The organism is Nocardiopsis sp. KDC1DS13DA1 (assembly GCF_055632325.1).
Window position 1 is genome coordinate 1 of sequence record NZ_JBVMUY010000021.1, and the last position, 115343, is coordinate 115343.

The following is a 115343-nucleotide window of genomic DNA, read 5'->3' on the forward strand; positions in this document are numbered from 1 at the left end:
GCGCAGCGCGCGGCCTGACCCCGGGTCGGCCCGAGCACGGACGGCCCCGCCGCCCTTGGGGGCTCAGGGGCGGCGGGGCCGTCGCCGTCGCGGTCCGCCGTGGACCGCAATCCAGGAGACGAGCGCGACCGGTCACGGGCCACAGGATGGACGGGTCCCGATCCGGGGTCCGGCCCACACGGTGGAGAAGGGGGACGCACGATGGCCGAACGGGCTGCGGGCACCGCCGGTCCTCCACCGGCGCGCACTGACCGTCGCGAACCCAGGCAACGACACCCCTAGGTCGGGAGGCCTTCACCCATGCATGTCGCCATCGTCGTGCAACCAGCCCACGGCCACGTCAACCCCATGCTCCCGCTGGTACCGGAGCTGCTGTCCCGCGGCCACCGCGTCACCTACGCGACCGGGCCCGAGTGCGTCCCCGTGGTCGCGGCCACCGGGGCGAGGGTCATCACCATCCCGGCCCAGGTACCCCCCATGTACTGGCCGGACGGAGCGACCGACGAACGCGTCGACGCGATGCTGAGCGCGATGTCCACCGGGGTCGGGGAGAGCCTCCCGATCCTCCTGCGGGAGTTCTCGCAGGACCCCCCGGACGTGCTCTGCTACGACCTGACCACCGAGGTGGGACGTCTTCTGGCCAAGCTTCTCGACGTGCCGTCGGCGGCGCTGGTGCCCCACTTCGCGTTCCACGAGACCCTCGGCATGCGCGACGCCATCGCGATCGAGGAGGGCTGGGAGTCCGCGGATCCCGGGTGGCCGTGGCAGCGGTACTACAAGGCGATGCAGGAGACCGCCGCGGGCTACGGAGTGACGTGGCAGGACGACGCCCTCGACGGAAGCTCGGTCGCCGACCTGAACCTCGTCCTGATCCCCAGGGAGTTCCAGTACGAGGCCGACACGTTCGACGACCGTTTCCACTTCATCGGACCGTTGGAGGACGCTCGTCCGGGGAGCGCGCGGTGGGAGCCGGCGGACCCCGGCTCAGAACTGCTCTACATCTCGTTCGGCACGCTGTTCAACGACAACCCGACGTTCTACCGGACCTGTTTCGAAGCGTTCGGCGACCTCGACTGGGAGGTCGCCATGGCCGCGCACAAGCTGGACGTCGCCGAACTCGGTCCCGTTCCGTCCAACTTCGAGGTGCGTCCGTACTTCCCGCAGGTGGACGTCATGCGCAATGCCGCGGCGGTCGTGTCGCACACCGGGATCAAGACGCTCATGGACGCGGTGACCCACGACGCGCCGATGGTGATCGTGCCGCCGGTGCCGATGTGCGGGCTGATCGCCCAGCGCGCGGAGGCCGTGGGCCTGGCACGGTGCCTCGACCACGAGACCCTGGACGCCGAGACACTGCGCAACGCCGTCGAAGGCATCCGGCACGACGAGGAGATCCGCCGCAACATGCGCCGGTACCAGCAGATCATCGCCGACTGCGGTGGAGCCGCTGAGGGGGTGGACGTACTCGAGGCGTACCGGGGCTGAACCGTGCGGCCGCCGGGGCGGCGCACCGGGCACCGCGTCCCGCGGGCGTCCCACAGGCTCCGACCACGGACAGGACGAACAGGCAGAGGGGAGAATCCCGCGGTGTCCTCGGCGTTTGGCCGCATCCGCGGTGGCGGGGCCGACGTGGACGTCGGTCTCGGCGACCGGACAGCCTCCACCGGTTCTCCGACTCCGGAACAGACCGGTACCGAGCCCACGGCGGTCCTGCCGCCATCCCGACAGGGAAGACACTCATGAGCGACCGCAAGGAGAAACTTCTCGCCGACGTGGCCAAGTACCACGCCGATGTCAACAAGTCCCGACCGTTCGTTCCGGGGCACACCGAGATCTGGCCCTCGGGGGCGGTGCTGGACTCCTCCGACCGTATCGCGCTGGTCGAGGCCGCTCTCGACATGCGCATCGCTCACGGGCGTTCCGCCAGCGAGTTCGAGTCGGCGTTCGCGCGCCGTATGGGGGTACGCAAGGCACTGCTGACGAACTCGGGGTCCTCCGCCAATCTGCTCGCGATCACCGCCCTGACCTCGCCGCTGCTCGGCAAGCGCCGCCTGCGGCCGGGGGACGAGGTCGTCACCGTCGCGGCCGGATTCCCGACCACGGTGAACCCGTTGGTACAGAACGGCCTGGTCCCGGTGTTCGTCGACGTCGATCTGGACACCTACAACGCGACGGCGGAGCGGGTGGCCGCGGCCATCGGCCCGCGGACGCGGGCGATCGCGCTGGCCCACACACTGGGCAACCCGTTCCCGGTCGCCGAGATCGCCGCGCTGGCCGTCGAGCACGGTCTGTTCCTCGTGGAGGACAACTGCGACGCCGTCGGCTCGCTCTACGACGGTCGGCCGACGGGGACCTTCGGCGACCTCGCCACCACGAGCTTCTACCCCGCGCACCACCTCACGATGGGTGAGGGCGGCTGCGTACTGACGTCACGGCCGCTGCTCGCCAAGATCGTCGAGTCGCTCCGGGACTGGGGCCGGGACTGCTGGTGCGCGCCGGGGGCGAGCAACACCTGCCTCAAGCGGTTCGACCAGCAGAAGGGCACACTTCCGTTCGGCTACGACCACAAGTACGTCTACTCCCATGTCGGCTACAACCTCAAGTCCACCGACCTCCAGGCCGCGCTCGGCCTCTCGCAGCTCGGCAAACTCGACTCGTTCACGGCGGCCCGGCGGGAGAACTGGGCCCGGCTGAGGTCGGCGCTGGAGGGAACGCCCCATCTCCTGCTGCCCTCGGCGACCCCGGGCAGCGCCCCGAGCTGGTTCGGGTTCGTGATCACCCTCGCCGACGGTGCCCCCTTCAGCCGGTCTGAGCTGATCAGGTTCCTCGAGGGGCGCAAGATCGGCACCCGCCACCTGTTCGCCGGCAACCTCACCCGGCACCCCGCCTACCGGGACGTGCGCTATCGCGTCGTCGGCGAGCTGACCAACAGTGACGTCATCACGGAGCGCTCCTTCTGGGTGGGGGTCTACCCGGGGCTGAACGAGGAGATGATCGACTACATCGCGGCATCGCTGCGGTCCTTCGCCGAGGGCGGGGGCCGGGAGTGCGCTCGATGACGGGCCGACCGGCGCACGGGAGCTTCGCACGACGTTCCAGGAGCCCGGCGGGTGACCCCGCGCGGACGTGCGCGCGGAGGGATCCGGCCGGCTCCGCCCGCCAGGCAAGGGCCGGGAAGGGCCCGGCCCCGACACCAGGAGATCACCATGCCGAAGTACCTGCTGATCAAGCACTACCGCGGAGGCCCCGAGCCGCACCGTCCGGTGCCCCCGATGGACCAGTGGGACCCCGCGGACGCGGAGGCGCACACGGACTTCCTCTACCGGTTCCCGGAACTGCTGGAGGAGAGCGGCGAGTTCGTCGAGCTCCACGCGCTGCTGCCCGCGCGGACCTGGGTGCGCCATGACGGCCCGGGGGCCGCGCCGGTCACGGCCGACGACCCGCGGCCCGAGACGGGCGACCTGGTCGCCGGCTGGTGCATGGTCGACGTGAAGTCCTACGAGCGCGCGCTCGAGATCGCGGCCCACCTCTCCTCGGGTCCCGGCCCCGGCGGAGAGCCGATCGACGAGTGGATCGAGGTCAGGGAGGTCCTGTCCTTCCTGACTCCGGAGTCCTGACCGGTACGGTACGCGGACCGTGGACGGGGGCGCTCCGCGCGCTCCCGTCCACGGTCGTGCGGGGTCTCCCGGTCCCCGCACCGGAGGGACCGCACCGTCTCCGTCAGATGTACATGGTGTTGGGTTCGAGTCCGCAGAGTTCGCGGCCGTAGAGTTCGAAGTTGGTGTTCGGGTGCATCAGACCGTGCAGGGTGAACGCCTGCATGTCCCTCTGGATGCGCTGGATCGGCACCGAGGTGTAGATCGAGGATCCGCCGCTCGCGGTGGCCAGGGTGTTCACGGACTCACCGACCAGCTGGACCAGGCGGCCGAGCCAGCCCCGGTTGCGCATCCGTTCCTGCAGCGTCCACTGCTCGCCGGAGATGCCCTTCTCGTCCAGCAGGTCCACCATCCGGTGCGCGTGGAACTCTGCCTCCTCGAGTTTGAGCGCGGCCTCGGCCACCTGGAAGTGGGTCACGGGTGCCGCGCTCTGGTCGTCGTAGTCGGTGAACGTGATCTTGCGGCCCGGCAGCCGCAGCAGGAACTCGTCCAGGGCCGCGCGGCCCATGCCGACCGCGACACCGATGAACCCGGACGCCCCGGTCGGGATCATCGGGGTCCGGAACACCGGCGAGTCGATGTTGAGTTCGGTCGCGTACTGCCCCTGGAGGATCGCGGGCATCGGCAGCGTCCGCTCCTGCGGCACGAACAGGTCCTCGGCCACCGTGGTGACGCTGCCGGTGCCGGCGAGGCCGGAGGCGTACCAGTCGTCCTCGACTCTGAGTTCCGACATGGGCACCAGCGCGGCGACCGGCCACTGGCCGCCGTCCGGAGCCGGCGCCATGGTGATGATGATCTGCCAGTGGCTGTGCCGCGCACCGCTCATGAACCGCCAGCGCCCGTTCACGCGCAGGCCGCCGTCGGCCTCGGTGGCGACCGCGGTCGGGCTCAGGACCACACAGATCCGTGTGGCCGGGGTGGCGAAGACCTCGTCCTGCACGTGGTCGGGGAACGCCGCGGCCATCCAGGAACCGATCGCCCACACCGCGGTGTTCCACCCGGTCGAACCGTCTCCGGCGGAGAGGGTGCTCAGCACGTCCAGGAGGCCGCGCGCACTGGTTTCGTAGCCGCCGTAGCGGAGCGGGCGCCGCAGTTCGAACATGCCCGCTTCGGCGAGCGCCTCGACGACCTCGTTGTCCAGGTTGCGGTTCTGCGCCGCGGATGACGCACTCGACTTGATCAACGGCACCAACTGCTCGGCCCGCTTGATCAGTTCGTCCGACGACGGTACGGCGTTCTCGGACACAACGTCCTCCACTCAAGGAAATTGACGTGACGGCCACAGTCGGAGAAATCATGCTCCCCGGCGCCCGGCCGGCGCATCTTCTCACTTGCGCCTTCGGCCTCTTCCCGGGGAGCGAAAAAGGCAATCTGGAAGGAGATGCGATCCCCATTGCAAGCCAGGATGGTTGCAGCCCCGTGCCTCTTGTGACACGAATATCGAATTGGACACAACGCCAAGGAAGGCAGTCGATATGGACCCCTTTCGGATCGAGATCCCCGAATCCCAGCTGGCCGACCTGCGCAGGCGCATCGCCTCGACCCGCTGGCCCGTCACGGTGTCGACTCCGGGGTGGGAGCGCGGCGTCCCTGTCGGCTACCTGCGTGAACTGGCCGACTACTGGCAGTCCGACTACGACTGGCGGGCCGCGGAACGGGAGCTGAACCGGTATCCGCAGTTCACCACCGAGATCGACGGCGCCAACGTGCACTTCCTACACGTCAGGTCGGCTGAGCCGGACGCACGCCCGCTGCTGCTCACCCACGGCTGGCCCGGTTCGATCGTCGAGTTCCTGGACGTCATCGGGCCGCTGACCGACCCGCGCGGCCACGGCGGCGATCCGGCCGACGCCTTCCACCTGGTCATCCCCTCCCTGCCGGGACACGGCTTCTCAGGGCCGGTGACGGAACCCGGCTGGGACGTACGCCGGGTCGCCCGGGCCTGGGCGGAGCTGATGCGCCGGCTCGACTACGACACCTATCTCGCCGCCGGCGGGGACTGGGGGTCGATCATCTCCCTCGAACTCGGCCGGGTGGCGCCCCGACACGTGTCGGGCGCGCACGTCACGATGCTGCTCACCACCCCGTCCGGGGATCCGGAGGAGATGGCCGGGCTGTCGGAGTCGGACGGGGCGCGCCTCGCCGAGCTGGGCCGGTTCGACGCGGAGATGTCCGCCTACATGCGGGTGCAGTCCACCCGGCCGCTGACCGTCGGCTACGGTCTGAACGACTCGCCCGCCGGACAGCTGGCATGGATCGTGGAGAAGTTCCGGGAGTGGAACAAGGGGGTCAAGACGCCTGAGGAGGAGGTGGGCAGGGACCGCCTGTTGACCAACGTGAGCATCTACTGGCTGACCGCGACCGCGACGTCCGCGGCCCAGCTGTACTGCGAGTCCGCGGCCTACCTCGGCGCGTTGTTCACCCCGGGCGTGCCCCCCGAGCCGGTGGAGGTCCCGATCGGGGTCGCGGTCTTCGGCCAGGACCCGGCGCTGCCGATCCGGGCGTTCGCCGAGCGCGACTTCGGCCCGATCGCCCACTGGACGGAGTACGAGCGGGGCGGCCACTTCGCGGCCATGGAGCAGCCCGAGGTGTTCGTGTCCGACCTCCGGGCGTTCGCCCGCTCGCTGCCCGGGCGCTGACCCGCCCGCGCACGCCGACGTCCGCCGCCCCTCCCCGGGGCGGCGGACGTCGGCGTCGCGTCAGCGCAGAGGAGTGCTGTGGTGGCACAGCAGGCGCCACCGGCCGTCCTCCGCCACGATGGTCCAGAGGGCCCGGATCGCCCGCTCCGGGGCGATCTCGGACTCCCCGTCGAGGATGATGCCGCCCTGGGTGACCACGACCGCGACGCCCTCGCCGAGGAACGTGACGTTCAACGGCCATCCCGTGACCCGAGCGCCCCGGAGCCCGCGGCGGAACCCCCCGGCCATGTAGTCCCGGATCTGCGCACGGCTGGTGAGCTGGTCCTGCTGCATCAGCAGGCTGCCTTCGGCGGTGAAGACGCGGGCGAACATCTCCGGGTCGTTGGCCTCCCAGGCGGCCTGGATGACCTGGGGCACGGCCAGTACCGCTCGCTGCGCGTCGCTGTCGAACGAACCGTAGAAATCAGGATCCTCGACGACGGAGAATTCGGTGAACAGGTCCGGCGTGGTGCCGGTCGGCGTCATGGCGTGTCCTTCCGCAGCGGTGATCGTTCCTGTCCGTCCGGGGACGACCGCCGTGCCGGCGGGGTGGGCCCGCCGGCACGGCACCCCGGAGCGGTGGGTCGGTACGGCGTCGTCGCCGGTTACCGGTACTGGGTGGCCATCCGCTCCAGGACGGGAACGAGTTCGGCCGGACTGGGCGTGGCCAGCAGGTCGTTGTGCACCTGCGCCGAGCCCCGTTGGAAGGAGGGCTCGGTGAGCACCCGCTCGATCTGTTCGCGCATCTGGTCGGCGGACGGCTCGCTGACGTTCATGACCAGTCCCGCGCCGGTGTCCGTGAGGTATCTGGCCAGGGCCGGGCCCAGGGCGTACCGGGAGCGGCCCATCCGCCCCCCGGTGGCGGTGGCCGAGATCTCGTGGCCGACGAAGTCGACCACGATCTGCGGGACGCAGCTGGCCACGGCGGACATGACGGTGCCCATGCCGCCGTGGTGGATGAGCAGCGAGCAGGTGGGCATCAGCTGGTTGAGCGGGACGAACTCGACCACCCGCACGTTGTCCGGGATCGTGGACACCGCCTCCAGCTGGGTCTTGTTCAGCGTGGCGACGACCTCGACGTCCAGTGTGGACAGCGCTTCCAGCAGGGCCGGGATGTGGCTCCAGCCGCCCTCCATGAACTGCCGCTCGGACAGGCCGAGCGACACGGCCACGCGGGGGCGTTCCGGCACCGGGTAGATCCAGTTGGGCATGACCTCCTGGCTCGAGTGCGGAACCCACCGCACCGGAAGGGTCCGGGCGGACACCTCCGGTCCCACCGCGGGCGGCTGCGGGTTGAGGCTCCACTGCCCGAACAGCAGCTCCGTGTCGACCTCGACACCGTAGCGTTCGGCCATCGGCCGCACGGTCTCGGCCAGAGGGTTCTCCACCGCTGGCGCATCCGGCCGCGCGGTGGCCTCGGTGAACCTGTCGATGCTGCGGCAGAACACGTCGGGGGCGGTCCACCAGCGCGCCTGGGCCGCGCCGCAGGCCCGGGCCGCGACCGCCGCACCGGGAACGCAAGGGTCCCAGAGCACCAGGTCCGGCTTCCAGGTACGGGTGAACTCCACCAGGCCGTCCATCGCGGGCATCGGCTCACCGGGGTCGCCCTTGAACGGAACGAAGTCCCACATGGAGGGGAGGTAGAACTGGGTGAAGACGTCCCAGTGTTCGCGGTCCGGATCGTCGGGCTCGAACGCCATGGCCTCGGTGATGCGCGCCAGGTCAGCGCGCTCCTGAGGGTAGGGGCGCCCCGGGCCCATCGGCACCGGGATGCTGTTCGGGTCACACCAGGCGACCGGGGTCAGGCCCATCGAGGCGGTGGTCTCCGCGATGGAGGCGTGCGAGACCACGCGGACCTCGTGCCCGGCTGCCTTGAGCGCCCAAGCAAGCGGGACGAACGGATACAGGTGGGCGGCCGCCGGCCACATGACGAATGCTACACGCATGGAAGTCTCCTTACGGCTCGGTGAGGACGTGGGGCTCGGGCAGTGGGACGACGAACTTGCCGCGGTATCCCTCCTCCCGCAGCCGGGAGCTCAGTTCGTCCAGGATGTGCCAGGAGAACAGCACGACGTAGTCGGGCTGCCGGGGTCCGCACAGCTCCTCCTGGGAGACGACAGGGAGGTGGACGCCGGGGAAGAGGCGCCCGATCTTGAGTGGGCTGATCTCCGAGACGAAGTCGATGTCGCCCGGTCCCAGTGAGCAGTAGTTGAGCAGTGTCACCGCACGGGCGGGGCAGGAGGAGCCGGCGATCCGCGACCCGTCGGCGGCCAACTCCCCGACCAGTCGGCGGAAACGGTCCCGGTGGTCCTCCACCCGGGCGGCGAAGTCCCGGTAGGTCGCCTCGTCGGTGAGCTTCTGCGCGTCCTCCTCACCGCGGAACCGGGCGACGGACCCGCGGACCTCGTGCGCGCCCCGGAACCCGGCGTGGACGCGGATGGAACCGCCGTGGGTGTCGACGGACTCGATGTGGAAGACCTCCAGGCCGTGCATGCCGAGAACATGCTGCAGCGCGGTGAGGGAGTAGTACCGCGAGTGTTCGTGGTAGGCGAAGTCGTACTGCAGGGACCTCAGCAGTTCCGGCAGGTAGTGCGACTCCGACACGAACACGCCGTCGGGCTCCAGGATGGTGCACAACCCGTCCAGGAAATCGTGCAGGTCCGTGACGTGGGCGAAGACGTTGGTGGCCACCACCATGTTCGCCGGGGGGTGGCCGGACATCAGCCGCTTCGCGGCCTGGGCCCCGAAGAACTCGGTGACGACCTGCGACCCCTTCGGTGAGACCGTGCCGCACGGATCCACTCCGAGGACGTCGAAGCCGCGTTCGGCCAGCGCGTCCAGGAGACTCCCGTCGTTGCTGCCGATCTCGATGACCCGGCGGCGCCCCGGGTCCGGGTCCTGTTGCGCCGCCAGGTCGTCCGCCAACTCCCTCAAATGATCGCGAAATCCTTTGGTCAGTCCGGCCAGATGGTGATATTCACCGGAAAAGAGAATGCGCTCGCTGACCGGATTCATCAACTGGACCAGGCTGCACTGCGAACAGAAACCGAGGTCAAGCGGCCAGGTCCGTTCGGACTCGGCCTCCTCGTGGGTTTCAGGAAATTGACAGGCGGGCTGTTCCCCGAGTGACAGAAACTTGGTGACCGGGACGTTTCGGCAGGTTTGGCAAAGCGTCATTTCATCACTCACAACCGAGTCCCTCGCGTTGACCGATTGACTGTTCCGTCAAGTGACGGTATTGCGGCACCGCTGTGACGAGCGTCTTCACGATTGCGGTCCGCCCCGGCGGGGCCGCGGGGTCGGCCCGCGTCGGTTGTCCGGAGCTGGGCCGCCGCGCACCCGCGGCCCCGGCTCCGGGCCCGCGGACCGGCCGGTGACGCCGGACGTCAGGTTCCGGAAGGCACGTCGCCTCCGCGCACGTGGACCTCGGGAACGTAGAGGATCCAACGCCCGCCCAGTTCGGCGAACTCACGTTCCTTGGCGATGATCTCCTCGGCGTGGCTCCACGCGAACAGCACCGCGTACTCGGGATAGGGCGCGCGGAAGGCCGACGGGGGCACGATGGGGATGTGCGAGCCCGGCATCAGAAGCCCCTGTTTCTCCCGGGTGGAGTCACACACGTACGGAACCAGATCGGGCCCGATACCGAACGAGTTCGTCACCGTCGTGCTCTTGGCCGTGGCACCGTACCCGACCACCGTGCGGCCCTCGTCCCGCAGGCGCCGCAGAAGCCCGGTCAGGTCCGCACCGATCCTCGCCACGCGGTCGCCCAGCCGTGTGAGGGTGGCGCGCTCGGCCAGGCCGAGCTCCCCCTCGGAGGCGAGCATCTCGTGCACGCGCCGCCCCGGCGTCCGTCGACCCCGGCGGGCGACGGTGTAGCGGATCGATCCTCCGTGCACCGGCAGCCGTTCCACGTCCACCAGTTCGAGCCCGAACCGCCGCGCCATCTCCCCCACCGAGCGGACGGCGAAGAGGTGGAGGTGCTCGTCGTAGATCTGGTCGAAGGCACTGCGGGAGACGATGTCGCCCAGATAGCGCTCCTCGAACACGAAGCGCCCGTCCGGCGCCAGGAGGATCTCCACGCCCCTGAGAGCGGAGCCGATGTCGGAGATGTGGCTGAAGGAGTTGGCGGAGTAGACCACGTCGGCCGGACCGTGGACGTCCCGGATGAGGCGTGCCGACCTCTCCTCGAAGAAGTCGACCAGGACGTCCGCGCCCTTCTTCCTGGCCACGGCGGAGGCCTGTTCCGAGGGGTCGACCCCCAGGTGCCTGGCCCTGGCCTCGGCGAGCCTGCCGAGCATGATGCCGTCGTTGCTCCCGATCTCCACGACGAAGAGCGGATCGTCCGGGGGCCGCTCCGCGAGGAATCGGTCGGCGACCTCCTCGAAGTGCCTCCTCATGCGGGCCGACTCCGAGGAGCGGTAGGGGTAGTCCTCCCGGAACATCCGCCGCCGGGGGACCTCGTTGAGCTGCTGGACCATCGTGCAGGTGTCACAGACACCCATCACCAGGTGGTAGGTGTGCTCCGTCCCGATCCGCCCGGGGCTGAGGTAGTCGTTGGAGACGGGCTGGATTCCGAAGTCCAGGCACCCGTGGACCACGCCTGCGCAGATACGGCAGGGCTTTGTCTCTGGCGGCATCACATCACGCCCCGTCCACTCGGCTCGGGCCACTCACGAGAACTGACCGGGCTGACGGCCGGCCCCGGCCGGACCGCGGTAGGCCTGGGCGATGTCGAGCCAGTGGTCGGCGTCGGCCCCCTCCGCGGTCACGTCGAGGTCGTCGCGGTGGCGGCGGCGCGTGACGAGCAGGCAGAAGTCAGCCGCGTCCCCGGTGATCCGCTGTTCGGCCTCGGGCGGGCCGAACTCCCACTTCTGCCCGGAGGGCGAGGTGAGCTCGAAGCGGAACTCGGTGTCGGGCGGGGTGAGCCCCCGGGACTGGTAGCCGAACTCCCAGACCATCACGGCGAACCCGACCACGTTGCCGATCCGGTCGGTGCGCTCAAGGGTGACGCCCAGCGCGTCGGCGATGTCCTGCCCGTGGGCGAGGGCCTCCATCATGCCCGCGCAGGCCAGGATGCCCGGGGGGATGGGACGCACGAGCCAGGGCACCGGCTGGTCGGCGGGGGCCGCCGCGAGCGCCCGCACCGCGAAGTCGCGGTCGGTGCGCCAGCGGGCCAGCAGCTTCTCGGGGTCGTCGAGGGGGTAGGTCCTCAGGACCGCGTTGACCGCTCCGTCGAAGTCCTTGCCGGCCTCGGCCGTCATGGCGGTGAACGCCTCCGCGTCGGATGCCGCGGTCCCGGCCAGCCGGAAGACGAAGCAGAGGTGGGCGACCTGGTCGGCCACGGTCCATCCCCGGGCGGGGGTCTCACGCGCCCAGTCGGCGGGGTCCAGGTCGGCCACCAGAGCGTCGATCTGGGCCGCCTCGGCGGTCAGGTCCTCGATGACGGCGGGCAGTTCGGTTATGACGTTGGGCAGGTTGTTCACGTCTGACTCCCTCGGTTCGGTTCGATGCGGCGGACGGATGCGGCGTTGCGGGCGGTGGCGTGGCGGGCCGCGGCCATCGCGGCCCAGGAGACGGCTCTGACCAGGTCGGCGTCGTCGGCGCCGGCACGTCGGCACGCGGCGACGGTGTCGTCGGCGACCTGGAAGGACGCACGCGCGGTGAGCAGGGCCAGCCGTCCCAGGGGACGGTCGGCCGGGGCCAGTTCGGCGACGGGCCCCTCCACCCAGGAGCGGCTGACGCCCGCGGGCGCGGTGCCGTTCTCGTGGAGGTGACGGCGGACCAGGGAGCGCACGGCGCCGGGGAGGACCCGGGCCCCGGCCCCGTCGACAGCGGCGGCCACCCCGGCCAGGACGGCCGCGATCCTCGGCTCACCGAGCGCCCAGCGCAGGTCGTCGGGCACGGGCGCCTCGCGGGCGCCGCGGGGCAGCAGTTCCAGCGACGTGTCGGGGGACGGCGGTGGTCCCGGCCGGGCGGCGATCACCGCTCCCGTGGCGCGCCGCAGCGTCCCCCGCAGCGGTGCGGGTGCGAAGTCGGGTAGGGGCGAATCGGGCAGGAAGACGTTGACCAGGCGGTTGATGTGCTGGAAGGTGAGTTCGACCGCGCCCAGTTCGGCCTCCTCCGCGGGAGTGACCGACCTGAGGGAGCGCGGGTCGGGGGCGTCGGCGCCGTCCCCGCTCCCGTCCAGGGACCCGAGGGTCGCGCCGTGCACCTCCACGCAGTAGGGACAGGTGTTGGCCCGGGACACCGCGGTGGCCACGGCCTCCCGCTCGCCCCTGGTGGTGCGCCCCGGCACCAGGAGCGACTCGCGCAGTGCCGTCCAGGTGGCCGCGGCGCACTCCGGGGCGGGTGAGAGCATGACCACGGGCGGGGCGAGGACGCCGAAGTCCCGTTCCACCCGGCGGTGGAGGTCGGCGACCTCACCCCGCGCCCGGCCCGGTGGGTCGGGGCTGATGTGGCGCACCTCGTTCAGCGACCGGCGCACGGCCGCCAGCAGGATGGAGCGGAGCACGGATCCTCCTCCCGTCTCGGGCCGACCGGTCAGGCCGAGGCCCGGCCGGCCGGGTTGAGGACGCCCCCGCGCCCCGACGTGGCGCCGTCGGGAGCGGGAGCGCCGTAGGTGACGTCGACTCCGCGCGCCCGGGCGGCCTCGACGATGCCGGGCACGGAGCGCTCGGCGAGGGCGGCGATGGTCATCGCCGGGTTGACGGTGAGGGCGCCGGGGACCGAGGACCCGTCGGTGACGAAGATCCCGGGGTGGCCCCGCAGCTCGTGCCGGTCGTCCAGCGCCGAGGTGTGCGGGTCGTCGCCGATCCGGCACGAGGCCAGCGGGTGCACCGTGTAGGCCCCGACCAGGTCGTTGGTCCAGGGGGCCACACTCGCGATACCGTCCTTCTCCAGGATCTCCCTGACCTCGGCGTCGGCGCTCTTCCAGCCGTGCCAGGTGTTGGCCGTGGGCCGGTAGGTGAGCGGACCGCGGCCCAGCATCTGCTGGGACAGGCGCACCGCGTTGCCCGTGGGCGGGGGCGCGCCGAAGACGCCCTCGTTGTCGTCCTCGCTCATGGTGAAGATGATCAGCCAGGACTTCCAGCGGCGGAGCATCTCCTTCTTGTCGGCGCCGAACCACGACGGTGCCGGGGCGCCGGGGGTCTGGGCGAGGATGGTGCCCAGGGCCGGCGGGAAGTAGAGCTGTTCGAGCGAGTACCGGGAGTACTCCGGCAGCGCCGGGTCGAGCCGGTCCCAGTTGGCCACGCAGGGGCCCTTGCCGATCTGGAACGCCTCGTAGGCGCGTTCCTCGTCGCGGGACAGGCCCAGGACGTCGCGGACCCGGTCCTCGTTGACCACGGCGGTGTTGAGCCGCTCCCCGTTGCCGGAGAAGTAGCGGCCCACCGCGTGCGGCATGGTGCCCAGGTACTCCTCGGAGCGCTTGAGGATGACGGGGGTGGCACCGGCCCCGGCCGCGACCACGACGATCTTGGCGTCGATCGCGCCCGACCCGGTGGTGACCCGGTAGTCGCTGTCGTCGATGACGTTGTAGTGGACCCGGTACCCGCCGTCGTCGAGCCGCTCCAGCCGCTGGACCTCGTGCAGCGGCCGGATCCGCGCACCGTGCGCGACGGCGGCGGGCAGGTAGTTGAACACCAGCGACTTCTTGGCCTCGAACCGGCAGCCCGCCATCATCCAGTTGCAGTTGACGCAGGAGTCCTTGTCGATGGCGACGGGCACCGGGTTGGCCGTGCGTCCGGAGTGGTCGCAGGCCGCTCCCCAGAGCCCCCCGGCGTAGCTGACGTCGGACCAGTCCTGGGTCCGCACCCCCAGCGCCTCGGCGACGCGGTCGTACCAGGGGTCGAGGGCTTCCCGGTTGATCGCGGAGGGCCACATCCGCCGCCCGACCGATCCCCGCCGTTCGAAGACGAAGCGCGGGGCCCGGGGCAGCGCGGCGAAGTAGACCATGCTCCCGCCGCCCACGCAGTTGCCGCCGAGCACGCTCATCCCGTCGCCCACGGTGAAGTCGAAGGCGCGCGTGTACGAGGAACCGAGCAGGAAGTCGTGTTCGAGCTCCTCGGTCTCCAGCCACGGACCGCGTTCGAGAACGGTGACGCGCGCCCCGCCGGCGGCGAGGTGGTAGGCGGTGATGGCGCCGCCGAAGCCGCTGCCGACGACGAGGACGTCGGTCTTCTCCGTGGTCGTCATGCGGGACTCCCCGAGGGTGTCGTGTCCGGGTGGAGGCGGGCCAGCGGCCTGCCGTAGGAGTACTCCTTGAAGCGCAGCAGCCCGTCGGGGTCGGGGGCGGCGAAGCCCATCGCCGTCAGCCCGGGGTGCCCGGCCGCGAGGGCGGCGGGCGTGCTCATGTGGGCCGCGCTGTCGAAGGCCATGTTGCAAAAGAGCGCGAGCATCACCCAGAACTCCTTCTCCGGGTGGCCGGGCGAGGTCAGCGCGCGGACGAGGGCGGTGCGGTCCCCGAAGGAGAGCCGGACGAAGGCCGGGAGCCGCCCGTCCGCGGGGAGGCCGTGTTCGCGCGCGTACCGTTGGGCGTGCTCGTTGAGGAGTTCGGCGAACTCCGCGAGCCCGGACGTCAGGCCCGTGGCCGGGGTCCGCAGCAGGTCCAGCGCTCCGGCCTCGACCGAGCCGGCGTCGTGCGAGTGCCCTGCGACGCTCACGTCGTCCGGCGCGCGTTTCGCGCCCGGGAGGATGGTGTCGGCGAACGCCTCCAGAGTCAGCGTGCGCTCACGTTCCGTGTCGGGTGTTCCCCTCGGCATGGTCGTCTCCTGTCGTGGTGGGGGCGCGTCGTGCGTCCGGTGTCCTAGACCTCGTGGACGTGCATCGGAAGGCCGCCGCGGACGCGCAGCGAGAGCATCGCCTCGGGAACCGCCCGGTATCCCGGGGGAAGGGTGAGGCGCAGGTCGCGCGCCATGACCGCGAGCACGAAGACGGCCTCCATCATCCCCAGGTTGCTGCCCACGCAGACCCTCGGCCCGGCCCCGAAGGGGATGTAGGCGTAACGGTGCCGGTCGTCTCGGTGGTCCGGGGAGAAGCGCTCGGGGTCGAACCGCTCGGGGTCCCTCCAGGAGTCGGCGCGACGGTGCAGGGTGTAGGGGCAGATCAGGACGTCGGATCCGGCGGGCACGTGGTAGCCGCCCACCTCGTCGTCGGCCAGCGCCACGCGCGGCAGGATCCACACTGCCGGGTACAGGCGCATGGTCTCCTGGACGACCATCGTGGTGTAGGTCAGCCGATGGAGGTCCTCGTGGGTCGGTGTGCGGTCCCCGAGGACGCGCACCGCCTCCTCCCTGAGCCGCTCCGCGGTACCCGGGTTGCGGTCCACGAGGTAGAAGGCCCAGCTCAGGGTGCTGGCGGTGGTCTCGTGTCCGGCCAGCAGCAAAGTGACCAGTTCGTCGCGCACGCGGCGGGAACGGGCCCGCGGGTCGGGTTCCGAGGCGGCGTCGGCCAGCACGCGGGAGAGCGCGTCGTCGGCGTCCCCGACCGCGGTGTGGTCCCGGACGAGCCGTCGCACGATCCCCTCGAGTTCGGTGCGGGCGCGCCGGAACCGCGTCTGCGTGCGCAGCGGCAGCCACACGGGGAGGGCGTTCAGGGTGACCATGTCGAACATGGCCTGGTCCTGGACCGCCTCGAAGGCGGCACCGATGGTGTCGAACGCGTGCAGGTCGGTGTCCAGGAGGGTACGGCCCAGGACACCCAGTGTCAGGGAGGTGGCCTCCTCGACCAGGTCCACCGGTCCCCGCCCGGCCCGTGCCCGCAACCGGTCGACGAGGGTGACGGCCTCCTTGGCCACCGCGTCCGCCTGGGCGGCGATCCTGCGCTGCTGGAACACCGGCCGGATCGTCCGCCTCTGGCCCCTCCACAGCTCACCCTCACTGGTCAGCAGGCCGTCGCCGAGGGCCCGCTTGGCGTGAACCTGCCCGATGCCCTTGTGGTAGTTGCCGTGGTTCTCGGCCAGGACGTGTTTGGCGTGGTCGGGGTGGTTGAAGAGGTAGAGGGTCTTGGGTCCTGCCGCCATGCGCACGGCGTCACCGTGTCGTCGGACCGCCGTGGACATCATGGCGAGCCGGTCGGTGAGCAGGTCGCGCAGCATGCCCGGTGCCGCCGAGGGCGGGGTCCGCGGGGGGTGGCGCCGGTCCGTCCGGGTCACGTGCGCGCACCTCCCCCGTCCCGGAGGGCGAGTTCGTCGGCCACGCGCGACCGCCACTCCTCGTAGAGGGGGTGGCGGGGGTCCTCGGCGCCCGACGGCCCGGGGCGCAGGTCCCGGGACAGGCGGGCGGCCTTCTCCGCGTCCGTACCGCACAGGACCGCGGTGGCGGCCTCGGTGTGGGGGACGAGCAGGCCCGCGCGGACCCTGGCCTCGGCGCCGAAGGAGCTGCCCTGGGCGAGGTGGCGGGCGTGTTCGCCCGCGCGTTCGCGGAGCCGGTGCAGCTCGTCCTCGTCGGCGCCGCCCGCGTAGGTGGCGGCCAGCCCCACTCCGGCGTACAGGTCGGCGCGGCGCCGCGGTGGGAACGACTCGACCAGGTCGGCGGCCCGGTCCGCGTCCGTCCCGGCCACGAACCACAGTGCCCGTCCCATGCCCTGGTCAGCCGCCCGGAGCGCGTAGGCGCCGTCGCCGGTGTACTTGGCCGCGCGACCGTCCAGGGAGCGCCGGTGCACGTAGGCGTCGGTGTGGAAGTAGGCCTGGTGGAAGCCGTAGCCGTCGTGGACGAGCCACCGGAGCACGGGGTCCAGGCGGCCGGTGTCCGGCCAGAGCTGCCGGGGCAGGCGGGCCATGGCCCATCCGATACCGACGTAGGCCATGTAGACGTGGGGTGCGCCGGGGCCCTCCAGGAAGCGCTCGGTCCGCCCCTTGCGCAACGAGAGCGCGTCCACGAGGGCGATCCCCATCGCGGCGCCCTCGTAGGCGAAGCCCTTGTAGCGGGTCGGCAGCGGGTCGAGGCGTTCGTCGACGCGTTCGGGCGAGCCCGTCTCCAACGCGTCGCCGAGGCCCGTCAGAAACGACTCCCCCACCGTCTCCAGAACGTCGCGGCCGGCAGGACCCTTGTCGTGGAAACCACGGACCTCCAACGTGGTCTCGGTTGCTTTCGGGGTGATCAACCGGCGTCTGAGCGCACCGATCACACTGGCCATTTCGTCCTCCCGCCTCGTACGACGGATATGGTCGATCGCTTTTTCCATGCTTCCGGACCGGGGTGTGGGGGTCTACTTCGCGATTGCCGACGCCGGATCCGGGTCAGCGGAAACGCCCGCGAATTCCGCGACGCCACACCTCGTAGGCGGGCACACCGCCGTGGTCGCCGGGGTCGACCGCGTGGTCGTCGGCGATCGCGGCCGCCCCGGAGGCGTCCGTTCCCGTGAGCGCGCGCACCACGGTCTCGGTGTGGTCGGGAACGCAGCCGGAGTGGACCCTCGCCTTGGCCGCGAACACCGACCCCTGCGCGATGTGCGGTGCCGCCTCCCCCGCCGTGCGCAGGAGCTTCCTGAGTTCCTCCGGGCCGGCTCCCCCCGCGAACGTCGCGGCGAGGCCGACTCCGCTCCACAGATCGGCGCGGCGCCGCCCCGGAAAGGCGAGGACGGCGTCGGCGACCGCGGAGCACCTGGCTCCGTGGATGAACCACAGGGCCCGGCCGACTCCCTGGTCGAAGGCGCGGGGGAAGTAGTCGGGGGCCCCGAGCCAGGGATAGGGCCGAGGGGTCTGCATGCGTCCGACCCAGCGCGGTGTGTGGAAGTAGGCGAGGTCGAACCCGTAACCGTCCACGGCGAGCCAGCTCATCGTGGGGTGGTAGGGATTGTCGGTGAGTGCGGGCAGCACCCCCTTCCACAGCCGCCGGGGCAGGCGGGCCATGGCGAACCCGATCCCGATGTAGGCCAGGAAGGTGTGCGGCGCGGCCGGGCCGTCCATGAGTTCACGGGTGCGGTCGGACCGGCCGAAGGGAAGGGCGTCGCGCACGGTGAAGGCCATGGTCGCGCCCTCGTAGGCGAAGCCGCGCAGGGCGGCGTCGACCGTCTCCAGACGGCGTTCGGCCTCCTGGAGGTGGCGCGCCTCCATCCCCCACTCGAACCCGCAGACCACGGACTCGGGGATGGCCTCCAGGTTCCGTGCAGCGGGTGCGTCGCGCCCCGGGAAGCCCCGGCGCTCGAACCCGACGTCCTCCAGGGGCGGTGCCAGCAGTGCACGCGCGACGGCGCGCGGAATCCGGCCGGGCACGGTTCAGGCCACCGTCGGCTGAAGGCACCGGACGCTGTTCCGCCGCAGATCGGCACCGACCGACGAGGCGTCGGCCAGGGTCACCGCGATCGGCGGAGCCGTCGCCCCCGTCGGTCCCATCGTCAGGGACACGTAGGTGTCGAGCCCGGGTTCGATCGTGACGTGTTCTCGGGTGACGACCGTCAGGGCCCGCGCCGTCTGCGCCCCGGCATCGTGGGGTACGGCCACGGCGATGACGTGGTGACGGCCGCTCGGCACACCGGCCACCTCGAACTTGGTCGCTCCGCGTGCGGAGAGCGCGTCGAACGCCACGGGTGTTCCCTGGGGCGCGGATTCGCCGAACACGCCCACCATGACGTCCACCCCGCCGGCCTCCGAGGGGATGTCGAGCGATCCGCGCAGGACGCCGGCGTACCCCGCGGACTCCCTCCGCGCACGGGCGGCCTCCAGCATGTCCCCCAGCGCGGGGAGCCGGGCGAAGTCGTCGGAGGCGGCGACCATCAGCCTGGCGACGGCGGGATCCCGGTACTGGGTGGGAGACATACCGACGGCGCGTGTGAAACGACTGGTGAAGGTGCCCACACTGTTGTATCCGACACTGCACACGATGTCGGAGACGGTGAGATCAGTGGTGAGCAGCATCTGTTTGGCGGCGAACAGGCGTACGGCCGTGAGGTAACGGCCGGGGGTGAGCCCGACGTCGCGTGAGAAGATCCTGGAGAAGTGGTACGGACTGACGAAGACCTCAGCCGCGATCTCGCTGAGAGTGATGGGCTCACAATAGTGACTACGAATGAATGAGACAGCTTGGCGAACGGATCTCTCCACTGATATCTCCAAACTCGACATCGGGCCTCAGGCATCGGAAACCGGAAACACCCACTACCTGTCAGGTATCGCCGGAGCGCACTGCATCAGCAGGCAGTAAAGGCCCGAACCGCCACTCCCGAAGCCGTTCGGCCACAGAAATCGAACTCGGGGGAGCCGGCGTGCGCCGGGAAACACGCACGACACATTGGGCGACGAAACATCGACGGTTCGTGTGTTCTCGCTGTTCAGTCGGGAACCGAAACGGCTTCGCATCGCCACCACGCACTCACCCTTCGACACAGGCACCGATCCATCGTCACACCGAGACCCTCGCACCTCATCTTCAAAATTGCGACACCCTCCCCGCAGTCGCGCGGAGAAAAAGACGACGAACGGCACAAAATCTCGACACATAAAGTCACCAAGCGCCCACGATCAGTGAAGTCCGCAGTACGATAAGCCGCAACCGGACGGCCCTCGCGGACTCCGCGGACAACTCTGACCGCACTCGGACAAAGGGGGGTTAGCCCACCGCGAACCGGGAATAAGTACATGCCCGCCGAACACCGGCCGCCCCCACTCCGAGTAACCACAATCACTTTGCGTAGGATCCCCGGCGAAGACCCCGAAAACCATCACAAAATAAGACCTGAACAATCGACATCAATGGGAAACCGCAAGTCTGTTCGAAAAGGCTGGCTACGAGTAGAGGACACCGGGCGGCAAGTCGCATATTGATTCCATGAGCCCACGTAAGGCAGACCCGCGACTGCGTACCTCCCTGATCGACACCGCCGCCCGGCTGCTCTCCGCCGAGGGCCCCCAGGCTCTGTCCACGCGCCGGATCGCCCGCGAGTCCGGCAGCTCCACCATGGCCGTCTACACCCACTTCTCGGGTATCCGGGGGCTGGTGCACGCCATGGTCCGTGAGGGCTTCGCCCGCCTGGAGGAGAGCCTCTCCCGGGTCGCCGCCACCGACGACCCCGTCCGCGACCTCGCCCTCCTGGGACGGGCCTTCCTCGACAACGCGTCCCGGAACGAGCACCTGTACCCGGTCATGTTCGGCGGCTGCTCGATCGCGGGCTTCAGCCTCTCGGAGGAGGACCGGCAGCACGGCCGCTACACGCTCCGCCACGTGAGCACGTGCGTGGACCGCTGCGTCGGCTCCGGCAGGTTCGACCCCGCCGACCCCGAACTGGTCGCGCACCGGCTCTGGATCGCGATGCACGGCCTCACCACGCTGTACCTCGGCTCCTACCTCATCCCGCCCTACGACGCCGACCGCTGTCTGGAGGACCAGCTCGTCTCCCTGATGGTGGGGTGCGGCGACACCCCGGAGTCCGCGCGGACGTCCGTCACCGCGTCCTCCGGGTGGTTGCCGCACCCCTCCGAGGAGCAGGGCGCCTAGAGCGGCACGTTGCCGTGCTTGCGTCTGGGCTGCTCCCTCCTCTTGTCCCGCAGCATCGCCAGGCCCCGGCGCACCGCGGCCCTGGTGTCGGCGGGATCGATCACGTCGTCGACGAACCCCTCCTCCGGGGCCCGGTAGGGGTGCATCAGCCGCTCCCGGTAGTCGGCCACCAGCTCCGCCCGGAGCGCGTCCGGGTCGGCCGCCGACCGCAGTTCCCTGCGGTGGACCACGTTCACCGCGCCCTCCGCGCCCATCACCGCGATCTCGTTGCCGGGCCAGGCCAGCGACAGGTCCGTACCGATGGACCGCGAGTCCATCACGATGTAGGCGCCCCCGTAGGCCTTGCGCAGGATCACCTGGACGCGCGGCACCGTCGCCTCGCAGTAGGCGTAGAGCAGCTTCGCCCCGTGCCTGATCACCCCCGCGTGCTCCTGGTCGGTTCCCGGCAGGAAGCCGGGCACGTCCACCAGCGTCACGAGGGGGATGTTGAAGGCGTCGCAGAAGCGGACGAAGCGCGCGGCCTTCTGCGCGGCGTCACTGTCGAGGACCCCGGCCAGGACCATCGGCTGGTTGCCGACGATCCCGACCACGGCGCCGCCCACCCGGGCCAGCGCGCACAGCACGTTGCGCGCCCACCCCTCGTGGACCTCGAAGAGGTCGCCGTCGTCCACGATCTCGGCGACGACCTCGCACATGTCGTAGGACCGGTTCGGCTCGGCCGGGACGATCTCGGCCAGGCCCGGCCGCCGGTCCTCCTCCGCGTCCCCTCCCCAGACCGCCTCCGGCGGGGAGGAGAGGTTGTTGTCGGGCAGGAGGGAGACGAGGTGGCGCACGTCCTCCAGGCACTCCTCCTCGTCGTCGTGGACGACGGTCGCCACACCGGTGCGCAGGCCGTGCACGTCCGCGCCGCCCAGCTCCTCGGGGCCCACCCGCTCACCGCTCACCGCGGCGATCACGTCCGGTCCGGTCAGGAACATCCTGGCCGTGCCCCGGACCATGAAGGTGAAGTCCGCCAGGGCGGGCGAGTAGGCCGCGCCACCGGCGCAGGGGCCGAGGACCACGCTGATCTGGGGGATGACCCCCGACGCCGCGACGTGGCGCCGGAAGATCCCCCCGTAGCCGTCCAGGGAGGCCACGCCCTCCTGGATGCGGGCCCCGCCGCTGTCGTTGAGGCCGATGAGCGGCGCGCCGGCGTCCAGTGCCAGGTCCATGACGCGGTGGATCTTGGCGGCGTGCTCGGCGCCGAGCGACCCGCCCAGGATGGTGAAGTCCTGGGCGTAGACGAACACGCGCCGCCCGCCGACGGTCCCCGACCCCGTCACGACGCCGTCGGTACGGGGCCGTCTGCCCTCCGTCGCGGGACCCTCGTCCCTCCGGCGGCGGAACACCCCCAGTTCGACGAAGGACCCCTCGTCCAGGAGCAGGCCCAGCCGCTCCCGGGCCGTGCGTTTGCCCAGGGAGTGCTGGCGCTCGACCCCGGTCGGGTCACCGGCCTCCGTCAGCCCGCGCAGGGTGTCCCGCTCCGAGCGCAGCTCCGCCATGGAGCGCGCCGGGGGCGCCCCCGGACGCGCGGTCCGGGGGGCGGCCTCCGGCCGCAGGTCGGCCTCGGAGGTGCTCATCCCGACCTCACCCGGCCGTTCACGCCACCGGGCCGCACCCCGCGCCCCAGCCAGTGGAAGCCGCCGCCGTGGAAGAGCAGCGCCGACCGGTCGTCGCCGACCGCCGTGTGGAGGACGCGGCCGACGAACACCGAGTGGTCGCCCGCCTCCACCTCCTCCGTCACCTCGCACTCCATCCACGCCAGGGCGTCGGCGATCAGCGGCGCGCCCGTTCCGGGGCCGGGGAACCACTCCACGGAGGAGAACTGCTCCAGCCCCTCCGGGCGCGCGCGGTTGGCGAAGTACCGGGCGGTGTCCTCCTGCTCGGCGCACAGCACCGACACCGCGAAGTGCCCCTCCGAGACGACCGCCTTGTGCAGCCGGGCCGTCCCGGAGACACAGCACAGGACCAGGGGCGGGTCGAGGGAGACCGAGCAGAAGGCGTTGGCCGTCATGCCGTGGGGGGTGTCCCCGCCGACCGTGATCACCGTGACCCCGGTGGCGAACGTGGACATCACCCGGCGCAGGTCCACCACGTCAGGCCACCACCCCTCGCTCGGGGACGCGGCCGACCGCCGGCCCGGATCCGTCCGAGGCGTAGGGGGCGAGGGCCGTGCGCAGTTCCTCCGGCACCCGGGTGGGCACGGTGGACGTGTTCGGCCCCCTCATGCAGGCGATCCGCTGGGATCCGCGGGCCACCAGCGTCTCCCCCTCCGGGTCCAGCCGGACGTAGTCGAAGGAGAACCCCACCTGCGTCTGGGTCAGCTCCCCCAGCCGCATCCGGACGGACAGCTCGTCGAAGGCGGTGATCTCCGCGAAGAACTCGCAGTCCACCCGGAGCGTGAACAGCTTCAGGTCGTCGCGCAGGTCGGCCAGGACGCCGGGGGCCCGCTCCTTGAGGAACATCTCCCGGCAGCGCCCCTGCCATCGCAGGTAGTTGACGTAGTAGACGTTGCCCACCAGGTTGGTCTCCTCGAAACCGACCGTGTGGCGGATCTCGTAGTAGTCGGACATCAGCTCTCCTCTCCGGCCAGGACGGCGAACACCACCGGTTCGGGGGTGTCGTTGAGGGTGGTCGTCCAGGTGGCGACGCGCAGGCCGCCGGAGGCCAGGACCACCCAGCCGTGCTCCAGCACCGCCTCCAGCCTCAGCGCGCGGCCGGTGTCACCCGCCTTGCGCAGGCACTCCAGGGCGCTCCACACGCGGGTCGCCGCGGCGTGGACCGACTCGTCCGCCTCGGCGGCGACCAGGTGCCGCACCGACGCGGACTCCCGGCCCAGCAGCCCGTCCCACTCCTGGTCGGAGCGTTCGAGGACGGTCTCCACGTCACAGGCGAGGCGCTCCCGCCCCACGACCGCCAGGGTCAGTCCGGCCCCGTGGGAGGCGGACACCACCGCGCCGGGAACCTCCGGGCGGCCGTCCGGCCTGCGGCGCACCTTCACGGGGCGGTTCAGCGCCCGGCCGACCGCCAGTTCGGTCCTGCCCCGGCGGTCCTCGGCCCCCTCACCGGAGCGGGGTTCGGGGTCGGGGTCGACGACCACGGCCCTGGAGCCGCCGAGCACGTGTTCCAGTTCCCGCTCCAGGTGGGAACCGAGCAGGGCGGGCAGCCACGGTCCGGCTCCGCCGCTCCTGCGCACCGCGCGCAGCCGCAGGCCCTCCCAGCGCTCGACCGCGCGCCCGGAGGGATCCCGCACGTCCACGTCGTAGACGTAGGAGTCCCCCTCCTGGAACCGTTCGCGGGCCTCCAGGAGGACGCGGTCCGACTCCTGGTCCTCCGGCCGCGCCAGGACGATGCGGTCCACGCCCTCGGGCAGGAGCGTGCCGTCGGGGACGCAGGCCTGGAGGACGTGCATGGCGGCGTCGCGCACGCCCGGGTCGGCCAGGAGCCGCTCCTGGGGCAGGAACGAACCGAACCAGTCGCCCGGTGCGACCGTGGACAGTTCCGCGACCACGTGGCGGGCGCTGGCCCTGCGGTAGGAGAGCAGCCGCTGGAACCTCTTGCCCTGGAAGAGCACGTCCCCGTACATCTCGGCGGGGTCGATCGGCACCCCGGGCAGCAGGGGCGCCGCCTCCTGCGCGCGGTCCTGCCCGTCCCCCGGTTCCGGGCGGGGCCAGCGCAGGAGGGCCCGGAAGTGGTCGGCGTCGTAGCCGGTCTCCTCGCTGCGGATGACGACCTCCACCGTGTGGGCGTCGCGCACCAGGGCGGCCACCCTCACCGTGGTCCGACCCCCGGGACGCACCGCCACGGGGCGCAGGAACCGCGCCTCCTCCATCACCGGCGGCCCCTCGTGGCCGCTGGCCGCGGCCGCCACCTGGGTCATCGCCTCCATGCCGATCACGGCGGGGAAGAGCATGTCCCCGTCGAGCAGGTGGTCGTCCAGGTAGGGGTCGTCGGTCGAGGACAGCTCGGCCTCGGTGACCAGCTCGACCCCCGGGTAGTGCACCAGGACGCGGTCGACGAAGCGGCCGAGGGGGAGTTCGCGCTCCTCCGTCGCCAGCGTCGGCAGCCCGCCGGTACGGCCGCTGACGACCAGGACCGGACCCGCCGAGGGGTCGGCCAGCACCCGGTGGAGGACGGAGATCCCCTCCTCCGCGGACACGGGCGTGATGCCGTCCCGCATCAGGGCCTCGACGACCCCGAGGCGCTCGCCCATCCCCGCTCCGGACCACACCGACCACTCCAGGGCCAGCACCCGCGTGTGCGGGTGTTCCCTCCCGTACTCGACCGTCATCTCGGTGAGCCAGTCGTTGGCGGTGGAGTAGTGCGCCTCACCGCGCAGCCCGGCCCGGCCGATGATGCTGCCGAACGTGACGAGCAGCCGCAGGCGCTCCGGGTCCAGGGCGTCGAGGACGGCCGAGAGCCCGTCGGTCTTGGGCGCGAGCGTGCTCCGGAAGACCGGTGCGGTCAGGCCGCCCACGGCGGTGGGTTCGTTGCGCCCGGCCCCGTGCAGCACCGCCGTCACGGTCCCCAACTCCTCCTGGAGGGACCGCACGGCGCCGCGGACGTCGTCCGCCCGGGTGACGTCGGCGCGAACGTAGCGGTGGCGGACGCCCGCCGCCGTCATCCGCTCCAGGTTGGCGGCCAGTTCGGCGTCCTCCTCCTGGGCCGCGCGGCCCAGGAGGGCGAGCCGGACCCCGTACTCGGTGGCGAGGGAGAGCGCGCACTCGGCCGTGATGCCCTTGCCCCCGCCGGTGACCAGGAGCACGTCGTCCGGGCCGAGCGGGACGGTGCCCTCCCCCGGGGCGTCCGCGGGGAGCGTGGCGCGCAGGACCGGCACGGTGCGGCGGCCCTTCGCGTCGTGGCGGGACTCCCGGTAGGCCGCGGCGGGGGTGGCGGCGGTCTCGGCGACCACCCGGCGCACCGCCTCCGCGCGCTCCTCCGGGGAGTCGGGGACGGGGTCGTGGAGGGTGACCACCGTGGTGGTCACACCGGGCAGCTCCTGGTGCAGCGTCCTGGCCACCCCCGACGCGCCGCGCCGCCCCTGGACCACGACGAACCGCGTCCGCTCCCCCTCCGCCAGCACCGAGCGCGCGGCGTCGAGGAACGTGCCCACGAGGTGGGCGCCGCCGTCGGCGGGCAGGCACAGCAGGACACCGCCGCCGACCCCGGAGAGCGCCTCGCTCAGCGGCTCGGCCAGGGGGTGGTCCGGGGAGGCGTACACGCTCCATCCCGTGCCCTCCGGACCCGCCTCGCCGGGTGCCGCGCCCGCGGGCACGTCCGCGTCGACGTGGGCGACCTCGAAGGCGCGGACCCAGGGAGCCACACCCGGTGCCTGCCCCGCCTCGGGCCGCCCGTCGTCGGTACCCGCCAGCGCGTCGACGGTCGCGGCCAGCTCGCTCAGGCTCGACGTGGCGTACCCCGAGGTCGCCCCCATCGGGGGCATGCCCAGGCGCTGGGTGACCTCGTTGACGATCTGTCCGACCGTGATGGAGCTCAGGTGGAGGTCGTCCAGCGGCCGGGTGTCGTCGCCCACCATGGACTCGGGGAGTTCGACCCGCTCGGCCACGAGCGCGCGCAGGAGTCCCAGCGTGTCCTTGCCCTCGTCCGTCCCTCCGGTCCCTCGCCCCGCGCCGTCCTCGGACGACGCCTCCGGCCCGGCCCCGCCGTCGGTGCGTCCGACACCGGTGCTGGGGGCGGTCTCGCACGGGCTGGCCAGGAACTCGAACTCCTCCGGGAACCCGCGGACCAACCGCCCGGAGAAGAGTGCGCGGACGTCGACGGGCGCTCCGAGGGCGTAGGCCGCGGCCACCGCGCCGAGGAAGGGCCGCAGCGAGCCGGAGTCCGTGTCCACGGAGACGGCGGGGACCTCCGGGACGGCCGCGCCCGCCAGACCGGTGAGGACACGGCCCGGCCCCGCCTCGATGAGCAGGTCCGCCCCCTCGGCCAACCGCGTGACCGCCTCGTGGAAGCGCACCGGGAGCACGACCTGGTCCCGGAGGAGGCGGCGCGGATCGGTGTCGGCGGACAGGTGCGTGCCGGTGACCGTGGAGACCACGCCCGGGGCGGGGCGCCCGAAGTCGATCCCGGCGAGCCCGCGCTCCAGCACCTCGGCGGCGGGCGCGACCAGCGGGGAGTGGAAGGCGTGCGAGACGTTCACGCGTGTGGCGGTGACCCCCTCGGCACGCGCCCGCGCACGGACCCTCTCCACGGCCGCGGAGGTCCCGGAGACCACCGTCTGCTCGGGGCCGTTGTAGCCCGCGACGACCACGTCGGGCTCGCCGTCGATCAGGGCCTCCACCCGCTCCGGCGGTGCCGACAGCCCGGCCATGGCGCCGTCGTCCCGACCGGTCTCCGCCATGGCGCGGCCCCGGACGGCCGCGAGGCCGAGGACGGCGGGGACGTCGAGGGCGCCCGCCCAGTGCAGTGCGGTCAGCTCACCGAGGCTGTGTCCGACCGCCCCGTCGGCACGGACGCCGACGTCGCCCAGAACGGCGAGGGCGGCCAGGGACCCGGCCACGATGCGCGGTTGGGCGACCTCGGTGGCCACCTGGTCCCCGCCCTCCGGGAGCCCGGCCGAGGCCAGGACCTCCTCGGCACGGGCGAAGCGGCGCCGGAACGCTCCGGTACGGCCGTTCCCCGACCCCTGGCCGGGGAAGAGGTAGCGGATGACCGGCGGAGTGTCGCGGTGGGCCAGGAACATCCCCTGGGCCGGGGCGACGACCTCCCTCTCCCCCGCGTCGATCCGTGCGATGAGGGCGGTCACCGCGTGCGAGGCGGCCTCCGGCGAGGAGGCGACGACGGCGGCGCGGGCCAGGCCCCCGGAGTTCTCGGCGGCGAGCGCGGCGGCCAGGTCGGTGAGTTCGGCGTAGGAGAGCCTGGGCAGGACGTCGGCGAGTTCCGCCAGGCGCCGGCGTACGCCGGGGAGGTCACCCGCGTCCACGACCAGCAGCTCGGCGTCCTGCCGCCCGGCCACCAGCTCGCGGACCCGGGCCGTCACCCCCGCGCTCCGGTGGCCGGGGGCGGACTCGACGGCGACGTGCGTGTTGACCCCCCCGAAACCCATCGCCGAGACACCGGCGCGGACGGGCCGGTCCTGCGGCCAGGGCAGTGCGCGGTCGGGGACCCGCAGGGGCGCCGACTCCCCCTCCAGACGCTCGTGGGGGTCGTGGTGGCCGGTCGCGGGCGGGATGACCCGGTGGTACACGGCGAGGACCGCCTTGATCAGGCCCGCGACACCCGCCGCCGCCTTGGTGTGGCCGATGTTGGCCTTGATCGAGCCGAGCGCCGCCGGCGGTGCGGCGGGGTCGGCCGCCGCCCGGCTCCCCCCGAGCGCGGCCAGCTCGGTCGCGTCGCCCAGGGCGGTGCCCGTTCCGTGCCCCTCGAAGTAGCCGACCGTCTCGATCCCGTATCCGGCGCGGCCGTAGGCGCGCTCCAGGGCCCTGCGGTGCCCGCTCTCCTCCGGCCTGGTGATACCGCCGCTGCCGTCGGAGGAGACCGCCCAGCCCGTGATGACGGCGTAGACGCGCTTGCCCTGGGCGAGCGCGTCCTCCTCGCGCATGAGCACGAGCGCCCCGGAGCCCTCCCCGGGCCAGAACCCGTTGGAGTCCTTGTCGTAGACCTTCATCTCGCCGGTGGCGAGTGCCCCGGTCTTGGCGAACCCGATCACCTCGAAGGGGTCGATGGACAGGTCCACCCCGCCCGCCAGGGCCGCGTCCAGGTCGCCGGAGGCCAGGGCGTTGGCCGCCGAGGAGACGGACAGCAGCGACGACGAGCAGGCTCCGTCGACCGTGTACCCGCCGCCGCCGAAGTCGAAGTGGTTGCAGACCCGGCCCGCGATGGTGTTGGACAGCCCTCCGGCGAGCGTGTCCTCGTCGATGCGGGGGAACGGGGACTTGTAGGACTTCTCCAGGTCGGACAGGAAGGCGTCCGCGTCCTCCTCCGCCCATCCGTGGTCGAGCAGGGCGGAGGCCACCGTCCTACGCACGTAGGGCCAGCGCAGCCGCATCGTGTTCGCACGCGAGAACTCACCGGTCAGGCTGTTTCCGATGACCACACCGGTGGACCTCCGGGGAAGGCCCTCGCCCTCCGGGAAACCGGCGTCCTCCAGCGCGCGGGACATCGTTTCGAGGGCGAGCCAGTGCGTCATGTCGGTGGACCGGAAGGAACTCCCGGACACCCGGTAGCGCGCCCTGTCGAACCTGAATCCGCGGAGCACCGCGGCCTTCTCGGAGTAGAAACGATCCTCCGCGGACGGATCCTCCGACCAGTAGTCATCCAGGTTCATCCGCTCCTCGGGCAGCCGCCGGAAAGCCCGCCTACCCGCCAGAACGTTGTCCCACAGATCCGCCGGAGAATTAGCGTCGGGATAACAGAGGCCGATTCCCACAACAGCAATCCTGGTGTTTTCCATACCACACCCGCAGACAATTTCAGAGAATTAACCCACACCAGCCAACACTGAACAATCATGCGCCGGGACGGTTGGCGTGTCTTCTTCCTTTGTGCGCCCCAGCGACACGGGTATTCCATAACAGCGTGATTATTGCTATACGCTCCCGCGGTTCCGTCTCCGGCCGCCGGGCCCGGCCCGCACCGCCCCGGGGCGTCCGGGGAACCGGTCCGGAGGACAGCGGTCCCGGTGGCCGGAGCCCCCTAGGCTGGGAACATGATCAAGGTGATCGCGGTCGTCGGACCGACCGCCGTGGGAAAGTCGGACCTCGCCGTCGAGCTGGCACTCCGGTTGGAGGAACGCACCGGGCTGCGCGGGGAGGTGATCAACGCCGACTCCATGCAGCTGTACCGCGGCATGGACATCGGTACGGCCAAGATCACCCGCGAGGAGATGCGCGGCGTCACCCACCACCTGCTGGACGTGTGGGAGGTCAGCGAACCCGCGGACGTGGCCAGCTACCAGGAGATGGCCCGCGACCGGGTCGAGGAGTGCGCCGAACGCGGTGTCCTCCCCGTCCTGGTCGGCGGATCGGGACTGTACGTGCGCGCGGTGCTGGACCACCTGGAGTTCCCCGGCACCGACCCCGAGGTGCGCGCACGGCTGGAGGGGGAGCTGGCCGACCTGGGCCCCGGCGTCCTGCACGCCCGCCTGGCCGAGGCCGACCCGGAGGCCGCCCGCACGATCCTGCCCGGCAACGGGCGGCGCATCGTGCGCGCCCTGGAGGTCATCGAGCTGACCGGCGCGCCCTTCACCGCCAACCTGCCCGACCACGACACCTCCTACTACCCCTGCGCGCAGATCGGGCTGACCGCTCCGCGCCCCGAACTGGACGCGCGGATCGACAGCCGTGTGGACCGCATGTGGGAGCGCGGCCTGCTGGACGAGGTCCGCCGCCTGGACGGACAGGGGCTGCGCGAGGGCCGGACCGCCTCGCGCGCACTGGGCTACGCGCAGGCGCTCGGCCAGCTCGACGGGGACCTGAGCGAGGAGGAGGCCAGGGAGAGCACCGCCCGCGCCACCCGCCGGTTCGCCCGCCGCCAGGAGTCGTGGTTCCGCCGCGACCCCCGCGTCCGCTGGCTGCCCCACGACTCCCCCGGCCTGGTCGAGCGGGCGCTCTCCCACGTCGAGACCGCCCTGGCCGGACCACGCGCCGAACCGGACGCCACTCTCGTGGACGTGGCCACCCTGACCCCCCGGTCCCCGCACGCCGCGCCCGGCGCCTGACCCGAGCCCGGATCGCCCGCGCACACCGGCGATCCGGGCTCTTCCCGCTCCGCGCGAACACTTGCCACCCGGCTCCTCCTGACCTAGCGTTGACTTCGTGACCAGATTCGAAATCTGGTCACGGGGTCACACGGCGAGGGGAGGCGTGGTTATGGTCATTGCGACGACAGCGGTACACCCAGACCACAGCCGAATCCCCCACGCTCAGGAGTACACCGTGACCCCGTCCACCCAGCCGACGTCCGGAACGGACAAGCGTGTCCAGAGAGCCGAACGCATCCTGGACGCCGCAGGCGAACTCCTCGTCTCCTGGGGCTACCCCAAGATCACCGTCGAGGACGTCGCCCGCCGCGCCGGGATCGGCAAGGGCACCGTCTATCTGCACTTCCCCACCAAGGAGGTGCTGTTCCTGGTGGCCGTGCTCCGTGCCCGGAAGGCGATGATGGACCGGATCCTGGAGGAGGCGCGCCGGTCCCCGGACGGGATCTGGCCGAGTTCCCTCGCCCGGACCGTCACCCTGGAGTCGCACGACTCCCCGATCATCGCCGCGCTGATGACCGGTCGGACCGAGACGCTGGGCACGCTCTCCCGTATCGCCGCCGAGAACAGCGCGGAGCTCCTCACCCGAGGGCGGATCGGTTTCGAAGCCTACTTCGACCTGCTCCGCGACCGCGGGCTCATCCGCACGGACCGCTCGCGCGACGACCAGGTCTACGCCTACTCGGCGGTTCTGACCGGCTTCCTCGTCCGCGAACCGCTCCTGGCCGAGCAGCACGGCCTCACGAGACCGCACACCGGCGACCACGCCGACATCGTGGCCGACACCATCCGCTCCGCGCTCGGCGAGTCCGACGCCGACGGTGCCCTGCGCACCGTCTGGCCCGAGGTCGTCGGCCTCTTCGAGGCACTCTCCCGAGAGACGCGGGCGGAGGTCGAGCGCCACACACACGCCACGCGCGACACCTGACCCCTGGAGGTCCCCATGACGGCCACACCCTCCGCACCCCACGACACCATCAACCTGATGGACCCGGTCTGGAGCTCCGACCCGCGAGCCCTGGTCGACCGCGTCACCGAGGCGGGAGGGTCCGCCCCGGCCCTGTTCGCGGACGGCTTCGCGGTCACCCTCTTCACCGACGACGAGGACGTGCGCACGATCCTGAGCGACCACCGGTTCGTGGTCAACCCCGACAACGTGCGCTCGGGGGCGGTCACGCGCAGCAAGTCCGAGATCTTCGAGGCCATGGGCATCACCCCGGACCTGGCCGCGTACATCACCGAGAACATCCTCGCCATGGACGGCTCCGACCACACCCGGCTGCGCAAGCTCGTGTCACGCTCCTTCACCGTGCGCCGCGTCAACGAACTGCGTCCCAAGGTCCAGCGGATCACCGACGACCTCCTGGCCCGTCTGCCCGAGCACGCCGAGGACGGCGCCGTCGACCTCCTCGCACACTTCGCCTACCCGCTGCCGATCACCGTGATCTGCGACCTGGTCGGTGTTCCCGAGGAGGAGCGGCCCCTGTGGCGGAGGTGGAGCAGCACCCTCCAGAGGTTCGATCCGACCAGGCCCGAACTGATGAACGCCGTGCTGGGCGAGATGATCGACCACCTCAGGGGAATGATCGAGCGACGCCGACGGGCACCCCACGACGACCTGCTCGACGCGTTGATCAGGGAACGGGACGAGGACGGGGGGAAGCTCAGTGAGGCGGAACTGATCGCCATGGTCTTCACCCTCATCATCGCCGGACACGAGACCACGGCCCACCTGATCACCAACGGCACGCACGCCCTGCTCACCCACCGCGACCAGTGGGAGATGCTGCGTTCCGATCCCGATCTGCTGCCCTCCGCGGTCCACGAGATGCTGCGCTGGTGCGGTGTCGCCCTCGTGACCCAGGTCCGCTACGCGACCGAGGACGTGCGGCTCAGGGGCGGTCGGCTGGCCGCCGGCGACCGGGTGGTGGCCGTCCTCATGGGCGCCAACCGGGATCCCAAAGTGCACCCGGACCCGCACCGGTTCGACATCACCCGCCACCACGGCAGGCCCGGCGAGGCGCACGTGGGCTTCGGCCACGGGATCCACTACTGCCTGGGCGCCGCCCTGGCCCGGCAGGAGGGCCAGGTGGCCTTCGGGTCGCTGGTCCGGGCCTACCCGAACCTGGACCTGGCGCCCGGACGCGAGCCCGGGCGGCTGCCCACCCCGGGCGCGCTGCGCTTCGGGGACCTGTACGTCCGGCTCACCCGGGACTGACCACGCCGTACCGGCCGCTCACCGTCCGGCCCCCGGCGCGCTGCCGGGGGCCGCGAGGGAAGCGGGGTCAGGCGTCGCAGCACCCGCCGCCGACGGGGGCGGCGGGCTCGTCCGGGACACCGATCCTGGGCATACCCAGCAGCACGTCGGAGCCGCGCTCCGCGGTCGGCTGGCCGTTGCGGGCCGCCCAGGCGTCACCGGCGCGGGTGCGGCGCAGTCCGCGGACACCGGAGTCGGCCACCAGGTGGTGCGGAGCGGCGTAGGTGACCTCCACGGTCACCGTGTCGCCGGGGCGCGGCTCCTCGCCGCCGCCCACGGCGAAGTGCACCAGGCGGTTGTCGGGGGCCCGGCCGGACAGACGGCGGTGTTCGCCGTCCTTGCGGCCCTCGCCCTCGGAGACCAGCAGCTCGACCTCGCGGCCCACCAGCTTCTGGTTCTCCTCCCAGGAGATCGCGTCCTGGAGTTCCACCAGGCGCTGGTAGCGGTCCTTGACGACCTCCGGCGGCACCTGGCCGTCCATCGTCGCCGCGGGGGTCCCCGGACGCTTGGAGTACTGGAAGGTGAACGCCATCGCGAACCGGGCCTCGCGCACCACGTGCAGCGTCTCGGCGAAGTCCTCCTCGGTCTCGCCAGGGAAGCCCACGATGATGTCGGTGGTGATGGCGGCGTGCGGCATGGCGGCGCGCACCTTCTCCACGATGCCCAGGAAGCGCTCCTGGCGGTAGGAGCGGCGCATGTCCCTGAGAACCCTGCTGGACCCGGACTGCAGCGGCATGTGCAGCTGCGGCATGACGTTGGGGGTCTGGGCCATCGCCTCGATGACGTCGTCGGTGAAGTCACGCGGATGCGGCGAGGTGAAGCGGACCCGCTCCAGCCCCTCGACCTCACCGCAGGCGCGCAGCAGCTTGGAGAAGGCCTGGCGGTCGCCGAACCCGCTGCCGTAGGCGTTGACGTTCTGGCCCAGGAGCGTGATCTCGCTGACGCCCTCGTCCACCAGGGCGCGCACCTCGGCGAGGATGTCCCCGGGGCGCCGGTCCTGCTCCTTGCCGCGCAGCGCGGGCACGATGCAGAAGGTACACGTGTTGTTGCAGCCGACGGAGATCGAGACCCACGCCGCGTAGGCGGACTCACGGCGGCTGGGCAGGGTGGAGGGGAAGTGCTCCAGGGACTCGGCGATCTCCACCTGGGCCTCGCGCTGGACCCGGGCCCGTTCCAGCAGCGCGGGCAGGGACCCGATGTTGTGGGTGCCGAACACCACGTCCACCCACGGGGCGCGGCGCACGATCTCACCTCGGTCCTTCTGCGCCAGGCAGCCGCCGACGGCGATCTGCATACCCGGGTTGGCGTCCTTGACCGGGCGCAGGTGCCCGAGGTTGCCGTACAGGCGGTTGTCGGCGTTCTCCCGGACCGCGCAGGTGTTGAAGACGACGATGTCTGCGGTGGTGTCCTCGGCTGCGCGCGCGTACCCAGCGTCCTCCAGCAGACCGGACAGGCGCTCGGAGTCGTGGACGTTCATCTGGCAGCCGTAGGTCCGCACTTGGTAGGTACGACTCTGGCTCACGGTCCCAGGCTAACCGCTGCGGAGGACGGGCGGTCCCGGCGGAGGCGGAGCCACCGTGTGCGCGCGGCGGCTCCCGGGCGCGCGGGAGGGGCCGGGGCGGTGTCCGCGAACGGCGGGACGGGACGCCCACGTGGACCCGGGGGCCGGGGCGTGGAACCCTGGTGTCAGGAAACAACCACGTCGCGCAGCGGAATCCGACGTAATCCTCCCGAACCATAACGGTTTCGCCGATCACGTCGTAACAAGTCAGCCACTCTGGGACTGGTCCGTGTTTTCGTGATGACACGGCAACATGGGGCCATTAGGTTTCGTGCATGACCTCAACTCCTCTCGTCGTGCTGGAGAACGTCAACAAGCACTTCGGCGAACTGCACGTGCTCCGTGACATCAACCTGACGGTCAACTCCGGCGAGGTGGTCGTCGTCATCGGGCCGTCCGGATCCGGCAAGTCGACACTGTGCCGCACGATCAACCGTCTGGAGACGATCGACACCGGCACGATCACCCTCGACGGGCAGCCGCTGCCCGCCGAGGGCCGCGGTCTTGCACGACTCCGGAGCGACGTTGGCATGGTCTTCCAGTCGTTCAACCTGTTCGCGCACAAGACCGTGCTCCAGAACGTGTCGCTGGGCCCCGTCAAGGTGCTGCGCCAGTCCAGGAGCCAGGCGGAGGCGCGGGCCATGGAACTCCTGGAGCGCGTCCAGATCGGCGAACAGGCGAACAAGTACCCGGCCCAGCTCTCCGGGGGGCAGCAGCAGCGTGTGGCCATCGCCCGCGCCCTGGCGATGAACCCCAAGGTCATCCTCTTCGACGAGCCCACGTCGGCCCTGGACCCGGAGATGGTGCAGGAGGTCCTGGACGTCATGACCGACCTCGCCGGTGAGGGCATGACCATGGTCGTGGTCACGCACGAGATGGGTTTCGCCCGCCGTGCCGCCAACCGCGTCGTCTTCATGGCCGACGGCGAGATCATCGAGGAGAACACCCCGGACGAGTTCTTCACGAAGCCGCAGACCGATCGCGCCAAGGACTTCCTGTCCAAGATCCTGACCCACTAGGTCCGGGCTTCGCGAGCCACTGTTCTCCGCACGAACCAAGGAAGAAGAAGAGGTACCCCGAATGCGATTCCGTCGCACCAGCACCGCTCTGAGCAGCGCCGCGGCCCTCATCGTCGCCCTCACCGCCTGTGGCACCGCCGACGTCGGCGGTGGTGGTGACGACGACGGCGGCGAGAACGGCGGCGAGAGCATCACCATCGGCGTGAAGTACGACCAGCCCGGCCTGGGTCTACTCGAGGGCGAGGCCCCCGTCGGCTTCGACGTCGACGTCGCCACGTACATCGCCGGCGAGCTCGGTTACTCCCCGGACCAGATCCAGTGGGAGGAGGCCGCCTCGGCCAACCGCGAGTCGTTCCTCCAGCAGGGCACCGTCGACCTCGTCGTGGCGACCTACTCGATCACGGACGAGCGCCGTGAGGTCGTCGACTTCGCCGGTCCGTACTACATCGCCCAGCAGGACATCCTGGTCCAGGCCGACAACGAGGACATCAACGGCCCCGAGGACCTCGAGGGCAGGGTCCTGTGCTCGGCCTCCGGATCCCGGTCGGCCCACAACATCGTCGAGGACGGCATCGACGTCCAGCTGCGCGAGGCCGGCAACTACTCCGAGTGCCTGGAGCTGCTCAGCAACGGAACCGTCGACGCGGTGACCACCGACAACACCATCCTCGCGGGCTTCGCCGCCCAGAACCCGGGCACCTACCGGGTCGTCAACAACCCGTTCGGCGAGGAGAAGTACGGCGTCGGTATGCCCGACGGCTCGTCCGAACTCTGCGAGGAGATCAACGCGGCCATCACGCAGATGTGGGAGGACGGCGAGGCCGGCACGTACCTGGACACCGCCTTCGGCGAGACCGACTTCGCCTACGAGGAGTCCGCCCCGGCTCTCGACCCCTGCGAGTGAGACACCGCATCTGACCGTACGCCAGCGGCGGGACCGGTTGCCGGTCCCGCCGCTCGGCCCCTGACCAGCTGGGACCCATGGAAGCCTTTCTCAGCAATATCGACAGGGTTGTCGACGGGTTCTCATGGACCGTCCGGCTCACCCTCCTCAGTGCTTTCTTCTCCTTCGTCCTGGGAGTCCTGCTCACCGCCATGCGGGTCTCCCCCGTCCCGCTCCTGCGCGGTCTGGCCACCGTGTACGTCGAGGGGATCCGGAACACTCCGCTGACCCTCGTCCTGCTGTTCTGCGGGCTGGGACTCAACAGCGCGCTCGGTCTGAGCCTGTCCGGCACCGTGATGTGGGACGTGTTCTGGTGGTCGGTCATCGGCCTGTCCGCCTACACGGCCTGCTTCGTCTCCGAGTCGCTGCGCTCGGGCATCAACACCATTCCCCTCGGCCAGGTCGAGGCGGCCCGCTCCCTGGGGCTGACCTTCACCCAGAACCTGCGCCTGATCGTGATCCCGCAGGCGCTGCGTACCGTCGTCGGCCCCCTGGGCAGCGTGCTCATCGCCCTCACGAAGAACACCACCGTCGCCTCCGTCGCGGGGTTGGGCGTTCAGGAGGCGTCCCGAGAGATGAAGCTCATGTTCGACCAGGGCATCGCGCCGGTCCTGCCGACCTTCGTCGGCTTCGCGATCGGCTTCCTGATCCTGACCCTGCCGACGGGCTACTTCTTCGGTTGGCTCTCCAAGCGTGTGGCGGTGGTCCGATGACCTCCCAGGGAACCGTCCTGTTCGACGCACCGGGCCCCAAGGCCCGTGCGCGCAACGTGGTCTACACGGTCCTCACGCTGTTCCTGGTCCTGATCGGCCTGGCCGTGCTGTACCTCGGGTTCAACCGGACCCTGACGGAGGGGACGGCCCCGCTGTTCTCCTCCGCCACCTGGGCGGTCAACCCCGACGGGCAGTGGACGGCGGACAAGTGGGAGCCGTTCCTGCGGCCGCAGACGTGGACCGACTACGTCATCCCCGGTCTGCAGAACACCCTGACCGCCGCGCTGTCCGCCTCGGTGCTGGCGATCGCCTTCGGCCTCGTGTTCGGTATCGGGCGCCTGTCCGACCACTGGTGGATCCGCGTCCCGGCGGGGGCCGTCGTGGAGTTCTTCCGCGGCATCCCCCTGCTGATGCTGATCTTCTTCACCATGGCGCTGCCCATCGTCGCCTGGCAGGTCTTCAACATCCCCACGGGCACCTTCCAGGTGACGGCGCTGGCCGCGGTCGTCGTGGGCCTGACCCTCTACAACGGCTCGGTCCTGGCCGAGGTGTTCCGCGCGGGGATCCTGGCCGTCCCCAAGGGGCAGTCCGAGGCCGCGCAGTCCATCGGGATGACCAAGTCGCAGACCATGTGGCAGATCCTCGTCCCGCAGGCGGTCTCCTCGATGATGCCCGCCATCGTCGCCCAGCTGGTCGTCCTGCTCAAGGACTCCGCCCTCGGCTACATCGTCGCCTTCCCGGAGCTGCTGCGCAGCTTCACCCTTCTGGCGACCCGCGAGAGCAACGTGATCCCCGCGGCGATCATCTGCGCGATCATCTACATCATCATCAACCTGTCGCTGAGCCGGTTCGCGATCTGGCTGGAGCGGCGCAACGCCGGCCGCGGCCGCCCGTCCGCCAAGCCGGCCGCGACCAGGGGCGCTCCTGTCGGGGTCGGCGCCGCCGGGACCTCGGTCCAGGAGGCCCGGCCCGACGAACCGGAGGCGCACGAGCCACCGGAGGACGGTGAGGGCGACGCGGACCGGGGTCGCTGACCCGCCGCTCCCGACCCGACCGACGGCCCCACCCGCGCGCGGGTGGGGCCGTCGGCGTTGTCGGCACCCGTGGCGACGCTCCGGGGCGGCCGACGCTCACAACACGGACACAAGCGCTCAGGGGACTGCATAGACATGAGTGTGAGGACTAAGGTCGACATGTCATCTGTTTTCCATTCACGATCCTTCCTGAGCGGGACATGTCTGAACTGTCGAGCCCCCACGGCTCCTGGCCCTCTCCCATCAGCGCCGGTGACGTCGCCCGAGGCGTACGCCGGATGTCCTTCCCCTCCGTCGTCGGCGACGAGGTCTGGTGGGAGGAGGAGCGTCCGGAGGAGGGCGGTCGCTGCACCGTCATGCGCCGCGACGCCGACGGCGCGGTCACCGAGCTCCTGCGCGGGCCCTGGGGAGCCGGTACACGGGTGCACGAGTACGGGGGACGCTCCTACCTTCCGGTGCCCCGACGCGACGACAAGGCCCTCACCCGGATGGGCATCGTCTTCGCCAACACCGAGGACCAGCGGCTCTACCTGCTCGAACGCGACGCCGTCGCGCCCAGGCCCCTGACCCCCGCACCCGGGCGGCCCACCGCGCTGCGCTACGCCGACCCGGCCCTGAGCGCCGACGCCAAACAGGTCCTGTGCGTGCGGGAGGAGCACGCGGAGGGGGGCGTGCGCCGCTCGGTGGTGGCCGTGCCGCTGTCCGGCCGCGGCGCGGACGACCCGTCGGCGGTGCGCGAACTGGCCTCGGGTGCCGACTTCTACGCCTCGCCCGTGCCCTCCCCCGACGGGCGGCGCCTGGCCTACGTGCGCTGGAACCACCCCCGGATGCCGTGGGACGGCACCGAACTGCGGCTCGGGCGGCTGGACGAGTCCGGGGTGACCGGGGAGGTCACCCTCAAGGGCGGGGTCGACGAGTCGGTCCTCTCCCCCACGTGGGTGGACACGGAGACGCTGTACCTGGCATCGGACTGGCCCGGGTTCTGGAACCTCTACCAGGCGGGCGTGACCGGGCAGGCGATGGCGCTCTACCCTGCCGAGGAGGAGTTCCACGCTCCGCCCGGGCGCCTGGGCCACCGGTCCTTCGCCCTGCTCGACTCGGGGCGGGTGGTGGTCCTGCACGGGAACGCCGACCTGACCCCCGGCGTGTACGACCCCGACACCCTGGAACTGACCCCCGTCAGCACCGAGTTCACGTCGTGGTCGCAGGTGGACTCCGACGGCCGGGGCGTGGTCGCGATCGCCGCGTCCGCCGTACGCCCCCAGTGCCTGGTGCGCCTGCACCCGGACTCCGGCCGGGTGGAGGTGCTCCGCGAGTCGCTGGACACCCTGCCCGACCCCGCCTACCTGCCCGTCCCCGAACACGTGACCCTGCCCGGACGCTACGGGTCGCCGGTCCACGCGAACGTGTACCGGCCGACCCACCCGGAGGTCTCCGGCGAGGGTCCCGCGCCGTTCGTGGTGTGGGTGCACGGCGGTCCGATCGCGCACGCCTCGCACGAACTGGACCTGGCCAAGGCCTACTTCACGAGCCGCGGCATCGGCGTGGTGGACGTCAACCACGGGGGGTCGACCGGATACGGCCGCTCGTACCGCAAGCGCGTCCACAAGGAGTGGGGCGTGGTCGACGTCGAGGACACGGCCGCGGCCGCCCGCGCCCTCGTGGACCGGGGGGTGGCCGACCCGGGGCGGTTGGCGATCCGGGGACCCAGCGCGGGCGGGTTCACGGCGCTGCTGTCGCTGGCCGGGGACACGTTCGCGTGCGGGGTGTCCTACTACGGGGTCGCCGACCTCCTGGGGCTGGTCGAGACCACGCACGACTTCGAGTCGCGGTTCCTGGACTCGCTCGTGGGCACCCTGCCCGGGTTCGTGGAGACCTACCGGGAGCGGTCGCCGATCAACCGGATCGGCGACATCGACGTTCCGGTGCTCCTGCTCCAGGGCACCGAGGACCGGGTGGTCACCCCGGACCAGGCGTTCGCCATGGCCACGGCCCTGGGGAAACGGGGCGTGCCGTACGCGCTGCTGGAGTTCGAGGGGGAGGCGCACGGGTTCCGCGCGGGCACCTCGCGCGAGCGCGCGCTGGAGGCGGAGCTGGCCTTCTACGCGCGGGTGTTCGGCTTCGATCCGGACGTCGCGCCGCTGACCCTGGAGACCGAACCGCCCGCGCCGCGTCCGGAACCGGAGGAGCCCGCGGCGTCGGACGGTACCGCCGGGGAGGCCGGTGACGAGGCGTCCGCTGCCGGAACCGGCGGTGTCAACGGGGCGGACACGGCGACGGAGGACGCGCAGGAGGGCACCGAGGGTCCGGAGGCCGGGGGCGCCGGGAACGCGGAGACCGGGACGGCTCCGACCGTCGCGGCCGACCGGACGGAGGAGGGGGACACCTCCTCATCGGTGGGCACCGACCGCGGGTCCACCGGCTGACGGCTGTCCACAGGTACGGGCGCGGTCTGGCCGGACGAGCGGATCGCGCCTACGCTCGAATCCGGGGGAGCTGCTCCGCCGCTCGGCGCGTGATGCGCCCCCGGATCGAGTATCCCCCAAAAACACCCCGATCCACCGAACGGGTTCCGCCCTGTGGACGACGGCCGACCGGGGTGCGCCGGATCCGCGTCCGCGCTCTGGTCCCCTCGGTCCGGGTCCGCTCTCCGCTGGCGGGCGCCGGAGGCGGCAGGGCCGTCCCCGTGCCTTGCGAACCCGCTGCGGCCGGCACGGCGGCAGAATGACACAGCACGCGATGTGCGCGTGCGGGAAAGTCCGCGGGGGCCGCCGCCGGGCGTCGGAAACCTCCACCGCGGGCCCCGACCAGCGATGTCGGGACAACCCTCGGGGTGGCCTCTGCCGGGTCACGGGTCCGGCGGGTCCAGGTCGGCCTCGACGCCCTCGCGTTCGAGTTCCTCCCGCACCACCCGGTAGGCCAGCCCCGACGAGTACCCCTTGCGGGCGAGCGCGCCCAGGGCGCGGCGGATCCGGGTGTCCCGCTCCCTGCCCCGGGACACGGCCAGACGTCGGCGGGCGAGGTCGCGCGCGGCCTCCACCTCGTCCTCGTCGGACAGGTGGTCGACGGCGTCGCGCACCGTGTCCTCCGCCACGCCGCGGGTGCGCAGTTCACGGGCGAGGGCCCGTCGGGACAGGCCCCGGCTGTGGTGGCGGGAGGACACCCACGCGTTCGCGAAGGCCGCGTCGTCGATGAGCCCGGCGTCGCCGAACGCGCCGAGGACGGACTCGACGACCTCCTCGGGGATCTCCCGACGCAGCAGGGCCCGCTCCAGCTGGGCCCGGGTGCGCGGGGAGTGGGTGAGCATGCGCAGGCACAGGGCCCGAGCCCTGGCCTCGGGATCCTCCCCGGACGGGCGGGACCCGCCCGGGGAGGCCTCGTCCTCGGGTGACACGGAGCGGTCCTCGGACCGGCGCCGGTCACGCATCCGGGGCGGGCGCCTTGGTGGTCTTGGCCGGGGCGCGCTTGGTCGGGGCCTTGGCGGGGGCGTCCTTGGCCGGGGCGTCCGTCACCGCGGCGTCCCTGGCCGGGGCGGCGGCGTCGGCATCGGAACCGGAGGCGCTGTCGTCGCCCGCGCCGGGCACGCCCAGCTTCTCCTTGATCTTCTTCTCGATCTCGTTGGCCACGTCGACGTTGTCGCGCATGAACCGGCGGGCGTTCTCCTTGCCCTGTCCCAGCTGGGTGCCCTCGTAGGTGTACCAGGCGCCGGACTTGCGCACGATGCCGTGCTCCACGCCCAGGTCGATGAGGCTGCCCTCGCGGGAGACGCCCACGCCGTACAGGATGTCGAACTCGGCCTGCTTGAACGGCGGCGCGACCTTGTTCTTGACCACCTTGACGCGGGTGCGGTTGCCGACCGCGTCGGTGCCGTCCTTGAGGGTCTCGATACGGCGGACGTCCAGCCGGACGGAGGCGTAGAACTTCAGCGCCTTGCCACCGGTGGTGGTCTCGGGGCTGTTGTGCACCATGACGCCGTCGACGAAGTAGTTGTGGTTCCCCTCCACCTCGATGTCGAACTTGCGCATGCTGCGCGTCTCCGGTTTGACGTGGATGTCCAGGATCGGGGACGCCACCAGTCGTTCCACCGGCTCGGTGAGTTCCGGCACCACCTGGCACTGCCCCTGGAAGCGCGGCAAAAGCTTGTAGCTCATGGACTCGTGCACATAAGGGGCCACCAGTTCCTGGAACTTGGCGCTTGCCGCCGTGGTGAACTGGATGGAGTACGTGCCCGCGCTCCCGCTGGCGACGAGCTTGGCGTCGAGTCCGTAGGTATCGCGCAGGTGTTCGGTGAGTCGGTCGCGCGTACCGGGGCTCATGGCCTCGACACAGATCTCGATTCGCCCGCTGCCGCCCTCGGTCCGAGCCTGGACACCCTTGGAGCGCACGGTGAAGCAGCCGTCGTCCATGTACCAGACGGCGAGAGCCAGCGGGGTGATCCGCTTGAGGTACTCCCAGCTCAGGTGCTTCTTACCGTCTCCGAAGTAGACCGCTTCCCGGAGTTCGGCCAGCTCCGGCAACGGGGTGAAGTCGGCGAAGGCCGCGCCCTTGTCATTGGTCGTGCGGGAACAGCCGATGTTGCCCAGGAGAGAGACCTTCCAGTCCAGGTAGTCAGCCTGGGCGGCGCCATGCCCCATCCTGAAACGGGTGCCCTCCCGGCCCCGGGTGTTCGGGGAGAGACTGCCGTCCCCCATCACCGACCCGAGGACCACCTGGAGCTGCTGTTCACTGAGGTGGTGAGTCTGCGCGGTGAGCACTCGATCGCCGGGGAGCAGCTCCCCCGCCTCGCGCCAACCGCCGGGGGTGCGGATGAGGTGGTTCGGGGTCGCAGCGAACTGCGAGCGCCCGTTCTTCCCCGACCGCGCAACGGTGAACTGGAGGAAGTGGTCGGCCACACCGTTGTCGAACCAGTTGACGACCTTGCGGGGAACGACCTCGTCCCGTTCCGGGTCGTAGGAGAGGACCTCGACGTCCATCTTCTGGTTGACGATCTTGCCGATCTTCTCCTGCGTTCCGTCGGCGAGGGTGACCCGGGTGCCGTACTGCATGCACCCGAACATCACGCCCACCTTCTCGCGAAGCTGGTTGATGAAGACGGCGGTGGTACCGGTCTGGTGCAGCGCACCGGCGATCTTGCGCAGCGCCTGGGACATCAGCCGGGCCTGGAGGCCGACGTGGCTGTCGCCCATCTCCCCCTCGATCTCCGCGCGGGGCACCAGGGCCGCCACGGAGTCGACGACGATGATGGAGACCGCGCCGGAGCGGATCAGCATGTCGACGATCTCCAGCGCCTGCTCGCCGGTGTCCGGCTGCGACAGCAGGAGGTTGTCGGTGTCCACGCCGATCTTCTTGGCGTAGGCGGGGTCGAGCGCGTGCTCGGCGTCGACGAAGGCGGCGATCCCGCCCGCCTTCTGCGCGTTGGCCACCGCGTGCAGGGCGACGGTCGTCTTACCGCTCGACTCCGGGCCGTAGACCTCCACGATCCGGCCCTTGGGGATGCCCCCGATGCCGAGCGCGACGTCGAGCGCGATCGCCCCGGTGGGGATCGACTCGATGGGGGGACGGTCGTCGTCACCCAGGCGCATGACGGAGCCCTTGCCGAACTGCCGCTCGATCTGCGCGAGCGCTGTTTCGAGAGCCTTGTCTCGGTCTCCAGATGCCACGGGGTACCCCTGTTGGGTCGATGCCTTCTTCTTCATGATGCGCACGACGCTACGCGGTCGGTACGACAATCGCGACGTCCGACGTTCGCCTGTGGACAACCCACACTACCCGAACCTCTGTTCGATTGTTCGAACGTCCGGGGAGAACCTCGAAGAACCCCTCCGGGCGGGGTCAGCGGGCGGAGAGGGGAAGGTCGAACGCGTCGCAGACGGCACGCCACACGTCCTTGGCGGCCACCCCGTCCGAGAGCGCCTGTTGGACCGTCCGCGAACCGAGCCCCTCGACGACATAGTCCTTGGCCAGGCTCTCCGCGTAGGCCTCACCGAACTGGTCGTGCATGTTCTGCCAGAAAACCGTGAGTCTCATCGGTCCCAGTATCGGTGATCGGCGCGCCCCTCGCGCCCCTCGCGGGACATGTCACCGGGGGCGGGCACACTGAGCCCATGAGCCACGCACCGCACCCCCTGGACCGCTTCGCGCCCGCGACCCGGGAGTGGTTCGAACAGGCCTTCCCGGCGGGCCCCACCCCCGCCCAGGCCCAGGCCTGGGCGGCGGTCGCCGAGGGACGCGACGTGCTCGTGGTCGCCCCCACCGGATCCGGCAAGACGCTGTCGGCGTTCCTGTGGTCCCTCGACCGCCTGACCTGCGCACCGCCGCCGGAGGACCGCTCACGGCGCTGCCGCGTGCTGTACGTCTCCCCCCTCAAGGCCCTGGCCGTGGACGTCGAACGCAACCTGCGCGTCCCGCTCGCCGGGATCTCGGAGCGGGCCGGGGCGGCGGGCGCCCCGGTCACGCCGGTCACCGTCGGCGTGCGCACCGGGGACACCCCCGCCGACGAGCGCCGCAGGATGGCCACCCACCCGCCGGACGTGCTCATCACCACGCCCGAGTCGCTGTTCCTCGTGCTCACCTCGCGTGCCCGCGAGGGGCTGGCCGGGGTGGAGACCGTCATCGTGGACGAGGTGCACGCCCTGGCCGGCACCAAGCGCGGCGCCCATCTCGCGCTGAGTCTGGAGCGGCTGGCGGCCCTGCTCGACCGACCGGCGCGGCGCATCGGGCTGTCGGCCACGGTGCGCCCGCCCGAACTGGTCGCGGAGTTCCTCGGCGGGGCCGCGGTCGTCTCCCCGCCCGACACACCGCACCTGGACCTGGGCGTGGTCGTGCCGGTCCGGGACATGGACGAACCCGGCCCCGCCCCGGCCGGTGCGGCCGCCGGCCCGTCACGCGGGTCGATGTGGCCGCACCTCGAACGCCGGGTGCTGGACCTGGTCGAACAGCACACGTCCACGATCGTGTTCACCAACGGCCGCCGCACGGCGGAGCGGCTGTGCGCCCGGCTCAACGACCTGTACGCGGAGCGCTCCGGCGCCCGACTGCCGCCGGAGGAGGTCCCGGCCCTGGTCGCCGCCCAGTCCGGGAGGTCCCGGGGGGCGGAGGCGGTGGTCGCGCGGACCCACCACGGTTCGATGTCCAAGGCCGAGCGCGCCGTGGTGGAGGACGACCTGAAGTCGGGCCGCCTGCCCTGCGTGGTGGCCACCTCCAGCCTGGAGCTGGGAGTGGACATGGGCGCCGTCGACCTGGTGGTGCAGGTGGCCGCACCCCCGTCGGTGGCCAGCGGCCTGCAGCGGGTGGGCCGGGCGGGGCACCGGGTCGGGGAGGTCTCGCGCGGGGTGTTCCTGCCCCAGCACCGGGGCGACCTGTTGGCGTCGGCGGTCGTGGCCGAACGGATGCGCGCGGGCGGGATCGAACCGCTGGAGATGCCGCGCGACCCGCTCGACGTGCTCGCCCAGCAGATCGTGGCCATGGTCGCGATGGACGACTGGCCGGTGGCCGACCTCGCGGCCCTGGTCCGACGCGCGGCCCCGTTCGCGGACCTCACGGACCCGGTTCTGGAGTCGGTCCTGGACATGCTGTCCGGCCGCTACCCCTCGGACGAGTTCGCGGAGCTGCGGCCGCGCGTGGTCTGGGACCGGGCGGCGGGCGTGCTCCGGGCCCGTCCGGGCGCCCAGCGGCTGGCCGTCGTCAGCGGCGGGACCATCCCCGACCGGGGGCTGTACACCGTGCACCTGTCCGACGCCCCGTCGGGGTCGCGCGCCCCCACGCGGGTGGGCGAGCTGGACGAGGAGATGGTGTACGAGTCGCGGGTGGGCGACGTGTTCGTGCTGGGGTCGTCGTCCTGGCGGATCGACGCGATCACGGCGGACCGCGTGCTGGTGAGCCCGGCGCCGGGGCGCCCGGGTCGGATGCCGTTCTGGAAGGCGGACGCGGTGGGCCGCCCGGCGGAGCTGGGTCGGGCGGTCGGCGGACTGACCCGGGAGTTGGCCGGGGCCGACCGGGCCGAGGCCCTGGAGCGCGCCGCGGCGGCGGGGCTGGACGACCGGGCGGCGGAGAACCTGGTGGCGTACGTGGCCGAGCAGCGGGAGGCCACGGGGTGGGTGCCCGACGACCGGACGGTGGTGCTGGAGCACTTCCGCGACCAGGTGGGCGACTGGCGGGTGGTGCTGCACTCGCCGATGGGCGCCAGGGTGCACGCCCCGTGGGCGTTGGCGATCGGTCGTCGGCTGCGGGAGGAACGGGGACTGGACGCGCAGGTGGTGCACGGGGACGACGGGATCGTGGTGCGCCTGCCGGACGTGGAGCACGACGCACCGGTGGTCGCTCGCGAGCTCGCCGGGCTGGTGTCCCTCGACCCCGACCGGGTGGAGGCGCTGGTCACGGAGGCGCTGACGGGGTCCGCCCTGTTCGCGTCCCGGTTCCGGGAGTGCGCGGCGCGCGCCCTGCTGCTGCCGCGCCAGCGCCCGGACCGGCGGATGCCGCTGTGGCAGCAGCGGCTGCGGTCGGCGCACCTGTTGTCGGTGGCCGGGCGGTACGCGTCGTTCCCGATCGTGCTGGAGGCGGTGCGCGAGTGCCTGCGCGACGTGTTCGACGTGCCCGCGCTCGTCGGCCTGTCGGCCGACATCCGCGCGCGGCGGGTCCGGGTGGTGGAGGTGCGCACCGAGCGGCCGTCGCCGTTCGCCCGGTCGCTGTTGATGGAGTACACGGCGGCGTTCCTGTACGAGGGTGACGCCCCCGCGGCGGAGTCGCGCGCCCAGGCGCTCACGCTGGACCCGTCCCTGCTGGCCGACCTGCTCGGCCAGGCGGACCTGAGGGAGCTGCTGGACCCGTGTGTGGTGGCGGAGGTCGACGCGCGGCTGCAGCGGCTGTCCTCGCCGGTCCGGGACGTGGAGGGGACGGTGGACCTGCTGCGCGAGGTGGGGCCGCTCACCACCGGCGAGGCGGCCGGGCGGGGTGTGGCCGAGGGCTGGCTGGAGGGCTTGGAGTCCGCCGGACGGGTGGTGCGGGCCCGGGTGGCGGGCGCGGAGCGCTGGTGCGCGGTGGAGGACGTGGCGCGGCTGCGGGACGGCGCGGGGGTGGTGCCCCCCGCGGGGGTGCCCGAGGCGTTCCTGGAACCGGTGGCCGCGCCGAGGCGCGACCTGGTGTCGCGGTACGCGCGCACGCACGGCCCGTTCGTCCCCGGCGAGGCCGCCGAGCGGCTGGGGTTGCCCGAGGACACGGTCGTGGCGGAGTTGCGGGAGCTGGTCTCGGCGGGGCGGGTGGTGCGCGGCGGCTTCCGGCCGGGCGGGTCGGGGACCGAGTGGTGCGACGCGGACGTACTGCGCCGTCTGCGGCGCGGGTCGGTGGCCCGGTTGCGCCGGGAGGTCGAGCCGGTGGACCCGTCGGTCCTGGCGCGGTTCCTCCCGCTCTGGCAGAGCGCGGTGCCGGGCGAGCGGCTGCGCGGGCCGGACGCGGTGTTCGCCGCGGTGGAGGCGCTGCGCGGCGTGCCCGTGGCGGCCTCGGACCTGGAGTCGCTGGTGCTGCCCGCCCGGGTCGAGGGGTACGCGCCGACCGCCCTGGACGAGTTGACCCAGTCGGGTGAGGTGGTGTGGGCGGGAGCGGGTTCCCTCCCGGGCGGGGAGGGGTGGATCACCCTCGTGCCCGCGGACGAGGCCGCGCTGCTGCTGCCCGCCCCGGTCGCGCCCGAGGCGGGCACGCTCGCGGACACCGTCCTGGGTGTGCTGCGCGAGGGCGGGGCGCTGTTCTTCCGCGACCTCGCCGACCGGACCGCACGCGCCTCGGGTGGCGCGGTGGCCGCGGACGCGGACGTGGTCGCGGCGTTGTGGGAGCTGGTGTGGTCGGGTCTGGTGACCAACGACGGCCTGGCGCCGCTGCGGGCGTTCCTGGGTGCGGCACCCGCTGCCCGGTCGCGGACCGGACGGCGGACGGGGAGGCCGGGCCGTCCCGTCATGCCCGGCCGCTCGGGCCCGCCCACGGCGGCCGGACGCTGGTCGGTGCTGCCGGAGCGGGACACGGACCCGACCCGGGTGGCGCTGGCCCGTGTGGAGGCGCGGCTCCAGAGGTCGGGGGTGTGGGTGCGCGGGCAGCGCCGGGGCGGTTCCCAGGACGACTACCGGGTGCTGAGGTCGATGGAGGAGGCCGGGCGGGTACGGCGGGGGTACTTCGTCGAGGGGCTCGGCGGCACCCAGTTCGCGCTGCCCGGTGCGGTGGACCGGTTGCGGGCGCTGACCGGTGCGGGGGCAGCCGGCTCCCTGCCGCCGGTGGTCCTGGCGGCCACGGATCCGGCCAACCCGTTCGGTGCGGAGCTGCCGTGGCCCCGGGGCGCCGAGGACGTGCACCTCTCCCAGCGCCCGGGGCGGACCGCCGGTGCCGTGGTGGTGGTCGACGGCGGACGGCTGACGCTGTTCGTGGCCCGCGGCGGGCGGTCGGTGCTGACCTTCGGTTCCTCCCCCGCGTCCCTGGAGCGGGCCGCCCGCGCCCTGGCCGGGGCCGTACGGACCGGTGCGCTCGGCACGGTCACGGTGGAGCGGACGGACGGTGGGGAGGTCTTCGGGACCGCTGTGGACGCGGCTCTGGTGGCGGCCGGGTTCCACGTGACGCCCCGGGGCCTGCGCCTACGGGTCGGATAGCATCCGAGCGACCTCCCGCCGGGGAGGGACGCGACATACGGGAGGTGGGCGTGGACGCGGGGATCCGTCCGATGCGGCCGGAGGACGTGCCGGACGTGGTGGCGACGTCGCTGGCGGCCGACACGGTGTTCGCCGACGCGGGTGTGGTGCTGCCGCCGGACGATCCGCGCGAGCTGGTCGAACACGCCGACCGGATCCTGGTCGCGGGCGAGCCCGTGCGGGGCCTGGCCGCCACGGTCCTCGTGGACGGGCACACGCACCTGGAGCAGCTGGCCGTGCACCCCGACCACGGTCGTCGCGGGCTCGGCTCGGCCCTGGTGGAGGCCGTGTGCGCCGAGGCCGCCGGGCGCGGGGACCGTGCGGTGACCCTCACGACCTTCCGCGACCTGGCCTGGAACGGTCCCTGGTACGCGCGGCGCGGCTTCGTCCCCCTGGCGCGGGAGGACTGGGGGCCGGGTCTGGAAGCGCTCTGGGCGGACGAGGAGCGGGCGGGGATCCGGGTCCTGCCGCGCGTCGTGATGGTGCGGCCACTGGGCTGACGGGACGGCGTCCGACGCCGGGCGGTGTCTGGGAGGATGTTGGACCATGGCCCCCGAGACCCCCTCAGAGCACGCGGAGAACGACCCGTCCCCCGACCGCCGCAGGACCGTCGGGCGGTACGAACTCCGCGCCGAACTCGGCAGCGGCGGGATGGGCACCGTCTGGCGCGCCTTCGACCCCTCGCTGGAGCGGGACGTGGCGGTCAAGGAGGTGCACCTGCCCCCGGACCTGCCTGCGCGCGAGCGTGGGCGGGCCCGGGCGCGGGTGGTCCGCGAGGCGCGGGCGGCGGCACGGATCTCGCACCCGTCGGTGGTGACCGTGCACGACGTGCTGGAGGTGGACGGGACACCGTTCATCGTGATGGAGCTGCTCGACGGTGAGTCGTTGCGCGACCGGCTGCGGCGGTCGGGGCCGATGCCCGAACACGAGGTGGAGGGGCTCGCGCGACCGCTGTTGGCGGCGCTGCGGGCCGCGCACGGGTCCGGGGTGGTCCACCGTGACGTCAAACCGGCCAACATCATGCTGTCCGAGGAGGGGCGGCGGCCGGTTCTGACGGACTTCGGTATCGCGAACCTCCCGGACGCGGCCGGGACCGCGCTGACGGGGACCGGGGCGATCCTGGGCACCGCCGAGTACGCCGCGCCCGAGCGCCTGGACCGGGACGGGACCATGCCCTCCTCCGATCTGTGGAGCCTGGGCGTCACCCTGTTCGCCGCCCTGACCGGTGCGTCGCCGTTCAAGCGGGAGACCCTCACCCCCACGCTCACGGCCGTGCTCACGGCGCCCGTGCCGCCTCCTCCGGCCTCGGGGCCCGTGGCGGCCGTGGTCGGCGGTCTGATGGACCGGGACCCGGTCCGGCGCCTGGATCCCGACCGGGCGCTGGCCCTGCTGGAGGGCACCGGATCCGCGCCGCGTCCCGCGGCCCCGGCCGGTCCCCCGCCCGGGGCGGCGCCCTCGGCGGCGGTCCCGCGCCGGCCCGCTCCCGAGCACTCCCGTCGACGTCCGCCGGGGTGGGTGGTGGCGGCCGGTCTGGCCGTCGTGCTCGTCGCCACGGGTCTGGGCTCGGCGACGGCCTGGACACTGACGCGGAACGGGGCGGGTACGGGCGACGGTCCGGCGGCCACGGATGCGGCGGGCTCCGGGAGTCCGGAGGCCACCGGCGCGGAGGCCGCCACGGTCACGGGCGGTGCCGCCGGGACCGTTCCGGAGGGGTTCGCCGTCCTGGAGGACGACGCGGTCCGGCTCGCCTACCCCGAGGGCTGGGAGCCCGTGGACGTCACCGACGAGTACGACGGGAGCGACGCGTCCGCCCGCCTGGCCGAGTACGACTTCGGTACGGACGTGGACACCGCCACGGTCACGGTCTCCGTGACCCTCCAGGACGTGGTCCTCCACAGCGCCGGTGACTCCCTCCTGCGGATGGAGGAGATCCTGCTCGACGGTGCGGAGTTCACCGACGTCGAACGCGTCCGTCTGGAGAGCGGGTACACACCGGACGGCTTCGGGACCGCGGTGTGGGAGGCGACCTTCCGCGACGGGGAGCGCGAGGTCCCGGAGCGCTGGATGCTGGCGCGGGAGATCACCGACCCGGAGGACCGCCTCCGCTACCGGCTGACCCTCAACCTGCCCGCCACCGTCCGGGAGGAGTACCGGGACGTCCTGGAGGAGGTCGTGGCCTCCCTCGAACCGGTGGCCTGAGGCGGTCGGGCCGCCGCGGGACCGCGTTGGTATCTTCGGGCTCGCACCTCCCCCTGTGCGAAAGGCTCGCCATGCCCTCGAACGGTCGCACCGGTGTCGGTCGCTACGTCATCCGTGAGCGGCTCGGCGGCGGCGGGATGGGCACCGTCTGGCGCGCGCACGACCCCGTCCTGCACCGGGACGTGGCCGTCAAGGAGCTCCGTCTCCCGCCCGACATCCCCGAGGACGAGCGGGACGAGGCCCGGGCGCGCATGGTCCGCGAGGCCCGGGCCGCCGCGGGTGTCAGACATCCCTGCGTGGTGACCGTCCACGACGTCTTGGAGGAGGACGGCGACCCCCACATCGTCATGGAGCTGCTGAGCGGGCGGTCCCTCCAGCAGCACCTGCGCGAGGTCGGCCCGCTGGCCGGGGACCACGCGGTGCTGCTCGCCCGGTCGATGGTGCGGGCGCTGGGCACGGCGCACCGTCTGGGGGTCGTCCACCGGGACGTCAAGCCCGCCAACATCATGCTGACCGAGGACGGGGACCGGATCGTCCTCACCGACTTCGGGATCGCCGGCGTGCTCGACGCCGGTACCGCGCTGACCGCGAGCGGGGCGCGTCTGGGGACGTTGGAGTACATGGCACCGGAGCGGTTCGGGGAGGACGGTTCCCCCGCGGCCTCGGACATGTGGAGTCTGGGGATCACGCTGTTCAGGGCGGTCGGAGGCGACTCGCCGTTCCGGCGCGAGTCCGCGGTGGCCACGTTCAGGGCGATCACGCACGATCCGGTGCCGCCGTGTCCCGTCGGAGGTCGGCTCGGCGCCGTGGTCGAGGCGCTGCTCGACCGGGATCCCGGCGCCCGCCCCACCCCGGACGAGGCGCTCACCATGCTCGACCCTCCGCCCCCGCCCCCGTCGCGGACCGCCCACCGGGACGGCGGCGGGGGCGACGGGCGAAGGTGGTCCCGGCGCCGGGCTCTGCTGGCCGTCTCCGGAGCCGGGCTGGGCCTGCTGGGTACCGGAACCGCGGTCCACCTGACCGGCCGCGGGGCGCGGACCGACTTCGCCGTCTACGAGGGCTCCGGGTACACGCTCCGGTACCCCGAGGGGTGGGGGCACCGGAGCGGCGCCCGGGACGACCAGGGGATGGGGGAGGGCGGGGACGCCGGACGCCGGACGTTCGCCAGTCCGGAGGGGAACCACCGGATCGACACGCTGGTGCTCCCCCTGGACGGGGTCGGCCGCGGCGGGTACACCGGGTGGGACTGGTTGGAGGAGACCGAGTTCAACATCGCCAGCGGCGCGGACCCCGATTCCTCGGACTGGGAACGGATCCGGCTGGAACGGGAGCCCGACGACGGGCCCCGGGGCTGGCGGACGGCCCGCCTGGAGGGCACCTACCGGAGCACGAACTACACCGAGCAGAACCGGCACGGCCTGTGGAAGACGGTGACCGTCGACGGGGCGGGGATCCACATCATCCGGTTCACCGTGCCCGCGGAGGAGTACTCCGAGTACGGCCGGGTCATGGCGGAGGTCGTCGGCTCGTTCGAGCCGGCCGGTGTCTGAGCCGGGGCCGCGCCCCGTCGGGTGAGGGGTCAGGTCGGGGTGCGGGGCACGGCGCGGGGCGTCAGACGGTGGAGGAGAAGACCTCCTCACGTGCGCGTTCCAGGGCGTGCAGGAGGGCGCCGCGCACCACGGGACTGCCCTCGACCGACCCGAGGCGGACCTCGGTCTCGTTCGGCGCGATGCGCGCGCCCGCGGCCTGGATCCGCTCAGCGAGCTTCTCACCCCCGGCTTGGGCCACGTCCCCGCCCAGCACCACGAGGCCGGGGTCGAGGATCACGCTGACCGCCGCGACACCGCGCGCCAGGCGTTCGGCGAGCACGTCCAGGAAGGCGTCGGCCCCCGGGGTCCCGGCCCGGGCGGCGGCCGCCACGACCTCGGTGACGTCGTCCCCCCCGACCTCGTGTTCCCGGGCCAGCGCGACCACCGCCTTGGAGTTGACGAGCGCCTGGAAGCCGTGCGGCAGTTCACCGGTGGAGTCCGTCACCTCGTAGCCGCCGGAGACACCGGCCTCGACGGGCGTGGGGGCACCGGGCACGGGAAGGTAGCCGATCTCGCCCGCGCCGCCGGAGCGGCCCCGGTGTATCCGTCCGTCGATCATGGTGGACATGCCGACGCCGCCCGCGGCGCTGAGCCAGATGAGCACGAACTCGTCCACGCCCTCGGCGGCACCGGCGGCGTGCTCGGCGAGCGCGGCCAGGTTCACGTCGTTCTCGATCACCACCGACCGTTTGAGGTCGGTCCGCAGCGCCTCCAGGACCCCCTCGTGCCAGGACATGAGGTCGAAGGAGAAGCGGATGTCGCCCGTGCGGGGGTCCACCACACCGGGCGTACCGATGACGCACGCCCGCACGCGGTCGAGGGGGACCCCGGCCGTGTCGGCCAGGCGCATGACGGCGGTGTGCACCAGGGCGACGGGGTCGTCGGAGGTGCTGGGGTCGACCGTGACATCGCCCACGACCTCGCCGGTGATGTCGGCGATGGTGGCGGTGACGCGGTGCGCGCTGACGTCGAGGGCGGCCACGTAGGCGCTCTCGGGCACGACGGCGTACAGGGCGGCGTTGGGTCCCCGGCCTCCCGCCTGGCTCCCCACGACACGGACGAGGTCGCGTTCCTCCAACCGCGCGAGGAGTTGGGAGGCCGTGACCTTCGACAGGCCGGTCCTCGTCCCGAGCTGTGTCCGGGTCAGCGGACCCGCGGACAGCAGCAGTTCCAGTGCCGCGCGGTCGTTGAGCTGGCGCAGCAGCCGGGGAGTCCCCGGACGTTGAGACATAACCGTGACACCTCACCCTGTTTTTATTAGGAAAGTTTCCTGTTAATTTAGCTCACAACCTCACAGGAGGTCACGTCCCGGCAGGTCCGACCTATGATCGGACTCCCCGGTACCCGCGCCGGCGGGGCGGCCAACGTGCTATCCGAGCACATCCCCCAGTAAGACGTCGAGGCGGCGGGATCAGTCCATGATCCCAGGCCCCCTCGAGCACAGGCGTCGTACCCGGCGCGTCGTGCGAAGGGAGACAGGTACACATGAAGTTCCCGAAGATCGCAGCGGTCACCGCCGTGGTGCTGCTCGCGGCCGCGTGTTCCGGCGGTTCCGACGATGGCGAGGGCGGTGGTTCGGCCGACGCGCCGGAGACCCTCACCGTCTGGCGCATGGGTGACGCCACCGAGGCCCAGACCGAGTTCATGAACACGGTCGCCGAGCAGTACCAGGAGCAGTACCCCGACACCGAGGTCGAGGTGCAGTGGATTCCGTGGGGCGAGTTCTCCCAGCGGTTCCAGACCGCCATCGTCAGCGGCGGCCCCGACGTGGTGGAGATCGGCAACGACCAGGTTCCGACCTGGGCCGACGCCGGCGCCCTCTACGACGTCGCCGAGCTCGCCGAGGGCTGGGAGGACCGCGAGGACATCCTGGAGGGCGCCTACGCCAACGGGACCTTCGGCGACGCCCAGTACAGCGTCCCCTGGTACAGCGGCGTCCGCGCCCTCTGGTACAACACGGACTGGCTCCGCGAGCTCGGCCACGAGCCGCCGGAGACCTGGGACGAGCTCGTCGAGGTCTCCGGGGACATCGAGGAGGAGTACGGCGTCCCCGGTTTCGCCGCCCCCACGGACTTCATGAACGGCATCGCCAGCTTCGTGTGGTCCAACGGCGGTGACTTCGCCACCCTCGAGGGCAACGAGTGGGTCGGCCGCCTCGACTCCGACGCGACCGCCGAGGCCCTGGAGTTCTACGCCGGCCTGACGGCCGACGGCGTCTCCCCCGAGGCGTGCATCGGCCTCACCGAGGTCGACTGCGCGCACGCGGACTTCGTCAACCGCGAGATCGGCATGTTCATCGACGGCCCCTGGGCCCGCACGCAGCTCGAGGACATCAACGACGAGTACGCCGACCAGTGGGCGACGGCGCCGATCCCCGGCGCCGAGGGCATGGCCCCGGCCTTCGGCGGGGGCTCCGACCTGGCGGTGTGGAACACCACGGAGTACCCCGAGGCGGCGTTCGACTACATCACGACGCTGAACAGCAAGGAGAACGCCCTCCCGTACAACGAGGTCTCCGCGATGTTCCCGACCTACGCCGACGTCCTGGAGAGCGAGGCGTTCCAGAACGACCCGGTCCTGGCCGGTGCGGCCACGCAGGCCGGCGGTGACCTGCGGCTGTTCCCGGACACCCCGAACTGGGGCCACGTCCAGTGGGAGCTGACCACCATCCAGACCGCGGTGGCCCGTATGGCCGAGGGTGAGGACGCCGACGACGTTCTGCCCGAGTTGAACGAGGAGCTCACCGAGGCGCTCAACCGCTCCACCGACTAGCCACATCCGCGTGCTCGGAGCACACGGCACGGGGGCGGTCGCCGCAGACCGCGGCGGCCGCCCCCGCCCTAACGCCAGGTGAGAAGTTCACATGACACAGACACTGGAACGCCCCTCCTCCCCGAAGAAGACCACGGGTTCCGGGGCGCGCACCGGTGGGCTGGCGACACGGACACGCCGCCGACTCACCCCCTACCTGCTCATCCTCCCCGCCCTGATCATCCTGTCCCTGGTCCTGCTCTGGCCGATCGTGCAGATGGTCTGGATGTCCCTCCACGACTACGGCCTACGCCAGCTCATGGGCGACGAGGCGGAGTGGAACGGATTCGCCCACTACACCTCCGTCCTCACCGACGAGCGCTTCTGGACGATCTTCCGCAACACCATCGTGGTCTGCCTGACCATGGTGCTGCTGACGATGCTGCTCGGCACCCTCGTCGGCATCCTGCTCAACAAGCTTCCCGGATGGGCCTCGACCTCACTCGGCCTCGGCCTGATGCTGGCCTGGGCCACTCCGGTGATCAGCGCGGCGATCGTCTACCGCTGGCTCTTCGACACCCGGTACGGCCTGGTCAACACCATCCTGGACGCGCTGCCCGACTGGCTCGTCGGATCGGGGTGGGAGGAGTTCAACTGGTTCAACGACCCGGGGACCCTCTTCCCGATCCTCATCATCACCGTCGTCTGGCAGTCCTTCCCGTTCGTGGCCATCAGCGTGCTGGCCGGACTCAAGAGCATCCCGAACGAGCTGTACGAGGCCGCGCGCATGGACGGCGCCAACGCGTGGAAGACGTTCTGGAACGTCACCGTCCCGATGCTGCGCCCGCTGTTCGCCCTCCTGCTGATCCTCCAGGTGATCTGGGACTTCCGTATCTTCACGCAGCTGTTCATCCTCGCCGACGGTGTCGACAACCGTGAGGTCGCGCTGCTGCCCGTGTACATCTACCAGCTGGGCTTCGCATCGACCCCGCCCAACTACGGCATGGGGTCCGCGATCGCCGTGATCATGACGGTTCTGGTTCTCGCGATCACCGCCTACTACCTGCGCGTGATGATCCGCCAGGGGGAGGTCCGATGAACAACGTCTACCGGCTGCGCAAGATCGCCGGCAGCATCGGCATGTACGTCGCCGCAGCGGCGGTGTTCGTCTTCGCGGTGTTCCCCGTCTACTGGGTCCTGGCCACCGCGCTGCGCCCCACCGGCGAGATCTTCACCCGCGAGCCCACCGTGTTCCCGCGCGAGATCACCTTCGAGCACTTCGAGCGGGTCATCTCGGGCGTTCTGATCCCGGGAACCTCGTTCTGGTCCTTCCTGACCAACAGCCTCGTGGTGACCATCGGCTCCGTGGCCTTCGCCGCCCTGGTGTCGCTGTTCGCGGCCGTCGCCGTGGCCCGGTTCCGGTTCCGACTGCGGTCGGCCTTCATCATCATGCTGCTGGTCATCCAGATGGTGCCGATCGAGGCCCTGATCATCTCCCTGTTCGTCAACTTCTTCCACCTGGGCAACACCCTGGACATGGAGCTGGTGAACAACCTCTCGGGTGTGTTCGTCGTCTACGTCGCCGTGATGCTGCCGATCACCATCCTCATGGTGCGCAACTTCGTGGCCGCGGTGCCCAAGGAGCTGGAGGAGGCCGCCGCGATCGACGGCGCCAACGGCTGGACCGTCTTCTGGCGGATCCTGATGCCCCTGGTCGCTCCCGGTCTGGCCGCGTCGAGCATCTTCGCGTTCATCACCGCCTGGAACGAGTTCCTGGTCGCCTTCACCTTCCTGCAGAACAACGCCGGCGCGTACACCCTGCCGATCTCGCTGCAGTACTACTTCGGCGCGGTCTCCATCGAGTGGGGGTCGATCATGGCCGCCTCGACCCTGCTCACGGTCCCGGTGATGGTCTTCTTCCTGTTCGTCCAGCGACGGATGGTCTCCGGCCTGACCATGGGCGCGGTCAAGGGCTGAGCCTCCCCCCAGGGCCCGCCCGTCGACCGCCGTCCCCGCGGGGCACCGCGCGCGACGGGCGGGCCGCCGTCCCATGAGGGTCACGGCCCTCCGCGAGCCCGCCCGTCACCCACCACCGACCACGGGGCGCCGCGCGCGAGGAGCGGGCCGCCGCCCTCGACGGGGAGCCCCGGCTCCACCGGCTCCCCTCCCACCACCCCTACGCCACACGTCTGCCCTGCCACGGGCACCCTCGCTCACCGAACGGAGTTCGCCATGCCGAACGACCCGACCCTGGAGCGCCTGGCCAACGCCACCCTCCTGGTGCCATTCGAGTCCCACCACGCCCCACGCTGGGTCCTGGAGGGACTGGCGGACGGCATCGCGGGCGTCTGCCTGTTCCACAACAACCTGGACGGCCCCGAACAGGTCACCGCCCTCAACACGCGACTGGCCGAGGCCGCGGACAGCCCCCTCATCTCGCTCGACGAGGAGGGGGGCGACGTCACCCGCATCGGGCAGGCCCACGGCAGCGACTACCCCGGCAACGCCGCCCTCGGCGCGGTCGACGACCCCGACCTGACCCGGGCCACCCACCGCTCGCTCGGCGGGCGCCTGGCCCGACTCGGCTTCAACTTCGACCTCGCCCCGTCGGTGGACGTCAACGTCGCCGACGACAACCCGGTGATCGGCACGCGCTCCTTCGGCGCCGACCCCGAGCTCGTGGCCCGCCACGGCGCCGCCGCCGTGCTCGGCCTCCAGGACGCGGGCATCGCCGCGTGCGCCAAGCACTTCCCCGGCCACGGAGCCACCTCGCAGGACTCCCACCACGTACTGCCGCGCGTGGACGCCGACGCCGACCTGCTGCACCGCCGCGAACTCCTGCCCTTCCGCTCCGCGATCGACGCGGGCGTCCAGGCGATCCTGACCGCGCACATCGAGGTCCCGGCCCTGGGCGGTCCCGGGCCGGCGACCCTCACCCAGAACGTGGTCACGCGGCTGCTGCGCGAGGAGCTCGGGTTCACCGGCACCGTCGTCAGCGACGCCATGGAGATGCGCGGCGTCAGCGAGTCGATCGGCATCCCCGAGGCCTGTGTCCGCGCGGTGGCCGCCGGATGCGACCTGCTGTGCCTGGGGCGGTTCGTCTACGCCGACGAGGTCGCCGCCGTACGCGCCGCCCTCGTCGCGGCCGTGCGCGGGGGCCGCCTGCCCGGAGAGCGCCTGGAGGAGGCCGCCGAGCACACCCGGCGGCTGCGCGGCTGGATCGGGGAGGCCGCCGCCCACCGTGCCGGGTCCCCCGAGTCCGACGGCATCGGACTGTCCGGCGCCCGACGGGCGATCCGGGTCGAGGGCGACCTGCCGAGGCTGTCCGACCCCTACGTCGTCGAGGTGGACGCCCCGCCCGGCATGGCCGTGGGCGAGGTCCCCTGGGGCCTGGGCCCCTGGTTCCCGGGCACGGAGCGGGTCTCGCCCGATCCCGCGCACGCCGAGCGGCTGCTCGCCGAGTCCCGGGACCGCGACCTGGTCGTGGTGGTCCGCGACGCGCACCGGTACCCGGAGGCCCGTGAGCTCGTCACGCGCCTGCTCAGCGCCCGGCCGACCGCCGTGGTGGTGGAGATGGGGCTACCGGTCTGGCGGCCCGGCCACGGCACCCACGTGCGCACGTACGGCGCCGCCCACGTCAACGGACTGAGCGCCGCGGAACTGCTCGGCGCCAGCAGCGTGGTGGGAGCCGCCTCAGGGGGCGTGTGAGTCCCTCCCCGCACCCGGCCGCCTACCCCCTCCGGCCCGGCTCCACCTCCCTCCAGGAGCCGGGCCGGAGGCCTGTCCGCCACCGGGTGCGGCTCCCCCGGCCGTGACGGGGGCGACCCCGCCCGCGTCCCCGAAAGCCGGTAGGAGAAGTACTCTTAACGTGTAGTACCCCGGGGCGTCGACGCACCTGCCGACTCCCGGTGCCCCATTCGCCCTTCTAACCACGGCATAATCACAGCATGCGCCTTTCAGCCCGGGTCGACTACGCGCTACGCGCGGCCGCAGAACTCGCCGTCGCCAGTGAGGGGCCGGTGACGGCGGAGCAGCTCGCACGCGCCCAGGCCATCCCCGGAAAGTTCCTGGAGAACATCCTCACCCAACTCCGCCGCGCCGGTCTGGTGCGCAGCCAGCGCGGCCCCGTCGGGGGCTACTGGCTCGCCCGGCCGGCCGAGGAGATCTCCCTGGCCGACATCATCCGCGCCGTCGACGGCCCCTTGGCCAACGTCCGCGGCGAGCGTCCCGAGCACGTCGACTACGACGGCGCGGCACGCAGCCTCCAACAGGTGTGGATCGCCCTGCGCGCCAGCGAGCGCGCGATCCTGGAGGGCGTCAACCTCCAGCACCTGGTCACCAACGAGCTGCCCGAGACGGTCCGGGCGCTGGCCGAGGACCCGGACGCCTGGGTGAACCACACCCACACCTGAGGGGCGTCGCGGCCGCCGCGCGGGGTCCGGCCGACACGTGAAGGAGCCGGCCACCTCGGGGTGGCCGGCTCCTTCACGTGGTCACGTGGACGTACGGACGGATCCGTGGGGTCAGACCCCCACCATGTCGGCGACGTGGGGAACGCGATCCGGTACCGGTTCGATGCCGAGGTCCTGGGCGGCGACGGGGTCGGTCGGGACCGTGTCACCCAGCAGAGCGGCCTCCTGGAGCTCCGCGAGGGCGAGCTGGTCGGAAACCTCCCGCAACACCTGGGAAAGCGGGACACCCAGTGCCCCGCAGATCGAGGAGAGCAGTTCGGATGAGGCTTCCTTCTGACCCCGTTCGACCTCCGAGAGGTAGCCGAGGGACACACGTGCATCGGCCGACACCTCGCGGAGGGTGCGGCCCTGGCGCTGTCGCAGCCGCCTGAGCACGTCACCAAGTAGGTGACGAAGCAGGACCATCATTCGCGCTCCCTCCCACCGGTAGCGACCTTCATATACAACACCGTACCTGCCCCACGCCCGATTCGGGCACCTCTTGCCATCCTGTTCGCTGGAGGGGGAACCACCAGCTGGAGTGGTTTTGTTCCCGTCGTACGGGAGAGGGCGACCGACCGGAGGGGTCAGGACCGGGTGGCTCCCACCGTGTTCCCGCGGACGGTCGACTCCAGGAGCGCCAGGGCGCCCTCGACCGTGTGGTAGCGGATACCCGAACGATCCCCGGTGAAACGGAACTCACGCACGGCGCTGGTCCCGGCGGGTGCGGCGACGGCCGCGAAGACGGTGCCGACGGGCTGTCCGTCCTGGGGGTCCGGACCGGCGACGCCGGTCACCGCGACCCCGTAGTCGGCGCCCATCAGACGGCGCACGCCCGAGGCCATGCGGGCGGCCACGTCGGGGTGGACCGCCCCCCGGGCGGCCAGCAGGTCCTCGGGGACCCCCAGCAGGTCGGCCTTGGTGTCGGTGGCGTAGGTGACCACCCCGCCGCGGTAGGTGTCGGAGGCTCCGGGCACGGCGGTCAGGTGGGCGCCGACGAGGCCCCCGGTGAGGGACTCGGCGGTGGCACAGGTGGAAGCGTGCTCCAGCAGCGCCCGGTGGACGGCCTCGGCCGCGGCGAGCGCCGCACCGCCCAGGCCCGGGGCGCCGTGCCGTGTGCTCACTCCGTACGCCCGTCCTTGGCGCGGATGAGGCGGACCGCGTCGGCCACGTACGCGAGGCCGGTCCAGAGCGTCACCGCCAGGGCCGCGGCCATGACGACGTGGGCGGCCCAGGTGAACACCGCGCCGAACGGCAGCAGCGCCACCGGGAACAGGTAGAGGCTGATCGCCACGATCTGGAGGACGGTCTTGAGCTTGCCGCCCTGGCTGGCGGGCATGACGCCGTAGCGCAGGACCGCGAAGCGCAGGGCGGTGATGCCCCACTCGCGGACGAGGATGGCGATGGTCACCCACCACCACAGGTCGCCCTGGAGGGAGAGCACGACCAGTGCCGCCCCGGTCAGCGCCTTGTCGGCGATGGGGTCGGCGATCTTGCCGAAGTCGGTGACCAGGTTGCGGCGGCGGGCCAGCTCACCGTCGATCCGGTCGGTGACCGCGGCCAGCACGAACACCGCGAACGCGGCCAACCGCCACCACGGCCCGTCCAGGAACATGAACCACACGAACACCGGCACCATGACCAGGCGGCTCATCGTGAGGATGTTCGCGATGTTCCACAGGGGAACGCGGGGGGCGGGCGAGGCCGCGGAATCGTGGGTGCTCATCTGTCTCCGGTTTCCCCGTCCGGCGCTTCGTCCTGTTCCGCGACCAGGTCGGCCCCCGCCGCCTGGATCACGGTGGCCCGTACGAGGTCTCCCACGGCGAGGCCCTCGCCGTACAGGATGGTGCTGCCGTCCACCTCGGGTGCCTGGTGGTCGGCGCGGCCCTCGTACGCGCCGTCCTCCAGAACGGACTCGACCAGGACGGTGACCTCCGAGCCGATCCGCTCCTCGGCGCGCTGGGCCATGAGCTCCTCGGCGAGCCGGTTGAGCCGTTCCACGCGCTGCTCGATCACCTCGGCGGGCACCTTGCCCCCGTGGCCGACGGCCTCGGTGCCGTCCTCGTCGGAGTAGCCGAACACGCCGATGGCGTCCAGACGTGCCTCGCTGAGGAAGGCGACCAGGTCCTCGAACTCCTCCTCGGTCTCACCGGGGAAGCCCACGATGAAGTTGGACCGGGCTCCGGCCTCGGGCACGCGCTCGCGCACCGTGCTCAGGAGCTCCAGGAAGCGCTCACGGTCGCCGAAGCGGCGCATGCGGCGCAGCAGCGGGCCGCTGGCGTGCTGGAAGGACAGGTCGAAGTAGGGCACGACCCCGGGGGTGGAGGTGAGCACGTCCACCAGTCCGGGGCGCACCTCGGCGGGCTGGAGGTAACTGACGCGGACGCGGTCGAGGCCCTCCACGGCCGCCAGCCGCGGCAGGAGCTTCTCCAGGGCGCGCACGTCGCCCAGGTCCTTGCCGAAGGAGGTGGAGTTCTCGCTGACCAGGAAGACCTCGCGCACGCCCTCGCCGGCCAGCCACTCGGCCTCGCGGACGATCTCGTCGGGCTGCCGGGAGATGTAGGCTCCGCGGAAGGCGGGGATGGCGCAGAACGTGCACCGGCGGTCGCAGCCGGAGGCGATCTTGAGGTTGGCGACCGGACCGCCGGTCAACCGCCGCCGCGGCACGGCCGTGCGGTAGGGCAGCGCGGTTCCCTCCGCGCCCCGGGAGTCGGCGAAGGTCGCGTGGCCGGGGACGTGCACGTCGGCGGCGTCGCGGTCCACCGGGCTGATCGGCAGCAGGGTGCGCCGGTCCCGGGGGTCGTGCGGGATGAGCGTGCGCCCGGCGACGACGTCGTCGAGGCGGTCGGTGATGGCCGCGTAGTCGTCGAACCCGATGACCTGGGCCTCGGGCAGGGCGTCGGCGAGCTCGGAGCCGTAGCGCTCGGCCATGCAGCCCGCGGCGACGACTCTGCCGCCGTTCTCCGTGGCGTCCAGGATCGTCTGGATGGAGTCCTGTTTGGCCGCGTCGATGAACCCGCAGGTGTTGACGACGGTCACGTCGGCGTCGCCGTCCACGAGCTCCCATCCGCCTTCGGAGAGGCGGCCGGCCAGCTCTTCGGAGTCGACCTCGTTACGCGCGCACCCCAGGGTGACGAGCGAGACAGTACGGCGCGATGACATGGCTTCCAAGGTGTGGGAGAGCTTCGACGTGGTGTGCGGGTGCGCGGCGCGGCGAATCCGGTCCGGTTCCCCGCACGCGACTCGGCGCCTGTCGGCACCGCCCACGACCCACCACACTACCGTGGACGCGTCACCCGCCCGTACCGTGCCTGCTCCCGGACCTCCGCTCCGCTTCGGGCGCGGACCCCCGGAGGCGGGCGCCCCGGGACACCCCTACCCCTCCACGCCGTCAGCCCCGACGGTGACGGAGGTGACCTCCCCGGACCGCCCGAGCGTACCGAGGTCCTCCCCGTCGACGGCCACGCTGACCACGCCCGCGTCACCGACCCACAGGTCGATGGTGTCCCGGGTCACGTACTCCTCCGTGTCGCCGTCGAGGAGGAACCCGGTGAACAGGTCCTCCCCGACGGGGTCGGTGACCTTGACCCAACTGCGGTCGGAGGCGCTGACGGAGATGGTGACCTCCACCGGTTCCACGGGGACCGGTTCGTCGATCGAGGGCCGCTCCGCGGGCACGGGGGCGGCGGGCACGGAGACGGACGAGTCGAGCGTCTCCGATCCGCGGTCGAAGGCGGCGCGCAACGGGTTGTGCCCCTCCCAGTCCTCCCAGGCGCGCACACCCACGAGGACGCCCAGGACGAGGATGACGGCGACGACGGCCCACGGCCAGTGACGTCGGACCGCCTCGCCGCGCCTGGTCCGGGTCGCGCTGATCGCCGGGCGCGGCCGGGGGCCGGAGTCACCCGACGGGCGGTGCCGCTGCCCCTCCGCCGTGCGGCGGGGCCCGGGTACGGCGGCGGCCCGGCCGTGCGTGCGGCGTCCCTGGCGGAGGCGCCCGCGCACGTGGTGGCGGCGTTCGAAGTGGCCCCAGCGCTCCGACCGGTCGTCGGGGTCGTGGTCCTCCCCCCCGAAGCCGCGCCCGGCCGTGCGCGCCTCCGCGAACTCCTCCCCCCACTCCCCGCCGCGTGCGGCCTCGGTCGCCGCGCGGGACGCCGAGGGCCCCGCGGCGGGGTGCCGTGCGGGCGGAACGAAGGCGGCCGTGTCGGGCCGGGCGTGTTCGCGGTCGAACTCCGCGAGGAGCGGTGCGGGATCCAGGCCGAGGATCCTACAGACGCCCCGGATGTGTCCGCGCGCGTAGAAGTCGCCTCCGCACGGCACGAAGTCCTCCTGCTCGATCCCGCGCAGGACCTGTTCCCGGATGCGTGTACGGGTGCTGAGGTCCGCGACCGTGAGGCCCGCGGCCACCCGGGCCGCCGCCAGGGTCTGACCGATCGTCGCCATGCGCGCTCCCCCCGCTACGTTGTGCGCTCACACGGAACCACTCTGCTCTTCCGTGCTCGAACACGCAGGCCACCACGCCCAAGAGCGCCTCAAAGATCACGCCAAATCGGACAGATCTGCGACGTCCGGTCGGAAGGTGCCGCTCCGTCGCGTTCGTCCGCGGCCGGGGCCCGCGGGGTCAGCCGCCGCGGATCTCGGTGAGGACGCCCGGCAGGTCGTCGGGGGTGACCAGGACGTCGCGGGCCTTGGATCCCTCGCTGGGGCCGACGACGTCGCGGCTCTCCATGAGGTCCATGAGGCGGCCCGCCTTGGCGAAGCCCACGCGCAGCTTGCGCTGGAGCATGGAGGTCGACCCGAACTGGGTGGTGACCACCAGCTCGACGGCCTGGAGGAGCAGGTCGAGGTCGTCGCCGATGTCCTCGTCGATCTCCTTCTTCTTCGTCCCCTCGGCTGCGACGTCCTCGCGGTAGTCGGGCTCGGACTGCTTCTTGCAGTGCTCGACGATCGCCCGGATCTCCTTCTCCGACACCCAGGCGTTCTGGAGCCGGATGGGCTTGCCCGCGCCCATGGGCAGGAAGAGCGCGTCGCCCTTGCCCACCAGCTTCTCCGCGCCGGGCTGGTCGAGGATGACCCTGCTGTCGGACAGGCTGGAGGTGGCGAACGCCAGCCGGGAGGGCACGTTGGCCTTGATCAGACCGGTGACCACGTCCACGCTGGGCCGCTGGGTGGCCAGCACCAGGTGGATCCCGGCGGCGCGGGCCAGCTGGGTGATGCGCACGACGGCGTCCTCGACGTCGCGCGGGGCGACCATCATCAGGTCGGCGAGCTCGTCCACGATCACCAGCAGGTACGGGTAGGGCTGGTACTCGCGCTCGCTCCCGGGCGGTGCGGTCAGCTCCCCCGTGCGCACGGCGGCGTTGAAGTCGTCGACGTGGCGGTAGCCGGAGGCGGCCAGGTCGTCGTAGCGCCGGTCCATCTCCCCCACCACCCACTGGAGCGCCTCGGCGGCCCGCTTGGGGTTGGTGATGATCGGGGTGATCAGGTGCGGGATGCCCTCGTACATCGTCAGCTCGACCCGCTTGGGGTCGACCAGGATCATCCGCACCTCGTCGGGGGTGGCGCGCATCATCAGCGAGCTGATCAGCCCGTTGATGCAGGTGGACTTACCGGCGCCGGTGGCGCCCGCGACCAGCACGTGCGGCATCTTGGCGAGGTTGGCCACCACGTTGGTGCCCTCGACGTCCTTGCCCAACCCCACCAGCATGGGGTGGTCGTCGGAGGTGGCCGACGACGAACTCAGCACGTCGCCCAGGCTGACGATGTCCTTGTCGGTGTTGGGGATCTCCACCCCGATCGCGGACTTGCCCGGGATCGGCGACTGGATGCGCACGTCCGCGCTCTTGACCGCCAGGGCGATGTTCCTGGCCAGCGCGGTGACCTTCTCGACCTTGACCGCGGGTCCCAGCTCGATCTCGTAGCGGGTCACCGTCGGCCCCCGGGTGAACCCGGTGACCTCGGCGTCGATGGTGAACTGGGTGAGCACGCCGGAGAGCGCCTCGACGACCTCGTCGTTGGCCCGGGTGCGGGGTTTGACGGGGCTGCCGGGCTTGAGCATGCCCGGAGCGGGAAGCTCGTAGTCGCCGTCCACGACCCGGGAGGGGATGGACAGCTGCTCGGTGGTGGCCGGCGGCGGTGAGGGGTCGGGGGTCGTGGCCTGCTCGTCCCGGTCCGCCCTGCCCTTGGCCCTGCGCTTGCTCCGGGGCCGCTCCGCCGTCTCCTCCTCGTCGGTCGGGCCCGTTACGAGGGGTCCGCTGTCGGGGTCGCCGGGCAGGACGGGGCTGTCGTAGGGGCGTTCGTGGTCGCCCGCGACGGTCTCCTCGGTGGGCTTGCGCCTCGGTGCGCGGCGCTTTCCGGCCCTGTCCGGTCCGGGGTCGGCGCCCAGGATGCCCAGCCCCGAGTCGGGGCCCGTGTCGCGTTCCATGAGGGCGCCGAAGAGGGTCTGGAGGCGGTCGGGGACGCGTCGGATGGGCGTGGCCGTGACCACCAGGACACCGAAGAGCAGGATGAGCACGAGGAGCAGGCCGGTCAGCCACGGGGTGACGATCGCGCTGAGCGGGCCGGAGGCGACGTAGCCGATCAGCCCGCCCGACTCCATGAGCGCCGTCAGACCCTCGGAGGGCTGGGGGACGCCGTGGCCGATGTGGATGAGCCCGAGCAGACCCAGCATGATCGCGCTGAAACCGATGAACAGGCGCCCGGCGTCGCCCTCCCGCGCGCTGGAGGGCGTCCGCATCAGCCGGACCGCCAGGGGCAGGAACAGCAGCGGCAGGATCGGGGAGAAGGTTCCGAACCCGCCGACCACGACGGTGCGGGTGGCCCGCAGGAGCAGGCCCTCGCTCTGCCACCACACGGCGCCGGCGATGAGGATCCCCGCCGCCAGCAGGACCAGTCCGGCGCCGTCCCTGCGCAGGTCGGGGTCGAGGCCGCGGGCGCTGCGTCCCACGGCCCGCGCCGCTCCGCCGACGGTGTGCGCGACGACCTTCCACAGCACCAGCAGGAACTGGCCGAACAGGGTCACGACGAAGGCGACGGGCCCGTCGGGCATCGCCGGGGCGGGGGAGCGCCCTTTGGCGGGCTTCCGGCGCCCCGATCCTCCGGAGGACTTGGCACGCGTGGCCATCGGGGGTCCCACCTCCAGGGGAGCGGCTCGTTCGGTCCGGCGGACAGGGCGGCCCGCCACGGCGGGCAGCCTACTAGGAAGTCCAGCCCCGACGGCGGTTTCCGTCGGCGTGTCGCCGGTGAACCTCCCCCGGAGACGCCGTACGGCCCGAGGCGCCAGGCGCCTCGGGCCGTACCGGGAGAGAGAACGTCCGGTCAGACCTCGACCAGGACGGGGATGATCATCGGACGACGGCGGTAGGTCTCGTTCACCCACCGGCCCGCGCTGCGGCGGATGAGCTGCCGGAGCTGGTGCGGGTCGTTGACGCCGTCACCGGCGGCCTTGTCCAGTGCGGCCTGGAGCTTGTCCATGACGTCGTCGTAGGCGTCCGCGGCGATCCCGGCGCCGCGGGTGTGGATCTCGGGCTCACCGAGGATCTTGCCCGTGGTGGAGTCCACGGCCACGACGACGGAGATGAACCCCTCCTCACCGAGGATGCGGCGGTCCTTGAGCGAGGCCTCGGAGACGTCGCCGACCGACGAGCCGTCCACGTACACGTACCCGGCCTGGACCGCGCCGACGATCTTGGCCCGGTTCTTGTACAGGTCGACGACGACGCCGTCCTCGGCGATGACGATCCGGTCCCGCGGGACCCCGGTGGCCTCGGCCAGGCCGGCGTGGGCGCGCAGGTGCCGCCACTCGCCGTGCACCGGCATGAAGTTGCGCGGCCGCACCATGTTGAGCACGTACATCAGCTCCCCGGCGGACGAGTGCCCGGACACGTGCACCAGGGCGTTGCCCTTGTGCACGACCCTGGCGCCCCAGCGGGTCAGGCCGTTGATCACCCGGTTGACGGAGTTCTCGTTGCCCGGGATCAGCGAGGACGCCAGCAGGACGGTGTCGCCCTCCTCGATCCGGATCTGGTGGTCGCGGTTGGCCATCCGGCTCAGCGCGGCCATCGGCTCGCCCTGCGACCCCGTGCACACCATCAGGACCTCGTCGGGTGGCAGCTGGTCGAGCTGCTTGACGTCGATGATGGTGTCGCCGGGCACGTTGAGGTAGCCGAGGTCGCGCGCGATGTTCATGTTGCGGACCATGGACCGGCCCACGAACGCGATCTTGCGGCCGTGCCTGACCGCGGAGTCGATCACCTGTTGGACGCGGTGCACGTGGGAGGCGAAGCAGGCCACGACGATGCGCTTGTCGGAGGTGCGGAACACCTTGTCGATGGCCTCGTTGAGGTCGCGCTCGCTGACCACGAAGCCCGGCTGCTCGGCGTTGGTGGAGTCCGACAGCAGCAGGTCCACGCCCTCGTCGCCGAACCGGGCGAAGCCGCCCAGGTCGGTGAGGCGCCCGTCCAGCGGCAGCTGGTCCATCTTGAAGTCGCCGGTGTGCAGCACCGTCCCGGCCGGGGTGCGGATACCGACCGCCAGCGCGTCCGGGATGGAGTGGTTGACCGCGAAGAACTCCAGGTCGAAGGGGCCGAGGTCGTGCCGCTCTCCCTCCTCGACCAGGACCGTCTCCGGCTTGATGCGGTGCTCGCCCAGCTTGGCGGTGATCAGCGCCAGGGTGAGCTTGGAGCCGACGATCGGGATGTCGGCCCGTTCGCGCAGCAGGAACGGCACGCCGCCGATGTGGTCCTCGTGCCCGTGGGTGAGCACGATGGCCTCGACGTCGTCGAGCCGGTCCCGGATGTAGTCGAAGTCCGGCAGGATCAGGTCGACGCCGGGCTGCTCCTCCTCCGGGAAGAGGACGCCGCAGTCGACGATGAGCAGGCGACCGCCGTACTCGAAGACCGTCATGTTGCGGCCGATCTCGCCGAGTCCGCCCAGGGCGACGACGCGCATGGCGCCCTCGCCGAGCGGCGGCGGGGACCCCAGCTCGGGGTGGGGGTGGCTCATACGGACCCCTCCGCCAGGCGCTCGACGTTGACGGCACTGGCCGGGACGGCCTGGTGGGGCGCGAGGCCGATCGGACCCTTGACGCCCGCGGCGGCCAGGTCCTCGCGCAGGAGGGCCTGGAGTTCGGCGGAGGCGTCCGCCAGCGGCGTGCGCACCGGTCCGGAGGGCAGGCCGAACAGGTTGAGCACGGCCTTGGTGGTGATGACGCCCTGGGTGCGGAACATCCCCGTGTAGACGGGGGTGAGGCGGCGGTGGATGGCCAGCGCCTGGCCGACCTCGCCCGCCTCGTAGACGTCGATCATCTCGCGCAGGTCGGCGCCGACGATGTGGCCGACGACGCTGACGAACCCGGCGGCGCCCACCGACAGCAGCGGGAGGTTGAGGATGTCGGTGCCGCAGTAGTAGGCGAGGTCGGTGCGCTCCATGACCCAGGAGCTGGCGCCGACGTTGTCCTTGGCGTCCTTGTTGGCGACGATGCGCGGGTGCTCGGCCAGCCGGACCAGGGTCTCGGAGGCGATCGGCGTCCCGGTGCGGTGCGGGATGTCGTAGAGCATGACCGGCAGCTCGGTCGCGTCGGCGATCGAGGTGAAGTGCCGGATCAGGCCCTCCTGCGGGGGCTTGTTGTAGTAGGGGGTCACGGCCAGCAGGCCGTGCGCGCCCGCCTTCTCCGCGGCCCTGGCGAGCCGGATGCTGTGGCGGGTGTCGTTGGTGCCGACCCCGGCCACGACGGTGGCGCGGTCGCCGACCGCCTCCAGGACCGCGCGGAGCAGGCGGTCCTTCTCGTCGTCGCTGGTCGTGGGCGACTCTCCGGTCGTACCGCTGATGACGAGGCCGTCGTTGTGCTGCTCGTCGACCAGGTAGGTGGCCAGGCGGGCCGCACCCTCGTAGTCGAGCTCTCCGTCGTCGAGCATGGGCGTGACCATCGCGGTCAGCATCTTGCCGAATGGACGGTTCTTGGTGTCCACCATCGCTGTGAAAGGCGTTCGGGCCGCCGCCACGGGGCGGGTGGGCCCGGGTGTGCCCCTCCTCCTCTCGGTGTGCGTCAACAGCTGGACGTGCGCGTGTCCGGACGTGTCCGGGCACGGGCGGGCGGCGCTGCGCGTCCGCCACCGCGACCGGCGGAATCCGTTTCGGTCGCGGTAAAGATCCGGTGTGCCCCGCGCTACGGGATCGCGGGGTCGAGCCTCTGCGGGCCGCCGTCCTCGTGGGTCGAGGTTGATGGCCCGGTCAAGTGAACCTACCCGTCCCGGACCCGCGCCACTCGGGCGGGTCCGGGGTCCGCTCGCAGGTCGGCGCGGCGGAGGAGGGCTGTGGTCGGTCAGTCGTCCTGGCCGTCGGGGAGGAACATGCTGAGCAGCCAGCTCACGATCGCGATGACGATCGCCCCCCAGAACGCCGGCCAGAACCCGTCGATGTGGAACGGGACCCCGAAGAGCCCGGCGATCCAGTTCGTGAGCAGGAGCAGCAGCGCGTTGACGACCAGGCCGATCAGCCCCAGGGTCAGGGCGTAGAACAGGCATCCCACCGTTTTGACGATCGGTTTGATGACGGCGTTGACCAGGCCGAAGATCGCACCGACACCAAGGTAGACGAGAATCTGCTCGGTCGTGTCCTGGGTCGCGACCTCGATCCCGTCGATCAGGTAGACAGCCGCCCAAAGGGCGAGCGCGTTCACGATAACTCTGATAATGAGGCTCACGACGTAGATGTTCCCATGCCATGGCAAGGTCCGGAAACTCCGGCGTTGGTCATCTTGCCGCCCGAGGAGGCCCGACCGTGTCCAGTGCCCAGTTCGTTCGCCCCGCCCGTGCCGCTGACGTGGACGCCGTCGTGGCCGTCCAGGTGGCGTCGTGGCGGTCGGTGTACGGGGAGCTGCTGCCGAACGAGGTACTGGAGGAGATGGGGGGCGGGGAGGCCCGCGAACGTTTCCGGGAGCAGTGGAGCTCGGCGCTGGAGTCACCGCCGACCTCGCGGCACCGGTTGGTCGTGGCCACGGACGAGCGGACGGTCGTCGGCTTCGCCGCCTTCGGCCCGGCCGGTGATCCGGACCTGTGGCCGGGGAAGGACGCGGAGGTGTTCGCGCTGCACGTGGCACCGGAACTGACCCGGCGGGGGCACGGGAGCAGGTTGCTGAACGCGTGCGTGGACGAGCTGGTGGAGTTCGGCTTCGGCACCGTGTACGTGTGGGTTCCCGAGGCGGACAACGCGCTGCGCTCGTTCCTGGAGTCCTCCGGGTGGCGCCCGGACGGGGCCCGCCGGGAGATCGACCTGGGACGCCCGCTGACCATGGTGCGGCTGCACGCGGCGATCGGCGCGTAGTCCTCGGCCCTCCGCGGCGCTTCGGGCCGCCCGGCACCCGCGGCGCGACCCGCACTGATCGGGGACTACCGTGGAAAGGTCGGATCACCGTGCGCCCGGAGGGGCTGGGCGCCGCCGTCGAGTGTGGAGGGACCGCACGTGGCCACGGTCAGTGAATGGGTCTCGGGGACGCGTCCCCGTACGCTGCCGAACTCGATCGTCCCGGTGGCCGTCGGTACGGCGCTGGCCTTCGCCCTGGGCGGGTTCGTCTGGTGGAAGGCGCTGCTGGCGGTGGTGGTGTCGCTGGCGCTCCAGGTGGGGGTCAACTTCGCCAACGACTACAGCGACGGGGTGAAGGGCACCGACACGGCCGAGCGGACGGGACCGGTGCGGTTGACCGCGAGCGGGCTGGCCCCGGCCCGGCAGGTGCTGGCCGCGGCCCTGGCGAGCTTCGCGTTCGCGGCCGCCGTGGGTCTGGTGCTGGTGGTGACGTCGTCGTGGTGGCTGCTGCTGGTGGGCGCCGCCGCGATCGCCGCGGCCTGGTACTACACCGGCGGGCGTTCCCCCTACGGGTACCGGGGCCTGGGCGAGGTGTCGGTGTTCGTGTTCTTCGGGCTGGTGGCGGTCGTGGGCACCGTGTTCGTCCAGACGGGTTCCGCGCCGTGGCAGGCGTGGGTGGCCGCCGTCCCCGTCGGGCTGCTGTCGTGCTCGGTGCTGGTGATCAACAACCTGAGGGACATCCCGACGGACCGTGAGACCGGCAAGATCACGCTCGCGGTGCGGCTGGGCGATGCGGGCACCCGCCGCCTGTTCGCGGGAGCGATCGCGGCGGTCTACGCGGTGGCGCTGGTGTTGACGCCGGTGTACTGGTGGGTTCCGCTGGTGGTGCTGTCGGTGCCGTTGGCGCTGCGGCCGACGCGCCGCGTCCTGGGCGGCCAGGTCGGCCGCGACCTCGTGCTGGGGCTGGGTGAGACCGGCAAACTCCAGCTGGCCTTCGGGGTGCTGTTCTCGGTCGGTCTGGCCCTGGGCTGAGGACCGCCGGGCCGCGTAGGGTCGGGGCGTGACCGAAGAGGAATTCTACGCGGGCCTGCCCGCGACCCGGGGAGCGGCGGGGGCGGTGATCCGCTCCGCGTCCGGCGACGTGCTGCTGGTGAGACGCACCTACGCTCCCGAACAGCCCTGGGGTGTCCCCGGCGGGGTCATCGAGGCGGACGAGTCGCCGCTGGCCGCCTGCCGCCGGGAGCTCCGGGAGGAGCTGGGGGTGGAGGCGCGGGTGCTGCGTGCGGCGGTCGTGGACTGGGTCCCTGCACGCCCGCCGCGCACCACGGCGCTCCAGTGGCTGTTCACCGCGGAACTGCCCGAGGGCGCAGAACTGCGCCTGCCCGAGGACGAACTGTCGGGGTGGGCCTGGCACTCCCCGGACGACCTGTACGGGGTCCTGTCCGCGAACACGGCCCGGCGGATGCTCGCGGCGCTCACCGTCGCCGACGGCGGGGGACCGCTCTACCTGGAGGACGGCAGACCCGTGCTGCCGCCGGGCGGGTGACCCGGTGGCGGGCCGCGCGGCGGTTCCCGCGCCTGGCTTCGGAGCGGGTTCGGGCGCCCGAGGGACAGGGATTCCTCGGCCGCGCCCGCCGCTGGTTCGCCGCTCGCGGCTCGACCCGTCGCGCAGGACCCTGTCGGCGCCCGAACCGACCCCCCGGGGCCCCTCAGTCGAGGCCGAGCAGGGGCTCCAGGCCGAGGGTGAGCGGCTCCGGCAGGTCGGCGACCCCGCGGACGCCCAGGAGCACACCCGGCATGAAGGACGTGCGGTTCATCGAGTCGTGCCGGATCTTGAGGGTCTCACCGTCGGTGCCGAACACGACCTCCTGGTGCGCGATGAGCCCGGCGATGCGCAGGGCGTGCACGCGGACGCCGTCGACGTCGGCGCCGCGGGCGCCGTCGATCTCCGAGGTGGTGGCGTCGGGCATCGGGGCCGCGCCCGCCTCACGTCGGGCCTCGGCGACCAGCTCGGCGGTCCGGTAGGCGGTGCCGCTGGGCGCGTCGGCCTTGTTGGGGTGGTGCAGCTCGATGATCTCGGTCGAGTCGAAGTACGGCGCGGCCTTGCGCGCGAAGTGCATCATGAGCACGGCGGCCACGCCGAAGTTGGGCGCGATCAGTACCTTGGCCCCGGGCTTGGCGTCGAGCATGGCGCGCACCCGTTCCAGCTTGGCCTCGTCGAAGCCGCTGGTGCCGACGACGGCGTGGATGCCGTGGCCGATGAGCCACTCCAGGTTGTCCATCACCGCGTCGGGGTGCGTGAAGTCGACGACGTGATCCGCCCCCAGCACCGCGTCGCGGTCGGCGGCGCGGTCGATCCCCGCGACGAGTTCCATGTCGTCGGCACCCTGAACCGCCCTGACGACCTCTGACCCCATGCGCCCATCGGCGCCGAAAACTCCTACCTTGAACACGGCACAACCGTACCGGAGTCGCCGCGCGCCTTCCGCCGGGCCACGTGCGACGATGGCCCGGTGGCACAACCGCGACCGGAGGGCACCGGAGGATCGGACGGAGCGCAGCGGCGTCTGGGCTCCCTCCTGAACGGTCTGCGGGCGGCGGTACTCGGCGCCAACGACGGCATCGTGTCCATGGCGGGGCTGGTGGTCGGCGTGGCCGGGGCGACGCCGAACCGGGGGGCGCTGCTGATCGCGGGGGTGGCGGGGACCCTGGCGGGAGCGCTGTCGATGGCGGCCGGAGAGTACGTCTCGGTCAGTACGCAGCGGGACACCGAACGGGCGGCGCTCGCACGGGAGAGCCTCGAACTGGCCACCGACCCGGCCGGTGAGCTGGAGGAGCTGGCCGCGATGTACCAGGAGCGGGGACTGGACGCGCACCTCGCGCGCGAGGTGGCCCGGGCACTGACCGCGCACGACGCGCTGCGCGCCCACGCGGAGGTGGAACTGGGCCTGAACCGCTACCGGGTGAACCCCTGGCAGGCGGCGGTGTCGAGCCTGTTGGCCTTCGTGCTGGGCGCCCTGGTGCCGCTGTCGGCGATGCTGCTCAGCCCGGACGCGTGGCGCCTGCCGGTGACCGTGGTGTCGGTCCTGGTGGCGACGGGGGCGCTCGGTGCGGTCAGCGCACGGCGGGGAGGGGCTCCCCATGCCCGTGCGGCGGTGCGCGCCGTGACGGGCGGGGCGTTCGCGATGGCTGTGACCTACCTCGTGGGCTCCCTCCTCGGAACGGTGACCGCGCTGTGAGGCTCAGTGCGCCGCGGCCAGGGCCAGGGCGAAGTCCCCGGCGTCGTCGGTCCACCAGCGGGTGGGCGTGAAACCCGCGGCCGAGAGCTCCCCGTCCAGGCCCTCGCGGCGGAACTTGGCGGAGATCTCGGTGCGCATCTCCTCCCCGGCCGCGAAGTCGACGGACAGGTCGAGGTCGGCGACCCGGACGCGCTGGTCCGCCCTGGAGCGCAACCGCATCTCGATCCACTCCCGCTCGGCGTCCCACCGGGCGACGTGGTCGAAGGCGGCCGGGTCGAAGTCCGCGCCCAGCCGTCGGTTGATGACGGACAGGACGTTGCGGTTGAAGGCCGCGGTGACGCCGCGGGAGTCGTCGTAGGCGGTGACGAGCCGGTCGGGGTCCTTGACGAGGTCGGCTCCGAGGAGGAGTGAGTCCCCGGTGCGCAGGACGCCGCGGATGTCGCGGAGGAAGGCGGCCCGGGCGCGGGGTTCCTGGTTGCCGATGGTGGAGCCGAGGACGGCCAGGATCTGGCGCCCGCCCTCCTCGCTGACGGGCAGCAGTCCGAGGTGCTCCTCGAAGTCGCCGACGACCGCGTGGACGTCCAGCCCCGGGTAGTCCTCGGCGAGCCCGGAGGCGGAGGCGGCGAGGAAGTCGCCGCTGACGTCCACGGGCACGAACCGGGTGAGGCGGCCGTGGCGGCGCATGGCGTCGAGGAGGAGGCGGGTCTTCACGCCGGAGCCGGAGCCGAGCTCGATGAGCGCCTCGGCGTCGGCGGCGTCGGCGATCTCGTCGGAGCGCTCCTGGAGGATCACCCGTTCGGTCCGCGTGGGGTAGTACTCGGGCAGGCCGGTGATCTCCTCGAAGAGGGCGCTGCCGCGTTCGTCGTAGAACCACTTGGGCGGGAGCTGTTTGGGCCGCTCGGTGAGCCCCTCGGCCACGTCCCGGCGGAGGGCCTTGTCGAGATCGTCAGCGGTCAGGTTTCGGTCAATCCGGAACATGCTGCCTCCTGTGTCCCTATGTGGTGTACCCGGGATGGGGGGTCGTCCAGAACCCACTCAGCACAGCGGTGTGACCTCCGTGCCGTGCGCCGTGGCGACCACCACCGAGTCGTCGGGGACCGGATGCCAGTCCGGGTCGTCGTCGAAGGGCTCGGAGGCCAGGAAGACCCCTCCCCCGGGCTCGCGCAGGGTGAACAGGGTGTCGCCCGCCGCCGTCCCGACGATGGCCTCGCCGTCGCTGGCGAGCAGGTTGTAGCGGCCCTCGGAGTGCTCGCGGGCGTGGCCGACCACGGCGGCCAGCGCCCCCGCGAGGTCCCCCGAGGCCCGCCACAACCGGACGGTGTGCGCGAACAGCGGCGCCGAGTCCACCGGGGACCGGGCGTCCAGGGCACCGGCGGGCAGGGGCGCGGCGAGCGCGGCGGTGAGCGCCTCGTCGTCCTTGACCGCCCCGTTGTGACTGAACAGCAGCCGGTCGACGCGGAAGGGCTGGGCGCCCGACTCCTCCGAGCCGAACCCGACGGTGGCGTCGCGGACGGCCGCCACCACGCACCCGGAGGTGATGGACCGGGCGGCGTCGGAGAAGGAGGAGTCACCCCAGATGGGCATGGCGCGCCGGTAGCGGAGCGGTTCCGGGGACGGGCCCCCGGCCGCGTCCGGCGGGGGGTACCAGCCGACACCGAAGCCGTCGGCGTTGACGGTCCCGTGCCGCTGCATGCGCGGCGCCCAGGACTGCACGTGCAGCGAGTGGGGCGCCGCGTACAGCAGTGCGTGCACCGTGCGCGGCGGCCCCAGGTAGGCGAGGTGGCGGCACATCAGTCGGACTCCGCGTCGCGCGCGCAGCGGAAGCCGCTGAAGATCTGCCGCCGGACCGGGTGGTCCCAGTTCCGGAAGGTCGAGCGCACCGCCGTGGGGTGGGTGGCCCACGAACCGCCCCGCAGCACCTTGTACCCCTCGTCGAAGAACACCTCGGAGTACTCGCGGTAGGGGAAGGCCGTGAACCCCGCGTACCCGTCGAAGGTCGTGGACGTCCACTCCCACACGTCACCGATGAGCTGCTGCACCCCCAGCGGGGAGGCGCCGTCGGGGTGGCGTCCGGCAGGTGAGGGACCGAGCCGGCGCTGGCCCAGGTTGGCGTGGCGCGGTTCGGGTTCGCCGTCGCCCCACGGATAGCGCGTCGACCGCCCCGACGCGGGGTCGAAGCGGGCTGCCTTCTCCCACTCGGCCTCGGTGGGCAGGCGTCTGCCCGCCCACCGCGCGTAGGCCTGGGCCTCGTGGAAGCTGACGTGCTGCACCGGCTCCTCCGGCGGCACCATCTCGTGGCGGCCGAACCGGCGGCGCGACCAGTCCGGCCCCTCGCGGGTCCAGAAGGCCGGGGAGACGGCGTTGCGCCGGCGTCGCCACTCCCAGCCCTCGCGGGTCCACCAGTGCCTGGTCTGGTAGCCGCCGTCGGCCATGAACCGCAGGTACTCCGCGTTGGTGACGGGTCGGGTGTCGATCCAGTAGGCGGGCAGGTCGACCGTGTGGGCGGGGCGTTCGTTGTCGTAGGCCCACGGGTCGTCGGTGGTGCCCATGGTGAACGGCCCGGCCGGTACGAGCACCTCCGCCTCCGCGGGCGGGCGCAGCGCGGCCACGTCCCCCGCGCCGTCCAGGAGCACGGGCTCGCCCTTGCGCAGCTGGTGGGTGGCGAGCATGGTCTCGTCGTGCTGGTGCTCGTGCTGGATGACCATGTGGAAGACGAACCCCGAGTCGAGCAGGGCGCGGTAGCCGTCGGACCCCTCGCGCTGCCGGGGTGGGGCGGGGGCGATGTCGACCCGGTCCAGGACGTCGAGCACCTCGCGGCGCACGCGGTCGTTGTAGTCGGCGGCCTCGTCCGGGGTGAGCAGCGGCAGGGTGACCCGTTCGACGCGCGGGTTCTCGAAGGCGTCGTAGAGGTGGTCGATGTCGGAGCGCAGCGCCTCACGGCCGCCCGCCGCCCGCAGCAGCCACTGCTCCTCGTAGTTGCCGATGTGCGCCAGGTCCCAGACCAGGGGCGACATGAGTTTGGAGTGCTGGGCGAGCAGCCCCTCGTCGTTCAGGGCGTCCAGTGTCAGACTGTTGCTGCGCCGACGGCTCCGTTCGAGTTCGACCGCGATGCGCTCCTTGGCGCGCTCCTGTTCGTGGTTCACCGTGCTCCTCCACTTGACTCGGAGTGGTGTGCCGGGTCCGGTTCCGCCCCGGACGTCCCGGTGTCCGCACCACGGGCACCGGGAACCCGCGGGTCGGTGTCGGCCGGGGACAGCCCGCGCCGCGTGTACCGGTCGGCGTAGTCGTCGACGAGGGAGGCCAGGTCCGCGGCGCCCATGCGGGGCAGTGCGCGTACGCCGGCGTCGAAGCAGGTCCGGGCGCAGGCGGCGATCTCGGGGTCGGCGACGCCCCGCTGGGCCGACCTGAGCCACAGGGGGGGACTCGGGGCACCGCCTCCGCACAGTCGCTCCGTGGCCTCCTCCGCGGTGGCGCGGGCCGCGGGGTCGTCCAGCAGGGCGGCGGCCAGCGCCATCGGGACGGGCCACCAGCGGTGGGGAAGCGCGTCGATCATGCGCAGCTCCCACCAGCCGCGGGGGCGCACCGGCGGGAAGAGCGTGCTGAGGTGGAACTCCAGGTCGGCGAGGGTGGCGGGGCGGGGTCCCCGGCCACCGATCCACTCGGCGAGGGTGCAGCCGGGGTCGGCGGTCCAGCGGCCGCCGCCTCCGGGGGTCTCGGGGACCGCCATGACCGTGGCGGCCAGCGCGTACTCGGCCCAGGCGGTGGCGGGATCGGACCCGCCGACGCGGTCCAGGACCGGCCGGGTGCGGGAGGCGTCGGTGGCCGCCCAGATCGCCCAGCGGGTGGACTTCCACCCGGTCGGGCGGCCGCGCCAGTACGCGGAGTTGGCGAACGCGGCGACCAGCACCGGGCCGAGGCGGTGGGCGAGCTCCCAACGGGCGCGCAGGTCGGCGGCGTCGGCTCCGGTGTCCAGGCACACCTGGACGGAGGCGGTGCTGCACATCATGGTGCGGCCGCTGGCCTGGCGGTGGTTGGTGAAGAAGCGCTCCATCGCGGTGTAGCGGGCCGAGCGGAGCTGGCGCAGGGGCGGACGGACCGGGTCGAGCGCGGTCCCGGACAGGCGGAGTCCGGCCTCCCCGAGGTTCTTGCCGACGTGGTCGAGGTCCGCGGCCAGGGCCTCGTACGCCTTGGCGGGGCCTGGCCGGGCGGCCGAGCTGAGTTCGAGCTGCCCGCCGGGTTCGAAGGTGACCCTGCTGCCTCCGGGCAGGATTCCGGTCGTGTCCAACGCGTCCGTGAGGCGGTCGAGGCGGACGGGTTCGGTCGGGCGGGCGGGGTCGGTGACGAGCCATTCGGTCTCGGCTCCGACCTTGCCGGGAGGTCCCGTCTTGAAGCAGACCCCGTTGATGTAGTCGTGTACGTCGTCCGTGGTGATGCGTGCCATGGGACGCCCCTCTCGGTACCCCGTGCCTCGGGGACACCTCAAGGGTCCTGCCCATGACTCAGTGAGGTCGAACCTGGGAAATGACCAGAAATCCGATGAACAATCCACGTACGTCAGGCGTGAGGGGATATGCAGGCGGCAGCCGGGCCGGTGACCCCGGGTGTCGCGGCGGGTGCGGAGGGCACACCCGCCGCGGTGTGATCCGCGTCACCCCACGGTGAACTCCCCGAGCCGCTGCTCGACCACGGCCCGCTCCTGGGCGTCGAGTCCGATACCGAACACCTCGTCCAGGACGTCGGCGACCCGTCCGATCGGCACCTCCCGCTCGGTCACGGAGCCGTCGGGCCTGGTCGTGGTCAGTTTCGTGTCCGAGAGCACGTGCTGGACCCCCGGGGCGAAGCCCTGCGCCATCAGGCGCCCCCTGAACGGCGACCGGGGGTGGCTGGTGAGGTAGTGGCTGAAGACCGCGTAGTCCTGCGGCAACTGCGCGGTGGTCCCGAAGGAGTACATGGTGCGCCACTCCCTCCCGTTGTGGGAGCGCAGCAGCCACTCGTCGGCACCGGCCACCTCCGTGCGGTCGAGGCGGACCGGCCATCCGCCCTGCACCTCCTGGCGGCCGTCGGCGAGGGGAAGGGGCTCCAGCAGCCCGCCCCCGCCGAAACCCACGTCGGCCAGCCACGGCGAACCGTCCACGTCCACCCGCAGCAGGGCGTGTGTGGCGGGCCGGGGGCGCCCGTCCGCACCCGCCAGGACCCGGGCGGCGAACGCGGTGAACGTGAACCCCAGCCGGTCCAGCACGGCGGCGAGCAGGAGGTTCTGTTCGTAGCAGTATCCGCCCCTGCGGTGGCGGACCATCTTCTCCGTCAGGGACGGCACGTCGAGCAGGACCGGCCGGTCCAGGACGATCTGGAGGTTCTCGAAGGGGATCGCGGCCAGGTGGGCGCGGTGGAGGGCACGCAGCGTGTCCAGTGTGGGAGGCAGGTCGCCGTCCAGCCCGACGCGCCTGAGGTAGGCGTCCAGGTCGAGTTCCCGCCCGTGCCAGAAGTCGCGTTCGGTGATGACCTCCCCCGGGGTCGGCGCCGGGGGGACGGAGTCGGTGGTGTCGGTGCTCTCTGCTGTCATGTCCACCCCGAACCCGGTCGTTACGGAAGCTATTCCAGTCCCTCAGCGGCTCCCCGTTGGCCGGATGCGGCCATCCGCCTCGGCGACCCGGTGGCAGGCGGCACGGTGCGCGCCGCCCTCCCCCGGCGGCGTGGACAGCACCGCGGGATCCACCGTCCGGCACCGGTCGGCCACCCCGGCCCGCTCCGCCTCGCCCGAGGCCAGGACCGGGCAGCGCGGGTGGAAGCGGCACCCCGGGGGCACGTGCGCGGGATCGGGGGGCTCGCCCGACAGCACCGTCGGCTCGCCGTCGGTCTCCGGCAGCACCGACAGCAGGGCCCGGGTGTAGGGGTGGGAGGGCGCGGCGAGCACCTCCTCCACCCCGCCCACCTCGACCACCCGGCCGAGGTACATCACGGCGACACGGTCGGCGATGTTCCACGCCAGCCCCAGGTCGTGGGTGGCGACCAGGGCCGACAGCCCCAGCTCGGCGCGCAGGTCCAGCAGCAGGCGCAGGATCTCCCCCCGCACCGAGGCGTCCAGGGAGGCCACCGGTTCGTCGGCCACCAGGACCTCCGGCTCCAGGACCAGGGCACCCGCGATGACCACGCGCTGGCGCTGGCCTCCCGAGAGCTCGTGCGGGTAGCGCGCCAGGAACCGCTCCGGTGGCCGCAGCCCGGCGCGTGCCAGCGCCCGGACGACCCGCTCCGGCTCCTCGGCCGTGGTCCCCCCGTGGACGCGCAACCCCTCGGCGACGGCCTCGTACACGGTGCGGCGCGGGTTGAGCGAACCGGTCGGATCCTGCTGTACCAGCTGGACCCTGCGCCGGAAACCACGCAGGTGACGGCTCCCGTAGCGCAGCGGTCGACCCTCGAAGAGCACGCTCCCCCGCGTCGGCCGCTCCAGGCCGAGCAGCGCCCGGCCCAGGGTGCTCTTGCCGCACCCGGACTCCCCCACCAGGGCCACGATCTCCCCCGCGGCCACGTCGAGGTCGACCCCGTCGACCGCGCGGGCGGTCCCCCGGCCGCCGCCCGGCGCGATGCCCGCCCCGAAGGCGACCTCCACACCGCGCGCGCTCAGGACGGGCCGGGGACCGACCCCGGCGGGAGGGTCCGCCCCGGCCGGGGTCGGCGGGGGCAGGTCGGTCCGCGCGGTACCGGGCGGCACCGTTCCGGAGCCGTCGGTGTGGCTCATGGGTGTTCCCCTCCCTCGGGTCCGACACGTGCCGGACCCACGTGCACGCACGCGGCATGGCGGGTCGAGCGTCCGTCGTGGCCGGGGTCCACCGGGTACAGGGGCGGGTCGACGGTCGCGCAGACCGCCCGGGCCGAGGCGCAGCGCGGGCGGAACACGCACCCCGGCAGCGGCGCTGCGGTGTCCGGCGGATCGCCCGGGAGCCCACGGGGCGCCAGGCGCGAGGCGGGGTCGCCGATCCGGGGGAACGCGGAGCTCAGGGCACTCGTGTAGGGGTGCACCGGATTCCGCACGACCTCGGCGGCGGGCCCCTGTTCCACGACGCGGCCCGCGTACATGACGGCCAACCGGTCGCAGTGCGCGGCGAGTACGGACAGGTCGTGGCTGATCATGATCATGCCGATGGCCCGGTCCGAGGTGAGCCCTCCGAGCAGTTCCAGGACCTGTGCCTGGATCATCACGTCCAGGGCGGTGGTGGCCTCGTCGGCGATGATCAGACGCGGCTCGCAGGCCAGTGCCATGGCGATCATGACCCGCTGCCGCTGGCCTCCGGAGAGCCGGTGGGGGTGGTCTCCCGCACGGGAGGCGGGCAGCCCCACCCGTTCCAGGAGTTCGGCCACGCGCTCCCGGACCCGGCCGGCGGCGACGGTGCGGTGGATCAGCATGGGTTCGGCGATCTGGTCACCGATCCGGCGGACGGGGTTCAGCGCGTGCAGCGCCCCCTGGAAGACGATGGCGGCATCCATCCACCGGACCGCGCGCAGGCGGCCCCAGCGCATGGCGAGGACGTCCTCGCCCTCCAGCAGGATCTCCCCGGTCGTGTGTGCCGTGCCCGGCAGCAGTCGCAGCAGGGCCAGGGCGACGGTGGACTTGCCGCTGCCGGACTCACCCGCCACACCGAGGATGCTCCCGGACCCGACGGTCAGGTCCACTCCGCGCACGGCCGGGACGTCACCGCCCGGGGAGCGGTAGGTGACGTACAGGTCGCGGACGTCGAGCAGGGCGGTCAACGCGCCTCCCTGAGTCGCGGGTTGAGGACGGACTCGACCGCGCGCCCGCACAGGGTGAAGGACAGCGCGACGACGGCGATGGCCAGCCCGGGCGGGATCATGTACCACCAGATCCCCGCGCTGATCGCCCCCGCGTTGCGCGCCGCCTCCAGGACCCCGCCCCACGACACGGTGGCGGGGTCGCCCATGCCGAGGAAGGACAGGGTGGACTCGGCGATGATCGAGGTGGCCACGAGCAGGGTGGTCTGGGCGAGCACCACGGGCATCACGTTCGGCAGGACGTGCCACAGCATGACGTGCGCGTGGCCGCCGCCGAGCGCGCGGGCGCGTTCGACGTAGGGCCTGGCCTCCACCGCGAGGGTCTGGGCCCGGACCAGGCGGGCGGTGGGCGGCCACACGGTGAGGCCGATGGCCACGACGATGGTGCCGACCCCGCGCGGCAGGACGGCGGCCAGTGCCACGGCCAGGACGAGGGTGGGCAGGACGAGGAACCAGTCGGTGACCCGCATCAGGACGGTGGACACGGCCCTTCCCGCCAGTCCCCCGGAGGAGGCGAAGTGTCCGGCGGTCACCCCGATCACCGTGCCCAGGGCGACGGAGACGAACGTGGCCAGGAAGCCCACCATGAGCGAGACGCGCGCTCCCCACACCACCAGGTCCAGGACCGAGCGCCCGAAGTTGTCGGTGCCCAGCGGATAGCGGCTGCTCGGCGGCTCGTAGGGGTCACCCGGCGCCTGGGTGATGCTCAGTCCCGCCTCGTCGACGAACAGCGGCGCGGCCAGCGCCAGCGCGCTGATGGTGAGCAGGACCGCCAGCCCGACCAGCCCCGCCCGGTGGCGGGCGAAGGAACGGGCGAAGGCGGCCAGGGCCGCCCTCCGACGGCGCCAGGCGAGGACGGTGGGACCGGGCGGTGCGGGCGCGCGTTCGGGCCCGGGCGGGGCGCTCACGGCCGCACCCGGGGGTCGAGCAGCGGGTACACCAGGTCGGCGAGCAGGTTCATGAGGATCACCGAGGCCGCGAAGACGACGAAGAGTCCCTGGACGAGCCCCAGGTCGGGCACGCGCAGGCCGGAGTAGAAGAGTTGGCCGAGTCCCGGCCAGGAGAACACGGTCTCGACGAGGATGACGCCGGAGACGACCTGGCCGAGGTTGAGGAAGACGAGGGTCACGGTGGGCAGGAGGGCGTTGGGTACGGCGTGCCTGCGACGGACGAGGCCGTCGCGCAGGCCCTTGGCGCGGGCGGTGGTGAGGTAGTCGGCGCCCTTCTCGTCCATCAGGGACGAGCGCATGATCATGAGGTACTGGGCGTAGATCACCGCGACCATGGTGGCGACCGGCAGCACCATGTGCCAGGCGGTGTTCAGGGCGGTGTCCAGGGCCCCGGTGACCCCGGGGTCGACCATGCCGCCGGTGGGGAACAGGCCGGGGACGAAACCGCGCCCCGAGGCGAGCACCACGATGAGGAGCAGCCCCAGCCAGAACGTGGGCACCGACCAGAGGAACAGGGCCACGGCCGTGTGCGCCCGGTCGGCGTGTCCGCCCGGCCGCCATCCGGCCCTGGCCCCGAGGAACAGGCCGAGGAGGGCGGCCACGACCGTTCCCGTCCCCGCGAGCAGGACCGTGGGACCGAGCCGTTCGAGGATGAGGTCGGCCACCGGTTCGCGGTACTGGAAGGAGGTACCCAGGTCGAACCGGGCCAGACCGGCGCAGTAGTCGAGGAACTGCTGCCACAGCGGCTGGTCCAGCCCGAACTGGCGGCGCAGTTCCTCGCGCTGCTGCGCGGTGACCTCACGCCCCTCGGTCATGGCCCGGACCGGGTCGCCGGGCAGGATCCGGAAGAGGAAGAACCCGGCGACGACCACCGCGGCCAGGGAGACCACGGCGGTCAGCAGCTTCCCGGACACGTAGACGGCCACCCGCCGGACGCGTCCGGGACCGGCGCCGCCGCGTGCCGGGGAGGCGCCCGGCGGCCCCTGCGCCGCCGGGTCGCCCGTCGTGGTGGGGGTCGAGGTCACTCGCGGTCCTCCATCGTGGCGCGGCGGCGGACCAGGACGAGGGCGCCGGCGGCCGCCAGTACGGCCGCGACCGCCCCGGCCCCGACCAGGAACCCCGTGGACGGTCCGGTGCCACCGGAGCCGGCCGCGGCCACGGGGCGGGCCGACCACCAGGCCCAGTAACCGTCCTGGCCCCAGATGTTGCCGCCCGGGTCCGGCTGGATCTGGATGTCGGACACCTGGTCGCTGCGGTAGGCCTCCATGATGTTGGGGTAGGCGAGGACGTTGACGACCGCCTCGCGGTAGAGCACCTCCTGGAGCTCGTGGATGATCCCGGCGCGGGTGGGCCGGTCGTACTCGGTGAGCTGGGCGGCGTAGAGCTCGTCGTACTCCTCGTCGCAGAAGTAGGCGTCGCCCTGCATCGTGCCGGGCTCCTCGGGCAGCGCCGCGCAGGTGTGGATACCCAGCACGTAGTCCGGGTCGGGGTTGACCGTCCACCCCGTGAAGACGAGGTCGTACTCGGCCGAGTACAGGGCGTCGCTGAGCACACCGGGGTCGACCGTCAGGTTCTCCACCTCGATGCCGATGCCCGCGAGGCGCTCGACGAGGATCAGTCCGGCGTTGACGTTGGCCGGGCGGTCCCGGTGGACGTGCATGCGCAGTTCGAGCCGGTCCCCGTCGGGCGAGACGCGCACGCCGTCCTCGCCCCGCTCGTACCCGGCCTCGTCGAGCATGGCGTTGGCGGCGTCGGGGTCGAAGGCCAGGAAGTCCTCCTCGCCCTCCGGCGACCAGTGGAAGTCGCCGTAGCGCGCGGGGACGTACCCCCCGGCGGCGACGGCCTGCCCGCCGTGCGCGAGCTCGACGATCTCGTCGTTGTCGACGGCCATGACGATGGCCTGGCGCAGCGTGCGGTCGGCCAGGGCGGGGTGTCCGTCGCCGAACTCCTCGCCGTCCTGGGTCCGGGCCCCGGGGTTGATCGTGAAGGCCTGGAAGCGTTTGCCGTCGGCGTGGTTGACGGTGATGCCGTCGACGCCCTCCAGCGAGGAGGCCTGGGCCTCGGTGAGTTCGTAGACGAACGTGACCTCGCCGCCCCGCAGGGCCTCGACCGCCGCGTCCTTCTCGGAGTAGTAGCGCAGGACGATCCGGTCGAAGCCGGGCGCGCCGCGCCAGTGGTCGGGGTTGGCCTCCAGGGTGATGGACTCGCCCGGTTCGTGGCCGACCAGGGTGAAGGGGCCGCTGCCGACGACGGGGAACTCCTCGTTGGAGTAGTCGGCGAAGGCGTCGCCCTCCGCCGCCAGGACCGGTTCCCACACGTGCCGGGGGACGATCGGGACGGCGAGGGACTCCATGGTCGCCTGGGGCTCGGCCAGTTCGACGACGACCGTGCGGTCGCCCTCGGCGGTGACGGACTCGAACCCGGCGACGTAGCTGCCCGAGGCGACGGCGGCGGTGCTGTTCTCCATGATCGTGGTGAGCGTCCACACCACGTCGTCGGCGGTGAGCGGCTGCCCGTCGGTGAAGACGACGTCGTCGCGGAGTTCGAAGGTCCAGGTGAGGCCGTCGTCGCTGGCCGTCCACTCCTGGGCCAGCGCGGGGGCGGGCTCGTTGCTCACGGGGTCGACGGTGACCAGGGTGTCGTAGACGTGGCTGAGGACGTTGGTGGTGACGGCGAGCTGCGCGACGAAGGGGTTGAAGGTGTCGACCTGCTGGGTCACGGCGACCGTGAACGTGTCGGGGGCGTCGGTTGCGGCCGTGGCCGGTGCCGCCGTGGAGCCCCCGACGAGGAGCAGTGCGGCGCTCGTGGCGGCCACCCGTCGGAGGTGGGTGCCTGGAGGGCGGGGGTGGAGGTTCATCTGGGTGTTGGGGCGAAGACCCGGACCTCAGGCCGGGGAGGGAGCCCCTGCCTCCTTCTGCGTGGCGTAGGCGCAGCCGTCGGCTCGCTGCGGCAGACGGATGTACGTGTGGTGGGAGGTGCGCGGCCGGGGAGGCTGGTCGCGGGCACGGTTCCACTGGGCGCGGCCGCCCGTGCCGACACGGGCGGCCAGTCCTTCGCCCGGGAGCCGCCGCGGCGCCCGCGCGGGACGGCAGGGGTGTGACGGTGCGCCGTACCCGTCCGGGACGGACACGGCAGCGGGGGCCGTCCGGATGGGGGTGCGGGCCGCACGGCTCCCCTCCCCGGCCCCGGAGCGCCCGGGGGTGAGGCCACCGGTACCGGGTGACGCACCGATGATCCGCCCCGGCGCGTGTTCCGCGCCCGGGTCCGCACGCGGGGCGGGGTGGGCCCGGCCCGTTCCGCCCCCGTTCCCGGGGGTGTCCGCCGCCGGGAGTCGCGCAGCGGGCCGCCGAGGAAGCACCGCCCGGTGGATCCTGTGTCCCGCGCGGAACGCGGCCATCGGGCTCACCTCCTCATCGGTGATGACTGGCGCTGGTGACGGCGGCCCTCAGCCGTGCGGTCCGCAGGGCCCTCGGCTGAGGCGGGGAACCCGTCAGGTCGGCACCTGTCGGGATCGTGGGCTCGGTGGTACGCCGCCTGGGGGATGTTGGTTGTTTACCAACCTGGAGCGACGAGCGTCAATCACCTCCGGGGTGAGGTGTGGATGCCGGGACACGATCGGTACGGAAGAGGCGCAACCCCCGGGGGCTGCGAGGCTCGCGTGCCGGATGCGGCGGCCCGGAACCTCTCCCCCGATTCGCGGCGGATGCACCCACTCCGCTACGGTTCCCGCCATGATGGGGCACTCACACGCCATGAGCGGCGTGGTCGGTTGGATGGCGGTCGTTCCGCTGGTCCAGGGCAGGGAATTCCTCGGACTCAGCTTCGAGCTGGGCCCGGGAGAGATCATCGCCGGTTCTCTGGTGTGCGCGGGGGCGGCGCTGCTGCCCGACCTGGACCACAGGAGTGCCACGGTGACCAAGACCTACGGGAAGGTCACCGAGTCCATGAGCGGGATCCTCGCGTGGGCGTTCGGGGGGCACCGGATGGGCACCCACTCGTTCCTCTTCGCGGCTCTCATGGGCATCCTGGTGCAGCTGCTGGCCCTGTGGTCCGAACTGGCCGTGCAGGTGTTCGTGTTCCTGCTGGTCGGAATCGCCCTCCAGGGACTGGGTTTCGGCCTGGACAAGAACCGGGCCGCGTCCGGGGTGATCAACGCCCTGGGAACGGCGGCGATCACCCTCGCGCTGTTCGCGTCGGGCGTGAACTACACGTGGCTGGGGCTGGCGGTGGCCTTCGGGTGCGTGCTGCACTTCCTCGGCGACATGATCACCAAGATGGGCGTGCCGCTCTTCTGGCCGTTCACCAAGAAGCGGATCGGCCAGGACCAGGGGTTCGTCACCAACGGACCCGTGGAGCAGAAGGTCGTCATGCCCCTGCTGACCGTCGGCGTGATCATCTACTCGATCTACCTCTTCGACTGGCCCGAACTGCTGCCCGCCTACTGACCCGACCGCGCGCCCCGGGCGAGCCGGGCGCGTGGAGCGGGAGCGGGCTAGGGTGGCCCCCGTGACTCGAACCACGGAGACCATCACCCCGGAACTGCACTCCTACCTCGTCGCCCACAGCGCCCCGGTCGACGACGTCCTCGCCGACCTGGTCGAGGAGACCGAACGCCGCTTCCCCGAGTTCACGGGCATGCAGATCGGCCCCGAGCAGGGCACGTTCATGACCCTCCTCGCCCAGGCGACCGGCGCCCGCGACATCGTGGAGGTCGGGACCTTCACCGGCTACTCCTCCCTCTGCCTGGCCCGGGGCATCCCCGCCGACGGCACCCTCCTGGCCTGCGACGTCAGCGAGGAGTGGACGTCGGTGGCCCGCCGCTACTGGGCGCGGGCCGGGGTCGCCGACCGGATCACCCTCACGCTCGGACCGGCGTTGGAGACCCTGCGCGCCCTGCCCGAGGAGGCGCGGTTCGACCTGGCCTTCATCGACGCGGACAAGCCCGGGTACGTCGGCTACTGGGAGGAGCTCGTGCCGCGCATGCGCCCCGGCAGCCTCCTCCTCGCCGACAACACGCTCTCCCACGGCCGCGTCGTCGACCCCGACAACACCGACGCGGCAGTCCGGGGGATCCGCGACTTCAACGACCACCTCGTGGCCGACAGCCGCGTCACCCAGGTCCTGCTGCCCATCGGCGACGGACTCACCCTCGCCAGGAAGCACTGACCGCACCGACCCGGCGGAGCGTCCACAGGTCGACCGGACTCCCGGCGGACACGGCGCGACCTTCGGTATCGTCCAGTGCCATGCGCCTGCTGCACACCTCGGACTGGCACCTGGGCCGTTCCTTCCACCGGGAGAACCTCATCGACGCCCAGTCGGCCTTCCTCGACCATCTCGTCGACACCGTCCGGACCCACGGCGTCGACGTCGTCGTGGTCGCCGGCGACCTCTACGACCGCGCGCTCCCCCCGGTGGACGCCGTCCGTCTGTTCGACCGGGCGCTCAGCCGGATCCGCGCCACCGGGGCACGCGCGGTCCTCATCAGCGGCAACCACGACTCCATGGCCCGGATGTCCTTCGCCACGGACCTCATCGACGCCTCCGGCATCCACCTGCGCAGCTCCCTGGACGGTGTCGGGACCCCCGTGGTGATCGACGACGACCACGGCCCCGTGGCCTTCTACGGCATCCCCTACCTGGAGCCGGAGATCGCCCGGCACCACTGGAACCTGCCCGAACGCGGCCACCCCGCGGCGATCGGCCACGCCATGGACCTGGTCCGCGCCGACCTCGCGGAGCGGCCGGGCACCCGTTCGGTCGTCCTCTCGCACGCCTTCGTCACCGGCGGCGAGCCCTCCGACAGCGAACGCGACATCGCCGTGGGCGGCGCCGCCCACGTCCCCGCGTCGGTCTACGACGGCGTCGACTACGTCGCCCTGGGCCACCTGCACGGCCGCCAGACCATCACCCCGTCGGTGCGCTACTCGGGCAGCCCGCTCGCCTACTCCTTCTCCGAGGAGCACCACGTCAAGGGCTGCTGGCTGGTGGACCTGGACGCCGACGGCCTGGCCGGCGCCGCGTTCGTCGCCGCCCCCGTCCCCCGCCCGCTCGCCCGGATCCGAGGGCACATCGAGAACCTGCTGACCAGGCCCGAATGGGACCCGTACACCGGGCACTGGCTCCAGGTCACCCTCACCGACCCGCGCCGACCCGCCCACCCCATGGACCGGTTGCGCGAACGCTTCCCGCACACCCTGCTGCTGGAGTTCGCCCCCGAGGGCGCCGCGCCGGAGAACCGCCCGGTCGCCGCCCCCGTCGCCGACCGGAGTGAACGCGAGGTCGTCGCCGACTTCGTGGAGTGGGCCCGCGGCGCCCCCGTCACCGCCGAGGAGGCCGCACTCGTGCAGGCCGCGGTCGAACAGGTCCGGATCCAGGAGGGCACGCTCTGATGCGGCTGCACACACTCACCGTCCGGGCGTTCGGCCCCTTCGCCGACACCGAGCGCGTCGACTTCGACCGCCTCAGCGCGGGCGGCCTCTTCCTCATCCACGGCCCCACCGGCGCGGGCAAGACCTCCGTCCTGGACGCCGTCTGCTTCGCGCTGTACGGAAGGGTTCCGGGAGCCCGCCGCGACGACCGCTCACCCAAGAGCGACCACGCGCCGCTCGACCGCGTTCCCGAGGTCACCCTGGAGTGCACCGTCCGCGGCAGACGCGTCCGGATCGAACGCCGCCCCCGTTGGGAACGTCCCAAGAAACGTGGCTCGGGCACCCGGACGGAGAACGCCAAGGTCGTGGTGACCGAGCACGTGGACGGCCGCTGGGAGGGCGTGACCACCCGCCCGGACGAGGCCGGACAGTTCGTCGGTGACCTCCTGGGCCTGACCCTCGACCAGTTCTGCCAGGTCGCCATGCTGCCCCAGGGCGACTTCGCGCGGTTCCTGCGCGCCAGGGCCGAGGAACGCCGCGAATCGCTGGAGCGCATCTTCAACACCCGTGTCTTCCGGGACGTGGAGGAGTGGTTCAGGGGACACGCCAACCGCCTCCGGCTGGAGGTGGAGTCGGCCAACGAACGCGTGCGCTCGGTGGCCGGGCGGATCGGTGAGGCCGGCCGGTCCGCCCCGCCCGACCTGCCGGAGGAGCTGTCGGCGTGGGCGGCCGAGCTCGCCACCGTCACGGCCGCGACGTCCCGGGACGCCGCCCGCGTGGCGGCGGAGGCCACCCGGGCCCGCGACGCGGCCCAGGCCGCGCTGACCGGGGGACGCCAGACCAGGGCTCGGCAGGACCGGTGGGCCGCCGCCCTGCTGCGCCGGGACGAGCTCGCCCGGGGCGCCGAGGAACGGGCGGGGATCGACACCCGGTTGGCCGCCGCCGAGCGCGCCGAGACGGTGCTGCCCTTCCTGCGGGCCCGCGACCACCGCCGCACCGAGCTCGACAAGGCCGAGCTCACCGTCGCCGAACGCTCCTCCCTGGTCCGCGCCCTGCCCGACGTCGGGGAGGCGGCCGCCGCGGGAACGGACGCGGAGCGCTCGCTGACGGTCCTGTCGGGGGCCGAACGCGACCGCCGCGACGAACTCGCCCGTCTGGAGCTGCTGCGGGGCGACGCCGAGCGCCGCGAGTCCCTGGGGTACCAGGTCACCAGGTGCACCGGACGCCTCGGCGGGGTCCGGGCCGAGATCGAGCGCGTCCGGGAGCGGATCGTGTCGCTGCCGCCGCAGGTCGAGAAGGTGACCGGTGAGCTGCGCCAGGTCCGCGACCAGGCGGGTCAGGTCGAGGCGGCCCGGACAGCGCTGGAGGCGGCGCAGCGCCGGCTGGAGGCCGCCGGTCAGCACCAACGGCTGGGCCGGGAGCTCACCGCGGCCGAGGACCGCCACCGTGCCACCGTCGACGCCGCGCAGAACGCGCACGACCACGCGCTCGGCCTGCGTGAACGCCGGATCACCCACATGGCCGCCGAGCTGGCGGGCAAGCTCGCCGAGGGGGAACCGTGCGCGGTCTGCGGTTCGCTCGACCACCCCGCACCGGCACGCCCCGCCGAGGAGGGCCTGGTGTCGGCCGAGGAGGAGAAGGCCGCCCAGTCCGCGGCGGGTGCCGCCGACGCCCGCCGGTCGGAGGCCCGGGCCCACGCGACGGCCCTGCGTGAGCGCCGGGACGCGGCGCTGGAGCGCGCCGAGGGGCGCACACCCTCCTCCGCCCGGGAGGAGCTGGCCGCCCGCACCCGCTCCCTGGAGGAGGCGCGCGCCGCGGCCGCGGAGGCCCGGCGGTTGGAGGAGACACTGGACCAGCTCACCGCCGACCTGGACCGGGCCCGTGCCGAGGAGGGCGAACTCACCCGTCTGGAGACCCGGGTCGAGACCGACCGCGCCAACGCCGCCGCCGAGCACACCCGGTTGACGGAGCTGCTGGACGGGGCGCGGGGCGACGACCCCGGCATCGGACAGCGGATCTTCCGGCTGACCGAGGAGGCGGACCTGCTCCGTGCCGCCGCCGACGCGGTCCAGGACCGCGACCGGGCCGCCGAGGAACTGCGCATGGCCGTGGCCGAGGCCCAGCGACAGCGCGCCGAGGCGGGCTTCGCCGACGAGACCGGGGTCCTGGAGTCCGCGCTCGACGACCGGCGGCGCGGGGAACTGCGCGACCGTGCCCGCGTCTTCGACGACGGCCGGGCCGCGGTGGAGGCGGCGCTGGCCGACCCCGACCTGGTCGCCGCCGGCGCCGCGGCCGTACCCGACCTGGAGGCGCTGGCCGACGCCGCCGAGCACGCCGCGGCCGCCGCGGACCACGCGGTGGCCTGGCGGAGCACCCTGGAGGAGAGGGCCCGTCGGCTCACCGTCCTGCGCGAGGAGCTCGACCGGGCGCTGGAGGGGTGTGCGCCGGTACTGCGCCGCTACGCCGTGGCCGAGGGCATGCGCGCCCTGGCCGCGGGAACCTCGGCCGACAACGCCGACAGTGTCCGCCTGTCCGCCTACGTCCTGGCCGCGCGGTTGGAGCAGGTGGTGGCGGCCGCCAACGATCGGCTGCGGACGATGTCGGACGGCCGGTACGAGCTCCGGTACACCGTGGACAAGGCGGCCGGTGACGGTCGCGCGCGTTCGGCGGGCGGCCTGGGCATGCGGGTGGTGGACGCCTGGACCGGCGTGGAGCGCGACCCCGCCACCCTGTCCGGGGGCGAGACCTTCTTCAGTTCGCTGGCGCTCGCACTGGGGCTCGGGGACGTGGCGAGCGCGGAGGCGGGCGGCACCGACATCGACACCCTGTTCGTGGACGAGGGCTTCGGAACACTGGACGAGGACACCCTGGAGGAGGTGCTGGACGTGCTCGACCGGCTGCGCGACGGGGGCCGCGCGGTGGGTGTGGTCAGTCACGTCGCTGACCTGCGACAACGGGTCGGCACACAGCTGCGGGTGATCAAGGGCGCGTCCGGCTCGCGCGTGGAGCACATCTAGGGTCCTGTTTCTCGGAACGGCCGCCCCAGCGGGTCACCGTTCGGGCGCCGGCGGGGTGCTGATGGATGAGGCTGCGCCGCAGGCGTCCGTTGAGGGCGGTGGCGGGCGACGGGCGGGCGAGACGAGCCGCCCAGCGAGGAACGAGCGACAGGCGACGCCGAGAAGGAAGCAACCCGCCTCCCGGGCGCCCGAACCCGGTCCCAAGCGCAGCGCAGGACCCGTAGAACACCGCGCCCCCACCCCGGGTCGGCCCACCGGCGTCGCGGTGCGAGAATGACCAGCGTGAATTCGCTGGTCAACATCGCCGTGTTCGGAATCGGGGGCGCCGTCATCACGGCGGCCCTCATCGGTCTTCTCCTCGTGCTCGCCGGGAGCGGTAACGCGACCTCGTCCAGGGTACGCACCGGCTTCGGTGTCGCCTCGGTCGTTCTCCTGGTGCTGCTGCCGACGCTCGCCGCCGCCAGTGCCCTGTCCGGCGGCGCCGGGTTCTGGACGGCGTTCGCCACGGCCGCCTGCGTGGCCGCGGTGGTGTGCGCCGTGAACGTCGTCCTGCTGCCCCTGGCGGCGCGACGCCGGACGGCGAGCGCTGCCGGGGGCCTCGCTGCCCTGCGTCCCTCGCTGCCGGTCGTCGCGGTGGCGGTGGTGATCTGTGTCGCGCTGGGTCTGCTGGGGGCGGGGGTGGCGGCGCTGACCGTCTGACCGTCCCCCGAGACGCCGATGGGGGCGTGCCCGCACGGGCGCGCCCCCATCGGTGTTCCCAGCGGGCGGGAGAAGCCCCGCACCGGCCCGCGAGCCCTCCGGGGGTGCGCCCCCCGGACGGCCGCGGGCCGGTCAGCTCCGTTCGCCCGGCTCGCTGTCGGCGTGCTCGGCCGGTACGCCCCCCGTCGGGGCGGCCGCACCGCGCGAACGGCGGTCGAGCTCGGCGAGGTAGGCGTTGTAGGCGTCCATGTCGGCGTCGTCGGAGTCACCGCGCGAGCTGTGCCGCTGCCGCCGCCGCTCCTGCTTCTCGTCGTCCTGGAACCACTGCCTGACCATGGCGATCGTCACCAGCAGCGTGGGGATCTCACCGAGTGCCCAGGCCACGCCGCCGCCCATGTACTGGTCCTCGGCCCGGCTCTCCAGCCACGGGACCTGGATCTGGTCGTAGAACTCCGGCGCGACGGGCTCGGACTGCTCCATGATGGCGATACCGAAGAAGGCGTGGAAGCCCATCACCAGCAGCAGCAACAGGAACCGCAGGAGGTAGGGCACCTTCCGGGGCGCCGGGTCCACGCCCGCGATGATCCAGTAGAAGAGGAAACCGGTGAGCAGGAAGTGGACGCTCATGAACATGTGACCGAGGTGGTCGTTCATCAGCGCGCCGAACAGCGGGGTGAAGTAGAGCGCGTACGGGCTGAGGACGAACATCGGGGCGGCGAACGCGGGATGCGTCACCACCGTGGAGAACCTGCTGTTGAGGAAGAGCGTCAGCCACTCGCGCGGCCCTCGGTCGCCCCTGCGCCGGGCCGGCTTGAGCGCGCGCAGCGCCAGGGTGACCGGTCCGCCCAGGACCAGCAGGATCGGGGCGAGCATGGCCAGCATCATGTGCTGGATCATGTGCGAGGAGAACAGCACCATCGCGTAGGTGGCGAAACCGCTCAGCTGGGTGGCGACGATGCTGAGCAGCCCCAGCGCGAAGAAGACCGCGCGGCCGATCGGCCACGTGTCACCGCGGCGCAGCAGTCGGACCACGGCCGCCGTGTACAGGCCGCCCGCGATGACGACCAGCATGATGAAGAACAGGTCCGGTCGCCACAGCGTGAGCACGTTCCACACGTCCATGGGCGGCGGCACGGGGAATCCGAGGATCGCCGCGGCCGGGTCGACCTCGCTCTCCAGGGGCGGCGGGGGCGCGGTCCGCCCCAGGCCGACGGAGATACCGACGACGGTCGCCATGACGAGGATCTCGACGCCCGCCAGCAGCAGGAACATCCACCGTTGGAAGGTGGCTCCTTCGGGGCCGTCGGGCGCCTCGTGGATCTTGCGGAGGGCGAACCGGCGGTGCAGGTGGCCGAACAGCCCGAGAACGCCGAACAGGGCGAACTTGACGACCATGATGAGGCCGTACTCGGTCAGGAAGATGTCGCCGACGGAGTAGAGCCGGGCCAGCGCGCTGCCGATACCGCTGATCGCCACGCCGACGTACAGCCACAGGGCCACACGGCTGAACCGGGCCACGGCCACCACCGTGTCCTGCCCGTCCCTGCGCATCGCGTGGTAGGTGACGGCGGCCAGACCGCCCACCCACGCGGAGATCGCGATGACGTGCATGGCCAGCGCCGTGACAGCCAGTTCGTGCGACCCGGAGGAGGCGGAGTGCCCGGTCAGTCCCGGCGGTGTGACCGCCACCAGAGCGGCGACGAACAGCCAGATACCGCCCGTGGCCGAGGTGACCGTGCGGCCGAACAGCGCGATACCCGTGGTGATGAGGATGACGGCCATCAGGGCGATACCGCCGGAGACCGAACCCGCGTAGGCGGTGACCTGGTCGACGACACGGTCGAAGGGATCCCGGCCGAGGGGGCGCGCGAGGAACTCCAGCGCCTGGAAGTACATGGTGAACACGGCGGCGACGGCCCACGCCAGCGCGGCCCAGGTGGCACCGCGCACGTAGAACCGGGCCTGTTCGGACAGCCGCCCCTGGGCGGAGGGCAGCAGAACCGTCGCGAGTAGCAGCAGGCCGATGGTCAGGACCCCGGAGGCGTCCAGGGCCAGCTTGGCCAGCGGCAGCCCCCAGCGCACGCCCTGGCCCGCGTCCGGCAGCCCCGGGATGAGCTCGGGGTAGGCCGCCCCGCCCAGGACCAGCGTCAGGCACAGGGCGATGACGCACAGGATCACCGCGGGAGCGGCGAGGAGCGCTATGAACGAGGTACCGGGGGCGTCCGCGGTCTCCTTGACCGGTGTCGTCTGCTGTGCGGGAGGAGCCACGCGCCACTCCGTCGTCGAGGTCTGGTGGATGGACTGGTCAGCGCTCCGGGCCGTGGCGGCCGCCGCACGGCTGTCCGGGGTGGGTCCGCACGGGGAACACCGCGCTCCAGGTTAAACCGTTGACTACCCGATGTCGCCCCGGGGTGGCGTGAGCTCCTTCTCCGTTCGTGCGCATGTGCGGGACCGGTTCCCCCGGCCGGGAATCCGCGTTCTCCCCTACTGTCGGGCGTCGCCGCGATACGCTCGGGATCCCCGGCGGAACGGCGCCCCTCCGTCACGTGGTTCCCGCCTCTCCCTCCTGTCGCGTCGTGCACGCGACCCACAGCACACCCTCTCGTCGCGAGTGCTCGTAAGGGATCAGCATGACCGAGTTCGACAGCGTGGTCCGGTCCAGGTGCGTGGTCACACCCGAGGGGGTCGGCCCGCGCAGCGTCGGTGTCCGTGACGGCCGGATCGAGGCCGTGGACGACTACGGCGCTCCGATGCCCGCCCGCGAGGTCACCGACCTGGGAGCGGTGGCCCTGTTGCCGGGGTCGGTCGACCTCGGCACCGGGGTCCACGAACCGGGCCGTGACCTGGCCGGGTGCTACCGGTCGGTGGGCGAGGCCGCCCTGCGTGGCGGGGTGACCAGCGTGGTCGCCGCACCTGCCCCGGCACGACCACCGGTGACCTGCGCGGACACCCTCCAGGTCCACCGGAGCGCGGCCGCGGGGGCCGGTGTCCACGTCTACTTCCTGGGCGGGGTGACCCTGGGCAGCGGTCCGCTCGACCTCACCGATCTGCGCGGCGCGGGTGTGGTGGCCTTCCACGGTTCGCTGTCGGACGGCGGCGCACCGGACCTGGCCGCCCTGGACGACGCGCAACTGCGCAAGGCGATGGCCGAGCTCGCGACCCTGGACTCGGTGCTGTTCGTGCACGCCGAGGACGCCGGGGAGCTGGGAACGCCCCCGGTGTCAGCCGACCAGCGCCCTCCCCGGGCGGAGCGGCGCGGGATGGAGCGGGTCATCGCGGCGGCCCGGGTGGCCGGGGCACGCACGCACGTGGCCCCCTTCACCGCCGCCGAGTGCGCCGCGCTCCTGGCCGCGGCGGGGTCGGTCGGGGTGAGCCTGACCGCACAGACCTGTCCGCACTACCTGTGCCTGTCGGCGGAGACCCCGGGGGCGGAGACGATCACGCACGTGTGCCGCCCGCCGCTGCGGTCGGACGCCAACCGCAAGGCGCTGTGGAGCGCGCTGCTGGCCGGGGGCGGATCGGAGATCACCACCGTGGGCTCGGGCCACCTTCCGGCCCGCGGCCTGTACACGCTGGAGTGGAGCCTGTCGGCGCTGTGGACGGCCGCGGCCAGGCGGGGACTGGGGCTGGCCGACCTGGCCGGGTGGACGGCGCGTGCCCCGGCCGACCTGCTGGGTCTGGCGGGGAAGGGACGGATCGCGGTGGGGTTCGACGCCGACCTGGTCGGATTCGACAGCACCCGGCGTGTCCCCGTTCCCCCGGCCGACCCCGGCCCGTACGCGGGCCGGGAGCTGATCGGTGCGGTGGGGCCGGTGTGGGTCGGGGGACGCAGGGTCACCGCTGAGGCCGGTCCGACCGCCTGAGTGTGCCCTCCCACGCGCACCTTCGTGTCCCACCCCACACTCTGGCCTTACACGGTGTCAACAAGGTCGCTGATGGCCATGCATGTTGCCGATAGCGGAGAGGTACCATCGCAGGTCACAGTGGGGATATCAACGGAGATACCAGTTGGAGGAACCGTGCGCATCGGCGTGCCCCGTGAGATCAAGAACCACGAGTACCGAGTGGCCATCACCCCCGCGGGGGTCCACGAGCTGGTCCGCCGCGGTCACGAGGTGGCCGTGGAGCGTGACGCCGGCGTGGGCTCCTCCATCACCAACGAGGAGTACCAGGCCGCGGGTGCCACCATCCTGGACACCGCCGACGAGGTGTGGGGCTACGGCGACCTGATCCTCAAGGTGAAGGAGCCGGTCCCGGCCGAGTACCACCGCATGCGCGAGGGCCAGACCCTCTTCACGTACCTGCACCTGGCCGCGTCCCGGGAGTGCACCGACGCCCTCCTGGACCGCAAGGTCACCGGCATCGCCTACGAGACCGTGCAGCTGCCCGACGGATCGCTGCCGCTGCTGGCCCCGATGTCCGAGGTCGCGGGCCGCCTGGCCCCGCAGGTCGGCTCCGTCACGCTCCAGCGTCCCAACGGTGGCCGCGGCGTGCTCATGGGCGGTGTCCCGGGCGTGCGCCCGGCGCGCGTCACCGTCATCGGCGCGGGCGTGTCCGGCCTGAACGCCACCCAGATCGCCGTGGGCATGGGTGCGGACGTGACCGTACTGGACCTGAACGTCAACAAGCTGCGGCACGTCGACGAGCTGTACCGGGGCCAGGTCAAGACCGTCGTGTCCAACGCCTTCGAGCTGGAGCAGTCGGTCCTGGAGTCGGACATGGTCATCGGCGCCGTGCTGGTGCCGGGCGCCAAGGCCCCCAAGCTCATCTCCAACGAGCTGGTCTCGCGCATGCGTCCGGGGGCGGTCCTGGTCGACATCGCGATCGACCAGGGCGGCTGCTTCGAGGACTCGCGCCCCACCACGCACGCCGACCCGACCTTCACCGTGCACGACACCGTGTTCTACTGCGTGGCCAACATGCCCGGCGCGGTGCCGAACACCTCCACGCACGCGCTCACCAAGGACACCCTGCGCTACACGGTGGCGCTGGCGGACAAGGGCTGGCGTCAGGCTCTGCGTGACGACTCCGCACTCGCCGGCGGCCTCAACACCTTCGACGGTGAGGTCGTGTACGCCCCGGTGGCCGAGGCGCACGGGCTCAAGCACCGCGAACTGGACGAGATCCTGGCACAGGGCTGATCCCGGTGCCGCCACGGGGTTGATCCGGACCCGGGGGCCGACCGCTGCGACGTCGTCGGAGCGGTCGGCCCCGTCCTGTTCCGGACGTCGTCGCCGCCGCGCCGGTCGTCCCCCGCACAGCTCCGGATCCGTCCCGTCTCGGCCCCGACCAGGTCGTCCGGGTGGTGTTCGCCGCACCGTACGGGGTGGTCGGGCCGGTCGCCCGCGGGTACCGTCGAATCGACAGCCCGTTTCCGGCCATGACAGGGCCGAGGACCAGCGGGAGGGCCAGACACCGAGGTGGGAGAGCGTGGCACACACCGGATCGGCGACCGTGACCAGGATCGTCGAAGTCGAACTGGTCCGGCTGCGCGCGCCGTCCGGAGGACGCGGCTCCGGTGGCCCGGTGCTGGTGCGCGTGGCCGACGGTGACGGGGTCAGCGGCTGGGGTGAGGTGCCGTCCGCGACCCCCGCGCAGTGGGAGAGCCTGGTCTCGGCCTTCGCCCCCGCCCTGCTCGCCCACGACTGGCTGCGTCCGACCGAGGTCGCCGACGCCTGGGCCGACCTGCCGTGGGACCCGGCGGTGGTCGGCGCCCTGGACACCGCGTGCTGGGACCTGTGGAGCCACCAGCGGGGGACCCCCCTGGCGCACGCCCTGGGCGGCGAGCGCACCGCGTTGACGGCGGGGGTGACACTGCCGCGGCAGGCGACCGTGGAGTCGCTGGTCACCGAGGTGAACCGTCAGGTGGGGGCGGGTTTCCGCCGGATCAGACTGCCTGTCGGCCCCGGGTGGGACGCCGACGTGGTGCACGCGGTGCGGGCCGCCTTCCCGTTCCTGGTGCTCCAGGTGGACGCGGGCGGACGCTACACCGAGTCCCCCGGTGACCTCGACGCCCTGCGCGTACTGGACGAACTGGACCTGCTGGCGATCGAGGACCCCTTCGCCCCCGACGACCTGGACGCCCACGCCCGCTTCGCGGCGACGGCGCGGACCCCGGTGGCGCTGTACCGCTCACTGGACTCGGTGGAGGACCTCGGTGCGGCGATCCGGAGGGAGGCCGGGGGCGCGGTGAACGTGGATCCGTCGCGTCTGGGCGGTCTGACCTGTGCCCGCCGCGCGGTGGACCGGGCCGTGGACGCCGGTTGGCGGGTCTGGTGCGGCTCGTCGGCGGTGACGGGTGTGGGCCGGGCGGCCACCGTCGCGCTGGCGTCGCTGGCCGGGGCCGCGCTGCCGGTGGAAACCCCTCCGGCCGGGTCTCGGGGGCGTGACCTGATGGTCCCCCCGGTCCGGGCGCATGACGGCGTGCTGCCCGTACCGCTGACGGAGAGCGGTCTGGGGCACGGTGTGGACCGCCCGCTGGTGGCCGCACGGACGGCTCGGACGGTCCTGGTGGACGCCGACGGAGTGCGGGACCTCCCGGTCGGCGGCCGGGAGGGACGCGGCGTGCGCGGCACCGCGCGACCGGAGGACTCCGGCCGGTCGGACGCCGCCACCCCATAACCGAACGTCGTTAGGTAGAGTGGGCGGACCGTCCGGCCCCCCGATTCCGGACCCGACCCAGGAGGCGTCGTGCGCGTATTCGCCGACATCAACGAGGTGGCCGCCGCCAAGGGCGAGCACCTGGGCCACACCGAGTGGATCGAGATCGACCAGGACCGCATCGACCTGTTCGCCGACGCGACCGATGACCACCAGTGGATCCACGTCGACCGGGAACGCGCCGCGGCGGGTCCGTTCGGCGCGACCATCGCCCACGGGTACCTGTCCCTGTCGATGCTCGCCTACTTCGCCCAGCGGGTCGTCTCGGTGACGAAAAAGCCCAGCATGTCCATCAACTACGGGCTGAACCGGGTGCGCTTCCTCCAGCCCGTGACCTCGGGTTCGCGGATCCGGGACGGCGTCGTCCTGTCCGACATCCGGGAGAACGCCAAGGGCGTGCTCGTCACCATGACCCACACGGTGGAGATCGAGGGCGAGGAGCGGCCCGCACTGGTGGCCGACTCACTGGGCCTCTGGGTTCCCTGAGCCCTCCGCGGGCGCGCCGTTCGGGCGGTGGACACGCCCTGTCTCCGGATCGGCGCCGCGCCCGCGGTCAGCGCACGATCCTGCGCAGGATCCGCCGCCCGAGTCCCGGGGTGAACCAGCGCAGCCTGCGCTCGGCGCGTCTGGCCCTGGCCCGGAGCCGATCGGCCTCGGCCCGGGCCAGGCCCAGGCTGCGGCGCAACTCCTCCGGGCCCGCCCCGTCCGTGTCGGCGCCGTTCCCGTCGACGAGGATCCCGGTCGGTGCCGCCCAGTGGACGCCGTAGACCCGGTCGACCACGTCGTCGAGTTGTTGGCCGGCCGCTCCCGGAGCCAGGTGGCGGGCCCGGGCGAAGGCGCACTGCCGTTCCAACCGCAGCTCCCCCTCCCCCGGCCGGGTCGCGCCCCGCAGGGGGGCGCGCAACAGCCCGACACCCCGGGCGTCCGCCGCCCGGGTCAGCCGTTCGACACAGGACCGCGCCGGGCGCGCGCCCGGCGGAGCCAGCAGCCGGAAGGGCACCCGCGGATCGGGCCCGGGAGGCTCCGCGACGCGGTGGACCCGGGGCTCGCCCCGGAAGGTCTCCCGGATCAGGCGCAGGTCCAGACGCTCCTCGTCCAGCGGCGACCGCCGGCCGTCGCCCAACTCGCCCCAGGGGCCGACCAGCCACACCCGGATGTCGGGGGTGGTGCCGGCCAGGAGCGCGGAGACCGTGGTGTCGACGTCCTCCAGGGTCTGCCCGTCCACGTCCACGACCACGTCGACGTAGGGCACCTCCCACACCCGCTCGGGGCACTCGCGACGGGCCCGGAGATCGGGGACCCGGTTGGCCACGTGGGGTGTCCGGAACCGTCGGCCGGCGTCGCGGCGGGTCTGCATCTGCGACCGGCCCAGGTGCCAGCTGCTGCTGTCCGGATCCGGGACGAACACCGCCCCCCGCTGTGCCAGGCGGAAACCCAACTCGGTGTCGCCACCCAGCACCAGGTCCGCGTCCATCCCTCCCGCCGCCTCGAACAGACTCCGGTGCACCGACCCCGTCGCCCCGACGAAGACCCGGTAGGAGCCGTGGCCCGCGGCGCGCAGTCCGTCGTCGCGGTCGATGATGCGTTCCACCCAGTGCGGATCGGCGGCCTCCCGGTCGAACAGCGCGTCCGCCCGCCCCTCGCGCACCTCGCCGTACACGTACCCCGGTGTCAGGGCGGCGGGGTCGAAGTCCACGAAGAGCTTGTGCCCCATCACCACCCCGTAGTCCAGCAGGTGGTGCCAGCGCATCTGCGACTCCACGTGCTCCCGGTACACCAGCATGTCCGCGTCCAGCCGCAGAATGACCTGCCCGGACGAGGCCGCCGCACCGGTGTTGACCGCGTGCGCCGACCCCCAACCGCCCGGAGCCGAGGCGACCAGCCGCGTGTTCTCCGGACGCACCTCCGGCAGGACCAACGGCTCCGGAGAACCGTCGTCGACCACCACCACCTCCGTCAGGTGCGCCGGATAGCTCTGCCCCGCCAGGGACGCCAGGACCAGCGCCAGCTTCTCCGGCCCACCGTGCGCCGGGATCACGACGCTGACCGACAGCGTCGGCGTCCACTCCCCCAGGGCCGGCACCCCGACCGGGGAGTAGTCGTTGCGCCTCAGCCACGGCTGGTCCGCGGCTCCCGCAGCGGGCCCGACCGCCTCGGGTTCGCACCCGGTTCCGACGTCCTGTCCCGGAACGGGGTGCCCCGGGCGCGTTTCGTCCGATGTGGTCACCGCCGTCCCCCCACCTGCTCCACGGTCCCGCCGCGCAGGCCCAGCGGCTCGGGTTCCCCCTCCAACAGCGCGCTCGGCCGCCAGCCGGACCACTGGTCGGTCTGCTTGTCCAGGAAGTACGTCAGGTCCTCGGCCCACGTGTGACCGTCCGCGGTCCGCCGGATGACGAACCCCAGTCCGTGCGTGCGGTAGACGCGGGCACCGGCGTGTTCGAGGGCCACGAGCATCTGTGTGTCGATCGCACGGGGCAGGGGCCGGAACCCGCCCGCGTCGTCCAGCAGGGCCCGGTCGGCCAGGAGGGTGCTCCCCGCCACCGAGCGGGTGACGGTCTCGGTCGACCGTGCCCGGCGCAGCGTCGCGCCGGCCTCCTGGAGGTAGACGAACTCCGGCCCCACCGCGACGACGTCCGCCCTGGCGTACTCCCGCGCCAGAAGGAGGTCGGCCAGGTGTTCGGGGCCGTACCAGTCGTCGTCGTCCCACTTGGCGACCAGGTCACCGGACGCGCGGCGTACCGCGTCGTCGAAGACCGCGCCGAAGACCCGGTCCTCCTGCGCCTCGTACACGGTCACCGGCGGGCCCACCGCGCGCAGGTCGGCGACGGCGGAGGCCACCTCGGGCAGGTCGGCCGGAAACCCGTGCAGCGCGAGCACGACCTCGGTGTCCACCCCGCGCTGGCGGGCGACCTGGGCGAGCGCGAACCCCACCATCTCCGGACGGCGCGTGCACAGGACCACCGACACCCGGGGGTCGGGACGGACAGGTATCCCCTCGGCCTCCGCGAGTGCGCGCCACCGGGCACGGACGCCGTGGGTGCGCAGGGACGTCCGGCGCAGCCGAACGCTGTGCTCCTCACGGCGCAGGCGGTCGGACAGGTCCTCCTCGCCGACGTCGGTGAGGAGGTCGGCCAGGGACGCGCCCAGTCCGGCGGCCCAGGCCGGAACGGCGCCGCCGACCAGCGGAACCCCTCCCGCGGCCAGGGAGGCCACCGCGCGGACGGCCGCGTCGCGTTCGACGAGCTCGGTCCAGTCCACGCGCACACCGCGCAGGTGCCGCAGCCGGGACAGGTCGACGTCGGTGACCGTCCCGTCCGGGGGGACGATCACGGGACCCGCCCGCCCCTCGGTGACGACGGTACGGCCGTCGGCACGGGTCAGTTCACCCAGGGGACCGCCCGCGTCCAGGGTGAAGCCGACGGGGTTCACGGTGAGCTCGTCGACGGGGGCCACCAGCGCGACCGGGTCGGGGCTCCGCACGGTGAGCGGGCGCGTGCCGTCGCGCCCGCGCGCCGCGACCCCGGCTCCGGGGGCCGGGCGGTCCACCACGGGAACGGTCGGGTCCGACCAGTCCTCGGAGCCGTCCCGCACACCCAGCCGCAGGGCGACGTCGGCACGAGGGGTCACCCGTGTCAGCGGGACGGGGCCCGTCGCCGAGACACCCGTGACCCAGGTGTCGCCCGGACGCCACAGTGCGGCCCCCGGTCCGTGCAGGGCGACAACGGGGCGCGGCGGGACGGCCCACCGCCGACCACCGGTCCCGTCGAAGGCGCCCGCCAGCACCGTGGCGACGTCGAGCCCGTCGGGGGCGAAGAGGGAACAGGCCCAACCCGTGCGCCCGGCCCGGACGACCTGGAGCTCCTGGAGTCCGTGCCAGTCGGCCAGACCCGGAGCGCGCGGCACCGGAGGCCGGTGCGGGGCGGGGGTGTCGGTCACCGCCACCACGACGTGCGCGGCCCGGGGCAGCTGGACGGCCGCGGTCACGGCGCGGCGCAGGTCGGTGTAGCTCGCGGCGACCACGGCCACCAGCCCCACTCCCCCGGTACCGGCGGTGCCGTGGCCACCGCCGCCCGGGCGGGCGGCGCCGACCCCGTCGCGCCGGTCACGGGGAGGCTCCAGTGGTTCGCCCATCGGATGCTCGTCCAGGTCGACGACGCGGTCGGTGGGGCGCAGTCGGAACCGGCCCAGTGCGGCCAGGGTCCGGTTGTCACGGCCGATACGGCACAGCACAGCGGGTTCGTCACCGCGGACGCGTAGGGCCTGTCGGATGAGGGAGCGGATCATCGGGCAACCTCGGGTGTTCGGCGGATGGCGCGGCGGAGGCCCGCCGGACGCGTGTCAACCACGAGGCTCAAGGTAACAAGATCGTCACTCTATGTCATTGTTGCTCGTGTGTGTCGCGCCCTGGGCAGAACACCCGGAAAGGTCTCCCGTACCCGGATCCGGCCGCCTCCGCGCGGAGCGGAGACGGCCGGGTGCAGCGCGGTACGGCGGAACCGGGTGCGGCGTCAGCGGGCGAGCTTGCGCAGGACCCGCCCGGTCAGCCCCGGGGTGAACCAGCGCAGCTTGCGCTCGGCCCGCTTGGCACGTGCGCGCAGCCGTTCGACGTCGGCCAGAGCGCGGTCCAGATCCTTGCGGAGCGCGGCGGGCGAGGCCGGTCCCGTGTCACCGTGCTCGGTGACGACGAACTCCTCGCCGGGTGTCCAGTGGGTACCGTGGACCTCCTCGACGACCCGGTCCAACTCCCTACCGGACGTCCCGGGGGCCAGGTGGCGGGCCCGGGCGAAGGCGGAGGCGCGCTCCAGCCGCAGCACCCCGTCCTCGGCCTTGGTCGCACCGGGCATGGGCGCGCACACCAGCCCCGCGCGCTGCTTGTTCGCGACCTCCACCAGGTCGGCCAGCCCGGTCCGTGCGAACTCGGGGCCGACCGGAACGCTCAGGACGAAGGTGGCCCGGGAATCGATCTCGGGCTCGCCTTCGGTGAACCTGACCCGGGGCTCGCCCCGGAAGGTCTCCCGGATCAGGCGCAGGTCCAGACGCTCCTCGTCCAGCGGCGACCGCCGGCCGTCGCCCAACTCGCTCCAAGGACCACGCAACCACACCCGGATGTCGGAGGTGCTGCCGGCCAACAGCGATGAGGCGGTGGTGTCGACGTCCTCCAGGGTCTGCCCGTCCACGTCCACGACCACGTCGACGTAGGGCACCTCCCACACCCGCTCGGGGCGCTTGCGGCGCAGCCGGAAGTCGGGGACCCGGTTGGCCACGTACGGTGACCGGTACCGCATCCCGGCGTCGCGGCGGGTCTGCATCTGCGACCGGCCCAGGTGCCAGCTGCTGCTGTCCAGATCCGGGACGAACACCGCCCCCTGCTGCGACACCCGGTAGGCGACCTCGGTGTCGCCGCCCAGCACCAGGTCCGCGTCCATCCCTCCCGCCGCCTCGAACAGACTCCGGTGCAGCGACCCCGTGGCCCCGGTGAACACCCTGTAGGGCTGGGCGGCGGTGCGCAGCCCGTTACTGCCGTCGATGATGCGTTCCACCCAGTGCGGATCGGCGGCCTCCCGGTCGAACAGCGCGTCCGCCCGCCCCTGGCGCACCTCGCGGAGGACGTGCTCGGGGGTCAGGGCGGCGGGGTCGAAGTCCACGAAGAGCTTGTGCCCCATCGCCACCCCGTAGTCCAGCAGGTGGTGCCAGCGCATCTGCGACTCCACGTGCTCCCGGTACACCAGCATGTCCGCGTCCAGCCGCAGAATGACCTGCCCGGAGGACGCGGCCACACCGGTGTTGACCGCGTGTGCCGACCCCCAACCGCCCGGAGCCGAGGCGACCAGCCGCGTGTTCTCCGGACGCACCTCCGGCAGGACCAACGGCTCCGGAGAACCGTCGTCGACCACCACCACCTCCGTCAGGTGCGCCGGATAGCTCTGCCCCGCCAGGGAAGCGAGCACGAGTGCCAACTTGTCGGCGTGCCCGTAGGCGGGGATCACGACGCTGACCGACAGCGTCGGCGTCCACTCCCCCAGGGCCGGCACCTCGACCGGGGAGTAGTCGTTGCGTGTCAGTCCCGGCTGCCCGGTGAAGTCCACCTCCCCCCGCTGCGGTGTCTTCCCCTCGCGGGGCGCGTCGGCGTGCGGCTCTCGGCCGGTGTCCAGGGTGGTCAACGGAGTCCCCCCGTGTACTCGGTGGCGGCGGGCTGGCCGAGAGGGGCGGGCTCGCCCTCCAGAAGGGCGCTCGGGCGCCAGCCGAACCACTGCTTCGTGTAGTTGTGCAGGAAGAAGGCCATGTCCTCGGACCAGGTGTGTCCGCCACCGGTACGGCGGAGCACGTAGCCGAGCCCGTGGGCGCGGTAGAGGCGTCCACCGCCCCGCATGACGGCGATGAGGAGCTGGGTGTCGATGGCGCGGGGCAGCGGCCGGAAGCCCCCGGCCTCCTCCAGGACCGCCCGGTCGGTGAGGATGGTGCCCCCGGCGATGAACCGGGAGACCGACTCGGACCTGCGGCTGCGCCAGACCATGACGTCGACCTCCTGGAGGTAGACGAAGTCCTGTCCGCAGCCGACGAGTTCGGCGCCGGAGTAGGTGCGGGCGAGGACGAGGTCGGCCAGGTGGTCGGGGCCGTACCAGTCGTCGTCGTCCCACTTGGAGACGAGGTCCCCCGAGGTCCGGGCGACGGCGTCGTTGAGCACGCTGCCGAAGATCTGGCCGGCGTCAGCCTCGTGCACGATGAGCGGGACGCCGGTGGCGCGGAAGTCGGCGATGGCCGACGCCACCTCGGGCAGCGACGCCGGAAAGCCGTGCAGCGTGAGGACGACCTCCACCGCGACTCCGCGCTGGCGGGCGATCTGCGCGAGCGCGAACCCGACCATCTCCGGGCGCCGGGTACACAGGATCACCGACACGGTCGGGTCCGGAGGCAGGGGAACGCCCGCCTGCGCGGCCATGGCGCGCCAGCGCGCGTGGTGACCGTGGGTGCGCAGAGCGGTGCGGCGCAGCCGGACGCTGTGCTCCTCGCGCAGGAGCCGGTCGGACAGGTCCTCCTCACCGACGCTGGTGAGGAGGCCGGTGAGAGGTCGGCCGAGCCCGGCGGCCCAGGCGGGAACGGGGCCGCTGACCAGGGGGACGCCGCCCGCCGCCAGGGACGCCACGGCGCGCACGGCGGCGCTGGGGCCCGTGTGCCCGGACCAGTCCACGCGCACACCGCGCAGGTGCCGCAGGCAGGAGAGGTCGACGTCGGTGACCGTCCCGTCCGGGGCGACCACCGCGAGGTCCTTCCTCCCCTCGCGGACGACCGCGCGCCCGCCGACGGAGGTGAGGTCGCCCCAGGACCCCTGCGCGTCGGTGGTGAACCCGACGGGGTTGACGCTGAGTTCGTCGATGGGGGCGACGGCGTGGACACTGGTCTCCTCCGGGGCGGTGCCCGCCGCGTTGATCGCGCGGGCCCTGGCACGACCGTCCGGAGCGGCGACGCCCTCCCACGCGTCATGTCCGGTGACGGGGCGGTCCAGCGCCGGAACGGTCGCGTCCTCCCATGCGGGTGCGGACACGGCGCGCTGGTCGGACACGCGCAGTGCCACGTCGCCGACGGGGGTGACCCGGCGCAGCGGGACGGGCCCGGACTCCGTCACGCCGCTGGTCCTGGTGTCTCCCGGGCGCCACAGCGCGCCCTGCGGTCCGTTCAGCACGGCCAGCGGGGAGAGCGCGGGACCCCGGCGGCGTCCGCGGGTGCCGTGCATGACCGCGTCGACGACCTGGGCGGTCTCCACCGCGTTGGGGAAGAACAGCTCGCACAACCAGCCGCGGCGTCCGACCCGGCGGACCCGCATCTCCTGGAGGTCCCGCCAGTCGCCCATGCCGGGGGAGGCGGGGATCGGCGGCTCCTGCTGGCCGGTCGTGGCGACCAGGGCGACGACCACGTGCACGGCGCGCGGCAGGTGCGTGCTCACCGTGACCGCCCTGCGCAGATCAGTGGGGGTGGCCGCGACGATCGCGACGAGTCCGACCTCCTGCTCCGGGTCGCCCTCGCGGACCTGTTCACCGAACGGGTGCTCGTCCAGGTCCACGAGCAGGTCGGTGTCCCTTAACGGCAGTCCGGCGAGCGGGGCGCGCGCGGTGTCGTGGGCACCCGTGTGGCACAGCACGGCGGGTTCGCGGCCGCGTGCGCTCAGGGCCTTCCGGAGGGCGGTGGTGATCATCGGTGACCTCGGGTGGGTGGACGGCGGACTGCGACGGTCGGGGGGGTGGGGAGGTCGGCGGGCGGCGTGCCCGGCCGCGGCCTGATCCGGCGGACGGTGCGGTGCGGCGCACACGGCGGCGCTCACATGGCGGCCGGGTCGACGGCCTTACGGCTGAACACGTGCGCGCCCTTCTCCGTGTACTCCTCCACGCGCCGGAGTTCCGGGTGCTCGGCGAGCCAGCGGTCGCCGATGGCCTGCTCGTCGGGGCGGTCGGCGTCGTCCAGGACGATGACGGCCTCCTCGGTGCAGCGCGGGAGCACGGTCGGCACGGCCGGGTAGCGGGCCTGGCGGCCGGTGGCCTGGGGCGGGCCGTCGACGAAGACCAGACCGATGCCCTCCAGACCGTCGAGGGCCGACGGGCGGTACCAGCGGTCGGCGGTCACGACGGTCTCGTCGCCGACGGTGGACTCCACCGGATCGATCTCGGTGAGGGGGGCGTGGCGGACCTCGATCATGTCGTCGAGGCCGTGCGCGGCGACCAGGTCGCGGCTGAGTTCGGCGTAGCGGGCGTCATGTTCGATCGCCACGAGTCGCCCCCCGCCCGCCCGGCGCAGCGCGTACCCGAGCCAGACGCTGGAGGCACCGCTGCCGAACTCCACCACCAGGTCGGGGCGGAGCCGGTCGATGTGGCGGACGAGCACGCGCAGCACGTCCGGGGAGGCCGCCCAGCCGCGCAGGGGCGGCATGAAGGCGGCGGTGTCCAGCTTCTCGCGCAGCTCGGTCCAGGCGACCTGCTGCTCGTAGTCGTTGCGGCCCTGGACGGTGACCGCGTGGCGGATCTCCCTGGAGACCTTGGGCAGGGTGTGCTCGCGCACCCGGTCGACCCGCTCGCGGACGGTGTCCATGGCCTGGACCGTCTCCAGGCGGTCGCGTCCCAACGCCTCGGTCACGGTTCGGGTGTGCGCCGCCACGGCCTCCGGAAGCGCACGCACGGAGCGGTGGAGGCGGTACAGCGCCAGACCGAGGGCGCAGACCAGCCCGCCGAGGAGGAGCATCCCGACCAGCAGCACCGCCTCGGCCACGGTGACCAGACCGAGCGTTCCCAGGACCACCGGGGTCGCCACGGCCGCGGCGGCGAGCACGACGGCGGTGAGGAACAGGAGCGGGCGGCGGCGGAGCAGGCGCATGGTGTCGACCTCCACGGGTTTCTGACACGGTCTGGGGGATGCGGGGGGTCAGGCGAGGCTCCTGCCGGGCGAAGCGACCGGCGCCGAGCGTTCTCCCAGCCTAGGAGGGGAAAGGCGAATGACGCTTGTGACACTAACGGTTCGCCGGAATGTCCGGCCCCTCCCAAAGGGGAATCAAAACGCGAAGTGGCGGCAATTTTCCGATTGTTCACCCGCCCATCACCGAATCCCCTCCGAAGGGAGGTCTGGAATTCCCCCGAAGGGCACGGTGTCACCAACCGGTGGCCTCCAGGAGCCCCTCCTCCATCACCGGCGTGAGGGTGCGGGCGTAGGTGGCGGTCATGTGGGCACGGTCCCAGAAGACGAGGACGTTGCCGACGACCGCGTCGCAGGCCCCCCGTGGACACACGTACCCGGTGAGGTCGAACAGTCGGACGTTACCGGGCAGGTCGGCCTCGGACGCGGGGTCGGTGGCCGCGTGGCTGTAGGAGACCGGGGACGTGCACTCGGGCAGGGCCCGGCTCTCGACGCACTCGGCCCCCGGGTAGTCGCGGCGCGGCAGGTCGCGCAGGCCCACCACGTCGATCCCCAGCTCCTCCAACCGGGCCCAGCGCTCCGTGAAACCCGGGGGCACGGTCTCACCGGAGGGGAGGGCACGGGTCGAGGAGGTCAGCACGGCGTCGGGGCGCAGCCGCTCCAGTTCCGCCATCGCCAGGGCGTCCCACTCCTGGCACTGGGTGAACACGGCTCCGTCGCGCATGGACACGTCCGCGCTGAACTGGCAGCCGCTCTTGGTGAAGGAGACCAGCCGCCAGCCGTGCCGGGCGGCCACGGCGGACACGGCCGGGTACCAGTGGGCGGTACGTGAGGCACCGACCATCGCCAGGGTGTACTCGGCGTCGCCCGGGTCGCGGTCGCACACCACCAGCTCGGTGGAGTCCAGCCCCACGTGGCAGCCGCCGGTGTGGTGGGTGGACAGGTCGTCGCGGGCGTAGGCGGGTTCGGGCAGGACGGGCAGGTCGGAGACGAGGCGGATCGATCCTCCGTCGGCGAGGACACGGGCGCCGGGGTACCTGGCGGGTTCGCCGGCCTGTTCGGCGGCCCGCTCCGCACGGGCGCGCTGGTCCTGGACGATCCGCACCGACCAGAGCTGCGAGGCGACCAGGACCGGGACGAGGAAGGCGGCGGCGACACCGAGCGACCAGGCGGGGGTGGCGCGCCCCGGCGCACTGGTCATGCGCCGGGTCCCGGCCTCCACGACGCGGGCGGTCAGCCAGGCCAGGAGCAGGGACAGGGCCAGGACGAGCGCACCCCCGGCGGGGCTGGCCAGGGTTCGGCCGGTGACGTGCAGGTAGCAGACCAGGATCGGCCAGTGCCACAGGTAGAAGGCGTAGGACAGGGAGCCCAGCCGCATGAGGGGCCGCCAGGTGAGCAGGCGGTCCGCGCCGAACGGGCTGCCGGTCGTCCCCGCGAGGACGACCAGGACGGCGGCGCCGGTGGGCACCAGCGCCACGTAGCCGGGGAAGAGCGTGGACACGGGAAGCAGGGCGCCGCACACCACCAGGGCGGCCAGTCCCGCCCACCCCAGGGGCAGGCGCACCGCGACGGGCAGCCGGATCCGTGGGATGACCAGGGCCAGGACGGCCCCCAGTGCGAGCTCCCACGCACGCGCCCCGGAGTCGAAGTAGGCCCAGGCCTGGTTGGTGCCGGTGATCCACACCGAGTAGCCGAGGGAGACCGCGAACACCGTCGTGACAGCGGTCAGGGCCGCCGTGCGGAGGGGCAGGCGGGCACGGGCCGCCACCAGGGCGGTCAGGGCGAGCAGGATCGGCCACACCACGTAGAACTGGCCCTGGACGGACAGCGACCAGAAGTGCTGGACCGGGCTGGGCGCGGCGTCCCGGTCGAGGTAGTCGACGGCGGCGGTGGCCAGCGCCCAGTTCTCGTGGTACAACGCGGCGGCGCGCACCTCGGCCAGGATGCCGGACCAGCGGGAGACGGGCAGCCACAGGAACGTGGCGGCGAGGGTCCCGGCGAGGACGGTCAGGGCGGCCGGGGTGAGTCTGCGGGCGAGCCGCGACCAGAAGGCGAGGAGGTGGACACGCCCGTCCCGCTCCAGCGACCTGACCAGGGATCCGGTGATGAGGAAGCCGGTGAGCAGCAGGAAGACGTCCACACCGCCGGAGACGCGGCCGAACCAGACGTGGTAGACGGCGACGAGGAGGACGGCGACGGCACGCAGTCCCTCGATCTCGGGGCGGAAGTTGCCGCCCGCACGGACGGTGGACCCGGAATGGGGTGAACTGTCCGAAGATGCCGCGACGGCACCCCTGGAAATGGAGACAGACATGGGTGAGGAGGGCCTTGGGGAAAGAGGGAGATGTCGTCCGAACGAGTCACTCGGCAGCTGCGGGACGTGTGGTTCGGCCTTGCATTATCACCGCCCGTGACACCGATGCGGTGAATGGCGGGAGAACGCGGGGCCAACGCTGTCATGACGATTGCGGTGGACGGGTGACGCGGCCCGGGGGCGGAGATGACCGGGCGACCGCGAAGGACCGCCGGAAAACAACCCGAGATGTGATGATTCGACCACCGGTCTTCGGGGTAACGGTCCAACGGCGGCCGCGCTCCCGGGGGTACCAGCCACACCCCACGGGTCCCCCGGCGACCGGACACCCACGGTCGGTGACGACGGGCCGCCGCCCCGGCCAGGCCCCGGCTTATTCCCGGCCCGGTGTGTAAACAGTGCGACATCGGGTCCCCGGCGCCCCGGCTGATAGCTTGCTGCCTAGCGATCCCATCGCTGGTGAACACGACGAATCGCGTCTTTGGAAAGGTGCGTCAGAGATGTCTGCGCCATACTCGCTGCCCGAGCTGTCCTACGACTACACGGCCCTGGAGCCGTGGATCTCGGGCCAGATCATGGAGCTCCACCACTCCAAGCACCACGCCGCCTACGTGGCCGGTGCGAACACCGCGCTGGAGCAGATGGCGGAGGCCCGGGAGTCCGGCAACTTCGGCACCATCCCCATGCTGGAGAAGAACCTCGCCTTCCACCTGGGCGGGCACGTCAACCACTCGGTGTTCTGGCAGAACCTGTCCCCGAACGGCGGCGACAAGCCCGAGGGTGAACTGGGCGCCGCGATCGACGACCAGTTCGGCTCCTTCGACGCCTTCCGCGCCCACTTCGGCGCCGCCGCCAACAGCATCCAGGGCTCGGGCTGGGCGATCCTCGCCTGGGAGCCCCTGGGTCAGCGCCTCATCATCGAGCAGCTGTACGACCAGCAGGCCAACATCCCGCACAGCACCACCCCGCTGCTGATGCTGGACATGTGGGAGCACGCCTTCTACCTGCAGTACAAGAACGTGAAGGCGGACTACGTCAAGGCCTTCTGGAACGTCGTCAACTGGGCCGACGTCCAGGAGCGCTTCACCAAGGCCCGCGAGGTCGCGTTCTAGGACACGCGCGGCGCCGCCCGGGCCACGGGCGGCGAAGTGGGGGGCGGCACATCCCGACCGGGGGTGCCGCCCCCGCTCCGTTCCCGGGGCCTCAGACCACCAGGCGGGCCGGATCGTCCACCACAGGGCCGTGGCGGTCGAGTTCCCGCCAGGCCCGGCCGAGCCGCCAGACCAGCTCCTCGCTGGTGGCCTCGTCGTAGGCGAAGGGCAGGCGGAAGTACTCGGAGAACCGGTCCTCCCCGCCGGCGGACATCATGGGTCCGGGGACGAGTTCGACGTCGTGGCAGAGCGCGACCTGGGCGAACTCGCGGGCGTTGACCCCGGGCAGGCGCACCCACAGGGCCGCTCCCCCGGCGGGCCGCCGCCACTCCCACGTGGGCATGGACTCGCGCAGCAGCCGCTCCATGTGGTCCAGTGCCCTGGTGAGCTGCGCGGAGCGTTCGGCGGCGAGCTGGTCGTAGCGCGGCAGCAGCCGTACGGCGACCGCCTGTTCCAGCAGCGGGCTGCCGAGGTCGGCGAGGACCTTGCGGCGGCTGAGCCGCATGGCGATCTCGGCGGGGGCCCGCAGCCAGCCCAGCCGGAGCCCCGCCCACCCGACCTTGCTGAGCGAGTCGACCGTGATGACCTCGGCCCCGCGCGGGGCGAACGCGGCGATCGGAGCGGGCTCGTCCGGGGCCCGCATACCGGTGTAGGCGCTGTCCTCCAGGACGGGGACGCCGTACCGGGCGGCCAGCTCCCCCAGCTCCCGGCGGCGGGCCGCGGACATGAGCGTGCCCGTCGGGTTGTGGTAGGCGGGCATGACGTAGACCAGGTGCGGGGAGTGCTCGACGAGCGCGCGGCGCACGCCGATCGGGTCGATGCCGTGGTCGTCGACGCGGACCGGGAGGAGGCGGGCGCCGCGGTCGCGCATGAGGTCCAGGCAGCCCGCGAACCCGGGGTCCTCGGCGACCACGGGGGAACCCTCGCGCAGGTAGAGCTGGGCGACCAGGGAGACGGCCTGGTGGGCTCCGGTGGTGACCACGATCTGGTCGGGCGTGGTCGGCAGGCCCTGGTCGGTGTAGCGGTCGGCGAGGACGCGCCGCAGGACGGGAAGCCCGCGCGGGTGATAGGTGTCCTCGGCCATGAGCGCGGGAAGGTCGCGGGCGACCACCTCGCGGACGGCCTCCTCCACGATCTCCAGCGCGGGGGTGCGCAGGCACGCGACGGAGATGACGCGCGGGGTGTCCCGGAGCAGGTTCTGGTACATCGGGTTGGCCACGCTGCCGGGCGCCCAGCCGTCGGCGGGCACGGGGGCCACGCTGGAACTGACCCGCGTACCGCTGCCCTGCCTGCTGTCCAGGATGCCCTCCGAACGCAGGGCGTCGTAGGCGGAGACCACCGTGGTGCGGCTGATCCGCAGCGCCGAGGCGAGTGCCCGTTCGGAGGGGAGCCGCTCCCCGGCCACGAGCGTGCCCTCCGTGACGAGCCCGCGCAGCGCGCCCGCCAGCCGTTGGTAGAGCGGACCGCCGTCGGCCGCCCACGTGCCGAGACGGTCCACGAGTGTGGCCACCTGACGAGAAGAGTCCATTTTCCGCTCCATTGGATCTCACGAACGTGCCGCCGGACTCCGATACTGGCATCAGAGTCCACCAGGCCACCAGAGCCAAAATGGACTCTTCGATTCCAGACCACCTACCGTTGGGAGCTCCCATGCCGTCCACGACCCACCAGCGGAGTGACCGGTACGCGCACGTCCCGCACCACCGCGTCCCCGCCCGCCGATCCGTCGGGGTTCCGGGGCCCGCACGCGTGGCCCGCGGTCCGGTGCTGGTGGAGGCGGTCACCCTGGCCACGGACACCGGTGCCGCCGGGGCCCTGGACTCGCTGGTCGAGGCGCTGCGCGAACGTGCCCGGAACAGCCCGGGCCACCTGGGAGAGGTCCACTCCGAGGGCGAGGGGGACCGTCGCCGGCTGGTGGCCCTGTGGCGGTCACCGACCGAGCTGCGCGACCTCGTGCACGCCGCGCACCCGGACATCCTGGCCTTCCGCGCGGCGACGGGTGCGTTCCCGACCGTGGAGCGCACACTGTGGTGGGCTCCAGGCGGAGCCGAGGCGGTGACCGCCGACGAGGCCGGGCGACGCACCGCCCACCTGCGCGAGCACGGCCCGGGCGTACGCGCCTTCACTCTGCGCTCCCCCGTCCCCGCCCCGGCCTGACCGGTGCCCGACCCGGCCGGTCCGCGGCCCGGAGGGGGCGGCGCCGGTGGTCACCGCGGTGGGCGCCGGGCGAGGAAGACCCACTCCCGCCCCGGCCGGTCGGGCGCGTCGCGGACGTCCTCCACCGCGAAGCCCCGCTCGGCCAGGTCCGCCTCGACCTCTCCCCGTTCACGGAAGCGCAGGGTCGAGTCGGACGTCAGTACCCGCCCGTCCCCGGCGAACGCGTAGGTCCAGCGGAACGTCACCAACGGCAGGCGCAGGTCGGTCACCTCGACCCAGCTCTCGACGGCGCCGACACCGGGGACCACCGTCACCCGACGGGTGGCCTCGCGGGTCCATCCCTCCCACGCCCGCCGGGCCGGATCCCGCGTCTCGAACACCAGCCGCCCACCCGGCACCAGCGCCTCGCCGGCCCGGTGCAGGGTCGTCCGCCACGCCCGCGGGTCGACGACGGCCTGGGCGACGTTGGCCGTCATCGTCACCAGGTCCACACGCAGCGGCGGGAGCGACGAGGCATCACCGTGGATCCACCGGACCCGCCCGGCACCCGGTTTGGCCCGGGCGACGTCGAGGGAGGCCCGGGCGGGATCGACGCCGACGAC

Annotated in this window: 88 protein-coding genes and 1 pseudogene (1 of these 89 running past the window's edge); 37 read left to right on the forward strand and 52 right to left on the reverse strand. The window is 72.4% G+C overall.

Translation table 11 applies throughout. The annotated features are described in order from the left end of the window. The first annotated feature begins 300 nt into the window (after nucleotides 1-300). The 3 genes from ACTVAJ_RS13890 (at nucleotide 301) to ACTVAJ_RS13900 (ending at nucleotide 3617) form a co-directional block, all read left to right on the forward strand. Nucleotides 301-1485, forward strand: coding sequence for a macrolide family glycosyltransferase (locus ACTVAJ_RS13890; RefSeq protein WP_470388546.1), 1185 nt, complete (start codon nucleotides 301-303; stop codon nucleotides 1483-1485). 254 nt (nucleotides 1486-1739) lie between these two features. Further along, nucleotides 1740-3059 (forward strand): lipopolysaccharide biosynthesis protein RfbH, encoded by a 1320-nt coding sequence (gene rfbH / locus ACTVAJ_RS13895; protein WP_470388547.1) that lies wholly within the window; start codon nucleotides 1740-1742, stop codon nucleotides 3057-3059. Nucleotides 3060-3206: 147 nt separating this feature from the next. After that, complete coding sequence (locus tag ACTVAJ_RS13900) at nucleotides 3207-3617, forward strand: YciI family protein (protein ID WP_470388548.1); 411 nt, start codon at nucleotides 3207-3209, stop codon at nucleotides 3615-3617. 103 nt (nucleotides 3618-3720) lie between these two features. Here the strand turns inward: ACTVAJ_RS13900 and ACTVAJ_RS13905 are convergent, their stop codons facing one another. Beyond that, nucleotides 3721-4902: an acyl-CoA dehydrogenase family protein gene (locus tag ACTVAJ_RS13905; RefSeq protein WP_470388549.1), complete on the reverse strand. Its 1182-nt coding sequence runs from the start codon at nucleotides 4900-4902 to the stop codon at nucleotides 3721-3723. Nucleotides 4903-5131: 229 nt separating this feature from the next. Between ACTVAJ_RS13905 and ACTVAJ_RS13910 the strand changes: the two genes are divergently transcribed. Next, entirely contained in the window at nucleotides 5132-6295 is a 1164-nt protein-coding gene (locus ACTVAJ_RS13910) for an epoxide hydrolase family protein (RefSeq protein ID WP_470388550.1), read from the forward strand. Between the two features lie 60 nt (nucleotides 6296-6355). Here the strand turns inward: ACTVAJ_RS13910 and ACTVAJ_RS13915 are convergent, their stop codons facing one another. The 13 genes and pseudogenes from ACTVAJ_RS13915 to ACTVAJ_RS13975 form a co-directional block, all read right to left on the reverse strand. Then, nucleotides 6356-6820, reverse strand: a complete 465-nt coding sequence (locus ACTVAJ_RS13915) for an SgcJ/EcaC family oxidoreductase (protein ID WP_470388551.1) — start codon at nucleotides 6818-6820, stop codon at nucleotides 6356-6358. A gap of 119 nt (nucleotides 6821-6939) precedes the next feature. After that, complete coding sequence (locus tag ACTVAJ_RS13920) at nucleotides 6940-8280, reverse strand: nucleotide disphospho-sugar-binding domain-containing protein (RefSeq protein WP_470388552.1); 1341 nt, start codon at nucleotides 8278-8280, stop codon at nucleotides 6940-6942. 10 nt (nucleotides 8281-8290) lie between these two features. Next, complete coding sequence (locus ACTVAJ_RS13925) at nucleotides 8291-9268, reverse strand: class I SAM-dependent methyltransferase (protein ID WP_470388766.1); 978 nt, start codon at nucleotides 9266-9268, stop codon at nucleotides 8291-8293. 111 nt (nucleotides 9269-9379) lie between these two features. After that, nucleotides 9380-9511 (reverse strand): annotated as a pseudogene (locus tag ACTVAJ_RS13930) (hypothetical protein); the annotation flags it as partial. Between the two features lie 209 nt (nucleotides 9512-9720). Continuing rightward, nucleotides 9721-10974, reverse strand: coding sequence for a methyltransferase domain-containing protein (locus tag ACTVAJ_RS13935; RefSeq protein WP_470388553.1), 1254 nt, complete (start codon nucleotides 10972-10974; stop codon nucleotides 9721-9723). Nucleotides 10975-11007: 33 nt separating this feature from the next. Beyond that, nucleotides 11008-11820: a TIGR03084 family metal-binding protein gene (locus ACTVAJ_RS13940; RefSeq protein ID WP_470388554.1), complete on the reverse strand. Its 813-nt coding sequence runs from the start codon at nucleotides 11818-11820 to the stop codon at nucleotides 11008-11010. Next, nucleotides 11817-12848: a carboxymuconolactone decarboxylase family protein gene (locus tag ACTVAJ_RS13945; protein WP_470388555.1), complete on the reverse strand. Its 1032-nt coding sequence runs from the start codon at nucleotides 12846-12848 to the stop codon at nucleotides 11817-11819. The genes ACTVAJ_RS13940 and ACTVAJ_RS13945 overlap by 4 nt, the downstream gene beginning before the upstream one ends. Before the next feature lie 29 nt (nucleotides 12849-12877). Beyond that, nucleotides 12878-14530 carry an FAD-dependent oxidoreductase gene (locus ACTVAJ_RS13950; RefSeq protein WP_470388556.1) on the reverse strand — a complete coding sequence of 551 codons (1653 nt, stop codon included), beginning with the start codon at nucleotides 14528-14530 and terminating at the stop codon, nucleotides 12878-12880. Beyond that, nucleotides 14527-15096, reverse strand: coding sequence for a DUF5987 family protein (locus ACTVAJ_RS13955; RefSeq protein ID WP_470388557.1), 570 nt, complete (start codon nucleotides 15094-15096; stop codon nucleotides 14527-14529). Before ACTVAJ_RS13955 ends, ACTVAJ_RS13950 begins: the two co-directional genes overlap by 4 nt. Nucleotides 15097-15140: 44 nt before the next feature. Continuing rightward, nucleotides 15141-16487: a cytochrome P450 gene (locus tag ACTVAJ_RS13960; RefSeq protein ID WP_470388558.1), complete on the reverse strand. Its 1347-nt coding sequence runs from the start codon at nucleotides 16485-16487 to the stop codon at nucleotides 15141-15143. Beyond that, entirely contained in the window at nucleotides 16484-17470 is a 987-nt protein-coding gene (locus ACTVAJ_RS13965; RefSeq protein WP_470388559.1) for a DUF1702 family protein, read from the reverse strand. The genes ACTVAJ_RS13960 and ACTVAJ_RS13965 overlap by 4 nt, the downstream gene beginning before the upstream one ends. A gap of 103 nt (nucleotides 17471-17573) precedes the next feature. Next, nucleotides 17574-18548, reverse strand: a complete 975-nt coding sequence (locus ACTVAJ_RS13970; RefSeq protein WP_470388560.1) for a DUF1702 family protein — start codon at nucleotides 18546-18548, stop codon at nucleotides 17574-17576. A 3-nt stretch (nucleotides 18549-18551) separates the two neighbouring features. Then, nucleotides 18552-19376 (reverse strand): helix-turn-helix transcriptional regulator, encoded by an 825-nt coding sequence (locus ACTVAJ_RS13975; protein ID WP_470388561.1) that lies wholly within the window; start codon nucleotides 19374-19376, stop codon nucleotides 18552-18554. A gap of 724 nt (nucleotides 19377-20100) precedes the next feature. Here ACTVAJ_RS13975 and ACTVAJ_RS13980 point away from each other — a divergent pair. Continuing rightward, nucleotides 20101-20766, forward strand: coding sequence for a TetR/AcrR family transcriptional regulator (locus tag ACTVAJ_RS13980; protein WP_470388562.1), 666 nt, complete (start codon nucleotides 20101-20103; stop codon nucleotides 20764-20766). Here the strand turns inward: ACTVAJ_RS13980 and ACTVAJ_RS13985 are convergent. Genes ACTVAJ_RS13985 through ACTVAJ_RS14000 form a run of 4 tightly spaced genes read right to left on the reverse strand, consistent with a single transcriptional unit; the run spans nucleotide 20763 to nucleotide 29215 of the window. Further along, nucleotides 20763-22385 (reverse strand): acyl-CoA carboxylase subunit beta, encoded by a 1623-nt coding sequence (locus ACTVAJ_RS13985; RefSeq protein ID WP_470388563.1) that lies wholly within the window; start codon nucleotides 22383-22385, stop codon nucleotides 20763-20765. The two genes, ACTVAJ_RS13980 and ACTVAJ_RS13985, sit on opposite strands and share 4 nt — an antisense overlap. After that, nucleotides 22382-22900: a flavin reductase family protein gene (locus tag ACTVAJ_RS13990; protein ID WP_470388564.1), complete on the reverse strand. Its 519-nt coding sequence runs from the start codon at nucleotides 22898-22900 to the stop codon at nucleotides 22382-22384. Before ACTVAJ_RS13990 ends, ACTVAJ_RS13985 begins: the two co-directional genes overlap by 4 nt. Before the next feature lies 1 nt (nucleotide 22901). Then, the gene (locus ACTVAJ_RS13995) at nucleotides 22902-23378 is read right to left on the reverse strand and encodes an acyl-CoA thioesterase (protein WP_470388565.1); all 477 of its coding nucleotides are present in this window, start codon (nucleotides 23376-23378) and stop codon (nucleotides 22902-22904) included. After that, complete coding sequence (locus ACTVAJ_RS14000) at nucleotides 23378-29215, reverse strand: SDR family NAD(P)-dependent oxidoreductase (protein WP_470388566.1); 5838 nt, start codon at nucleotides 29213-29215, stop codon at nucleotides 23378-23380. The genes ACTVAJ_RS13995 and ACTVAJ_RS14000 overlap by 1 nt, the downstream gene beginning before the upstream one ends. Before the next feature lie 255 nt (nucleotides 29216-29470). Here ACTVAJ_RS14000 and miaA point away from each other — a divergent pair, with 255 nt between their 5' ends. The 3 genes from miaA to ACTVAJ_RS14015 all read left to right on the forward strand — a co-directional run bounded on the left by miaA (nucleotide 29471) and on the right by ACTVAJ_RS14015 (nucleotide 32738). Beyond that, entirely contained in the window at nucleotides 29471-30481 is a 1011-nt protein-coding gene (gene miaA / locus ACTVAJ_RS14005) for a tRNA (adenosine(37)-N6)-dimethylallyltransferase MiaA (RefSeq protein WP_470388567.1), read from the forward strand. Between the two features lie 217 nt (nucleotides 30482-30698). Continuing rightward, nucleotides 30699-31448 carry a TetR/AcrR family transcriptional regulator gene (locus ACTVAJ_RS14010; protein WP_470388568.1) on the forward strand — a complete coding sequence of 250 codons (750 nt, stop codon included), beginning with the start codon at nucleotides 30699-30701 and terminating at the stop codon, nucleotides 31446-31448. A gap of 15 nt (nucleotides 31449-31463) precedes the next feature. Beyond that, nucleotides 31464-32738, forward strand: coding sequence for a cytochrome P450 family protein (locus tag ACTVAJ_RS14015; RefSeq protein ID WP_470388569.1), 1275 nt, complete (start codon nucleotides 31464-31466; stop codon nucleotides 32736-32738). Nucleotides 32739-32805: 67 nt separating this feature from the next. Here the strand turns inward: ACTVAJ_RS14015 and miaB are convergent, their stop codons facing one another. Beyond that, nucleotides 32806-34275: a tRNA (N6-isopentenyl adenosine(37)-C2)-methylthiotransferase MiaB gene (gene miaB, locus ACTVAJ_RS14020; RefSeq protein ID WP_470388767.1), complete on the reverse strand. Its 1470-nt coding sequence runs from the start codon at nucleotides 34273-34275 to the stop codon at nucleotides 32806-32808. A gap of 338 nt (nucleotides 34276-34613) precedes the next feature. On the opposite strand from miaB, the gene ACTVAJ_RS14025 reads away from it, so the two are divergent. From ACTVAJ_RS14025 to ACTVAJ_RS14045, 5 genes are all read left to right on the forward strand, one after another. Beyond that, nucleotides 34614-35357 (forward strand): amino acid ABC transporter ATP-binding protein, encoded by a 744-nt coding sequence (locus tag ACTVAJ_RS14025; RefSeq protein WP_470388570.1) that lies wholly within the window; start codon nucleotides 34614-34616, stop codon nucleotides 35355-35357. Nucleotides 35358-35418: 61 nt separating this feature from the next. Further along, entirely contained in the window at nucleotides 35419-36261 is an 843-nt protein-coding gene (locus ACTVAJ_RS14030; RefSeq protein WP_470388571.1) for a glutamate ABC transporter substrate-binding protein, read from the forward strand. 77 nt (nucleotides 36262-36338) lie between these two features. Next, nucleotides 36339-37013 (forward strand): amino acid ABC transporter permease, encoded by a 675-nt coding sequence (locus tag ACTVAJ_RS14035; protein WP_470388572.1) that lies wholly within the window; start codon nucleotides 36339-36341, stop codon nucleotides 37011-37013. After that, nucleotides 37010-38047 (forward strand): amino acid ABC transporter permease, encoded by a 1038-nt coding sequence (locus tag ACTVAJ_RS14040; RefSeq protein WP_470388573.1) that lies wholly within the window; start codon nucleotides 37010-37012, stop codon nucleotides 38045-38047. The genes ACTVAJ_RS14035 and ACTVAJ_RS14040 overlap by 4 nt, the downstream gene beginning before the upstream one ends. A 200-nt stretch (nucleotides 38048-38247) precedes the next feature. Next, the gene (locus ACTVAJ_RS14045) at nucleotides 38248-40473 is read left to right on the forward strand and encodes a S9 family peptidase (protein WP_470388574.1); all 2226 of its coding nucleotides are present in this window, start codon (nucleotides 38248-38250) and stop codon (nucleotides 40471-40473) included. 422 nt (nucleotides 40474-40895) lie between these two features. Here the strand turns inward: ACTVAJ_RS14045 and recX are convergent, their stop codons facing one another. From recX to ACTVAJ_RS14060, 3 genes are all read right to left on the reverse strand, one after another. Beyond that, a complete protein-coding gene (recX, locus tag ACTVAJ_RS14050; RefSeq protein ID WP_470388575.1) occupies nucleotides 40896-41474 on the reverse strand; it encodes a recombination regulator RecX in 579 nt (192 codons plus the stop codon). Continuing rightward, nucleotides 41467-43743 carry an intein-containing recombinase RecA gene (gene recA, locus ACTVAJ_RS14055; RefSeq protein WP_470388576.1) on the reverse strand — a complete coding sequence of 759 codons (2277 nt, stop codon included), beginning with the start codon at nucleotides 43741-43743 and terminating at the stop codon, nucleotides 41467-41469. The genes recX and recA overlap by 8 nt, the downstream gene beginning before the upstream one ends. 136 nt (nucleotides 43744-43879) lie before the next feature. After that, on the reverse strand, nucleotides 43880-44074 hold the full coding sequence (locus tag ACTVAJ_RS14060) for a DUF3046 domain-containing protein (RefSeq protein WP_470388577.1): 195 nt from the start codon (nucleotides 44072-44074) through the stop codon (nucleotides 43880-43882). 77 nt (nucleotides 44075-44151) lie between these two features. Between ACTVAJ_RS14060 and ACTVAJ_RS14065 the strand changes: the two genes are divergently transcribed. The 4 genes from ACTVAJ_RS14065 (at nucleotide 44152) to ACTVAJ_RS14080 (ending at nucleotide 52460) form a co-directional block, all read left to right on the forward strand. Then, nucleotides 44152-48672 carry an ATP-dependent helicase gene (locus ACTVAJ_RS14065; protein WP_470388578.1) on the forward strand — a complete coding sequence of 1507 codons (4521 nt, stop codon included), beginning with the start codon at nucleotides 44152-44154 and terminating at the stop codon, nucleotides 48670-48672. 71 nt (nucleotides 48673-48743) lie between these two features. Next, a complete protein-coding gene (locus ACTVAJ_RS14070; RefSeq protein ID WP_470388768.1) occupies nucleotides 48744-49211 on the forward strand; it encodes a GNAT family N-acetyltransferase in 468 nt (155 codons plus the stop codon). Nucleotides 49212-49257: 46 nt separating this feature from the next. Next, complete coding sequence (locus ACTVAJ_RS14075) at nucleotides 49258-50910, forward strand: serine/threonine-protein kinase (RefSeq protein WP_470388579.1); 1653 nt, start codon at nucleotides 49258-49260, stop codon at nucleotides 50908-50910. 71 nt (nucleotides 50911-50981) lie between these two features. After that, nucleotides 50982-52460 carry a serine/threonine-protein kinase gene (locus ACTVAJ_RS14080; protein ID WP_470388580.1) on the forward strand — a complete coding sequence of 493 codons (1479 nt, stop codon included), beginning with the start codon at nucleotides 50982-50984 and terminating at the stop codon, nucleotides 52458-52460. Between the two features lie 61 nt (nucleotides 52461-52521). Here ACTVAJ_RS14080 and ACTVAJ_RS14085 read toward each other — a convergent pair whose 3' ends face one another. Next, nucleotides 52522-53730: an ROK family transcriptional regulator gene (locus tag ACTVAJ_RS14085; RefSeq protein WP_470388581.1), complete on the reverse strand. Its 1209-nt coding sequence runs from the start codon at nucleotides 53728-53730 to the stop codon at nucleotides 52522-52524. Nucleotides 53731-53984: 254 nt separating this feature from the next. Between ACTVAJ_RS14085 and ACTVAJ_RS14090 the strand changes: the two genes are divergently transcribed. The 5 genes from ACTVAJ_RS14090 to ACTVAJ_RS14110 all read left to right on the forward strand — a co-directional run bounded on the left by ACTVAJ_RS14090 (nucleotide 53985) and on the right by ACTVAJ_RS14110 (nucleotide 59662). Further along, nucleotides 53985-55271, forward strand: coding sequence for an extracellular solute-binding protein (locus tag ACTVAJ_RS14090; RefSeq protein ID WP_470388582.1), 1287 nt, complete (start codon nucleotides 53985-53987; stop codon nucleotides 55269-55271). Between the two features lie 91 nt (nucleotides 55272-55362). Then, nucleotides 55363-56349, forward strand: a complete 987-nt coding sequence (locus tag ACTVAJ_RS14095; RefSeq protein WP_470388583.1) for a carbohydrate ABC transporter permease — start codon at nucleotides 55363-55365, stop codon at nucleotides 56347-56349. Beyond that, nucleotides 56346-57227, forward strand: a complete 882-nt coding sequence (locus ACTVAJ_RS14100) for a carbohydrate ABC transporter permease (protein WP_470388584.1) — start codon at nucleotides 56346-56348, stop codon at nucleotides 57225-57227. Before ACTVAJ_RS14095 ends, ACTVAJ_RS14100 begins: the two co-directional genes overlap by 4 nt. Before the next feature lie 255 nt (nucleotides 57228-57482). Then, nucleotides 57483-58958 (forward strand): glycoside hydrolase family 3 protein, encoded by a 1476-nt coding sequence (locus tag ACTVAJ_RS14105; protein WP_470388585.1) that lies wholly within the window; start codon nucleotides 57483-57485, stop codon nucleotides 58956-58958. A 239-nt stretch (nucleotides 58959-59197) separates the two neighbouring features. Beyond that, the gene (locus tag ACTVAJ_RS14110) at nucleotides 59198-59662 is read left to right on the forward strand and encodes an RrF2 family transcriptional regulator (RefSeq protein WP_470388586.1); all 465 of its coding nucleotides are present in this window, start codon (nucleotides 59198-59200) and stop codon (nucleotides 59660-59662) included. A 111-nt stretch (nucleotides 59663-59773) separates the two neighbouring features. Here ACTVAJ_RS14110 and ACTVAJ_RS14115 read toward each other — a convergent pair whose 3' ends face one another. The 9 genes from ACTVAJ_RS14115 to ACTVAJ_RS14155 form a co-directional block, all read right to left on the reverse strand. After that, on the reverse strand, nucleotides 59774-60130 hold the full coding sequence (locus ACTVAJ_RS14115; protein WP_470388587.1) for a helix-turn-helix domain-containing protein: 357 nt from the start codon (nucleotides 60128-60130) through the stop codon (nucleotides 59774-59776). Nucleotides 60131-60288: 158 nt separating this feature from the next. After that, the gene (locus ACTVAJ_RS14120; RefSeq protein ID WP_470388588.1) at nucleotides 60289-60825 is read right to left on the reverse strand and encodes a CinA family protein; all 537 of its coding nucleotides are present in this window, start codon (nucleotides 60823-60825) and stop codon (nucleotides 60289-60291) included. Continuing rightward, a complete protein-coding gene (gene pgsA / locus ACTVAJ_RS14125) occupies nucleotides 60822-61427 on the reverse strand; it encodes a CDP-diacylglycerol--glycerol-3-phosphate 3-phosphatidyltransferase (protein ID WP_470388589.1) in 606 nt (201 codons plus the stop codon). The genes ACTVAJ_RS14120 and pgsA overlap by 4 nt, the downstream gene beginning before the upstream one ends. Further along, a complete protein-coding gene (gene rimO / locus ACTVAJ_RS14130) occupies nucleotides 61424-62863 on the reverse strand; it encodes a 30S ribosomal protein S12 methylthiotransferase RimO (RefSeq protein ID WP_470388590.1) in 1440 nt (479 codons plus the stop codon). Before rimO ends, pgsA begins: the two co-directional genes overlap by 4 nt. Before the next feature lie 213 nt (nucleotides 62864-63076). After that, entirely contained in the window at nucleotides 63077-64144 is a 1068-nt protein-coding gene (locus tag ACTVAJ_RS14135) for a helix-turn-helix domain-containing protein (protein ID WP_470388591.1), read from the reverse strand. A 178-nt stretch (nucleotides 64145-64322) separates the two neighbouring features. Continuing rightward, nucleotides 64323-66824 (reverse strand): DNA translocase FtsK, encoded by a 2502-nt coding sequence (locus tag ACTVAJ_RS14140; protein WP_470388592.1) that lies wholly within the window; start codon nucleotides 66822-66824, stop codon nucleotides 64323-64325. Between the two features lie 194 nt (nucleotides 66825-67018). Beyond that, complete coding sequence (locus tag ACTVAJ_RS14145) at nucleotides 67019-68704, reverse strand: ribonuclease J (RefSeq protein ID WP_470388593.1); 1686 nt, start codon at nucleotides 68702-68704, stop codon at nucleotides 67019-67021. Further along, on the reverse strand, nucleotides 68701-69672 hold the full coding sequence (gene dapA / locus ACTVAJ_RS14150; protein WP_470388594.1) for a 4-hydroxy-tetrahydrodipicolinate synthase: 972 nt from the start codon (nucleotides 69670-69672) through the stop codon (nucleotides 68701-68703). The genes ACTVAJ_RS14145 and dapA overlap by 4 nt, the downstream gene beginning before the upstream one ends. A 350-nt stretch (nucleotides 69673-70022) precedes the next feature. Beyond that, a complete protein-coding gene (locus tag ACTVAJ_RS14155; RefSeq protein WP_470388595.1) occupies nucleotides 70023-70403 on the reverse strand; it encodes a phage holin family protein in 381 nt (126 codons plus the stop codon). 77 nt (nucleotides 70404-70480) lie between these two features. Between ACTVAJ_RS14155 and ACTVAJ_RS14160 the strand changes: the two genes are divergently transcribed. The 3 genes from ACTVAJ_RS14160 (at nucleotide 70481) to ACTVAJ_RS14170 (ending at nucleotide 72548) form a co-directional block, all read left to right on the forward strand. Further along, a complete protein-coding gene (locus tag ACTVAJ_RS14160) occupies nucleotides 70481-71023 on the forward strand; it encodes a GNAT family N-acetyltransferase (RefSeq protein ID WP_470388596.1) in 543 nt (180 codons plus the stop codon). A gap of 138 nt (nucleotides 71024-71161) precedes the next feature. Continuing rightward, nucleotides 71162-72034 (forward strand): 1,4-dihydroxy-2-naphthoate polyprenyltransferase, encoded by an 873-nt coding sequence (locus tag ACTVAJ_RS14165; RefSeq protein ID WP_470388597.1) that lies wholly within the window; start codon nucleotides 71162-71164, stop codon nucleotides 72032-72034. A gap of 28 nt (nucleotides 72035-72062) precedes the next feature. Then, entirely contained in the window at nucleotides 72063-72548 is a 486-nt protein-coding gene (locus ACTVAJ_RS14170) for an NUDIX domain-containing protein (RefSeq protein WP_470388598.1), read from the forward strand. Between the two features lie 163 nt (nucleotides 72549-72711). Here the strand turns inward: ACTVAJ_RS14170 and dapB are convergent, their stop codons facing one another. Then, complete coding sequence (gene dapB / locus ACTVAJ_RS14175) at nucleotides 72712-73455, reverse strand: 4-hydroxy-tetrahydrodipicolinate reductase (protein WP_470388599.1); 744 nt, start codon at nucleotides 73453-73455, stop codon at nucleotides 72712-72714. A 60-nt stretch (nucleotides 73456-73515) separates the two neighbouring features. On the opposite strand from dapB, the gene ACTVAJ_RS14180 reads away from it, so the two are divergent. Continuing rightward, nucleotides 73516-74241 carry a VIT1/CCC1 transporter family protein gene (locus ACTVAJ_RS14180; RefSeq protein ID WP_470388600.1) on the forward strand — a complete coding sequence of 242 codons (726 nt, stop codon included), beginning with the start codon at nucleotides 73516-73518 and terminating at the stop codon, nucleotides 74239-74241. 3 nt (nucleotides 74242-74244) lie between these two features. Here ACTVAJ_RS14180 and egtD read toward each other — a convergent pair whose 3' ends face one another. From egtD to ACTVAJ_RS14230, 10 genes are all read right to left on the reverse strand, one after another. After that, nucleotides 74245-75219 (reverse strand): L-histidine N(alpha)-methyltransferase, encoded by a 975-nt coding sequence (gene egtD, locus ACTVAJ_RS14185; protein ID WP_470388601.1) that lies wholly within the window; start codon nucleotides 75217-75219, stop codon nucleotides 74245-74247. 57 nt (nucleotides 75220-75276) lie between these two features. Further along, nucleotides 75277-76032, reverse strand: coding sequence for an ergothioneine biosynthesis protein EgtC (gene egtC / locus ACTVAJ_RS14190; RefSeq protein ID WP_470388602.1), 756 nt, complete (start codon nucleotides 76030-76032; stop codon nucleotides 75277-75279). Then, a complete protein-coding gene (gene egtB / locus ACTVAJ_RS14195; RefSeq protein WP_470388603.1) occupies nucleotides 76032-77384 on the reverse strand; it encodes an ergothioneine biosynthesis protein EgtB in 1353 nt (450 codons plus the stop codon). Before egtB ends, egtC begins: the two co-directional genes overlap by 1 nt. After that, nucleotides 77381-78682, reverse strand: coding sequence for an ergothioneine biosynthesis glutamate--cysteine ligase EgtA (egtA, locus tag ACTVAJ_RS14200; RefSeq protein ID WP_470388604.1), 1302 nt, complete (start codon nucleotides 78680-78682; stop codon nucleotides 77381-77383). The genes egtB and egtA overlap by 4 nt, the downstream gene beginning before the upstream one ends. 207 nt (nucleotides 78683-78889) lie before the next feature. Next, a complete protein-coding gene (locus ACTVAJ_RS14205; RefSeq protein WP_470388605.1) occupies nucleotides 78890-79804 on the reverse strand; it encodes an arylamine N-acetyltransferase family protein in 915 nt (304 codons plus the stop codon). 42 nt (nucleotides 79805-79846) lie between these two features. Beyond that, nucleotides 79847-80977 carry an ABC transporter ATP-binding protein gene (locus ACTVAJ_RS14210; RefSeq protein WP_470388606.1) on the reverse strand — a complete coding sequence of 377 codons (1131 nt, stop codon included), beginning with the start codon at nucleotides 80975-80977 and terminating at the stop codon, nucleotides 79847-79849. Then, nucleotides 80974-81987 (reverse strand): ABC transporter ATP-binding protein, encoded by a 1014-nt coding sequence (locus tag ACTVAJ_RS14215; RefSeq protein WP_470388607.1) that lies wholly within the window; start codon nucleotides 81985-81987, stop codon nucleotides 80974-80976. The genes ACTVAJ_RS14210 and ACTVAJ_RS14215 overlap by 4 nt, the downstream gene beginning before the upstream one ends. Then, on the reverse strand, nucleotides 81984-82934 hold the full coding sequence (locus ACTVAJ_RS14220; RefSeq protein WP_470388608.1) for an ABC transporter permease: 951 nt from the start codon (nucleotides 82932-82934) through the stop codon (nucleotides 81984-81986). The genes ACTVAJ_RS14215 and ACTVAJ_RS14220 overlap by 4 nt, the downstream gene beginning before the upstream one ends. After that, on the reverse strand, nucleotides 82931-84001 hold the full coding sequence (locus ACTVAJ_RS14225; RefSeq protein WP_470388609.1) for an ABC transporter permease: 1071 nt from the start codon (nucleotides 83999-84001) through the stop codon (nucleotides 82931-82933). Before ACTVAJ_RS14225 ends, ACTVAJ_RS14220 begins: the two co-directional genes overlap by 4 nt. Further along, complete coding sequence (locus tag ACTVAJ_RS14230; protein ID WP_470388610.1) at nucleotides 83998-85833, reverse strand: ABC transporter substrate-binding protein; 1836 nt, start codon at nucleotides 85831-85833, stop codon at nucleotides 83998-84000. The genes ACTVAJ_RS14225 and ACTVAJ_RS14230 overlap by 4 nt, the downstream gene beginning before the upstream one ends. An 874-nt stretch (nucleotides 85834-86707) precedes the next feature. On the opposite strand from ACTVAJ_RS14230, the gene ACTVAJ_RS14235 reads away from it, so the two are divergent. The 5 genes from ACTVAJ_RS14235 (at nucleotide 86708) to ACTVAJ_RS14255 (ending at nucleotide 93063) form a co-directional block, all read left to right on the forward strand. After that, complete coding sequence (locus ACTVAJ_RS14235; protein ID WP_470388611.1) at nucleotides 86708-87421, forward strand: metal-dependent hydrolase; 714 nt, start codon at nucleotides 86708-86710, stop codon at nucleotides 87419-87421. 61 nt (nucleotides 87422-87482) lie between these two features. Further along, nucleotides 87483-88142 (forward strand): O-methyltransferase, encoded by a 660-nt coding sequence (locus ACTVAJ_RS14240; protein ID WP_470388612.1) that lies wholly within the window; start codon nucleotides 87483-87485, stop codon nucleotides 88140-88142. Nucleotides 88143-88222: 80 nt separating this feature from the next. Further along, nucleotides 88223-89368: an exonuclease SbcCD subunit D gene (locus ACTVAJ_RS14245; RefSeq protein ID WP_470388613.1), complete on the forward strand. Its 1146-nt coding sequence runs from the start codon at nucleotides 88223-88225 to the stop codon at nucleotides 89366-89368. Further along, nucleotides 89368-92364: an AAA family ATPase gene (locus ACTVAJ_RS14250; protein WP_470388614.1), complete on the forward strand. Its 2997-nt coding sequence runs from the start codon at nucleotides 89368-89370 to the stop codon at nucleotides 92362-92364. The genes ACTVAJ_RS14245 and ACTVAJ_RS14250 overlap by 1 nt, the downstream gene beginning before the upstream one ends. A gap of 273 nt (nucleotides 92365-92637) precedes the next feature. Next, on the forward strand, nucleotides 92638-93063 hold the full coding sequence (locus tag ACTVAJ_RS14255; RefSeq protein WP_470388615.1) for a hypothetical protein: 426 nt from the start codon (nucleotides 92638-92640) through the stop codon (nucleotides 93061-93063). A gap of 132 nt (nucleotides 93064-93195) precedes the next feature. Here the strand turns inward: ACTVAJ_RS14255 and ACTVAJ_RS14260 are convergent, their stop codons facing one another. Then, nucleotides 93196-95331 (reverse strand): bifunctional copper resistance protein CopD/cytochrome c oxidase assembly protein, encoded by a 2136-nt coding sequence (locus ACTVAJ_RS14260; RefSeq protein ID WP_470388616.1) that lies wholly within the window; start codon nucleotides 95329-95331, stop codon nucleotides 93196-93198. A 362-nt stretch (nucleotides 95332-95693) separates the two neighbouring features. On the opposite strand from ACTVAJ_RS14260, the gene ACTVAJ_RS14265 reads away from it, so the two are divergent. The 4 genes from ACTVAJ_RS14265 to ACTVAJ_RS14280 all read left to right on the forward strand — a co-directional run bounded on the left by ACTVAJ_RS14265 (nucleotide 95694) and on the right by ACTVAJ_RS14280 (nucleotide 100209). Next, nucleotides 95694-96926: an amidohydrolase family protein gene (locus tag ACTVAJ_RS14265; protein ID WP_470388617.1), complete on the forward strand. Its 1233-nt coding sequence runs from the start codon at nucleotides 95694-95696 to the stop codon at nucleotides 96924-96926. 156 nt (nucleotides 96927-97082) lie between these two features. Beyond that, a complete protein-coding gene (gene ald, locus ACTVAJ_RS14270; protein WP_470388618.1) occupies nucleotides 97083-98204 on the forward strand; it encodes an alanine dehydrogenase in 1122 nt (373 codons plus the stop codon). Between the two features lie 289 nt (nucleotides 98205-98493). Further along, complete coding sequence (locus ACTVAJ_RS14275) at nucleotides 98494-99684, forward strand: enolase C-terminal domain-like protein (protein ID WP_470388619.1); 1191 nt, start codon at nucleotides 98494-98496, stop codon at nucleotides 99682-99684. A gap of 69 nt (nucleotides 99685-99753) precedes the next feature. Then, nucleotides 99754-100209, forward strand: coding sequence for a MaoC family dehydratase (locus ACTVAJ_RS14280; protein WP_470388620.1), 456 nt, complete (start codon nucleotides 99754-99756; stop codon nucleotides 100207-100209). A 67-nt stretch (nucleotides 100210-100276) separates the two neighbouring features. Here ACTVAJ_RS14280 and ACTVAJ_RS14285 read toward each other — a convergent pair whose 3' ends face one another. The 6 genes from ACTVAJ_RS14285 to ACTVAJ_RS14310 form a co-directional block, all read right to left on the reverse strand. Next, nucleotides 100277-101950, reverse strand: coding sequence for a glycosyltransferase family 2 protein (locus tag ACTVAJ_RS14285; RefSeq protein ID WP_470388621.1), 1674 nt, complete (start codon nucleotides 101948-101950; stop codon nucleotides 100277-100279). Then, nucleotides 101947-104007 (reverse strand): glycosyltransferase, encoded by a 2061-nt coding sequence (locus ACTVAJ_RS14290; protein ID WP_470388622.1) that lies wholly within the window; start codon nucleotides 104005-104007, stop codon nucleotides 101947-101949. Before ACTVAJ_RS14290 ends, ACTVAJ_RS14285 begins: the two co-directional genes overlap by 4 nt. Before the next feature lie 224 nt (nucleotides 104008-104231). Then, nucleotides 104232-105884, reverse strand: coding sequence for a glycosyltransferase family 2 protein (locus ACTVAJ_RS14295; protein ID WP_470388623.1), 1653 nt, complete (start codon nucleotides 105882-105884; stop codon nucleotides 104232-104234). Next, nucleotides 105881-107914, reverse strand: coding sequence for a glycosyl transferase family 2 (locus ACTVAJ_RS14300; protein WP_470388624.1), 2034 nt, complete (start codon nucleotides 107912-107914; stop codon nucleotides 105881-105883). Before ACTVAJ_RS14300 ends, ACTVAJ_RS14295 begins: the two co-directional genes overlap by 4 nt. A gap of 122 nt (nucleotides 107915-108036) precedes the next feature. Further along, the gene (locus ACTVAJ_RS14305) at nucleotides 108037-109083 is read right to left on the reverse strand and encodes an O-methyltransferase (RefSeq protein ID WP_470388769.1); all 1047 of its coding nucleotides are present in this window, start codon (nucleotides 109081-109083) and stop codon (nucleotides 108037-108039) included. Between the two features lie 271 nt (nucleotides 109084-109354). Further along, nucleotides 109355-111433, reverse strand: coding sequence for an acyltransferase family protein (locus tag ACTVAJ_RS14310; RefSeq protein WP_470388625.1), 2079 nt, complete (start codon nucleotides 111431-111433; stop codon nucleotides 109355-109357). 500 nt (nucleotides 111434-111933) lie between these two features. Between ACTVAJ_RS14310 and ACTVAJ_RS14315 the strand changes: the two genes are divergently transcribed. Beyond that, the gene (locus ACTVAJ_RS14315) at nucleotides 111934-112545 is read left to right on the forward strand and encodes a superoxide dismutase (RefSeq protein WP_017598778.1); all 612 of its coding nucleotides are present in this window, start codon (nucleotides 111934-111936) and stop codon (nucleotides 112543-112545) included. Nucleotides 112546-112636: 91 nt separating this feature from the next. Here the strand turns inward: ACTVAJ_RS14315 and ACTVAJ_RS14320 are convergent, their stop codons facing one another. Next, nucleotides 112637-114112, reverse strand: coding sequence for an aminotransferase-like domain-containing protein (locus tag ACTVAJ_RS14320; protein ID WP_470388626.1), 1476 nt, complete (start codon nucleotides 114110-114112; stop codon nucleotides 112637-112639). A gap of 122 nt (nucleotides 114113-114234) precedes the next feature. Here ACTVAJ_RS14320 and ACTVAJ_RS14325 point away from each other — a divergent pair, with 122 nt between their 5' ends. Further along, nucleotides 114235-114741: a DUF3291 domain-containing protein gene (locus tag ACTVAJ_RS14325; RefSeq protein WP_470388627.1), complete on the forward strand. Its 507-nt coding sequence runs from the start codon at nucleotides 114235-114237 to the stop codon at nucleotides 114739-114741. A 50-nt stretch (nucleotides 114742-114791) separates the two neighbouring features. On the opposite strand, the gene ACTVAJ_RS14330 is transcribed toward ACTVAJ_RS14325, so the two are convergent. Continuing rightward, nucleotides 114792-115343, reverse strand: partial view of a class I SAM-dependent methyltransferase gene (locus ACTVAJ_RS14330; RefSeq protein ID WP_470388628.1) — the 3' portion only. 180 nt of this gene lie beyond the right edge of the window; only the last 552 of its 732 coding nucleotides appear in the window; the start codon falls outside the window, past its right edge; its stop codon occupies nucleotides 114792-114794.

What these genes read in the sequence shown, in the direction of transcription:
- ACTVAJ_RS13890 (WP_470388546.1), top strand. Translation starts at nt 301, where the DNA reads ATGCATGTCGCCATCGTCGTGCAACCAGCCCACGGCCACGTCAACCCC.
- rfbH (WP_470388547.1), top strand. Translation starts at nt 1,740, where the DNA reads ATGAGCGACCGCAAGGAGAAACTTCTCGCCGACGTGGCCAAGTACCAC.
- ACTVAJ_RS13900 (WP_470388548.1), top strand. Translation starts at nt 3,207, where the DNA reads ATGCCGAAGTACCTGCTGATCAAGCACTACCGCGGAGGCCCCGAGCCG.
- ACTVAJ_RS13910 (WP_470388550.1), top strand. Translation starts at nt 5,132, where the DNA reads ATGGACCCCTTTCGGATCGAGATCCCCGAATCCCAGCTGGCCGACCTG.
- ACTVAJ_RS13915 (WP_470388551.1), bottom strand. Translation starts at nt 6,820, where the DNA reads ATGACGCCGACCGGCACCACGCCGGACCTGTTCACCGAATTCTCCGTC.
- ACTVAJ_RS13920 (WP_470388552.1), bottom strand. Translation starts at nt 8,280, where the DNA reads ATGCGTGTAGCATTCGTCATGTGGCCGGCGGCCGCCCACCTGTATCCG.
- ACTVAJ_RS13935 (WP_470388553.1), bottom strand. Translation starts at nt 10,974, where the DNA reads ATGCCGCCAGAGACAAAGCCCTGCCGTATCTGCGCAGGCGTGGTCCAC.
- ACTVAJ_RS13950 (WP_470388556.1), bottom strand. Translation starts at nt 14,530, where the DNA reads ATGACGACCACGGAGAAGACCGACGTCCTCGTCGTCGGCAGCGGCTTC.
- ACTVAJ_RS13955 (WP_470388557.1), bottom strand. Translation starts at nt 15,096, where the DNA reads ATGCCGAGGGGAACACCCGACACGGAACGTGAGCGCACGCTGACTCTG.
- ACTVAJ_RS13965 (WP_470388559.1), bottom strand. Translation starts at nt 17,470, where the DNA reads ATGGCCAGTGTGATCGGTGCGCTCAGACGCCGGTTGATCACCCCGAAA.
- ACTVAJ_RS13980 (WP_470388562.1), top strand. Translation starts at nt 20,101, where the DNA reads ATGAGCCCACGTAAGGCAGACCCGCGACTGCGTACCTCCCTGATCGAC.
- ACTVAJ_RS13985 (WP_470388563.1), bottom strand. Translation starts at nt 22,385, where the DNA reads ATGAGCACCTCCGAGGCCGACCTGCGGCCGGAGGCCGCCCCCCGGACC.
- ACTVAJ_RS13995 (WP_470388565.1), bottom strand. Translation starts at nt 23,378, where the DNA reads ATGTCCGACTACTACGAGATCCGCCACACGGTCGGTTTCGAGGAGACC.
- ACTVAJ_RS14000 (WP_470388566.1), bottom strand. Translation starts at nt 29,215, where the DNA reads ATGGAAAACACCAGGATTGCTGTTGTGGGAATCGGCCTCTGTTATCCC.
- miaA (WP_470388567.1), top strand. Translation starts at nt 29,471, where the DNA reads ATGATCAAGGTGATCGCGGTCGTCGGACCGACCGCCGTGGGAAAGTCG.
- ACTVAJ_RS14015 (WP_470388569.1), top strand. Translation starts at nt 31,464, where the DNA reads ATGACGGCCACACCCTCCGCACCCCACGACACCATCAACCTGATGGAC.
- ACTVAJ_RS14025 (WP_470388570.1), top strand. Translation starts at nt 34,614, where the DNA reads ATGACCTCAACTCCTCTCGTCGTGCTGGAGAACGTCAACAAGCACTTC.
- ACTVAJ_RS14030 (WP_470388571.1), top strand. Translation starts at nt 35,419, where the DNA reads ATGCGATTCCGTCGCACCAGCACCGCTCTGAGCAGCGCCGCGGCCCTC.
- ACTVAJ_RS14035 (WP_470388572.1), top strand. Translation starts at nt 36,339, where the DNA reads ATGGAAGCCTTTCTCAGCAATATCGACAGGGTTGTCGACGGGTTCTCA.
- ACTVAJ_RS14040 (WP_470388573.1), top strand. Translation starts at nt 37,010, where the DNA reads ATGACCTCCCAGGGAACCGTCCTGTTCGACGCACCGGGCCCCAAGGCC.
- ACTVAJ_RS14045 (WP_470388574.1), top strand. Translation starts at nt 38,248, where the DNA reads ATGTCTGAACTGTCGAGCCCCCACGGCTCCTGGCCCTCTCCCATCAGC.
- recX (WP_470388575.1), bottom strand. Translation starts at nt 41,474, where the DNA reads ATGCGTGACCGGCGCCGGTCCGAGGACCGCTCCGTGTCACCCGAGGAC.
- recA (WP_470388576.1), bottom strand. Translation starts at nt 43,743, where the DNA reads ATGAAGAAGAAGGCATCGACCCAACAGGGGTACCCCGTGGCATCTGGA.
- ACTVAJ_RS14060 (WP_470388577.1), bottom strand. Translation starts at nt 44,074, where the DNA reads ATGAGACTCACGGTTTTCTGGCAGAACATGCACGACCAGTTCGGTGAG.
- ACTVAJ_RS14065 (WP_470388578.1), top strand. Translation starts at nt 44,152, where the DNA reads ATGAGCCACGCACCGCACCCCCTGGACCGCTTCGCGCCCGCGACCCGG.
- ACTVAJ_RS14070 (WP_470388768.1), top strand. Translation starts at nt 48,744, where the DNA reads ATGCGGCCGGAGGACGTGCCGGACGTGGTGGCGACGTCGCTGGCGGCC.
- ACTVAJ_RS14075 (WP_470388579.1), top strand. Translation starts at nt 49,258, where the DNA reads ATGGCCCCCGAGACCCCCTCAGAGCACGCGGAGAACGACCCGTCCCCC.
- ACTVAJ_RS14080 (WP_470388580.1), top strand. Translation starts at nt 50,982, where the DNA reads ATGCCCTCGAACGGTCGCACCGGTGTCGGTCGCTACGTCATCCGTGAG.
- ACTVAJ_RS14085 (WP_470388581.1), bottom strand. Translation starts at nt 53,730, where the DNA reads ATGTCTCAACGTCCGGGGACTCCCCGGCTGCTGCGCCAGCTCAACGAC.
- ACTVAJ_RS14090 (WP_470388582.1), top strand. Translation starts at nt 53,985, where the DNA reads ATGAAGTTCCCGAAGATCGCAGCGGTCACCGCCGTGGTGCTGCTCGCG.
- ACTVAJ_RS14095 (WP_470388583.1), top strand. Translation starts at nt 55,363, where the DNA reads ATGACACAGACACTGGAACGCCCCTCCTCCCCGAAGAAGACCACGGGT.
- ACTVAJ_RS14100 (WP_470388584.1), top strand. Translation starts at nt 56,346, where the DNA reads ATGAACAACGTCTACCGGCTGCGCAAGATCGCCGGCAGCATCGGCATG.
- ACTVAJ_RS14105 (WP_470388585.1), top strand. Translation starts at nt 57,483, where the DNA reads ATGCCGAACGACCCGACCCTGGAGCGCCTGGCCAACGCCACCCTCCTG.
- ACTVAJ_RS14110 (WP_470388586.1), top strand. Translation starts at nt 59,198, where the DNA reads ATGCGCCTTTCAGCCCGGGTCGACTACGCGCTACGCGCGGCCGCAGAA.
- ACTVAJ_RS14115 (WP_470388587.1), bottom strand. Translation starts at nt 60,130, where the DNA reads ATGATGGTCCTGCTTCGTCACCTACTTGGTGACGTGCTCAGGCGGCTG.
- pgsA (WP_470388589.1), bottom strand. Translation starts at nt 61,427, where the DNA reads ATGAGCACCCACGATTCCGCGGCCTCGCCCGCCCCCCGCGTTCCCCTG.
- rimO (WP_470388590.1), bottom strand. Translation starts at nt 62,863, where the DNA reads ATGTCATCGCGCCGTACTGTCTCGCTCGTCACCCTGGGGTGCGCGCGT.
- ACTVAJ_RS14135 (WP_470388591.1), bottom strand. Translation starts at nt 64,144, where the DNA reads ATGGCGACGATCGGTCAGACCCTGGCGGCGGCCCGGGTGGCCGCGGGC.
- ACTVAJ_RS14140 (WP_470388592.1), bottom strand. Translation starts at nt 66,824, where the DNA reads ATGGCCACGCGTGCCAAGTCCTCCGGAGGATCGGGGCGCCGGAAGCCC.
- ACTVAJ_RS14145 (WP_470388593.1), bottom strand. Translation starts at nt 68,704, where the DNA reads ATGAGCCACCCCCACCCCGAGCTGGGGTCCCCGCCGCCGCTCGGCGAG.
- dapA (WP_470388594.1), bottom strand. Translation starts at nt 69,672, where the DNA reads ATGGTGGACACCAAGAACCGTCCATTCGGCAAGATGCTGACCGCGATG.
- egtD (WP_470388601.1), bottom strand. Translation starts at nt 75,219, where the DNA reads ATGTTCCGGATTGACCGAAACCTGACCGCTGACGATCTCGACAAGGCC.
- egtC (WP_470388602.1), bottom strand. Translation starts at nt 76,032, where the DNA reads ATGTGCCGCCACCTCGCCTACCTGGGGCCGCCGCGCACGGTGCACGCA.
- egtA (WP_470388604.1), bottom strand. Translation starts at nt 78,682, where the DNA reads ATGGCACGCATCACCACGGACGACGTACACGACTACATCAACGGGGTC.
- ACTVAJ_RS14205 (WP_470388605.1), bottom strand. Translation starts at nt 79,804, where the DNA reads ATGACAGCAGAGAGCACCGACACCACCGACTCCGTCCCCCCGGCGCCG.
- ACTVAJ_RS14210 (WP_470388606.1), bottom strand. Translation starts at nt 80,977, where the DNA reads ATGAGCCACACCGACGGCTCCGGAACGGTGCCGCCCGGTACCGCGCGG.
- ACTVAJ_RS14230 (WP_470388610.1), bottom strand. Translation starts at nt 85,833, where the DNA reads ATGAACCTCCACCCCCGCCCTCCAGGCACCCACCTCCGACGGGTGGCC.
- ACTVAJ_RS14235 (WP_470388611.1), top strand. Translation starts at nt 86,708, where the DNA reads ATGATGGGGCACTCACACGCCATGAGCGGCGTGGTCGGTTGGATGGCG.
- ACTVAJ_RS14245 (WP_470388613.1), top strand. Translation starts at nt 88,223, where the DNA reads ATGCGCCTGCTGCACACCTCGGACTGGCACCTGGGCCGTTCCTTCCAC.
- ACTVAJ_RS14250 (WP_470388614.1), top strand. Translation starts at nt 89,368, where the DNA reads ATGCGGCTGCACACACTCACCGTCCGGGCGTTCGGCCCCTTCGCCGAC.
- ACTVAJ_RS14255 (WP_470388615.1), top strand. Translation starts at nt 92,638, where the DNA reads ATGACCAGCGTGAATTCGCTGGTCAACATCGCCGTGTTCGGAATCGGG.
- ACTVAJ_RS14265 (WP_470388617.1), top strand. Translation starts at nt 95,694, where the DNA reads ATGACCGAGTTCGACAGCGTGGTCCGGTCCAGGTGCGTGGTCACACCC.
- ACTVAJ_RS14290 (WP_470388622.1), bottom strand. Translation starts at nt 104,007, where the DNA reads ATGATCCGCTCCCTCATCCGACAGGCCCTACGCGTCCGCGGTGACGAA.
- ACTVAJ_RS14300 (WP_470388624.1), bottom strand. Translation starts at nt 107,914, where the DNA reads ATGATCACCACCGCCCTCCGGAAGGCCCTGAGCGCACGCGGCCGCGAA.
- ACTVAJ_RS14305 (WP_470388769.1), bottom strand. Translation starts at nt 109,083, where the DNA reads ATGCGCCTGCTCCGCCGCCGCCCGCTCCTGTTCCTCACCGCCGTCGTG.
- ACTVAJ_RS14310 (WP_470388625.1), bottom strand. Translation starts at nt 111,433, where the DNA reads ATGTCTGTCTCCATTTCCAGGGGTGCCGTCGCGGCATCTTCGGACAGT.
- ACTVAJ_RS14315 (WP_017598778.1), top strand. Translation starts at nt 111,934, where the DNA reads ATGTCTGCGCCATACTCGCTGCCCGAGCTGTCCTACGACTACACGGCC.
- ACTVAJ_RS14320 (WP_470388626.1), bottom strand. Translation starts at nt 114,112, where the DNA reads ATGGACTCTTCTCGTCAGGTGGCCACACTCGTGGACCGTCTCGGCACG.
- ACTVAJ_RS14325 (WP_470388627.1), top strand. Translation starts at nt 114,235, where the DNA reads ATGCCGTCCACGACCCACCAGCGGAGTGACCGGTACGCGCACGTCCCG.